The organism is Bacillus sp. DX3.1 (genome assembly GCF_030292155.1).
In the GTDB taxonomy this organism is placed as follows: Bacteria; Bacillota; Bacilli; order Bacillales; family Bacillaceae_G; genus Bacillus_A.
The window spans coordinates 1,807,040-1,922,382 of the sequence record NZ_CP128153.1; the positions used below are offsets into that span (position 1 = coordinate 1,807,040).

Annotated in this window: 58 protein-coding genes, 2 pseudogenes and 2 riboswitches (2 of these 62 running past the window's edge); of the genes and pseudogenes, 48 read left to right on the forward strand and 12 right to left on the reverse strand. The window is 34.8% G+C overall.

Translation table 11 applies throughout. The features are described 5' to 3' along the window. A protein-coding gene (locus QRE67_RS08965; RefSeq protein WP_286124536.1) for an efflux RND transporter permease subunit crosses the window boundary here: on the forward strand, window positions 1-1,388 show its 3' end. 1,717 nt of this gene lie to the left of the window's left edge; only the last 1,388 of its 3,105 coding nucleotides appear in the window; its start codon lies beyond the left edge, outside the window; the stop codon is at window positions 1,386-1,388. Between the two features lie 308 nt (window positions 1,389-1,696). On the opposite strand, the gene QRE67_RS08970 is transcribed toward QRE67_RS08965, so the two are convergent. Continuing rightward, complete coding sequence (locus QRE67_RS08970) at window positions 1,697-2,419, reverse strand: 4'-phosphopantetheinyl transferase family protein (RefSeq protein ID WP_286124537.1); 723 nt, start codon at window positions 2,417-2,419, stop codon at window positions 1,697-1,699. A gap of 1 nt (window position 2,420) precedes the next feature. Then, a complete protein-coding gene (locus QRE67_RS08975) occupies window positions 2,421-3,149 on the reverse strand; it encodes a thioesterase II family protein (RefSeq protein WP_286124538.1) in 729 nt (242 codons plus the stop codon). Window positions 3,150-3,716: 567 nt separating this feature from the next. Between QRE67_RS08975 and QRE67_RS08980 the strand changes: the two genes are divergently transcribed. The 13 genes and pseudogenes from QRE67_RS08980 (at window position 3,717) to topB (ending at window position 69,190) form a co-directional block, all read left to right on the forward strand. After that, window positions 3,717-15,413, forward strand: coding sequence for a non-ribosomal peptide synthetase (locus QRE67_RS08980; protein WP_286124539.1), 11,697 nt, complete (start codon window positions 3,717-3,719; stop codon window positions 15,411-15,413). A 110-nt stretch (window positions 15,414-15,523) separates the two neighbouring features. Then, a complete protein-coding gene (locus tag QRE67_RS08985; RefSeq protein ID WP_286124540.1) occupies window positions 15,524-29,434 on the forward strand; it encodes a non-ribosomal peptide synthetase in 13,911 nt (4,636 codons plus the stop codon). A 162-nt stretch (window positions 29,435-29,596) separates the two neighbouring features. Continuing rightward, a complete protein-coding gene (locus QRE67_RS08990; protein ID WP_286124541.1) occupies window positions 29,597-43,483 on the forward strand; it encodes a non-ribosomal peptide synthetase in 13,887 nt (4,628 codons plus the stop codon). Window positions 43,484-43,554: 71 nt separating this feature from the next. Next, window positions 43,555-51,231, forward strand: a complete 7,677-nt coding sequence (locus tag QRE67_RS08995; RefSeq protein WP_286124542.1) for a non-ribosomal peptide synthetase — start codon at window positions 43,555-43,557, stop codon at window positions 51,229-51,231. A 78-nt stretch (window positions 51,232-51,309) separates the two neighbouring features. Continuing rightward, window positions 51,310-62,043 (forward strand): non-ribosomal peptide synthetase, encoded by a 10,734-nt coding sequence (locus QRE67_RS09000; protein ID WP_286124543.1) that lies wholly within the window; start codon window positions 51,310-51,312, stop codon window positions 62,041-62,043. Between the two features lie 115 nt (window positions 62,044-62,158). After that, complete coding sequence (locus QRE67_RS09005) at window positions 62,159-62,908, forward strand: ABC transporter ATP-binding protein (RefSeq protein ID WP_286124544.1); 750 nt, start codon at window positions 62,159-62,161, stop codon at window positions 62,906-62,908. A 17-nt stretch (window positions 62,909-62,925) separates the two neighbouring features. Further along, on the forward strand, window positions 62,926-64,437 hold the full coding sequence (locus QRE67_RS09010; protein ID WP_286124545.1) for a hypothetical protein: 1,512 nt from the start codon (window positions 62,926-62,928) through the stop codon (window positions 64,435-64,437). Window positions 64,438-64,941: 504 nt separating this feature from the next. Next, a complete protein-coding gene (locus tag QRE67_RS09015) occupies window positions 64,942-65,115 on the forward strand; it encodes a cytochrome ubiquinol oxidase subunit I (RefSeq protein ID WP_483298671.1) in 174 nt (57 codons plus the stop codon). Between the two features lies 1 nt (window position 65,116). Then, window positions 65,117-65,593 carry an FTR1 family protein gene (locus QRE67_RS09020; RefSeq protein ID WP_353507057.1) on the forward strand — a complete coding sequence of 159 codons (477 nt, stop codon included), beginning with the start codon at window positions 65,117-65,119 and terminating at the stop codon, window positions 65,591-65,593. Window positions 65,594-65,604: 11 nt separating this feature from the next. Continuing rightward, window positions 65,605-65,763: a hypothetical protein gene (locus tag QRE67_RS09025; RefSeq protein WP_286124546.1), complete on the forward strand. Its 159-nt coding sequence runs from the start codon at window positions 65,605-65,607 to the stop codon at window positions 65,761-65,763. Then, window positions 65,760-66,026: a hypothetical protein gene (locus tag QRE67_RS09030; protein ID WP_286124547.1), complete on the forward strand. Its 267-nt coding sequence runs from the start codon at window positions 65,760-65,762 to the stop codon at window positions 66,024-66,026. Before QRE67_RS09025 ends, QRE67_RS09030 begins: the two co-directional genes overlap by 4 nt. A gap of 106 nt (window positions 66,027-66,132) precedes the next feature. Beyond that, window positions 66,133-66,565 (forward strand): annotated as a pseudogene (locus QRE67_RS09035) (toprim domain-containing protein); the annotation flags it as partial. A gap of 477 nt (window positions 66,566-67,042) precedes the next feature. Next, window positions 67,043-69,190, forward strand: a complete 2,148-nt coding sequence (gene topB / locus QRE67_RS09040; protein WP_286124548.1) for a DNA topoisomerase III — start codon at window positions 67,043-67,045, stop codon at window positions 69,188-69,190. A 202-nt stretch (window positions 69,191-69,392) separates the two neighbouring features. On the opposite strand, the gene QRE67_RS09045 is transcribed toward topB, so the two are convergent. Together QRE67_RS09045 and QRE67_RS09050 are read right to left on the reverse strand one after the other, a co-directional pair. Then, window positions 69,393-69,740: a thioredoxin family protein gene (locus tag QRE67_RS09045; protein WP_286124549.1), complete on the reverse strand. Its 348-nt coding sequence runs from the start codon at window positions 69,738-69,740 to the stop codon at window positions 69,393-69,395. A 453-nt stretch (window positions 69,741-70,193) separates the two neighbouring features. Beyond that, on the reverse strand, window positions 70,194-70,475 hold the full coding sequence (locus QRE67_RS09050) for a transposase family protein (protein WP_353507072.1): 282 nt from the start codon (window positions 70,473-70,475) through the stop codon (window positions 70,194-70,196). A 707-nt stretch (window positions 70,476-71,182) separates the two neighbouring features. Here QRE67_RS09050 and fdhF point away from each other — a divergent pair. The 14 genes from fdhF to QRE67_RS09125 all read left to right on the forward strand — a co-directional run bounded on the left by fdhF (window position 71,183) and on the right by QRE67_RS09125 (window position 83,632). Then, window positions 71,183-74,122: a formate dehydrogenase subunit alpha gene (fdhF, locus tag QRE67_RS09060; protein WP_286124550.1), complete on the forward strand. Its 2,940-nt coding sequence runs from the start codon at window positions 71,183-71,185 to the stop codon at window positions 74,120-74,122. A gap of 15 nt (window positions 74,123-74,137) precedes the next feature. After that, window positions 74,138-74,620 carry a helical membrane plugin domain-containing protein gene (locus QRE67_RS09065; protein WP_286124551.1) on the forward strand — a complete coding sequence of 161 codons (483 nt, stop codon included), beginning with the start codon at window positions 74,138-74,140 and terminating at the stop codon, window positions 74,618-74,620. A 179-nt stretch (window positions 74,621-74,799) separates the two neighbouring features. Beyond that, window positions 74,800-75,144, forward strand: coding sequence for a Na-translocating system protein MpsC family protein (locus QRE67_RS09070; RefSeq protein WP_017152226.1), 345 nt, complete (start codon window positions 74,800-74,802; stop codon window positions 75,142-75,144). 16 nt (window positions 75,145-75,160) lie between these two features. Then, window positions 75,161-75,958, forward strand: coding sequence for a formate dehydrogenase accessory sulfurtransferase FdhD (gene fdhD, locus QRE67_RS09075; RefSeq protein ID WP_286124552.1), 798 nt, complete (start codon window positions 75,161-75,163; stop codon window positions 75,956-75,958). 127 nt (window positions 75,959-76,085) lie between these two features. Beyond that, on the forward strand, window positions 76,086-77,102 hold the full coding sequence (gene moaA / locus QRE67_RS09080) for a GTP 3',8-cyclase MoaA (RefSeq protein ID WP_286124553.1): 1,017 nt from the start codon (window positions 76,086-76,088) through the stop codon (window positions 77,100-77,102). A gap of 250 nt (window positions 77,103-77,352) precedes the next feature. Next, window positions 77,353-78,147 carry a formate channel gene (locus QRE67_RS09085; protein WP_286124554.1) on the forward strand — a complete coding sequence of 265 codons (795 nt, stop codon included), beginning with the start codon at window positions 77,353-77,355 and terminating at the stop codon, window positions 78,145-78,147. A gap of 62 nt (window positions 78,148-78,209) precedes the next feature. Then, window positions 78,210-79,226, forward strand: a complete 1,017-nt coding sequence (locus QRE67_RS09090) for a molybdopterin-synthase adenylyltransferase MoeB (protein ID WP_286124555.1) — start codon at window positions 78,210-78,212, stop codon at window positions 79,224-79,226. An 18-nt stretch (window positions 79,227-79,244) separates the two neighbouring features. Then, the gene (locus QRE67_RS09095; protein WP_286124556.1) at window positions 79,245-80,561 is read left to right on the forward strand and encodes a molybdopterin molybdotransferase MoeA; all 1,317 of its coding nucleotides are present in this window, start codon (window positions 79,245-79,247) and stop codon (window positions 80,559-80,561) included. After that, entirely contained in the window at window positions 80,542-81,006 is a 465-nt protein-coding gene (locus QRE67_RS09100; protein WP_286124557.1) for a molybdenum cofactor biosynthesis protein MoaE, read from the forward strand. Before QRE67_RS09095 ends, QRE67_RS09100 begins: the two co-directional genes overlap by 20 nt. A gap of 4 nt (window positions 81,007-81,010) precedes the next feature. Continuing rightward, window positions 81,011-81,247 (forward strand): molybdopterin converting factor subunit 1, encoded by a 237-nt coding sequence (gene moaD / locus QRE67_RS09105; protein WP_286124558.1) that lies wholly within the window; start codon window positions 81,011-81,013, stop codon window positions 81,245-81,247. 539 nt (window positions 81,248-81,786) lie between these two features. Beyond that, the gene (locus tag QRE67_RS09110) at window positions 81,787-82,836 is read left to right on the forward strand and encodes a P-loop NTPase (protein ID WP_286124559.1); all 1,050 of its coding nucleotides are present in this window, start codon (window positions 81,787-81,789) and stop codon (window positions 82,834-82,836) included. A gap of 146 nt (window positions 82,837-82,982) precedes the next feature. Continuing rightward, window positions 82,983-83,159: a hypothetical protein gene (locus tag QRE67_RS09115; RefSeq protein WP_286124560.1), complete on the forward strand. Its 177-nt coding sequence runs from the start codon at window positions 82,983-82,985 to the stop codon at window positions 83,157-83,159. 32 nt (window positions 83,160-83,191) lie between these two features. After that, entirely contained in the window at window positions 83,192-83,413 is a 222-nt protein-coding gene (locus QRE67_RS09120) for a hypothetical protein (protein ID WP_286124561.1), read from the forward strand. Window positions 83,414-83,482: 69 nt separating this feature from the next. Beyond that, window positions 83,483-83,632, forward strand: a complete 150-nt coding sequence (locus tag QRE67_RS09125; protein WP_286124562.1) for a hypothetical protein — start codon at window positions 83,483-83,485, stop codon at window positions 83,630-83,632. 149 nt (window positions 83,633-83,781) lie between these two features. On the opposite strand, the gene QRE67_RS09130 is transcribed toward QRE67_RS09125, so the two are convergent. Beyond that, window positions 83,782-84,663, reverse strand: a complete 882-nt coding sequence (locus QRE67_RS09130; RefSeq protein ID WP_286124563.1) for a 5'-methylthioadenosine/S-adenosylhomocysteine nucleosidase — start codon at window positions 84,661-84,663, stop codon at window positions 83,782-83,784. Window positions 84,664-84,855: 192 nt separating this feature from the next. After that, window positions 84,856-84,960, reverse strand: a riboswitch (purine riboswitch). 1,058 nt (window positions 84,961-86,018) lie between these two features. Continuing rightward, window positions 86,019-86,876: a glycine betaine ABC transporter substrate-binding protein gene (locus tag QRE67_RS09135; protein WP_286124564.1), complete on the reverse strand. Its 858-nt coding sequence runs from the start codon at window positions 86,874-86,876 to the stop codon at window positions 86,019-86,021. 251 nt (window positions 86,877-87,127) lie between these two features. On the opposite strand from QRE67_RS09135, the gene QRE67_RS09140 reads away from it, so the two are divergent. The 6 genes from QRE67_RS09140 to QRE67_RS09165 all read left to right on the forward strand — a co-directional run bounded on the left by QRE67_RS09140 (window position 87,128) and on the right by QRE67_RS09165 (window position 92,130). After that, window positions 87,128-88,333, forward strand: coding sequence for a quaternary amine ABC transporter ATP-binding protein (locus tag QRE67_RS09140; protein ID WP_286124565.1), 1,206 nt, complete (start codon window positions 87,128-87,130; stop codon window positions 88,331-88,333). Further along, window positions 88,326-89,162, forward strand: coding sequence for an ABC transporter permease (locus QRE67_RS09145; protein ID WP_286125230.1), 837 nt, complete (start codon window positions 88,326-88,328; stop codon window positions 89,160-89,162). Before QRE67_RS09140 ends, QRE67_RS09145 begins: the two co-directional genes overlap by 8 nt. Window positions 89,163-89,736: 574 nt before the next feature. Beyond that, window positions 89,737-89,943 carry a helix-turn-helix transcriptional regulator gene (locus tag QRE67_RS09150; protein WP_017151702.1) on the forward strand — a complete coding sequence of 69 codons (207 nt, stop codon included), beginning with the start codon at window positions 89,737-89,739 and terminating at the stop codon, window positions 89,941-89,943. A 6-nt stretch (window positions 89,944-89,949) separates the two neighbouring features. Further along, window positions 89,950-90,384 (forward strand): hypothetical protein, encoded by a 435-nt coding sequence (locus QRE67_RS09155; RefSeq protein WP_286124566.1) that lies wholly within the window; start codon window positions 89,950-89,952, stop codon window positions 90,382-90,384. Between the two features lie 29 nt (window positions 90,385-90,413). Beyond that, window positions 90,414-90,890 (forward strand): small multi-drug export protein, encoded by a 477-nt coding sequence (locus tag QRE67_RS09160; protein WP_286124567.1) that lies wholly within the window; start codon window positions 90,414-90,416, stop codon window positions 90,888-90,890. Window positions 90,891-91,164: 274 nt separating this feature from the next. Then, window positions 91,165-92,130 carry an MBL fold metallo-hydrolase gene (locus QRE67_RS09165; protein ID WP_286124568.1) on the forward strand — a complete coding sequence of 322 codons (966 nt, stop codon included), beginning with the start codon at window positions 91,165-91,167 and terminating at the stop codon, window positions 92,128-92,130. 241 nt (window positions 92,131-92,371) lie between these two features. Here the strand turns inward: QRE67_RS09165 and QRE67_RS09170 are convergent, their stop codons facing one another. After that, entirely contained in the window at window positions 92,372-93,565 is a 1,194-nt protein-coding gene (locus QRE67_RS09170) for a NupC/NupG family nucleoside CNT transporter (RefSeq protein WP_286124569.1), read from the reverse strand. Window positions 93,566-93,973: 408 nt separating this feature from the next. Further along, window positions 93,974-94,053: riboswitch (ZMP/ZTP riboswitch) on the forward strand. Between the two features lie 57 nt (window positions 94,054-94,110). Here QRE67_RS09170 and aimA point away from each other — a divergent pair. Both aimA and brnQ read left to right on the forward strand, forming a co-directional pair. Then, window positions 94,111-95,742 carry a glutamate/serine transporter AimA gene (gene aimA / locus QRE67_RS09175; RefSeq protein WP_286124570.1) on the forward strand — a complete coding sequence of 544 codons (1,632 nt, stop codon included), beginning with the start codon at window positions 94,111-94,113 and terminating at the stop codon, window positions 95,740-95,742. An 853-nt stretch (window positions 95,743-96,595) separates the two neighbouring features. After that, the gene (gene brnQ / locus QRE67_RS09180) at window positions 96,596-97,924 is read left to right on the forward strand and encodes a branched-chain amino acid transport system II carrier protein (RefSeq protein WP_286124571.1); all 1,329 of its coding nucleotides are present in this window, start codon (window positions 96,596-96,598) and stop codon (window positions 97,922-97,924) included. 832 nt (window positions 97,925-98,756) lie between these two features. On the opposite strand, the gene QRE67_RS09185 is transcribed toward brnQ, so the two are convergent. Continuing rightward, window positions 98,757-99,416, reverse strand: coding sequence for a 2OG-Fe(II) oxygenase (locus QRE67_RS09185; protein ID WP_483298672.1), 660 nt, complete (start codon window positions 99,414-99,416; stop codon window positions 98,757-98,759). Window positions 99,417-100,513: 1,097 nt separating this feature from the next. Here QRE67_RS09185 and QRE67_RS09190 point away from each other — a divergent pair. Together QRE67_RS09190 and QRE67_RS09195 are read left to right on the forward strand one after the other, a co-directional pair. Beyond that, a complete protein-coding gene (locus tag QRE67_RS09190) occupies window positions 100,514-100,933 on the forward strand; it encodes a VOC family protein (RefSeq protein WP_286124573.1) in 420 nt (139 codons plus the stop codon). A 470-nt stretch (window positions 100,934-101,403) separates the two neighbouring features. Next, window positions 101,404-101,622 (forward strand): hypothetical protein, encoded by a 219-nt coding sequence (locus QRE67_RS09195; RefSeq protein ID WP_286124574.1) that lies wholly within the window; start codon window positions 101,404-101,406, stop codon window positions 101,620-101,622. A 75-nt stretch (window positions 101,623-101,697) separates the two neighbouring features. Here the strand turns inward: QRE67_RS09195 and QRE67_RS09200 are convergent, their stop codons facing one another. Beyond that, window positions 101,698-102,111 carry a hypothetical protein gene (locus QRE67_RS09200; protein WP_286124575.1) on the reverse strand — a complete coding sequence of 138 codons (414 nt, stop codon included), beginning with the start codon at window positions 102,109-102,111 and terminating at the stop codon, window positions 101,698-101,700. 369 nt (window positions 102,112-102,480) lie between these two features. Here QRE67_RS09200 and QRE67_RS09205 point away from each other — a divergent pair, with 369 nt between their 5' ends. The 6 genes from QRE67_RS09205 (at window position 102,481) to QRE67_RS09235 (ending at window position 106,902) form a co-directional block, all read left to right on the forward strand. Next, window positions 102,481-102,933 carry an Rrf2 family transcriptional regulator gene (locus QRE67_RS09205; RefSeq protein ID WP_286124576.1) on the forward strand — a complete coding sequence of 151 codons (453 nt, stop codon included), beginning with the start codon at window positions 102,481-102,483 and terminating at the stop codon, window positions 102,931-102,933. Between the two features lie 101 nt (window positions 102,934-103,034). Beyond that, the gene (locus QRE67_RS09210; protein ID WP_286124577.1) at window positions 103,035-103,685 is read left to right on the forward strand and encodes a DsbA family oxidoreductase; all 651 of its coding nucleotides are present in this window, start codon (window positions 103,035-103,037) and stop codon (window positions 103,683-103,685) included. Window positions 103,686-103,777: 92 nt separating this feature from the next. After that, on the forward strand, window positions 103,778-104,380 hold the full coding sequence (locus tag QRE67_RS09215) for a nitroreductase family protein (RefSeq protein WP_286124578.1): 603 nt from the start codon (window positions 103,778-103,780) through the stop codon (window positions 104,378-104,380). Between the two features lie 29 nt (window positions 104,381-104,409). Beyond that, window positions 104,410-104,817, forward strand: coding sequence for a nuclear transport factor 2 family protein (locus QRE67_RS09220; protein ID WP_286124579.1), 408 nt, complete (start codon window positions 104,410-104,412; stop codon window positions 104,815-104,817). A 577-nt stretch (window positions 104,818-105,394) separates the two neighbouring features. Further along, window positions 105,395-105,523 carry a hypothetical protein gene (locus QRE67_RS09230; RefSeq protein WP_286124580.1) on the forward strand — a complete coding sequence of 43 codons (129 nt, stop codon included), beginning with the start codon at window positions 105,395-105,397 and terminating at the stop codon, window positions 105,521-105,523. A gap of 335 nt (window positions 105,524-105,858) precedes the next feature. Continuing rightward, window positions 105,859-106,902, forward strand: a complete 1,044-nt coding sequence (locus QRE67_RS09235) for an AI-2E family transporter (RefSeq protein WP_286124581.1) — start codon at window positions 105,859-105,861, stop codon at window positions 106,900-106,902. A 97-nt stretch (window positions 106,903-106,999) separates the two neighbouring features. Here the strand turns inward: QRE67_RS09235 and QRE67_RS09240 are convergent, their stop codons facing one another. The 3 genes from QRE67_RS09240 to QRE67_RS09250 form a co-directional block, all read right to left on the reverse strand. Beyond that, window positions 107,000-107,665, reverse strand: coding sequence for a nitroreductase family protein (locus tag QRE67_RS09240; RefSeq protein WP_286124582.1), 666 nt, complete (start codon window positions 107,663-107,665; stop codon window positions 107,000-107,002). Window positions 107,666-107,718: 53 nt separating this feature from the next. Continuing rightward, a complete protein-coding gene (locus QRE67_RS09245) occupies window positions 107,719-108,567 on the reverse strand; it encodes a VOC family protein (protein ID WP_286125231.1) in 849 nt (282 codons plus the stop codon). Between the two features lie 576 nt (window positions 108,568-109,143). Beyond that, the gene (locus QRE67_RS09250; RefSeq protein WP_286124583.1) at window positions 109,144-110,088 is read right to left on the reverse strand and encodes an L-lactate dehydrogenase; all 945 of its coding nucleotides are present in this window, start codon (window positions 110,086-110,088) and stop codon (window positions 109,144-109,146) included. Window positions 110,089-110,385: 297 nt separating this feature from the next. On the opposite strand from QRE67_RS09250, the gene QRE67_RS09255 reads away from it, so the two are divergent. The 4 genes and pseudogenes from QRE67_RS09255 to QRE67_RS09270 all read left to right on the forward strand — a co-directional run. Continuing rightward, on the forward strand, window positions 110,386-111,828 hold the full coding sequence (locus QRE67_RS09255) for a flavin monoamine oxidase family protein (RefSeq protein WP_286124584.1): 1,443 nt from the start codon (window positions 110,386-110,388) through the stop codon (window positions 111,826-111,828). Between the two features lie 448 nt (window positions 111,829-112,276). Next, the gene (locus tag QRE67_RS09260) at window positions 112,277-113,200 is read left to right on the forward strand and encodes a CobW family GTP-binding protein (protein ID WP_286124585.1); all 924 of its coding nucleotides are present in this window, start codon (window positions 112,277-112,279) and stop codon (window positions 113,198-113,200) included. A gap of 299 nt (window positions 113,201-113,499) precedes the next feature. Further along, a pseudogene (locus tag QRE67_RS09265) lies at window positions 113,500-114,036 on the forward strand (3-oxoacyl-[acyl-carrier-protein] synthase III C-terminal domain-containing protein); the annotation flags it as partial. A 238-nt stretch (window positions 114,037-114,274) separates the two neighbouring features. After that, on the forward strand, window positions 114,275-115,343 hold the 5' portion of the coding sequence (locus QRE67_RS09270; protein ID WP_286125232.1) for a substrate-binding domain-containing protein. It continues 149 nt past the right edge of the window; 1,069 of the gene's 1,218 nt are visible here — the first part of the coding sequence; the start codon lies at window positions 114,275-114,277; its stop codon lies beyond the right edge, outside the window.

The following is a 115,343-nucleotide window of genomic DNA, read 5'->3' on the forward strand; positions in this document are numbered from 1 at the left end:
CAAAAAAGATAGAGCAGTATTTAAAAGAGAAAAAAGAAATTGATTATGCAAATGTTTCTATAGGAATGCGAGACGAACTTACAGGAGAGGTTCAAGAAAATCAAGCGGATTTTGAAGTTCATTTGAAAAAGAATAGTGTAGCAAAGAGTCTTAGTTCTGAATGGAAAAAGGAAATTAGAAAAATATTAGAAAAGGATGAACCAAAGGCGATTGTGAAAGTAGATGAGGAACCAACGAAAATTACAACTGGTAATACGGTCGAGGTTAATCTATATAGTGAAGATTTAATAGCTTTGCAAAAAAGTACAGAGGAAGTACAAAATTTACTAAAAAAGAATGAAAATCTTAAGGGTGTAAAAAGTAATATAGAAGCAGTAAAGCCTAAATGGATTATATCATTAAACGAGAAAGGGAAAAAGCTAGGATTAAATGCTGCGCAATTAATTGTTATAACCAATGAACAGCTGCAGCCAATAGATGTTAATAATATTAAACTTAATAATGAAAAGTCACATTTTCTAATTGAGTACGATCGGAAAATCACAAATAAAGATCAATTATTGAATATCGATATTCCTACTGCTGAAGGAATGATTAAGTTAAAAGAAGTAGCGAATATAAATCAGGCAAACACACCTATTGTAATTCAACATGAGAAAGGAAAGGTTACTGCAAAAGTAGAAGCACAAGTAAAAGACAATAATATAATTGAGGCCACAGAAAAGATAACAAAAGACGTAGAAGCGTTATCATTGTCAAAAGGGGTAACTACTCAAATTGGTGGTGGTACAGAAGATATTTCTAAAGGGATTCAGCAATTAGGATTAGCAATTGGGTCTGCTGTGGGATTAGTGTTTCTCATTTTAAGTATTACGTTTGGTGGATTGTTAACACCAATTATTATTTTATCTTCATTAATATTTGTTCCTATAGGATCTTTAACAGCACTCTTACTTTCTGGACAAACGTTATCTATGAGTGCGATGATAGGTTTACTTATGCTAATTGGTATTGTTGTGACAAATGCGGTCGTTTTATTAGATAGAGTTGAAACCAATCGTAAGGAAGGGATGGAATTAACTGTAGCAATTATAGAAGCTGCCAAAATACGGTTAAGACCAATTTTAATGACAGCAATTGCGACAATATGTGCATTGATTCCAATGGCAATTTCATCTGAGGTTTCTGCATCAACGGCATTAATCTCAAAAGGATTGGCGATAACTGTAATTGGTGGTTTAACAACTTCTACTTTACTGACGTTAATTATTATTCCAGTGTTCTATATGTCATTAGATAAGTGGCGCAAGAATAAACTAGTTTCAGAAGAAATGGGATATGTAAAAAGAAAAACAGCATCTTTAGAAAATGAATTTTATGAATCATAAAAAAACTACTTAAAGATCATGTTCATCAATAAAACGAAATGAGTCCGGTACCTTTGGTATCGGACTCATTTCGTTTTACAAGCGGAATTGAATAATACTCTTTTGGTATAAGGTAATATGTTTGTTTTGGATATGTATGTTTATATAGATATTGAGAATTTTTCTTGTAGATTCTTGTGTGATATTAAAGGTATCGAATGATACAGGAATTTTATACTTTTGTGTTTTTATCTATGGTTAGCAAGATATTAGTTAGCCATAAAACGAGTTGTCGGAAGTTTAAAAAGCCATGTTTTTATGTAATATTATTAATTAATTTTTTTGTTTAGATTTGTTGATTGGCATACATAGAAAAAATTATAGAGCTGCTTTAATGTTAATATTTGAACTTCTTCAGGAAAGTAAGGTTGAAAAGTACACAGGGACATAACATATTTGTCTGCTAAATGATATTCTTTAAACCGGCAAAGAGGGTGCTTCACATCTGATTTTACCAATATTTCATTTTTTATAAATTGAATAGAAAATCTGTGAAAAGGTAAAGATAATCCAAGACCTAATGCTTTACTATAGCTTTCTTTCAGCGACCAATATCTGTAAAATAATAACAATTTCTCTTCTTCTCTTTTCTTTTGCAAATTAGAAGTTTCTTCTGGTGCAAAAAATTCTGCAGCGATTGCTACATTTAATTTTTCTATTTTTTCAATGTCAATTCCAACAGGTTTTTCGTCAACAGCACAAACAATCCAGTCTCCGGAATGAGATATATTAAAATGAAATGATTTATTATGTTGTAAATAAGGTTTACCATAGCGATTTGTAGTAATTTGTATTTCGTGAGGCAATAGGCCAAGATATTTAAAAATAAGTGAACGTAATAGGATGTCTCCTATTAGTGAACGTATGGCATCATTTTTGTGAATAAATCGTTGGATTTTTTCTTGTCTTTCTGCAGGAAGAATATAAGATAATGGTATTAATGTTTGTAAATTGAATTCCTCGGAAATTTTCACAGCGTATATTTGTAACATTTTAAACTTCACTTCTTTTTAGTGCTAAGGATTTAATTTTTTCAGCTACTTCTTTTGGGATATCTAGCAAAAACATATGCCCACCAGGAAATGAATGAAAATCAGCATGTTTAACCCATTTACACCAATTTTTTTCAAATTTGTATGGAGCACTATCGGATACGCCATTAAAAATATGTACAGGTGATTCGATAAGTGTATAATCTTCATGTTCAAATAGCTCAATGGCCTTGAAATCTGAACGGATCACAGGTAAAAATAGTTCCAAAAAATCTTTTTCTTTAGATAATTCAGAGGGAATTCCACCAAGTTTAATAAGGTATTGTAAAAAATCATTATCAGTTAGATCGGATACAATTTCCTTTTTGTAATCGGGTGGGCATGCTGCTGAGATGAATATATGTTCTGGAAAGATACCCAATCTTTCTAGTTTTTGTGCTAATAGATAGGATAGAAGTCCCCCCATACTATGACCAAATAATATAAAAGAGTGGTTTTTTATTTCAGGCAAAATTGCTTTAAGATAGAGTTCTACGAGCTCTTTGATATCCGATACAAGGGGTAAACGACTTGTACCGTGACCTGGTGGTTCGATGGAGATAATTTGAAAATAATTTTCTAGATCGGGATGTAAAGAACGGAATGCAAGTGAATAACCTCCTGCATAGGGAAGAAAAATTATTTTAGTTTTTCGAGAATCAGTTCCAAAATAGCGAAGAATTTCATTCATAAATTACCCTCCAATGTAAATAAATAGAAATATTAGGATGTCCAATATAAATATATTATTAATATTTGTTATTTTGCAAGAAGAATTTAAATTTAAATTTAAATTTTTTTTAGAGTAAGGACTCTTGTGAACTTAAAAAATAAATCATACTATTTTTTACATAATTTATATTATTCATAAAAATATTCGCTTGATGTTGTAAATAAGCCTTTAAGTATTTACAACATCAGGTTGATGATAAAAAAATATACTTTTATGGAAAATTATGATATGTTTATTTCGTAATTTAGTATATATTCAAACAATTCTTCTGAGGAAATTTGTATAAATGATAAATGTAATTGAAAATATTATTTTTATTGTCTATATGAATATCATTACTTGCCACTAAATATAAACTTTTGATTTTTACTATACCTCTCATATTAGTAGCTTTTATACTTCTTAGTCAGAGTAGAGCGATTGTATCATGGAAATTAACAATTTATTATGATTATTTATTTTTATCTTAATTTTAATGTGATATAGGAGGGAATTCTTGTGTCGAATACAAATAAGTTGGAGACTTTGTTAGATGAGAAACATATAAAACAACTTGAGAAAAATTTAGAAAATATACCCGATCTATTAGAAGTATTGGTTGGGGAAGTTGAAGAAACACCTTCTTTTTATCATTTGTATGATTTGTTTCCAGAGCGTAGAGATATTGGGGAATATGAAGGGAATGTGCTAAGTAATTCTCTTAATAGGGAAAATACTGAGGAACGAGTTCTCTCTATTGCAACAGGGGAAGCAATTAGAGTGGGGTTAAATGAACCAAAAACACTTCCTGAGATATTGTATCGAGCTAGCGATATGTCACCGGATAAAGGTATTACATATATATCTTCTGATGGCACTAAAATGTATGAATCGTATCCTGAATTGCTGGAAAAAGCGCAATGTATTCTAACAGGACTTCGGAAATTAAACATCCAACCAGGTGACCCGGTAATTTTTCAGTTTAGTAGAAACCAAAATTTTATTCCAGCTTTCTGGGCTTGTATATTAGGTGGATTTTTGCCAACACCAGTAGCGATCGCTCCTACATATACTGAGAACAATGCAATAGTGAAAAGGTTGTTCAATTCTTGGGAATTGTTCGAAAATCCGATTATTTTGACAGAATTAGATTTTCTTAAACCTATCAAAGAACTTGAAGATTTATGGGATGTTCCGGAGATAAAGGTGGCAGTAATTGAGGATTTATCTAAAAATGACCCTGACAGAAATTGCGTATATTACAATCGTGATGATTATGCATTACATCTGTTGACATCTGGTAGTACAGGGGTACCTAAGTGTGTACAACATAGTCATGATAGTATTTTAACTCGAGTTCGAGCTACTGTTCAGTTCAATGGATTTACAAAAGATGACATAACATTAAATTGGATGCCACTAGACCATGTGGGTGGTCTTGTTATGTATCATATATTGAGTGTGTATCTAGCTTGTAAGCAGGTTATTCCTACTATTGAAGAATTTGTTGAAAATCCATTAAAGTGGCTTGATTGGATTGAAGAATATAAAGTGACTACAACTTGGGCACCAAATTTTGCATTTGCGCTTGTGAATGACTGTAAAAATAAAATAATTCAAAAAAATTGGGATTTAAGCTCTGTACGACATATTTTAAACGGGGCAGAAGCAATAGTACCTAAAGTCGCTCTTCAGTTTTTGAAAATTCTTGAATCATATGGGTTGTCTCCAGAATGTATGTTTCCTTCGTATGGAATGTCAGAAACATCCTCTGGTATTGTGTTTTCAAAAATGTTACAACGCGACTCAGAGACAAGTGGTATTCATTATATAGATAAAGCGACACTTGCGGATTATCCCAAAATAGTAGATCCAACATATCAGGATGCCATTGCTTTCATTGAGGTAGGTAGTCCTATTCCAGGAGTATCTATTCGAATTGTAGATGAAAAGAATTCGCTAATAGAAGAAGGTCGAGTTGGAAGATTGCAAGTTAAAGGTACAAATATTATGAAAGGATACTATAAGAATCCAAAGGCAAATGAAGAAGTATTTGTAGGAGATGGGTGGTTTAATACAGGTGATTTAGGTTTTTTACGTGAGGGACGATTAACGATTACAGGACGAGAAAAAGATGTAATTATTATAAATGGAAAAAATCATTTTAATTATGAAATTCAAGCTTTTGTAGAAGAAGTTGGTGGAGTAGAGATAACATATTCAGCTGCTTGTGCCTTCTATGATGAAAAAAATGGTACTGATTCTCTAGTTATCTTTTTTGTTCCAAGTAACAATTACAATGAATTTCTATATGGAAATATTATTGAGAGTATACGAGAAAATGTTATTAGGAAAATAGGGATTAATCCAAAATATATTTTACCAATCGGAAAAGAACAGTTCCCTAAGACAAATTCTGGGAAGATTCAACATGCCGAACTAGTTAAACAGTTAGTCAAAGGTGATTTTGATGAAATATTGAAAAAAATCGATATTCAGTTGGAAAATAGACAAAACTTAATTCCTGATTGGATGTACCAGTCAAGATGGATCGCAAAAGATTTGGAATTAGTACAAGAGTTTGAAACAGCAAAAAAAGAGAGTGTGCTGTTGTTTGCGGAGAATTCGGAATTATCTTCGGAGCTCATAAATTCCCTGGGGAATAATACTATCCTAGTAAAGATGGGAACCAGCTTTGAAAAGGTTGCGGTGAATCAATATTATATCCGTGTAGATAAAGAAGAAGATTATAAGCTTTTATTTGCAGAGCTTAAAAGAGATAAGATGACTATATCACATATTTTACACTTGTTTGCTGCATATCCATATAAAGATAAGATTGAAGAAGTAAAAGAATTAAAGAAATCACAAATTTATGGATCATATAGTATTTTACACTTGGTTAAAACATTATCTTTATATAATAATATAGAGGTTAAACTTATAGTTGTTACTACTGATGCACAGATGCTAGAGCCTACAGCGGAATATGCATTTGAAAAATCAACATTGGTAGGGATGATTAAAACTATCTCTCATGAAATGCCTTCTATATCAACTAAGGTTATAGATGTTGCATCTAAAGATGACAAAAAACTTCAGGCTAGTCAAATTGTTCAAGAATGGAATGATATAAAAGAAGGAGTGGTTGCTTATCGAGGGAACAAACGATTTGTACCACGGTTGAAGAAAGTTGAATTATTAAAAGAAAATAAAAATGAAACATTATTGATTGAGAAAGGCTTATACATTATAACAGGTGGGCTTGGTGGTGTAGGACAACAAATTACTAGCTACTTGTTAAAAGAGAAAAGAGCTAATGTTATTTTACTTGGTAGAACTTCCTTGTTTGAAGAACAACATTATCAAGATGGAAATATTAATGAGAGAATTCGTGCATTTCAAAAATTAAAACAAATGGAGGAATATGGGGGTACTCTTACTTATTATGCAGTAGATTTAAGTAATGCTGAAGAGATAGAAGAAATTGTAACTGAAGCAGAACGAAAATTCAGTTGTACACTTACAGGAATTATTCATTTTGCTGGTATTATACAAGAAATTTTACTGAAAGATCAAACTATCAAAAAACTTGAGGAAATGTATGAGGCTAAAGTTTTTGGTTCTTTTGTTTTAAATCAAATTGTGAAAAGGCGTCCGAATGCCTTTTTCTGCGGGAATTCTTCAGTTACAACGTTAAAATCTGGTGTGACTTTAAGTGCATATGTTTCTGCAAATAGCTTTGTTGAGGCTCTTTCTCAGTATCAACGTCACATATTGAATATGAATGCTTTTTGTTTTTCATGGAGTCTTTGGGATAAAGTAGGTATGAGCAATAGAATGGCTATGAAAGACCTGTTGAAGCATCAAGGAAGTATACAAGGATACATGCCAATTACTCAGGAATTTGGTTTATTATCCTTTTTAATGGGATTTAGAACAGATCATTCTCTTCTATATGTAGGACTTAATGGATTGAAGAAAGTGATTGAAGAATTATTAGAGGAACCATTAGATAAGAAATTGTCGTTGAAAGTATTTTTTTCTCTCGTTAAAAATAGTAACAATACTAAATATGTAGTTGGAAAAATATATGAAGCGACTAGAATATTTTTGAAACAACAAGGAATTAATAATGAGCTGAAGCTGTACTTCAACCATCTAGATGAATTACCTAAACTTGCTTTAGGGGTTATAGATAGAAGTATTTTAATAGATTCGAAAGAATTAAAGTCAAAAGCTGGTTATATTCATCGGTATTCGGTAAATGAAAAAAAATTAGTTGAGAAATGGGAAAGCTTGCTGAATGTTAATGGAATTGGTTTACAGGATAATTTCTTTATGTTAGGTGGAAACTCATTAAAAGCTATGCAATTAGTAGCTATGGTGAAAAAGGAGTTCAATTGTGAATTAAATGTACAAGACTTATTTGAAAATCCTACTATTGAAAGATTAATTGGTTTATTGAAGAAAAAGGGAACATCTGCAAATGTTAACAAAATCAACATAACTCCAATAGAAGAGCGGGGAAATGTTTTACCTTTATCTTATCCCCAAAAAAGTCAGTGGGTATTAAATCAATTAGATCCAGAGAGTCCTTATTATAATAATACAATTACTATGAGATTAACTGGGAAATTAAACAAAAGCACATTATATACAGCATTGAAAGAAGTTGTAGCACGCCATGAAGTATTAAGAACAATATTTGTAGAGAAAGAAGGACAACCAGTACAGATTATTGAATCGAGAAGGGATATTGAATTACCTTATATAGACTTGACTATTTATAATGAAGAAAAGAGAGAAAAAATAGCTCAGGAATTAGTACAACAAGAAGCAAATAAACCGTTTCAAATCGCTAAAGAAGTTATGCGCTGTCAGTTGCTTAAATTATATGATCAGGAGTATTTATTAATTATAAATATTCATCATATTGCATTTGATGGATGGTCAGTTGGAGTATTTCAACGTGATTTAGCTTATTTTTATGATGTATTTCATACAGGAAAAGCATTGGAAGCCTCACATATTCCGGTTCAGTACGGTGATTATGCATTGTGGCAAAGTGAGATTTTAGCTGAAAGGGATTTAAATCAACAGATGGAGTTTTGGAAAGAGGAATTATCGGGTGTTATTCCGGTGTTAGAATTACCAACGGATTATCCGAGAAACGTAGTACAGACGAATAAGGGGCGAACAAAAGAGAAGTACTTGTCTCCAGAATTAACTAGAAAGTTATATCAATTCAGTCAGAAACAGGATCGTACATTGTATATGGTGATGTTATCAGCCTTTTCGGCTTTACTAACTCGTTATACAAGTCAAGAGGACTTTGTCATAGGTTCTATTATTGCAAATAGAAATCATGTAGAATTAGAAAACCTTATTGGATGTTTCATTAATACTTTACCAGTGAGGATCGATACTTCAGGAAATCCTACTATGGAAAAGTTAATAGAGCGGGTTGAAAATCGGATTATGGGTATGTATAACAATAAAGATGTACCGTTTGAAAAAATTGTAGAAGAATTAAATTTAAAACGTGATCCAAGTCGTCATGTTCTCTTTCAAGTGCTGTTCGTGCTACAGAATGCACCAATGCAAACTGCTGATATGAATGGTGTTTTGGTAGATTTGCATGTTAAGAATAACAATACATCTAAATTTGATTTAACTCTACAAATATATGAAGAGAAAAATCAATTGCGCTTATGTATGGAATATAATACGGACTTATTTAAGGGCGAAATGATTTCTCGTATTCTTACTCATTATAATAATATATTGGAGTACATGATTGATAATTCACAAGAAGAGATTTCGGCTATTCCTATGTTAACAGAACAGGAAAAAGAAAATTTATTATATAAATGGAATGATACAAAAGTAGAATGGCCTGAAAATAAAGTAATCCATCAGGTGTTTGAAGAACAAGCTATACGTTTCCCTGATACAGTGGCTGTAAAACATGGGAAAAGAAAAATGACTTACAAGGAACTCAATGAAAGAGCAAATCAAGTTGCCTATATATTGCGTGAAAAGGGAGTTAAACCTAATAAGCTAATTGCTATTATGATGGATCGTTCTATGGATATGATTATTGGATTATTAGGTATTTTAAAAGCAGGTGGTGCTTATGTACCAATTGATCCTTCTTATCCTGAAGAACGAATCACGTATATGCTTGAGGATAGCCAATGCCAAATTTTGTTAACTAATGGCGAAGTAAACAAACAAATTGCTTTTACTGGAGAAGTTTTAGATATTCATTGTATAGAAGTTTGTAATAAATTAACATTGAATTTAGCATGTATAAATACCCCTTCTGACCTTGCATATGTTATTTATACATCGGGGACAACAGGAAAACCAAAGGGTGTGCTAATTGAACATAGAAATGTGATCCGTCTCATGTTCAATGCAAAAATGCCATTTAACTTTACTAATACAGATGTATGGACGATGTTTCATTCTTATTGTTTTGATTTCTCAGTATGGGAAATGTATGGTGCACTACTGTATGGTGGGAAATTAATTATTATTCCAAGGGATGTAGCACAAAATCCTCAAAGTTATTTACAAATACTTAAAAATGAGCAGGTAACAATTTTAAATCAAACACCAAGTGCATTTTATAGATTGATTCAAGAAGAAATGCAAAATTCTAGTACAGATCTTAACCTTAGAACGGTTATTTTTGGAGGAGAAGCACTAGCACCAATTCAGATTTTACCATTCTATCAAAAATATAAGAATGTAAAATTTGTGAATATGTATGGTATTACAGAAACAACAGTACACGTAACTTATAAAGAAGTTACAGAGGAGGAAATGAAAAGTAATATTAGTAATATAGGATTACCAATCCCAACTTTAACGGCATACGTGTTAGATTCGAATAAAAACCTATTGCCAGTTGGGGTGCCTGGTGAGCTATATGTAGGTGGAGAGGGACTTGCACGTGGATACCTAAATCAACCTAAACTTACAGCTGAACGCTTTGTTACTAATCCATTTTTAAGCCGTGGATATTTATATCGCTCAGGAGATCTTGTAAAGCGATTAGATGATGGAACTCTAGAATATTTTGGACGTATAGATCATCAAGTTAAAATTAGAGGCTTTCGTATTGAACTAGGAGAAATTGAATCTCAATTACTGCAACATTCAGATATTAAAGAGGCAGTTGTCAATGTCCAAGAAGAAAGTGAAGGAGAGAAATATCTGTGTGCGTATTTTGTGACAGAGAAGGATGTTACGGTTGCGACGTTGCGTACACATTTGTTAGAGACATTACCAGACTTTATGGTTCCAACTTCTTATGTACAATTAGAAGAATTCCCATTAACACCAAATGGAAAAATTGATCTTCGTAAATTATCAGGCATAAAAGAAAATGTACAAAGAGGTACTAAATATGAAGCGCCAAGTAATGAAACTGAACAGGAATTTGTAGGTATTTGGCAAGATGTATTAGGAATTGTAGATATTGGCATAAGTGATAGCTTTTTTGACTTGGGTGGAGATTCAATTAAAGCCATTCAACTTATCAATCGGATAAATGAAACTTGTGGACTACTAGTACAGATTCGTGATTTGTATCAGTATCCAACAATTAGAGGATTGTTAGCATCAGTAAATAATCTTAATATATCAAAAGAAAAAGAAGCGTATGAGAGTGCAATTCATACAACAGAAATGTTAAAACAACAGATTTTTCATACTATTGAGGAAGAAAATGGAGATCTTCAAAAGATAGAAGATCTATATGCGATGAGCGACATTTCTAAAGGAATGATTTATTACAGTTATGAAAATCCTAATTCTGCATTATATCATGATCAGCTAGTATATACAATAAAAGAAAGTGGATTTTGCCTAAATTCACTTCATAAAGCAATGTCTATTTTAGTCCAGAAACACCCAATTTTACGGACTAGTTTCCATATAGATGAATTTTCAGAACCAGTCCAAATTGTACATCGTCAATCTAGCATTGAAATAGAAGAATATTCTTTATTGGCAATGAATGAAAATGAACAAAACAATTGGTTACTTCAATATTTAGAGGAGAATCGCAGACATTCATTAGAGATTACAAGTCCTATGCACTGGGAAATGAAGGTCTTTCATTTAAATGAGAATAGTATTAAGTTAGTGTTTATTTGTCACCATGCCATGATGGATGGATGGAGTGTTGCTTCTTTTATGACAGAGTTAATGAACGTCTATTTGAAAATAAAAATTGGCGAAGATGTTTATTTACCTCCGTTAAAAAATACTTATAAAGACTATGTTGTTGAACAGCTAGCAATAAGGAATAGACAAGATATAAAGAATTATTGGAGACAAGAATTAATTGATTATAAGCGTTTTAACCTTTACTCGTTGTTACCCGAATCCCAACAAGAAAATAAAATTCTTACTGAAGTACTAGATAGAGAATTAGTTCAACAGGCTTTAGATTTGTCTAAAAGGTATAATACAACATTTAAAATGGTTTGTTTTGTAGCATTTACTGCAGCTCTTAATATGTTCTCTTATGAGAATGATATTGTAGTTGGACTTGTTGAAAATAATCGTCCAATCTGTGAGGATGGCGAGAAAATGTTAGGGTGTTTCTTAAATACTGTACCTGTGCGTAGTAAATTTAAGAAAAACATGACTTGGGAAGATATGCTTATTGAAATTGATCGTAAATATGTTGAGCTTAAACTACATGGTCGTTTATCTTTATTAGAAATTATGAAAGCTGTTGAAGAGGAACCACAAGGACAAAATCCATTCTTCGATGTAATGTTTAATTTTATTGATTTTCATATTTATAAGGATTTAGAATATGAAAAATTAATTGAGATTGATTTAGAGACATCGTATGAAAAGACGAATACACTGTTAGATTTTACTGTTTCAACAACCTTAGATGATTATTTAATTCGTATCAATTCAATTTTACCTGACGCAAAAGCTAAACAATTGATGACATATTTTATAGGTGCATTAAGATTAATGACCAAAGATGCAGAAAGAGTGATAGATAAGGCTGATTTGTTATCATTAGAAGAGAAAACGCAATTGTTGATTGAGTTTAACCAAACAGAGAATGTATATCCTATGGATAAACTTATTGTAGAGCTACTAGAAGAAGCTACAGTTGATAATCGTATTGGACTTGTATTTGAAGAGAAAAAACTTACAATTTGCGAAATAAATCAAAAGGTAAATCAAGTAGCCCATGTTTTGCGTAATAAAGGTATAGTAGCAAATCAACCTGTTGGTATCATGATAGAGCGCTCTATGGAAATGGTTATTGGAATTCTTGCAATTCTTAAAGCAGGTGGAGCGTATGTTCCTATAAATCCCAACCTTCCTAAAAAACGAATTGAGTATATTTTGGAGGATAGTAAGGTAGAAGTGTTATTAACAATGTCTTCCTTGACCAATTGTATTTCCTTTACGGGAGAAATTCTTTTGTTAGACAATACACTGCTATACGAAGGTCCAACTTATAATCCAGAGCCAGTAAATGATTTAAATGATATAGCATATATTATTTATACTTCAGGTTCAACAGGGAATCCTAAAGGTGTAATGGTTAAACATAAAAATATGATGAACCTCTTGTATGCGATGGAAGAATTATATCCACTTGGATCACAAGACGCCTATCTTTTAAAAACAAATTATATGTTCGATGTTTCTATCACAGAGCTTTTTGGATGGATTGCTGGTAAGGGGAAACTAGTTATTTTGGAGCCTGAAAGTGAGAAAGAGCCATATCATATTATACAGAGTATTCGTCAGCATAATGTAACACATGTGAATTTTGTACCTTCTATGCTACATTTGTTTTGTTATAAGATTGAGAATTTAGAAGAAAAGCTACCTACATTACGTTATATTTTTGCTGCTGGGGAAGCGTTATCTACTACACTAGCTTCTCAAATAAGTAGCATTTTACCCAAGGTACATCTTGAGAATATTTATGGACCTACAGAAACAACTGTGTATGCTACTAAATATTCAATTGACTCAACTATATCGAATAATATCCCTATTGGAAAACCATTTCCAAATTATCAAGCCTACGTTCTCAATAAGATTGGCCAAATTCAGCCGATTGGAGTGCAGGGGGAATTATGTATTACAGGTACAGGAGTAGCACAGGGATATATGAATCACGAAGACTTAAATAAAGATGTATTTGTTTCGAATTATTTTGGTGAAGGTATGTTGTATAAAACTGGAGATCTAGCATGTTGGTTACCGGAAGGAAATCTTGAATATAAAGGGCGTATTGATGAGCAAATAAAGATTAGAGGAAATCGTGTAGAGATTGGTGAAATTACGAAATGCTTAAGGGACTATCCATATATAGATGAAGCAGTAATTAAGGTGGATAAAGATGAAAATGATACAACATATCTTTGTGCTTATGTTGTGGGACGAACAGAGATTGATTTTACAGATGTTCGTAAGTATTTAAGCGGCATTTTACCTGATTATATGATACCAACATACTTTGTTAGTTTGAAAGAAATGCCTCTTACACAAACTGGAAAAATTGATCGCAAAGCATTACCAAAAATAGAGAAATCTCCGAGATCAACAGATAATATCGTTTCTTCAAGAACTGATATTGAAAAAATCATGCTAGATATCTGGATAGAAGTTCTTAAGGTTTCGCAAATAGGGGTATATGATAATTTTATTGAATTAGGCGGGGATTCAATAAAGGCTATTCAAATTGCATCAAGGTTTAATGAAGCTGGATACCTAGTTTTAGTAAAGGATATTTTAAAGTTACAAACTGTTGCTGATATTTGTGCTAATTTAGATTTATTAGCTAATAAAAAGCAATATGATCAAAATATTATTGTAGGAGAAAAAAGAAGTACGCCGATTGAAAAGTGGTTTTTTGGATTGAATTGGCCAGACCGTGATTTTTATAATCAGACTGTCTTGTTAGATATTCAGGAAGAAATAAATATTGGTGCATTGGAAAAATCATTCCAGCAACTTATTGAACATCATGATGGCTTGCGACTGAACTTTGATTCAGAATCAGGACAACCCTTTTTTAACAATAAACATTTAGAACGCCTGTTTGTGATTGAAACAGTTCAGCTTTCATCTACTGTTGAAGAAGAAAAAGAAATACAACGAATTACTTCACAGTATAAAAAGAACTTTAAAATTGATCATGATCTTTTAGTTAAAGCTGTACTTATCCAAAGTGCAGATGGTAGACAAAAGTTGTTTATTACTATACATCATCTATTGGTAGATGGAGTATCTTGGCGGATTCTTCTTGAAGATTTAGCTTCATTATATTCTATGCGTATGGAAGGCGAAAATCCAAGGTTACCAAGGAAGACCGCTTCAGTCAAAGAGTGGGCTGAATTTATGTATGAGTATAGCGGACGTTTAGAGGTGCTTTCAGAAATAGAATATTGGAATACTATTCTTAGCGAAGAATTTGAACTACCTAATGACTTTGAAACAACTGACTGGAATATGACTCATATGAAATGTGTACAAACAAGATTGAATAAAGAAAAAACTAGTTTGCTAATGAAAGAGGCGCATAGGGCATATCATACGAATATCAATGATTTATTGCTGACAGCTCTAGTGAAAACCCTTTATGATTGGTCAGGAAAAACTGACTTTATGGTTGAGCTTGAGGGACATGGAAGAGAGATAGAAGAAATAGATATTAACCGTACTATTGGATGGTTTACTACTATGTATCCAGTGAAATTACATCTTTCAAAAGGCGAAATAGGGGAGCAAATTAAAGGGACTAAAGAGCAATTGCGCTCTATTCCTAATAAAGGATTAAATTATGGGGTTCTAAAATATTTGCAAAACAAATTAAATGCATCTAATGAGCAAATAATCGAAATACGTTTTAACTATCTTGGTGAACTAGATCAATTTATTACAAATGAACCATTCTCATCGTTAACATTTACAAGTGAAACAAGTGACAGAAATAATATGACGGCTAAATTAGATATTAATTGTTTAGTTAAAGAGGGCTATTTAGAAATTAGTATGTATTATAATAGTAAAGCTTTTGCAGAGGAAACTATAGATAAGGTTAGTAATTTATTTATAAGAAACCTCCAAGATATAATTACAGAAACAATAGCTCAGCAGAGTCAGGAGTTTACAGCCTCAGATTTTGATTCAGCAGATATAAGTCAAGAGGAACTAGATTTTTTATTACTTTAATATAGTCACGATAGTTAGTGATTGTAGATAATCTAAAGGTTCCTTGCTAGGAGCAGGACCTTTAGATCTGTTTTGTAAAATTTCACAAGGGTATCGGGAGTGAAAACGGCATGGGAACTAAAAAAATAGATCGCGATAGGATAGAAGATATTTTATCTTTATCACCTTTACAAAAAGGTATCTTGTTTCATTATTTACAAGAGCCTGAGAGCAAGGTTTATCAAGTACAATTATGCCTTCAACTTAAAGGAGATATTCAACCATCATATGTGAAAAAAGCATGGAATTATGTTATTGAAAATAATCAAGCTCTTCGTACGGTATTTCGGTGGATTAATATAAATGATCCAATTCAAATTATTTTAAAATCTCATTTTGTGAATTTTCGAGAACACGATTTGTCGGGTTTGACTGAAAGTGAGCAACTGAAGCAATTGTCGGCTATTCGAAATGTAGAATGGTGTGAAAGATTTAATTTAGAAGAAGTGGCATTTCGAATTACACTTTGTAAAATGAAAAACAATGAATATGAGATGATTATATCCAATCATCATATACTATATGATGGCTGGAGTAATGGAGTAATATTAAGAGAGTTCTTTAATACATATCAAGGAATATATGATGAAGAAGTCTGTGATAGACCTGTAAAGAACAATCTGAAAGAATTTATTAAGTCAATTCGCCAACAAAACAAAGTAGAACAACAATTATATTGGAGAAATTATTTTTCGGGGTACGATAGTCAAACAAACCTTCCTTATGATAGTTTGAAAAATAAGGAGGAAAAAAGCTCTACTTCTCTATCTTATTTGTTTCCTTCAGAATTGCTAAATGATGTTCGAAAGTTTGCGAAAAAAGAAAAAATTACATTAGCAACATTTTTGTATACTACATGGGGATTATTATTGCAAAAATATAATTATTCTAAGGAAAGTATTTTTGGGACAACAGTATCAGGTCGCTCTTCTAGGATTAAAAATATAGAAAATATGGTAGGGCTTTTTATTAATACACTTCCTCTCATTGTTAGAGAAGAAGAGGGAATGACAGCTCGAGAATTGTTACATCAGGTCAACTCAACAATTATTGAAAGGGAAGAGTACGAGCAAAGCTCATTAATTGATATTAAGTCTTATAGTAATCATAGTCACCAAGATAGCCTATTTAACTCGATTGTTGTCATAGAAAACTATCCATTAGATAATATTTTTAATCAGAATTATGCTATTCAAATTGAGACGTTTTCGATACATGATGAAACAAACTTTGACTTGGTTTTAGCAATTACACCAGAACTAGGAGAGTATAGTTTTAGATTTAATAATAGCTTGTTTAAAAAGAAGACTATAGAATTAATTTCTGGAAATTTCAAGCAATTGATTCGAGAAATAATAATGAATCCAGAATTAAAGTTAAATGAGCTTAATCTAATCACGAAAGAACAGAAGTTGTTTTTTGAGAAAATCAATAATACAGATACTTTATATCCACGAAATCATACATTAAATGAGTTATTTGAAGAACAGGTACAAAAATACCCAGATCAAGTTGCGCTTGTATTCGGAGAACGGAATATGACGTATCGAGAGCTTGATAGGAAAGCGAATGGATTGGCTCACCGCTTGCAAGCGAAAGGGGTAAAAGCTGATACACTTGTTGGATTACTAGGTGAACATTCGTTAGAGACATTGGTATCCATGGTAGCTATTTTAAAAGCAGGAGGCGCTTATTTACCAATTGATCCGAATTATCCGCTTGAACGGAAACAATATATGATGCAGGATAGTGGGCTGGACTTAGTAGTTGCGACAGAAAATTATGACTGGGATGAAACGATACTTGGTGGAGAAGTCATTCAATTGAGTTCTATAAATGAGTTAGAAGGTAGAGAGGATTCACCAATTGTATTAAGTCATCCGAAGGATTTAGCGTATGTATTATATACATCTGGTTCTACTGGTCAACCGAAAGGTGTAATGGTAGAACAACGAAATGTTGTTCGTTTGATCAAAAATACGAACTTTACTGATCTATCTCAAGGGCGTCTGCTTTTAACGGGAGCAATTGTTTTTGATGCATCTACTTTTGAGATTTGGGGTGCTTTATTAAATGGCTTGACGCTATCTCTAATTGAGAAAGACACGTTGTTGAATCCGTTTAAATTACAGAAAATTATTGAGAGACAGAAGATTACAACAATGTGGTTGACGGCGCCTTTATTTAATCAAATTTCCCAACAACACCTAGAGGTGTTTGAAAACTTGACTTCGTTAATTGTGGGAGGAGATGTACTATCTCCATATCATATTAATGCAGTGCGAGAGCGTTATCCAAATCTAAAATTGATAAATGGCTATGGTCCGACAGAAAATACGACTTTTTCTACCACCTTTTTAATTGAGGATACGTATGAAGCGAGTATTCCGATTGGACGGCCAATTGCAAACTCGACAGCGTATGTATTGAATCCGTATCAACAGTTGTGCCCTGTAGGGATTCCAGGAGAGTTATACGTTGGAGGAGCAGGTGTTGCACGGGGATATTTGAATAAACCAGAGTTAACTACGGAAAAATTTATTGATAATCCATTTGTTCCAGGAGAGAGATTATATCGAACAGGAGATATGGTACGCTGGCTGGTAGATGGGAATATTGAATATATTGGTAGAATAGATAAACAGATTAAAATTCGAGGGCATCGCATCGAACCGGGTGAAATCGTGAGCCATTTATTGAATCATGAGGCAATTCAAGAAGCGGCTGTGGTGCCATTACAAGACTCACAGGGAGATGCATACTTATGTGCGTATTATGTACCAGTAGAAGGAGTAGAAGAGGAAGAATATACAGAATCTTCTCTTCGAGCGTACTTGTCCACTCGATTACCAGATTATATGATGCCATCGGCATTTTGCCAGTTAGAGAAACTTCCGCTCACAGTAAATGGGAAATTAGATGCGGCAGCGTTGCCTGAGCTAGATAGAAGCATGTATACAACAAAAGAGTATGTGCCACCGCAAAATGAAGCGGAGCGCAAATTGTCTGTTATTTGGCAAGAAGTACTAGGAGTAGAGGAAGTGGGTCGTTTCAATCATTTCTTTGAGTCTGGGGGCCATTCGTTAAAAGCAATGCTTCTTGTGTCGCGAATTGTTCGTGAATTTGAAGTGACATTTCAGGTTAAAGATGTGTTTCATTCACCAGTGTTATATCAGATGGCTGAAACAATAGAACAAATGAATCCAGAAGTATATTTAAGAATTGAACCAGTAGAATCTCGCGATTTTTACCCAGTATCGTCGGCACAACAACGTATTCATGTAGTAAGTCAACTTGCGACAGAGTCAGTTCACTATAATGTACCACTTGCATTTGAAATTGAAGGAGATTTACAGAAGGAACGTTTAGTAAAAGCATTTGAGGTGCTTATAGAACGACATGAAGCACTTCGCACATCATTTCATATGAAGGAAGATACTTTAGTACAGTGTATTCATAAACAGGTGGATTTTTCATTAGAAGAGATAGAGGGAACAGAGGAGAGTATACCAAAGCTGTTACAACAATTTGTTAGACCATTTGATTTGACGAAGCCACTATTAATGCGTGCTGGATTACTTGAAGTAGATACGAAGAAGCGATTGTTGTTAGTAGATTTGCATCATATTATTACCGATGGTATGTCCACAAATATACTGTTACAAGAACTTGTTCAACTGTGTCAAAAGCCAACTGATTTAGAGCCACTTCGTATTCAATATAAAGATTATGCAGTATGGCAACAAGAATTTTTACAGACCGAAGGTATGAAACGCCAAGAGGCGTTTTGGCTAGAACAGTTGGAAGGAGAGTTACCAATCCTTGAGTTGCCGATAGATTTTCCGCGCCCAAGTGTGCAACAATTTGAGGGAGCATATGTGGATGTACGTGTAAACCGCGAAACTACAGAAAAATTACATGTATTGACTAAAGAAGAAAACGGAACGCTTTATATGACATTATTAGCTGCGTATAATGTGTTGCTAGCTCGTTATACAGGACAAGAAGATTTCATAGTAGGAACACCAATTGCAGGGCGTCCGCATGCAGACTTAGAACCAATTGTTGGTATGTTTGTTAATACGCTTGCGATACGTAATAAATTAGTAAAGGATAAGCCGTTTCGTCAGTTCTTACAAGAAGTAAGAGAGAATGTGTTGAAAAGTTATGAACATCAAATGTATCCGTTAGAAGATTTAATTGAAAAGCTGAAAGTTCAACGAGATATGAGTCGAAATCCATTGTTTGATACGATATTTACGTTACAGAATGTGGACCTTACGGTCCCAAAAGGCGAAGGATTTTTGCTTTGTCCATATCCATTTGATTATCAAATGTCAAAAGTGGATGTGACTGTAGGTGCAGTAGAGGAAGAGGGAGAATTACACCTTCGGTTTGAATACAGCACCGCACTATTTACGCGTGAGACAATAGAACAAATGAGTATGCACTTTTGTACAATATTACAGGAGATCGCAAATCATCCAGACGTTGTGATTGCAAATATAGATGTGACAACGGAAGAAGAGAAAGAAAGGTTGCTCGTTCAATATAATAAAACGGAAACAGCATATCCAAGAAATAAATCTCTGGCGGAGCTATTTGAAGAACAGGTACAGGAAAAGCCGGATGGAGTGGCGCTGGTCTTCAAAAACCAAAAAATGACTTATCGTACATTAAATGAGAGAGCGAATCAATTAGCAAGGACATTGCGTGAACAAGGTGTTGCTTCAGGAGAAGTTGTTGGAATTATGGCAAATCGCTCATTTGAAATGGTGATTGGTGTATTAGCGGTATTAAAGGCTGGAGCGGCGTATCTACCAATTGATCCAAATTATCCTGTAGCACGTAAGCAATATATGTTAGAAGATAGCGGAGCGAACTTCTTGTTAATTCAAAAAGAATTAGACGAAGAGATGGTTTTTGAAGGAACGGTGTTAGACCTAGAAGATGAAACATTGTATGGGCAAGGAACAGTGAATGAATCTATCGGAAATTATAGTAATTCAGAGGATATAGCAAGTATTATTTACACATCTGGATCAACTGGACAACCAAAGGGGAATATGACTACACACTATAATATTAGCCGTATAGTAAAAGATACAAACTATATAAGCATATCTGAACAAGATCGATTATTACAGATGGCTAGTTTTTCATTTGATGCATCGTTTTTTGAGATTTTTGGATCATTATTAAATGGGGCACAGTTGGTGTTAATTGAGAAAGAGGATGTACTTGATGCACAACGACTGTTTCATATTATTGAAACCGAAGGTATTACCGTTTCCTTCGTCACAACAGCACTATTTAATATGTTAGTTGATATGGATCTTGGTGTTATGAAGGGACTTCGGAAAATTTTGTTTGGTGGAGAAAAGGTATCTGTATCTCATGTGCGAGAAGCTCTTAGAGCTGTTGGATCAAATCGTTTGATTCACGTATATGGACCAACAGAAAGTACAGTATTCACAACATTTTATCCAGTCAATGAGTTGGAAGAGGATGTAATTACTGTACCAATTGGGGTACCAATTAGTAATACGAAGGTATATGTGTTAAATCATAAGCACAGATTGTGTCCGATAGGTGTACCAGGCGAGTTATATATTGGGGGAGATGGACTAGCTAAAGGTTATCTTAATAGAGCAGAATTGACAGCAGAGAAATTTATTGAAAGTCCAGTTGTTCCAGGAGAGAAATTATATCGAACAGGGGATATGGTTCGATGGTTACTAGATGGGAACATTGATTATATTGGCAGAATAGATAAACAGATTAAAATTCGAGGACATCGTATCGAACCAGGTGAAATCGTGAGCCATTTATTGAATCATGAGGCAGTCCGAGAAGCGGCTGTGGTACCATTACAAGACTCACAGGGAGATGCATACTTGTGTGCGTATTATGTACCGGTAGAAGGAATAGAAGAGGAAGAATATACAGAATCTTCTCTTCGAGCGTACTTGTCCACTCGGTTGCCAGATTATATGATGCCATCGGCATTTTGCCAGTTAGGGAAACTTCCGCTCACAGTAAATGGGAAATTAGATACGGCAGCATTGCCTGAGCCAGATAGAAATATGTATATAACAAAAGAGTATGTGCCACCGCAAAATGAAACGGAACGCAAATTGTCTGTTATTTGGCAAGAAGTACTGGGAATAGAGGAAGTAGGTCGTTTCGATCATTTCTTTGAGTCTGGGGGCCATTCATTAAAAGCAATGCTTCTTGTATCACGAATTGTTCGTGAATTTGAAGTGACATTTCAGGTTAAAGATGTGTTTCATTCACCAGTGTTATATCAGATGGCGGAAACAATAGAACAAATGAATCCAGAAGTATATTTAAGAATTGAACCAGTAGAATCTCGCGATTTTTACCCAGTATCGTCGGCACAACAACGTATTCATGTAGCAAGTCAACTTGCGACAGAGTCGGTTCACTATAATGTACCACTTGTGTTTGAAATTGAAGGAGACTTACAGAAGGAACGTTTAGTAAAAGCATTTGAGATGCTTATAAAACGACATGAAGCACTTCGCACATCATTTCATATGAAGGAAAATACTTTAGTACAGTGTATTCATAACCAGGTGGAATTTTCATTAGAAGAGATAGAGGGAATCGAGGAAAACGTACCAAAGCTGTTACAAGAATTTGTTAGACCTTTTGATTTGACGAAGCCATTATTAATGCGTGCTGGACTACTTGAAGTAGATACGAAGAAACGATTGTTGTTAGTAGATTTACATCATATTATTACCGATGGTATGTCCACAAATATACTGTTACAAGAACTTGTTCAACTGTATCAAAAGCCAAGTGATTTAGAGCCACTTCGCATTCAATATAAAGATTATGCAGTGTGGCAACAAAAATTTTTACAGACCGAAGGGATGAAACGCCAAGAAGCGTTTTGGCTAGAAAAGTTGGAAGGAGAGTTACCAATCCTTGAGTTGCCAACAGATTTTCCGCGCCCAAGTGTGCAGCAATTTGAGGGAGCATATGTGGATGTACGTGTAAACCGCGAAACTACAGAAAAATTACAGGCATTGACTAAAGAAGAAAATGGAACGCTTTATATGACATTATTAGCTGCGTATAATGTGTTGCTAGCTCGTTATACAGGACAAGAAGATTTCATAGTAGGAACACCAATTGCAGGGCGTCCACACGAAGATTTAGAACCAATTATTGGTATGTTTGTTAATACGCTTGCGATACGTAATAAATTAGTAAACGATAAGCCATTTCGTGAGTTTTTACAAGAAGTAAGAGAGAATGTATTAAAAAGTTATGAACATCAAATGTATCCGTTAGAAGATCTGATTGGAAAACTGAAAGTTCAACGAGATATGAGTCGAAATCCATTGTTTGATACGATATTTACGTTACAGAATGTGGACCTTACGGTCCCGCAAGGTGAAGGATTTATGCTTTGTCCATATCCATTTGATTATCAAATGTCAAAAGTGGATGTGACTGTAGGTGCGGTAGAGGAAGAGGGGGAATTGCACCTTCGGTTTGAATACAGCACCGCACTATTTACACGTGAGACAATAGAACAAATGAGTACACACTTTTGTACAATATTACAGAAGATCGCAAATCATCCAGACGTTGTGATTGCAAATATAGATGTGACAACGGAAGAAGAGAAAGAAAGATTGATTGTTCAATATAATAAAACGGAAACAGCATATCCAAAAAATAAATCTTTGGCAGAGCTATTTGAAGAACAGGTACAAAAATACCCAGATCAAGTTGCGCTTGTATACGGAGAACAGAGTATGACGTATCGAGAGCTTGATAGGAAAGCGAATGGATTGGCTCACCGCTTGCAAGCGAAAGGGGTAAAAGCTGATACACTTGTTGGATTACTAGGTGAACATTCGTTAGAGACATTGGTATCCATGGTAGCTATTTTAAAAGCAGGAGGCGCTTATTTACCAATTGATCCGAATTATCCGCTTGAACGGAAACAATATATGATGCAGGATAGTGGGCTGGACTTAGTAGTTGCGACAGAAAATTATGACTGGGATGAAACGATACTTGGTGGAGAAGTCATTCAATTGAGTTCTATAAATGAGTTAGAAGGTAGAGAGGATTCACCAATTGTATTAAGTCATCCGAAGGATTTAGCGTATGTATTATATACATCTGGTTCTACTGGTCAACCGAAAGGTGTAATGGTAGAACAACGAAATGTTGTTCGTTTGATCAAAAATACGAACTTTACTGATCTATCTCAAGGGCGTCTGCTTTTAACGGGAGCAATTGTTTTTGATGCATCTACTTTTGAGATTTGGGGTGCTTTATTAAATGGCTTGACGCTATCTCTAATTGAGAAAGACACGTTGTTGAATCCGTTTAAATTACAGAAAATTATTGAGAGGCAGAAGATTACAACAATGTGGTTGACGGCGCCTTTATTTAATCAAATTTCCCAACAACACCTAGAGGTGTTTGAAAACTTGACTTCGTTAATTGTGGGAGGAGATGTACTATCTCCATATCATATTAATGCAGTGCGAGAGCGTTATCCAAATCTAAAATTGATAAATGGCTATGGTCCGACAGAAAATACGACTTTTTCTACCACCTTTTTAATTGAGGATACGTATGAAGCGAGTATTCCGATTGGACGGCCAATTGCAAACTCGACAGCGTATGTATTGAATCCGTATCAACAGTTGTGCCCTGTAGGGATTCCAGGAGAGTTATACGTTGGAGGAGCAGGTGTTGCACGGGGATATTTGAATAAACCAGAGTTAACTACGGAAAAATTTATTGATAATCCATTTGTTCCAGGAGAGAGATTATATCGAACAGGAGATATGGTACGCTGGCTGGTAGATGGGAATATTGAATATATTGGTAGAATAGATAAACAGATTAAAATTCGAGGGCATCGCATCGAACCGGGTGAAATCGTGAGCCATTTCTTGAATCATGAGGCAATTCAAGAAGCGGCTGTGGTACCATTACAAGACTCACAGGGAGATGCATACTTGTGTGCGTATTATGTACTGGTAGAAGGAATGGAAGAGGAAGAATATACAGAATCTTCTCTTCGAGCGTACTTCTCCACTCGATTACCAGATTATATGATGCCATCGGCATTTTGTCAGTTAGAGAAACTTCCGCTCACAGTAAATGGGAAAATCGATAACCAACTACTTCCAGTACCAGAGAAGATCGATTCTGATACAATGTATCGAGCACCTGAAGATGAATTAGAGGAGAAATTAGTAGAGATTTGGAAGGGGATTTTAGGGGTATCACATATTGGTACGTTGGATAACTTCTTTGCTTCTGGGGGGCACTCTTTAAAGGCGATGCAACTTATCGGGCGTATACAGAAGGAGTTTCAGATAGATTGTGCACTTCGAGATGTATTTCAACAACCAACGATTCGAGAATTCGCTACATTTGTAAGAGGAAATCAGTATCAAACGTATATAAAAATTGAAAAAACAGAAGAAGCACCTTGTTATCCTGTTACATTTGCACAACAGAGATTGTATGTTGTTAATCAATTGGAAAATGTCAATACGGCTTATAATATGCCATTAATGTTAAAAGTAGATTCTGGTTTAGACTATAAGCGTTTAAGTAGAGTGTTTCAAATATTAATTGAAAGACATGAAGCATTTCGGACAATGTTCGGAATGGAAGGTGATGAATTAGTGCAATATATTCATCCATCTGTTTCATATAAAATTAAACAAAGCGAAGTAAAGTACGAGGATATAGAACGCATACAAAAAGAATTTGTTCGCCCATTTGATTTAAGTAGGGCACCTTTATTGCGTACAGAAGTGTTGAACCTTCCAGACAATACGTCAATAATTATGATAGATATGCATCATATTATTTCAGATGGAGTGTCTATGGATCTATTTCTTAAAGAGTTTGTTCAGTTGTATGAAAACGAAGAGATTATATTACCAGTAAATCAGATTCAATATAAAGATTATGCTGTATGGCAGAAGCAACAAGCTAACATAGAAAAGATGGCAGAACATGAAGCATACTGGTTAGATGTTTTTTCAGGAGAATTGCCGAACTTAGAATTACCTACTGATAATGTACGACCGCCGGTGCAACAATTTGTAGGAAATTATATCTCGACAGAGATACCTGCAAATCTTGTTTCTCAGATTAAAAAGAATAATAGTATGTATGAATCTACACTATTTATGACCTTGATGGCAGCTTATAATGTACTGCTTTGGAAGTATACAGGACAAACTGATCTGATTGTTGGAACTACAGACGTAGGTCGACCGCAGGTCGAAATGGACACGGTTATAGGCATGTTTGTTAATACATTAGCTTTACGTACTAAACTTTCTCCAAACCAAACATTTGAAGAGCTTGTAGCTAATGTGAAAGAAAGTGTACTTCAGGTGAATGAACATCGTGCATATCCATTTGAAAAGCTTGTTGAAAAAGTAGTTGTGCAAAGGGATATTAGCCGTAATCCATTGTTTGATACAATGTTCACACTACGTAATAGGGCTGATGTAAAGTCTTCTAATAAACAAGCGAACCTTCACATCGTGGATGCAGAAAGAAATGTTGCCAAATTTGATTTGACTCTTGGAATTACCGAAGGAGAAAATGGCTTAACATTAGATTGGGAGTATAGTACAAACCTATTTACAGAAGCGACAATTCAACGTATGACTTCTCATTATGTACAGGTACTTACCCAGATGATAGAAAATCCACGACGTAAACTATTAGAGTTTGATTTATTTACACCGTTAGAAAAGCAACAGTTATTGGCTGAATACAATGATACAGCTGTCTCGTATTGTGACAATGTTACAATTCATCAGCTATTTGAAGAACAAGTAAGTAAAACTCCAAAGGCTATAGCGTTAGTTCACAGAGATAAACAAGTTACATTTGAAGAGTTAAACCAACGTGCAAATAAATTGGCTCGGGTACTACGTGCGAAAGGTGTAGGACCGGAGGTTATTGTAGGAATTATGATTAAGTCTTCTATTGATATGGTGGTTAGCATACTAGCTGTCTTAAAAGCGGGGGGTGCTTATCTACCTATCGATTCTGATTATCCATTAGAGCGTAAAGTGTACATGTTGGAAGATAGTAGGGCAACGCACTTGCTTACACAATTTGATTGGAAAGAAGAAGCATTTAGTGGTGAAGTATTAAATGTAACAGATCCAACGTTATACCAAGAAGATGGAGGGAATTTAATACCTCTGCAAGGATCAGAACACGCAGCATATGTTATTTATACTTCGGGATCTACAGGGAAACCAAAAGGGGTAGTAATAGAACACAAGGGAGTCATTAATTATATTGATTGGGCTAAGAAAAAATATGTGTGTGGAGCAGATGATACGTTTGCTTTATATTCATCACTTTCGTTTGACCTAACGGTCACATCCTTATTTACACCACTGTTAAGTGGACTATGTACTTATGTATATGAGGATGATCATAATGAGTTTATTTTATATCGTATTTTACGTGAAAATAAAGTTACTATATTAAAATTAACACCTGCGCATTTATCACTTTTACAAGAAGGTGATTATAAGAATACACGCGTAAGAAAGCTGATTGTAGGCGGGGAAGAGCTAAAGAGAAAGTTAGCAGAATGTATTTTAGAACGTTTTCCAAAAGGGGTCGACATTATAAATGAATATGGTCCGACAGAGGCAACTGTTGGATGTATGAACTATCATTTTAATAAAAATCAGAAACATGGAAGCTCGGTTCCGATTGGAAAGCCAATTCAAAATACACAAATCTATGTGCTTGATGAACATTACAATCCGGTATTGACTGGATGTGTAGGTGAAATCTATATTGCAGGTGATGGATTAGCGCGTGGTTATTTAGGTAGAGAGGAGCTAACAAAGGAACGTTTTATCCTTAATCCGTTCCGAGAGGAACAAAGGATGTATAAAACGGGTGATTTAGCTCGTATGCGCGCAGATGGTCAATTAGAGTATATCGGTCGTGTAGATCGTCAAGTGAAGATTCATGGTTATCGGATAGAACTTGGTGAAATTGAAGAGCCATTACAGATGCATGAGGCAGTGAAAGAAGTAGTTGTAATTGATAGAGTGGATGAAGAAAAACAAGTGCATCTATGTGCCTATATGGTAACGACACAACAATGGAATCAAACAGACATGCGACAATACTTGATGAAGAGTTTACCTTCTTATATGATTCCGACTTTTTATATGGACGTTCCGTCCATCCCGTTAACTTTAAATGGGAAGGTAGATTATACACAGTTACCAGAACCAGAAAGAGCAAATCGAATGGTTTCTAATTTCAAAAAACCTAGAAATGAAGTAGAAGAAAAGTTATTGAATATATGGATAGAGGTATTAGGAGTCGAGCAAATTGGGATTCAAGATAACTTTTTTGAATTAGGCGGGGATTCAATTAAGGCGATTAAGATTGCGTCTCGTTTGCAGCAAGAAGGGTATAAGCTTGAAATTCAACAGCTGATGCGTTATGGCACAATTGAAGAGGTAAGTTTATACGTGGAGTCTACATCAATAGAAATTAATCAGGAAGCAATAGAAGGTAAAGTCCCGTTAACACCAATCCAGCAGTGGTTCTATGAAAATGAGTTGACAGATCGACATCACTATAATCAGGCAATGATGTTATATCGACCAGAAGGGTTTGACCAGATATTACTTCAGCAAGTACTGAATAAAATTATGGAGCATCATGACGCGTTGCGTATGGTGTATCAATTAAAAGAAACGAGAGTTTCACAAATAAATCAAGGCCTTGAAATGGTGAAGGCTCATTTAGAGATTAGAGATCTAAGAGGAAGACAGAAGGTAGCGGAAGAAATTGAGACGCAAGCAAATGAAATTCAACGTAGTTTTAATTTAGAAACCGGTCCGCTTATAGCGACGGTGCTATTCCAAACGGATGACGGGGATCACTTACTGTTAGTTGCACATCATTTAGTAATTGATGGAGTATCCTGGCGCATTTTATTGGAAGATTTATCAATGGGTTATCAACAAAGGTTACGAGGAGAAGAGATTCAATTTCCCCCTAAAACTCATTCTTATCAAGAGTGGGCGAACAAGCTTGTAGATTATGCGAACAGTAAGAAAATATTACGTGAGTTAGAATATTGGAATGGAATAGAAAACGTTAAAACTTGCTCATTACCAGTTAATAAAGAAAAAGATGAAGAAATTGCATGTGTTTCAATTACTTTTTCTTCATTAGAAACAGAGCGTTTGTTGAAGAGTGTTCATCAAGCATATCGTACAAATATTAATGATATTCTGCTTACCGCACTTGGTATGACTTTACAGGAGTGGACAAACAAGTCACGTTTTCTTGTTCACCTTGAAGGACATGGCCGTGAGGATATAGGAGAGGCAATCGATGTTTCCCGTACTGTTGGATGGTTTACATCAATTTATCCTATCATTTTAGAAACGAACTCATTAAAACACATTGGTAATGAAATTAAAAGAACTAAAGAAATGTTGCGAAAGGTACCAAATAAGGGAATTGGATATGGAGTTATAAAGTATCTAATGAAAGATGATAGTAAAACAGATCATTCTCAGTTACCAATTCTTTTTAATTATTTAGGTCAGTTTGATCAAGATATAAATAACATAGTATTTCAACCATCTACAATGTCTACAGGTAAAGCTATTAGTCCGACATTGATTCGTAAATATGTATTAGAAATTATGGGGATAGTAACGGAGAAACAATTGACTGTCCGCTTTGATTTTAATTCAGGTTTACTTCATACGATAACAGTAGAAAATTTAGCGGAGATTTACAGTCAGAATATTTTAAGAGTTATAGAACATTGTATGCAAAAAGAGGGAACCGAAATAACTCCGAGTGATGTTGGTTATGTTGGGCTATCTATTAATGATTTAGAAACCATTCAAAATAAATTAAATTTAAAATTAAAACTGTAGCATTTTTGCTTAAACTGACTTTCTAGAAATTTATTTTAGAAAGTTAGTTTAAAAATAATAAGATTTATTAGGTGAGGCCGGAAATTTAAAAATTCTAAAAGTAAAAATAATCAGCGATTAAATATTTAAAATATTTTTATTGTAAAATGGAGGTTTATCTAGATGGGAGAAGTTAAAATTGAATCAGTTCGACCATTATTTCCGATGCAAGAAGGAATATTATTCCATAATTTGTTGAATAGTGAAGATAATGCCTATTTCGAACAGTTAAGCTTTTCGGTTAAGGGAGAATTAAATCTATCATATTTGGAGCAGAGTTTTAATGAATTAATAAAAAGGTACGATGTATTGCGCACAGTATTTATCTATGAAGACCTAGAGAAGCCTCTTCAGGTTATTTTAAAAGAGAGAAAAGAGAAAGTACAATTTGAAGATATTTCACATCTCAATAATATGGAGCAAGATACATATATAAAAAGATACCAAGAAAGAGATCGTGAAATAGGTTTTGATTTACAAAGTGACTTACTTATTCGTATGACAGTATTGCAAACAGAATCACAATTATTTCGAGTGATCTTGAGCCATCATCATATATTAATGGATGGTTGGTGTTTTAGAGTTGTACTAAAGGAACTTTTTGAAATTTATGCTCAATTGAAGCAAGGAATTCCATTAAAACTTTCGGCTGTCTATTCTTGTAACAATTATATTGAGTGGTTAGAGAAACAAGATAGGAAGATGGCTAATGACTATTGGAAGGGATATTTATCTGGGTTTGAAAATTGTACATCGATTCCTAAACAGAAGAAAAACGATTTGAGGAATTTTCATGTAAATGAGTATTTTATTATTGATGAAACCATTACTGGAAAATTATACAAAATGGCAAGTTCTTACCAAGTTACATTAAACCATTTATTTCAAGCGGCTTGGAGCGTATTACTTCAAAATTATAACAATACTGAAGATGTTGTATTTGGTACTGTTGTTTCAGGAAGACCTTCTGAGGTGACAGGAATTGAGAAAATGGTAGGGTTATTTATAAATACTATTCCTGTTCGTGTAACTTGTCAGGAGAATATGTCTTTTGAACAACTGTTGTCGTCTATAAAAGAATCTGCGTTGGCATCAACACCTTATCATAATGCTCTTTTAGCAGAAATTCAGGCAAATAGTTCCCAACAACAAAGTGTATTTGATCATATTCTATCTTTTCAAAATTTTTCTCATAGTAATGAAGATGAAATAGTGGAATTCGATAATCAACATGGATTAATTCTTTCAGAATTTGAGGCATTTGAACAAACTAACTATGATTTCACACTTATGGTTGGTGTTGGGAAAGAGTTAAATATTAAAGTAATATATGATACAGGGAAATATGAAAAGGAATTTATTTGTAAAATTGGTGTTCATCTTAGAACAATTTTTGAACAAATTATTACTGATCCAGAACAATTAATATCTAATATTAAGCTAGTAGATGAGGAAGAACAACAGCAGATTTTATCAGGTTTTAATAATACAAAAACTTCATATCCACAAGATTGTACATTGAAAGAGTTATTTGAAGAACAGGTACAAAAACACCCAGATCAAGTTGCGCTTGTATTCGGAGAACGGAATATGACGTATCGAGAGCTTGATAGGAAGGCGAATGGATTGGCTCACCACTTGCAAGCGAAAGGGGTAAAAGCTGATACGCTTGTTGGATTACTAGGTGAACATTCGTTAGAGACATTGGTATCTATGGTAGCTATTTTAAAAACAGGAGGTGCTTATTTACCGATTGATCCGAATTATCCGCTTGAACGGAAACAATATATGATGCAGGATAGTGGGCTGGACTTAGTAGTTGCGACAGAAAATTATGACTGGGATGAAACGATACTTGGTGGAGAAGTCATTCAATTGAGTTCTATAAATGAGTTAGAAGGTAGAGAGGATTCACCAATTGTATTAAGTCATCCGAAGGATTTAGCGTATGTATTATATACATCTGGTTCTACTGGTCAACCGAAAGGTGTAATGGTAGAACAACGAAATGTTGTTCGTTTGATCAAAAATACGAACTTTACTGATCTATCTCAAGGGCGTCTGCTTTTAACGGGAGCAATTGTTTTTGATGCATCTACTTTTGAGATTTGGGGTGCTTTATTAAATGGCTTGACGCTATCTCTAATTGAGAAAGACACGTTGTTGAATCCGTTTAAATTACAGAAAATTATTGAGAGACAGAAGATTACAACAATGTGGTTGACGGCGCCTTTATTTAATCAAATTTCCCAACAACACCTAGAGGTGTTTGAAAACTTGACTTCGTTAATTGTGGGAGGAGATGTACTATCTCCATATCATATTAATGCAGTGCGAGAGCGTTATCCAAATCTAAAATTGATAAATGGCTATGGTCCGACAGAAAATACGACTTTTTCTACCACCTTTTTAATTGAGGATACGTATGAAGCGAGTATTCCGATTGGACGGCCAATTGCAAACTCGACAGCGTATGTATTGAATCCGTATCAACAGTTGTGCCCTGTAGGGATTCCAGGAGAGTTATACGTTGGAGGAGCAGGTGTTGCACGGGGATATTTGAATAAACCAGAGTTAACTACGGAAAAATTTATTGATAATCCATTTGTTCCAGGAGAGAGATTATATCGAACAGGAGATATGGTACGCTGGCTAGCGGATGGAAATATTGAATATATTGGTAGAATAGATAAACAGATTAAAATTCGAGGGCATCGCATCGAACCGGGTGAAATCGTGAGCCATTTCTTAAATCATGAGGCGATTCAAGAAGCGGCTGTGGTACCATTACAAGACTCACAGGGAGATGCATACTTGTGTGCGTATTATGTACCGGTAGAAGGAATAGAAGAGGAAGAATATACAGAATCTTCTCTTCGAGCGTACTTGTCCACTCGGTTGCCAGATTATATGATGCCATCGGCATTTTGCCAGTTAGGGAAACTTCCGCTCACAGTAAATGGGAAATTAGATACGGCAGCATTGCCTGAGCCAGATAGAAATATGTATATAACAAAAGAGTATGTGCCACCGCAAAATGAAACGGAACGCAAATTGTCTGTTATTTGGCAAGAAGTACTGGGAATAGAGGAAGTAGGTCGTTTCGATCATTTCTTTGAGTCTGGGGGCCATTCATTAAAAGCAATGCTTCTTGTATCACGAATTGTTCGTGAATTTGAAGTGACATTTCAGGTTAAAGATGTGTTTCATTCACCAGTGTTATATCAGATGGCGGAAACAATAGAACAAATGAATCCAGAAGTATATTTAAGAATTGAACCAGTAGAATCTCGCGATTTTTACCCAGTATCGTCGGCACAACAACGTATTCATGTAGCAAGTCAACTTGCGACAGAGTCAGTTCACTATAATGTACCACTTGTATTTGAAATTGAAGGAGACTTACAGAAGGAACGTTTAGTAGAAGCATTTGAGGTGCTTATAGAACGACATGAAGCACTTCGCACATCATTTCATCTGAAGGAAGAAACTTTAGTACAGTGTATTCATAAACAGGTGGATTTTTCATTAGAAGAGATAGAGGGAACAGAGGAGAGTATATCAAAGCTGTTACAACAATTTGTTAGACCGTTTGATTTGACGAAGCCACTATTAATGCGTGCTGGATTACTTGAAGTAGATACGAAGAAGCGATTGTTGTTAGTAGATTTGCATCATATTATTACCGATGGTATGTCCACAAATATACTGTTACAAGAACTCGTTCAACTGTATCAAAAGCCAACTGATTTAGAGCCACTTTGTATTCAATATAAAGATTATGCAGTATGGCAACAAGAATTTTTACAAACAGAAGGTATGAAACGCCAAGAGGCGTTTTGGCTAGAAAAGTTGGAAGGAGAGTTACCAATCCTTGAGTTGCCGATAGATTTTCCGCGCCCAAGTGTGCAGCAATTTGAGGGAGCATATGTGGATGTACGTGTAAACCGCGAAACTACAGAAAAATTACAAGCATTGACTAAAGAAGAAAACGGCACGCTTTATATGACATTATTAGCTGCGTATAATGTGTTACTAGCTCGTTATACAGGACAAGAAGATTTCATAGTAGGAACACCAATTGCAGGGCGTCCACATGCAGACTTAGAACCAATCGTTGGTATGTTTGTTAATACGCTTGCGATACGTAATAAATTAGTAAACGATAAGCCGTTTCGTCAGTTCTTACAAGAAGTAAGAGAAAATGTGTTAAAAAGTTATGAACATCAAATGTATCCGTTAGAAGATTTAATTGAAAAGCTGAAAGTTCAACGAGATATGAGTCGAAACCCATTGTTTGATACGATATTTACCCTACAGAATGTGGACCTTACGGTCCCGCAAGGTGAAGGATTTATGCTTTGTCCATATCCATTTGATTATCAAATGTCAAAAGTGGATGTGACTGTAGGTGCGGTAGAGGAAGAGGGGGAATTGCACCTTCGGTTTGAATACAGCACCGCACTATTTACACGTGAGACAATAGAACAAATGAGTACACACTTTTGTACAATATTACAGAAGATCGCAAATCATCCAGACGTTGTGATTGCAAATATAGATGTGACAACGGAAGAAGAGAAAGAAAGATTGATTGTTCAATATAATAAAACGGAAACAGCATATCCAAAAAATAAATCTTTGGCAGAGCTATTTGAAGAACAGGTACAAAAATACCCAGATCAAGTTGCGCTTGTATACGGAGAACAGAGTATGACGTATCGAGAGCTTGATAGGAAAGCGAATGGATTGGCTCACCGCTTGCAAGCGAAAGGGGTAAAAGCTGATACACTTGTTGGATTACTAGGTGAACATTCGTTAGAGACATTGGTATCCATGGTAGCTATTTTAAAAGCAGGAGGCGCTTATTTACCAATTGATCCGAATTATCCGCTTGAACGGAAACAATATATGATGCAGGATAGTGGGCTGGACTTAGTAGTTGCGACAGAAAATTATGACTGGGATGAAACGATACTTGGTGGAGAAGTCATTCAATTGAGTTCTATAAATGAGTTAGAAGGTAGAGAGGATTCACCAATTGTATTAAGTCATCCGAAGGATTTAGCGTATGTATTATATACATCTGGTTCTACTGGTCAACCGAAAGGTGTAATGGTAGAACAACGAAATGTTGTTCGTTTGATCAAAAATACGAACTTTACTGATCTATCTCAAGGGCGTCTGCTTTTAACGGGAGCAATTGTTTTTGATGCATCTACTTTTGAGATTTGGGGTGCTTTATTAAATGGCTTGACGCTATCTCTAATTGAGAAAGACACGTTGTTGAATCCGTTTAAATTACAGAAAATTATTGAGAGACAGAAGATTACAACAATGTGGTTGACGGCGCCTTTATTTAATCAAATTTCCCAACAACACCTAGAGGTGTTTGAAAACTTGACTTCGTTAATTGTGGGAGGAGATGTACTATCTCCATATCATATTAATGCAGTGCGAGAGCGTTATCCAAATCTAAAATTGATAAATGGCTATGGTCCGACAGAAAATACGACTTTTTCTACCACCTTTTTAATTGAGGATACGTATGAAGCGAGTATTCCGATTGGACGGCCAATTGCAAACTCGACAGCGTATGTATTGAATCCGTATCAACAGTTGTGCCCTGTAGGGATTCCAGGAGAGTTATACGTTGGAGGAGCAGGTGTTGCACGGGGATATTTGAATAAACCAGAGTTAACTACGGAAAAATTTATTGATAATCCATTTGTTCCAGGAGAGAGATTATATCGAACAGGAGATATGGTACGCTGGCTGGTAGATGGGAATATTGAATATATTGGTAGAATAGATAAACAGATTAAAATTCGAGGGCATCGCATCGAACCGGGTGAAATCGTGAGCCATTTATTGAATCATGAGGCAATTCAAGAAGCGGCTGTGGTGCCATTACAAGACTCACAGGGAGATGCATACTTGTTTGCGTATTATGTACCGGTAGAAGGAGTAGAAGAGGAAGAATATACAGAATCATCTCTTCGAGCATACTTGTCCACTCGATTGCCAGATTATATGATGCCATCGGCATTTTGTCAGTTAGAGAAACTTCCGCTCACAGTAAATGGGAAATTAAATGCGGGAGCATTGCCTGAGCTAGATAGAAATATGTATGCAGCAAAAGAATATGTGCCACCGCAAAATGAAACGGAACGAAAATTGTCTGTTATTTGGCAAGAAGTATTAGGAATAGAGGGAGTAGGTCGTTTAGATCATTTCTTTGAGTGTGGTGGGCATTCGCTAAAGGCAATGCAACTTATATCACTTATTCATCAGAAATTTCAAGTTAATATTTTGTTACGCGAGATATTCAAAAATCCTATTTTATGCGATATGTCTAAAGTTATCCAGTCCAAAGATGAAAGCTTATATAATGCTATCGAAATTGTAAATAAGAAAGAATTTTATCCTGCTTCCTCTGCACAAATCCGTATGTATGTAACGCAACAACTCGATAGAGAGTCGGTTGCATATAATATGCCAATCGCATTTCGTTTTACTGGTATACTGAATATAAAGAATATAGAACAAGCTTTTCGTACACTAATGCATCGTCATGAGTCACTACGTACTTCAGTTAAACTTGTTGAAGGACAAGTCGTTCAACAAGTTCAAGAAGAGCTAAAATGGTCATTAGAAGTGAAGAATATCAAAGAAAACTCTATAAATGATTACATTGAAAAATTTGTTCGTCCTTTTGACTTAGCTTGTGCGCCGCTAATTCGAGTTAACTTGTTAAAGTTATCTGAAACAGAGCATATTTTGCTATTAGACACTCATCATATTATATCTGATGGAGCATCACTTACTATTTTATTACGTGAATTCATAGAATTATATGAAGGAGGAAATATAAAACCATTACGAATACAATATAAAGATTATGCTGTATGGCAAAGGAAACTATTACAGTCAGAGAATCTTAAACAACAGGAAAAATATTGGTTATCTACAATGTCGGGAGAATTACCTGTACTTGAACTTCCAACTGACTTTTTAAGACCTTCAGCACAGAGTTTTACTGGTGATAAAGTAAAAGTTTCCTTATCTGAAAAATGGATGAATCAGCTTTCTCTATTGAACCATAAACAAGGCAGTACATTGTTTATGACGTTGTGTGCTTGTTATAACATTCTATTATCAAAGTATTCTGGACAAGAGGATATTATTATTGGGACAATTAACAATGGGAGAAAGCATGGAGATTTAGAAGATATTGTTGGGATGTTTGTGAATATGCTTGCCCTACGTAATTATCCAAAACCAAATATGAGTTTTTATGATTTTTTAGAATCGGTAAAAGAAAACGTACTGTTTGCTTTTGAAAATCAAGATTATCCGTTTGAAGATATGGTAGAGAAATTAGCTGTTCATCATAGTCAAAGTCAAAGTGGAAATCCATTATTTAATACAATGTTTTCTTTACAAAATCTTGATACGCAACACATTTCGACAAAAAAAATAGAAATAACATCATATAATTATGATCATAGAATTTCTAAATTCGATTTAACATTAGAGGCTTTTGAATATAAGGGAGAATTATTTTTAGAATTTGAGTATGCTACTCATCTATTTGAGCGTAGCACTATAGAAAGAATGGCTGGTCATTTTATTCAAATTTTGAAACAAATAGTTACAAAACCAGATATAAAATTGTCAAATATTCAAATGCTTGGGCAGGAAGAAAAACAATTAATTTTAGGATTTAATGATAAGGTTTCTGATTATCAGAAAAAAACTATTAATGAGGTTTTTGAAGAGCAGGTACAAAAAACTCCTAATGCAAAGGCAGTTGTGTATGAGGGAGAGTCTTTGACATATGAACAATTAAATAAAAATTCAAATCAATTAGCTCATATTTTGAGAGAAAAAGGGGTACAAGCGCAACAAGTAGTAGGATTACTTGCCACGAGGTCGAGTGAAATGTTAATTGGGCAAATGGCTATATTAAAAGCAGGTGGAGTATATTTGCCTATTGATCCAAGTTTTCCTGAAAATCGTATTGAATATATGTTACAAGATAGTGGGGTAAATATTTTATTAACTAATGTTTCTGTGAGCGGAAGTTGGGGTTCTGAGAGGGAAATAATTTTTATTAATAACGATATACTTTATCAAGGATTCGGAGAAAATCTGGTCAATCTGAGTAAACCTAATGATCTAGCATATATTATTTATACATCAGGTTCGACTGGGGAACCAAAAGGAGTAATGATTGAGCATCATAGTGTACTTAATCTTTCAAATTGGTTCTGTCAAAAATATGATTTAATAACAAATTGTAATGTGCTACAAATGACAAACATTTCATTTGATGTGTCAATTGAAGAAACGTTAGTCACTTTACTCAATGGAGCAACTATTTATATACCTAAAAAGGAAGTTATATTTTCTTCTAATCACTTCGTTCGGTATTTAAAAGAAAACCATATAAATATTGCACAGTTTGTACCAATTACACTTCAAGAGTTACTTGTAAGGCATGAGAGATTAGAAGATTTACATGTAGTAATTTGTGGAGGAGAAAAATTAGAAAAATCTCTTGCGAAACAAATTTTAGATAAAGGGTATCAATTATTTAATCATTATGGTCCTACAGAAGCGACTGTAGATACTCTTGTTTACGACTGTCAGATTGATGCACGTAAAGTCCCGTTAGGAAAACCAATTAATAATACAAGGGTTTATATTTTAGATAAAGTCGGATTTCAATTGCAACCAATTGGAGTTCCAGGAGAATTATGTATTGCTGGGGCAGGCGTAGCACGTGGGTATTTAGGGAAATCAGATATGAATGCTATAAAATTTGTTAATGATCCATTTGTCCCAGAAGAAAAAATGTATCGAACAGGAGACTGGGTACGCTGGCTTCCAGATGGGAATGTTGAGTACTTAGGCCGTATTGACGATCAAGTGAAAATTAGAGGTCATCGTATTGAACTTGGAGAAATTGAAGAAAACTTATTGTCACATCCATTTGTAAGCGAAGCGGTAGTCATTGCTAGAAAAGATGAAGATAAACAATCTTACCTTTGTGCATATCTTGTAATGAGAAAAGAATATAGAGCATCGCAACTTCGTGAAGATCTTACGGAGAAATTGCCGAATTACATGATTCCAGCACATTTTGTTTTTTTAGAAAAACTTCCACAATTAGAAAATGGAAAAATAAACCGTAAAGCATTGCCGTTACCTGAGTATGATTTGAAAAATGAAGAAGAATATGAGGCTCCATCGACCCCATTAGAGCTTATACTTTCAGCGTTATGGGGGGAGATTTTAAACGTTCAGAATCCAGGGGTTAACGCGAATTTCTTTGAAATTGGCGGTCACTCTCTTAAAGCGACTTTTTTAGCATCTCGTATTTATAAAGAAATTGGTATTGAAGTACCAATACGAGTACTATTCTCAAGACCGACGATTAAAGAGTTAGCTGCATATATTGTAGAAAATAAACAAAAAAGCTATATAGCTATTCAGCCAGTCGAAGAAAGAGCATACTATCCAGCATCGTCAGCACAAAAGCGACTTTATATTATGAATCAGTTGGAAAAAATGTCTACTAATTACAATATGTCATTATTCATGAGAATAAATGGGAAATTAAATATTTCGCAATTTTGTGATGCGGTTGATAGTTTGGTACAGAGACATGAAATCTTACGGACTACTTTTGAACTAATAGATGAAGAGTTAGTTCAGCGTATAAATGAAAATATAAAAGTAGATGTTAGTATACAAGATGCAAATGAACAAGAGTTATCAGAATTGACTCTCGGGTTTATCCAACCTTTTGATTTACAGGAAGGACCATTAATTCGTGTTGCTCTTATAAAAATGAATGATGAACAGTATGTTTTAATGCTTGATATGCATCATATTGTTTCTGACGGAACTTCTATAAATATACTTTTAAATGAATTATTTAAATTATATAAAGGTGAGCCTTTAGAATTGCTAGAGCTCCAGTATAAAGATTTTGCATCATGGGAACAAGAATGGAAAAATAGCGATAATTTTCAACAACAAGAACAATATTGGATTGAAATGTTTGCAAATGATGTACCAGTGATGAATATGCCAACTGATTATCCTAGACCACCAGCTCGCAAATTTGAAGGTAGTCAAGTGTCTTTTGAAATTAATGAGGAGTTAACTCAAAAACTTTATGCATTGTCAGCTAAATATGGCACTACGCTGTATATCAACCTTCTTGCAATGTACAATATTTTACTTTCCAAGTATACAGGTCAAGAAGATATTGTAATTGGTTCTCCAATTGCAGGTCGTGTGCATACCGAGTTTGAGTCAATTGTTGGAATGTTTGTTAATACCTTAGCATTACGTAATTATCCAGAACCTAAAATCCAATTCAATGTATTTTTGTTACAAGTTAAAGAAGTTGTGCTTAAGTCTATTGAAAATCAGTCTTATCCATTTGAAGGATTGGTGGAGAAAGTGGATATGGAACGCGATTTAAGTCGTAATCCATTATTCGATACCATGTTTGTTATGCAGAATACTGACGATAAAACCCCGGAAATAGATATGCAAGATATAGCGTTAAGTTCATATGCATATGAAAATAAAACTGCTAGGTTTGATCTTACTTTATCAGTTACAGAGTTTGAGGGGAAAATTATTGGTAGTATGGAATACAGTACTAATTTGTTCCGTGAATCTACCATTACACGTATGGCTCAAAACTTTATAAGGATAATTGAGCAGCTTGTTCATCAAACGGATACAACGATTGCTGACTTAGAAGTAGTTACAGAATCTGAGAAAAAATTATTAGTTAACGAATTCAATGATAGTGAAGTCTTATTTCAAAATGATGTTACATTACATGGGCTTTTTGAGCAGCAAGTCAAATGTTCTCCTGAACAAGTAGCACTTATATTTGGAAATGATGAGATAACATATGAACAGTTGAATACAAAAGCGAATGGTCTTGCGAGAACGTTACGTAAAAAGGGCATCAAACCAGAAACGATGGTTGGGATTATGATGGAGTCATCAATTGAGATGGGTATAGGGTTACTAGCTATATTAAAGGCGGGAGGAGCGTACGTCCCAATTGATCCGCATTATCCAGAGGAACGAATTCAACATATAATACAAGACAGCCAAGTTAATATAATTATTACACAAACGCATATTAAAAATTGTGTAGAGTTTACTGGTGAATGGTTAGACGTGTTAGATGAAAAAAATTATGATATCCACAGTGAGAATTTAATATTTGAGCAGGAAACAGATAGCCTTGCTTATGTAATATACACATCAGGAACTACTGGAAATCCTAAAGGAACACTAATAGAGCATAAAAGTATTGTAAATATGTTACAGTGGCGGTGTTTAGAATATAAATTTTCTACTGAACATCGAATTCTTCAACTTCTTTCATATGCATTTGATGCATTTGTAGCAAATTTTTTTACACCGCTTTTATGTGGAGCCACAGTAGTTTTACTTAAAGAGAATGAAATGAAAGATTTAATTGCAATTAAAGAAACGATTGTTTCAAAAAAAATAGCTCATTTTGCATGTGTGCCTAGCTTATATGGGGCATTACTTGAAATTTTTGATCTGGAAGATGTGCGGTCACTACAATCGATTACGTTAGGTGGAGATAAGTTAAGTAAAAAAATTAGATCACTAAGTTATGAGAAAGCACCTCATATTGAAATTGTCAATGAGTATGGTCCAACAGAGAATAGTGTAACAACAACAATTTCACGGAATGTACAGCTAGCAGATCATATTAGGATTGGTCGTCCGATTTCTAATGTTCATACTTATGTTCTGAATCCGCAACAACATTTACAGCCAATAGGTGTGCCAGGGGAATTATATATTGGAGGGGCTGGTTTAGTTAGGGGATATCTCAACCAACCTGATCTTACAACAGAGTATTTTCTATCTATTCCTTCTCTTCCAGATCACAGGTTATATAGAACAGGAGATATTGTGCGCCTTCATGAAGATGGTCAAATCGAGTTTTTAGGTCGCGTAGACAATCAGATAAAAGTAAGGGGTTACAGGATTGAAACAGATGAAATCGAATCCGCTTTACTACAACTCGAGAAAATACAAGAGGTGGTGGTTATACCTATAGAGAACCATAGTGATGAAAAGGCATTGTGTGCCTATTTTGTATCAAAAGAGGAATTGGTTGAAAGTGAGCTTCGTGATATCCTTTCAAAGGTATTACCTTTCTATATGATACCATCATATTTCATGCAAATAGAGAAGGTACCGTTAACATTAAATAATAAGGTAGATAAAAAAGCATTACCAAAACCTAGAAATAATGATGTGGATGAAAAGGTATTAATAGAGCCTGTCAATAGAATAGAAAAAATTCTTGTGACTATATGGAGTGAAGTGCTTCATATAGACAAAATAAGTACGAATGAGAGCTTTTTTGAGTTGGGTGGAGATTCTATAAAGGCAATAAAAATTGTAGCTCGTTTAAATAACTACAACTTAAATCTTGAAATGAAAGATGTTTTTCAACATCCAACGATTCAACAACTGTCTCCATACGTTCAACAGCAAAAAATAGAGATTAATCAGGATATTGTTATAGGTGAAGTGGAATTAACTCCTGTTCAACATTGGTTTTTTGAACAAAAATTTACGGGTCAACATCATTGGAATCAATCAATGCTGCTACATCATATTGAAGGTTTTAAAGCGCCGTTAGTTGAAAAGGTATTTTCAAAAATTGTAGAACATCATGATGCGTTGCGGATTATATTTAAAGTCGAAGACAGAGAAATATTTCAAGTGCACCGTGGTCTGGAAGAAACTGTTTTTGAAATGGAAGAATATGACCTTATAGACAAATTCGATGCAGCCTCTTATATACAAAAATTTTCAGATCGTATACAGGGAAGTTTGAATATCTACCACGGACCGCTTATTAAATTGGGATTATATAAGACTAGAGATGGAGATCATTTATTAATTGCGATTCACCACCTTATAGTGGATGCGGTTTCTTGGAGAATTTTAATTGAGGATTTTATAAAAGGATATCAACAGGCAGAAGAACAAAAGAGAATTGTATTACAACCAAAAACACATTCTTTTCAAGAATGGTCTAATGAATTAGTTCGTTATAGGAAAAATAAAGTAGATGAATATGAAACATACTGGAGAAGTATAGATAGCAATGATGTGAAATCTTTACCGAAAGATTATGCTACTCTCCATAATTTTTTCAAGGACACGTACACAATTACAGAATCATTGTCAAAAGAGTGGACAGATAATCTTTTAAAAAGAACAAATCATGCGTATAGCACAGAAATTGATGATGTTTTGTTGACAGCGCTTGGTTTGACAGTACAAGAATGGACAGGAGAACATAAAGTGGCCTTACATATGGAGGGGCACGGTCGTGAAAGTATAAGAGAAGGTATTAACCTATCTCGCACTGTTGGTTGGTTTACTTCTATTTATCCTGTAGTTCTTGAGATAAATCCTGCAGAAGATATTTCTTATCAAATTCGATCAGTTAAAGAAAATTTACGTTGTATTCCGAATAAAGGGATTGATTATGGAATATTGAAATATATAGGAAATTCAAAAGTGGATGAAAGAAAATTAAAGTTAAAACCAGAAATTTCCTATAACTATTTAGGGCAATTAGAAACTCAGGAAACGGAAAGTACAATTAGAGCATCTTCTTTTAGTATGGGAGAAACTATGAGTCCTCGTACAGAGCGTCTTTATACGTTGGAGGTTTCGGCTGTAATTGTCCAAGGGCAATTTACATTTAATTTTAGTTATAACAAATATCAATATGATGAAAAAACTATTATGAAACTTGTTCAACTTTTTAAACAGAATCTATTTACGCTCATTGAACACTGTATGAGTAAAAAGGAAACGGTACTAACACCAAGTGATGTAGGAGATAAGGATCTTTCATTAGACGAGTTAGAAGATATTATGAATTTAATCGATTCGTTGTAGGGAATACAAGAATTTCCACTTTTTTCTTAAAAAGTGGAAATTCTAAAAAGTAGAGAAGGGAAGAGGATTGAGTGAGTTTACAGGTAGAAAAAGTTTATCGATTATCCCCTATGCAAAAGGGAATGCTTTTTCATACATTAATAGATAATGATTCGAGTATGTATTTTGAACAGCAGACAATGACTCTTACAGGAATTTTAGATATTTGTATTTTAGAAAAAAGTTTTCAGTTATTAAGTAAAAGGTTTGATATATTGCGAACATGTTTTATTTCTGAAAAGATACAAGATCCAAGACAGATAGTTTTAAAAGATCGATCTATACCAGTTCGTTTTGAAGATATAACTCATCTTTCTAATCAAAAACAAGAGCATTATATAAAACAATGTGAAGAGAATGATCGTAAACGCGGTTTCGATTTATTAAAAGATCCTTTAATGAGAATTTTGATTTTACAAACAAATGATAATACTTATAAAATGATTTGGAGTCATCATCATATATTAATGGATGGATGGTGTCTCTCTATTATTATGCGTGACTTATTTTATTTTTATAGTGCATTAAAAGATGGAGAAACTGTCAGCTTAAATCCTATAACTCAATTTGGAGAATATATTAAATGGCTGGAAGAATGTAATCACGATGAAGCGATTGCTTATTGGGAAAATTATTTAGAAGGGTATGAACAACAAGCTTTTCTGCCTAGTTATTTTAAAAAGGCTCAGCTTTATGAGGAATCAAGAGTAGAAGAATTAAATTTTTCATTAGATAAGGAAACTACAGGTGAATTAATTAAATTTGCTCAAAAAAATCATATAACAATAAATCAAGTTTTACAAACAATATGGGGGATACTATTACAACATTATAACAACACAGACGATGTTGTATTTGGAACAGTTGTTTCTGGAAGAAATGCTAAAATTAAAAACATTGAACATATAGTTGGATTATTTATTAATACAATACCAGTTCGTGTTAAATGTAGTGAAGGTGCGTCTTTTAGCGATATTATAGCTTGTACAAAACAGGATACGATGAATTGTGAAAAATATGAATTCGCTTCATTGGCTGATGTTCAAGCAACTACATTGCCTGGAATGGATTTAATTCACCATATTGTGGTATTTCAAAATTTTGATACAATGGGAAGCTCATTAGACCACGATTATTCGTCTAAATTGGGTTTTGATATTACTGAAATAGAGGGATTTGAAAAATTAAACTATGAATTTGCTTTAGTATTCGGACTAGGGGAACAGTTGCATGCGCGTATGATGTTTAACCCGTCAGTATATGAGAGAAGGTTTCTAAATTCTGTAGCTAATCATTGTGTGAAAATTATTCGTCAAATTATTAAGGATCCTAATATACTAATATCAGACATCAATGTTGTTGAAAAACAAGAAAAAGAGCAACTACTTAATTATAATAAGACGGAAACAGCATACCCAAGAAATAAATCTTTGGTAGAACTATTTGAGGAACAGGTACAAAAAAGGCCTGATGGAATTGCACTTATCTTCAAAAATCAAAAAATGACTTATCGTACTTTAAATGAGAGAGCGAATCAATTAGCAAGGACATTGCGTGAACAAGGTGTTGCTTCAGGAGAAGTTGTTGGAATTATGGCAAATCGCTCATTTGAAATGGTGATTGGTGTATTAGCGGTATTAAAGGCTGGAGCGGCGTATCTACCAATTGATCCAAATTATCCTGTAGCACGTAAGCAATATATGTTAGAAGATAGCGGAGCGAACTTCTTGTTAATTCAAAAAGAATTAGACGAAGAGATGGTTTTTGAAGGAACGGTGTTAGACCTAGAAGATGAAACATTGTATGGGCAAGGAACAGTGAATGAATCTATCGGAAATTATAGTAATTCAGAGGATATAGCAAGTATTATTTACACATCTGGATCAACTGGACAACCAAAGGGGAATATGACTACACACTATAATATTAGCCGTATAGTAAAAGATACAAACTATATAAGCATATCTGAACAAGATCGATTATTACAGATGGCTAGTTTTTCATTTGATGCATCGTTTTTTGAGATTTTTGGATCATTATTAAATGGGGCACAGTTGGTGTTAATTGAGAAAGAGGATGTACTTGATGCACAACGACTGTTTCATATTATTGAAACCGAAGGTATTACCGTTTCCTTCGTCACAACAGCACTATTTAATATGTTAGTTGATATGGATCTTGGTGTTATGAAGGGACTTCGGAAAATTTTGTTTGGTGGAGAAAAGGTATCTGTATCTCATGTGCGAGAAGCTCTTAGAGCTGTTGGATCAAATCGTTTGATTCACGTATATGGACCAACAGAAAGTACAGTATTCACAACATTTTATCCAGTCAATGAGTTGGAAGAGGATGCAATTACTGTACCAATTGGGGTACCAATTAGTAATACGAAGGTATATGTGTTAGATCATAAGCACAGATTGTGTCCGAGAGGTGTACCAGGCGAGTTATATATTGGGGGAGATGGACTAGCTAAAGGTTATCTTAATAGAGCAGAATTGACAGCAGAGAAATTTATTGAAAGTCCATTTGTTTCAGGAGAGAAATTATATCGAACAGGGGATATGGTTCGATGGTTACCAGACGGGAACATTGATTATATTGGCAGAATAGATAAACAGATTAAAATTCGAGGACATCGTATCGAACCAGGTGAAATCGCGAGCCATTTATTGAATCATGAGGCAATCCAAGAAGTAGCTGTGGTACCATTACAAGACTCGCAGGGGGATGCTTACTTGTGTGCGTACTATGTACTAGTAGAAGGAATGGAAGAGGAAGAATATACAGAATTTTCTCTTCGAACATACTTGTCCATTCGATTACCAGATTATATGATGCCATCGGCATTTTGTCGGTTAGAGAAGCTTCCACTCACAGTAAATGGGAAAATCAATAACCAATTACTTCCGGTGCCAGAGAAAACCGATTCAGATACAATGTATCGCGCACCTGAAGATGAATTGGAGGAGAAATTAGTAGAGATCTGGAAAGAAATTTTAGGGGTATCACATATTGGTACGTTGGATAACTTCTTTTCTTCTGGGGGACACTCTTTAAAGGCTATGCAACTTATCGGGCGTATACAGAAGGAGTTTCAGATAGATTGTGCACTTCGAGATGTATTTCAACAACCAACGATTCGAGAATTTGCTACATTTGTAAGAGGAAATCAGTACCAAACGTATACCAAAATTGAAAAAGCAGAAGAAGCACCTTGTTATCCTGTCACATTTGCACAACAGAGATTATATGTTGTTAATCAATTAGAAAATGTCAATACGGCTTATAATATGCCATTAATGTTAAAAGTAGATTCTGGTTTAGACTATAAACGTTTAAGTAGAGTGTTTCAAATATTAATTGAAAGACATGAAGCATTTCGGACAACGTTCGGAATGGAAGGTGATGAATTAGTACAGTATATTCATCCATCTGTTTCATATAAAATTAAACAAAGCGAAGTAAAGTATGAGGATATAGAACGCATACAAAAAGAATTTGTTCGCCCATTTGATTTAAGTAAGGTGCCTTTATTACGTACAGAAGTGCTGAATCTTCCAGATGATACGTCAATCATTATGATAGATATGCATCATATTATTTCAGATGGAGTGTCTATGGATCTATTTCTTAAAGAGCTTGTTCAGTTGTATGAAAACGAAGAGCTTATATTGCCAGTAAATCAAATTCAATATAAAGATTATGCTGTATGGCAGAAGCAACAAGCTAACATAGAAAAGATGGCAGAACATGAAGCATACTGGTTAGAGGTTTTTTCTGGAGAATTGCCAAACTTAGAATTACCTACTGATAATGTACGACCGCCGGTGCAACAATTTGTAGGGAATTATATCTCGACAGAGATACCTGCAAATCTTGTTTCTCAGATTAAGAAGAATAATAGTATGTATGAATCTACACTATTTATGACCTTGATTGCAGCTTATAATGTACTGCTTTGGAAGTATACAGGACAAACTGATCTGATTGTTGGAACTACAGACGTAGGTCGACCGCAGGTCGAAATGGACACGGTTATAGGCATGTTTGTCAATACATTAGCTTTACGTACTAAACTTTCTCCAAACCAAACATTTGAAGAGCTTGTAGCTAATGTGAAAGAAAGTGTACTTCAGGCGAATGAACATCGTGCATATCCATTTGAAAAGCTTATTGAAAAAGTAGTTGTGCAAAGGGATGTTAGCCGTAATCCATTGTTTGACACAATGTTCACATTACGTAATAGAGCTGACGTAAAATCTTCTAATAAACAAGCGCACCTCCATATCATGGATGCAGAAAGAAATGTTGCCAAATTTGATTTGACTCTTGGAATTACCGAAGGAGAAAATGGCTTAACAATAGATTGGGAGTATAGTACAGACCTATTTACAGAAGCGACAATTCAACGTATGACTTCTCATTATGTACAGGTACTTACCCAGATGATAGAAAATCCACGACGTAAACTATTAGAGTTTGATTTATTTACACCGTTAGAAAAGCAACAGTTATTGGCTGAATACAATGATACAGCTGTCTCGTATTGTGACAATGTTACAATTCATCAGCTATTTGAAGAACAAGTAAGTAAAACTCCAAAGGCTATAGCGTTAGTTCACAGAGATAAACAAGTTACATTTGAAGAGTTAAACCAACGTGCAAATAAATTGGCTCGGGTACTACGTGCGAAAGGTGTAGGACCGGAGGTTATTGTAGGAATTATGATTAAGTCTTCTATTGATATGGTGGTTAGCATACTAGCTGTCTTAAAAGCGGGGGGTGCTTATCTACCTATCGATTCTGATTATCCATTAGAGCGTAAAGTGTACATGTTGGAAGATAGTAGGGCAACGCACTTGCTTACACAATTTGATTGGAAAGAAGAAGCATTTAGTGGTGAAGTATTAAATGTAACAGATCCAACGTTATACCAAGAAGATGGAGGGAATTTAATACCTCTGCAAGGATCAGAACACGCAGCATATGTTATTTATACTTCGGGATCTACAGGGAAACCAAAAGGGGTAGTAATAGAACACAAGGGAGTCATTAATTATATTGATTGGGCTAAGAAAAAATATGTGTGTGGAGCAGATGATACGTTTGCTTTATATTCATCACTTTCGTTTGACCTAACGGTCACATCCTTATTTACACCATTGTTAAGTGGGCTATGTACTTATGTATATGAGGATGATCATAGTGAGTTTATTTTATATCGTATTTTACGGGAAAATAAGGTTACTATATTAAAATTAACACCTGCACATTTATCACTTTTACAAGAAGGTGATTATAAGAATACACGCGTAAGAAAGCTGATTGTAGGCGGGGAAGAGCTAAAGAGAAAGTTAGCAGAATGTATTTTAGAACGTTTTCCAAAAGGGGTCGACATTATAAATGAATATGGTCCGACAGAGGCGACTGTTGGATGTATGAACTATCATTTTAATGAAAATCAGAAATATGGAAGTTCGGTTCCGATTGGAACGCCAATTCAAAATACACAACTTTATGTGCTGGATGAGCATTACAATCCGGTATTGACTGGATGTGTAGGTGAAATCTATATTGCAGGCGATGGATTAGCGCGTGGTTATTTAGGTAGAGAGGAGTTAACAAAGGAACGTTTTATCCGTAATCCGTTCCGTGAGGAACAAAGGATGTATAAAACGGGTGATTTAGCTCGTATGTGTGCAGATGGTCAATTAGAGTATATCGGTCGTGTAGATTGTCAAGTGAAGATTCACGGTTATCGGATAGAACTTGGTGAAATTGAAGAACAATTACAGAGGCATGAGGCAGTGAAAGAAGTAGTTGTAATTGATAGAGTGGATGAAGAAAAGCAAGTGCATCTATGTGCTTATATGGTAACGACACAACAATGGAATCAAACAGATATGCGAAAGTATTTGATGAAGAGTTTACCTTCTTATATGGTTCCGACTATTTATATGGACGTTCCGTCCATCCCGTTAACTTTAAATGGGAAGGTAGATTATAAACAGTTACCAGAACCAGAAAGAGTACATCGAATGGTTTCTAATTTCCAAAAACCTAGAAATGAAGTAGAAGAAAAGTTATTGAATGCATGGATAGAAGTATTAGGAGTAGAACAAATTGGGATTCAAGATAACTTTTTTGAATTAGGTGGGGATTCAATTAAGGCGATTAAGATTGCGTCTCGTTTGCAGCAAGAAGGGTATAAGCTTGAAATTCAACAGCTGATGCGTTATGGCACAATTGAAGAGGTAAGTTTATACGTGGAGTCTACATCAATAGAAATTAATCAGGAAGCAATAGAAGGTAAAGTCCCATTAACACCAATCCAGCAGTGGTTCTTTGAAAATGAGTTGACAGATCGACATCACTATAATCAGGCAATGATGTTATATCGACCAGAAGGATTTGACCAGATATTACTTCAGCAAGTACTGAATAAAATTATGGAGCATCATGACGCGTTGCGTATGGTGTATCAATTAAAAGAAACGAGAGTTTCACAAATAAATCAAGGCCTTGAAATGGTGAAGGCTCATTTAGAGATTAGAGATCTAAGAGGAAGACAGAAGGTAGCGGAAGAAATTGAATCGCAGGCAAATGACATTCAACGTAGTTTTAATTTAGAAACCGGTTCACTTATAGCGACGGTACTATTTCAAACAGATGACGGGGCTCATTTATTGTTAGTTGCACATCATTTAGTAATTGATGGAGTATCTTGGCGCATTTTACTAGAAGATTTATCAATGGGTTATCAACAAAGGTTACGAGGAGAAAAGATTCAATTTCCTCCTAAAACTCATTCTTATCAAGAGTGGGCGAACAAGCTTGTAGATTATGCGAACAGTAAGAAAATATTACGTGAATTAGAATATTGGAATGGAATAGAAAATCGGAATTTTGAGTCTTTAGAAAAAGAAAGAATGAATTTAAGAAATACATGGGGAGATTCAAGAACACTTTCTATTAGTTTAAATGAAAAAGAGACTCAATCCTTACTTAAAGATACTCATAGAGCATATAAAACAGACATGAACAGTTTACTTCTTTGTGCATTGGGATTAGCATTTCATGAATGTACTGAACAAGAAGAGATACTCCTACATTTAGAAGGACATGGACGTGAACAGATTGGTTTAGATATAGATGTTAGTCGTACTATAGGGTGGTTTACGTCAATATACCCAGTTGTTTTAAAAATATATGATAGTAATAATATTTCTTATCAAATTAAAACTACGAAAGAGATGTTACGAAAAATACCTAATAATGGTATGAACTATAATGTTTTAAGATATTTAAAAGACGAGGAAGGTGAAAGTGTAAAATTCACATCAGTACCAGATATTAGTTTTAATTATTTAGGTCAGTTTGATCAAGATATGCAAGTAGATACGTTTGCTATTTCGCAGTTATCCTCTGGTACACCAATAAGTAGGGATACGGAGCGGATATACAAACTTGATATTATAGCAATGATTGAGAATGGTATATTTACAATGAACGTTTCATTCTCTAATCACATATATAATGAGCAGACTATCACAAAATTTATCAACTCGTATAAAAAGTATCTTTTAATAATTATTGAGCATTGTGTAACTAATACTGAGAACGAAGTAACCCCAAGCGATTTTAGTATTAAAAATGACACATTAGAAGATTTAGAAGCAACATTCTCTATTCTCGAATCACTGTAGGGAATCTAGCATTCTCATGAGAGGGGTTCTCTCTCATGAGAACATTTTGTTGTATTATTAATTAAAGGAGTGATAATTATGTTTGATAAAAGCAATGTGCAAGATATTTATTATTTGTCTCCGATGCAGGAAGGAATGTTATATCACACTATTACAGAAGAAAGCTCTACTATGTATGTCACGCAGTATCGGATGACTTTGCGAGGTAATGTGGATATCCCTTTATTAGAAGAAAGCTTTAACCTTCTTATTGGACGTCATGATATTTTGCGTACATGTTTTATTTATGAGAAGGTACAGCGTCCTCGGCAGGTTGTATTTAAGAAACGCCCAATGACAATTTATTCTCAAGATATTTCACAATTAGATAAAGAAGAGAAAACAGCGTATGTACAAAAATTTCAACAAGAAGATAGAGAAAAAGGCTTTGATTTACTACGTGATGTTTTAATGCGTATTTCTATTTTGAAAATTGAAGATAATAAATATGAAATGATTTGGAGTCATCATCATATTTTAATGGATGGTTGGTGCAATTCAATTATCATGAGTGAGCTGTTGTATTATTATGATTGTTTGAAGAATAAGAAGCCTATTGAACTTAAAAAGGTATATCCATATAGTTCCTATATTCAATGGCTGCAAGAACAAGATATAAAAGAAGCGCGTGCATGCTGGAAAGAGTATTTGAAGGGATATAATTCAAATACATTACTGGCTCCTCAAAATAAGAAAATGTCTATTGAAACACAAGGAAGTAAAGAAATGCAAGAGTTCATTTATCAAATAGATGAGAACTTAACTGATGAATTGAAATTGATAGCGAAAAAAAATCATACAACAGTTAATAATGTATTTCAAACTATTTGGGGAATTTTGTTACTATGTTATAATCAAGAAGATGATGTAATATTTGGTACAGTGGTTTCGGGACGGCCTTCTGAAATTCCAGGTATTGAGGATATGGTAGGTCTTTTTATTAATTCTATACCAGTCCGCATTCTCATTAATCATAAACAAACATTTAGTGAATTACTAAAATCGGTTAAATTAAGTGCCATAGATCTGGAGAGATATCATTTTACTCCTCTTGTTGATATTCAATCCAGTGTTAAAGGTATAAGTAAATTGTTTGATCATATTATAACTTTTCAAAATTTTTCTTCTGCTGAAGTTAATGAAGAGCTAGGCGATATTTCGAACGTTGGGTTTGAAGTTGTTTCTATGGATGGGATAGAAGAATCAAATTATGATTTAGCACTAATTGTAGAGTCTGATAATGTATTGGCTATTAAATTTATTTTCAATACACAAGTATATCCAGCTGATTTCATAGAACGTATTAGTAGACAGTTAAGGTACATTGTTAAACAGATTATTGCTAATCCAGAACAACTAATATTTAATATTAAGCTAGTAAATGAGGAAAAACAAAAGAAAATTTTGTCGGATTTTAACAATACAAAAACTTCATATCCAAGAAATAAATCTTTGGTAGAGTTATTTGAGGAACAGGTACAGAAAAAGCCAGATCAAGTTGCGCTTGTCTTCAAAAATCAAAAAATGACTTATCGTACTTTAAATGAGAGAGCGAATCAATTAGCAAGGACATTACGTGACCAAGGTGTTGTTTCAGGAGAAGTTGTCGGAATTATGGCAAATCGCTCATTTGAAATGGTGATAGGTGTATTAGCAGTATTAAAGGCTGGAGCGGCGTATCTACCAATTGATCCAAATTATCCTGTAGCACGTAAGCAATATATGTTAGAAGATAGCGGAGCGAACTTCCTGTTAATTCAAAAAGAATTAGACGAAGAGATAGTTTTTGAAGGAACAGTGTTAGAATTAGAAGATGAAACATTGTATGGGCAAGGAACAGCGAATGAATCTATCGGAAATTATAGTAATTCAGAGGATATAGCAAGTATTATTTATACATCTGGATCAACTGGACAACCAAAGGGGAATATGACTGCACACTATAATATTAGCCGTATAGTGAAAGATACAAACTATATACGTATATCTGAACAAGATTGTTTAACTCAGATAGCTAGTTTTTCATTTGATGCATCAATTTTTGAGATTTTTGGAGCATTATTAAATGGAGCACAGTTAGTGTTAATTGAGAAAGAGGATGTACTTGATGCACAACGATTATTTCATATTATTGAAACCGAAGGTGTTACCATATTTTTTGCGACAACGGCATTATTTAATACGTTAGTTGATATGGGAATTAATCGTATGAAGCACCTCCGCAAGATTCTTTTTGGTGGAGAAAAGGTATCTGTATCTCATGTACGAAAAGCTCTTCAAGCTGTTGGATCAGATCGTTTGATCCATTTATACGGTCCTTCAGAAAGTACAGTATTCACAACATTCTATCCGGTTAATGAGTTGACAGAGGATGCAATTACTGTACCGATTGGAGTACCAATTAGTAATACGAAGGTATATGTGTTAGATCATAAGCAAAGATTATGCCCGATCGGTGTACCAGGTGAGTTATATGTGGGAGGAGACGGACTAGTAAAAGGGTATATTAATAAACCAGAGTTAACCATGGGGAAATTTATCGAAAATCCATTTGTTCCAGGAGAGAGAGTATATCGAACAGGGGATATGGTTCGATGGTTACCAGACGGGAACATTGATTATATTGGCAGAATAGATAAACAGATTAAAATCCGAGGACATCGTATCGAACCAGGTGAAATCATGAGCCATTTATTGAATCATGAGGCAATCCAAGAAGCGGCTGTGGTACCATTACAAGACTCACAGGGAGATGCATACTTGTGTGCGTATTATGTACCGGTAGAAGGAATAGAAGAGGAAGAATATACAGAATCTTCTCTTCGAGCGTACTTGTCCACTCGGTTGCCAGATTATATGATGCCATCGGCATTTTGCCAGTTAGAGAAACTTCCGCTTACAGTAAATGGGAAATTAGATGCAGCAGCATTGCCAGAGCCGGATAGAAATATGTACGTAACAAAAGAATATGTACTACCTCAAAATGAAACGGAACGAAAATTGTCTGTTATTTGGCAAGAAGTACTAGGAATAGAGGAAGTAGGTCGTTTCGATCATTTCTTCGAGTGTGGTGGTCATTCATTAAAAGCAATGCTTCTTGTGTCACGAATTGCTCGTGAATTTGAAGTAACATTTCAGATTAAAGATGTGTTTCATGCACCAGTGTTATATCAGATGGCTGAAACAATAGAACAAATGAATCCAGAAGTGTATTTAAGAATTGAACCAGTAGAATCTCGCGGTTTTTATCCGGTATCGTCGGCGCAACAACGTATTCATGTAGCAAGTCAACTTACGACAGAGTCGGTTCACTATAATGTACCACTTGTATTTGAAATTGAAGGAGACTTACAGAAGGAACGTTTAGTAAAAGCATTTGAGATGCTTATAAAACGACATGAAGCACTTCGCACATCATTTCATATGAAGGAGAATACTTTAGTACAGTGTATTCATAACCAGGTGGAATTTTCATTAGAAGAGATAGAGGGAATCGAGGAGAACGTACCAAAGCTGTTACAAGAATTTGTTAGACCTTTTGATTTGACGAAGCCATTATTAATGCGTGCTGGTTTACTTGAAGTAGATACGAAGAAACGATTGTTGTTAGTAGATTTACATCATATTATTACCGATGGTATGTCCACAAATATACTGTTACAAGAACTTGTTCAACTGTATCAAAAGCCAAGTGATTTAGAGCCACTTCGTATTCAATATAAAGATTATGCAGTGTGGCAACAAAAATTTTTACAGACCGAAGGGATGAAACGCCAAGAAGCGTTTTGGCTAGAAAAGTTGGAAGGAGAGTTACCAATCCTTGAGTTGCCAACAGATTTTCCGCGTCCAAGTGTGCAGCAATTTGAGGGAGCATATGTGGATGTACGTGTAAACCGTGAAACTACAGAAAAATTACAGGCATTGACTAAAGAAGAAAATGGAACGCTTTATATGACATTATTAGCTGCGTATAATGTGTTGCTAGCTCGTTATACAGGACAAGAAGATTTCATAGTAGGAACACCAATTGCAGGGCGTCCACACGAAGATTTAGAACCAATTATTGGTATGTTTGTTAATACGCTTGCGATACATAATAAATTAGTAAACGATAAGCCATTTCGTGAGTTTTTACAAGAAGTAAGAGAGAATGTATTAAAAAGTTATGAACATCAAATGTATCCGTTAGAAGATCTGATTGGAAAACTGAAAGTTCAACGAGATATGAGTCGAAATCCATTGTTTGATACGATATTTACGTTACAGAATGTGGACCTTACGGTCCCGCAAGGTGAAGGATTTATGCTTTGTCCATATCCATTTGATTATCAAATGTCAAAAGTGGATGTGACTGTAGGTGCGGTAGAGGAAGAGGGGGAATTGCACCTTCGGTTTGAATACAGCACCGCACTATTTACACGTGAGACAATAGAACAAATGAGTACACACTTTTGTACAATATTACAGAAGATCGCAAATCATCCAGACGTTGTGATTGCAAATATAGATGTGACAACGGAAGAAGAGAAAGAAAGATTGATTGTTCAATATAATAAAACGGAAACAGCATATCCAAAAAATAAATCTTTGGCAGAGCTATTTGAAGAACAGGTACAAAAATACCCAGATCAAGTTGCGCTTGTATACGGAGAACAGAGTATGACGTATCGAGAGCTTGATAGGAAAGCGAATGGATTGGCTCACCGCTTGCAAGCGAAAGGGGTAAAAGCTGATACACTTGTTGGATTACTAGGTGAACATTCGTTAGAGACATTGGTATCCATGGTAGCTATTTTAAAAGCAGGAGGCGCTTATTTACCAATTGATCCGAATTATCCGCTTGAACGGAAACAATATATGATGCAGGATAGTGGGCTGGACTTAGTAGTTGCGACAGAAAATTATGACTGGGATGAAACGATACTTGGTGGAGAAGTCATTCAATTGAGTTCTATAAATGAGTTAGAAGGTAGAGAGGATTCACCAATTGTATTAAGTCATCCGAAGGATTTAGCGTATGTATTATATACATCTGGTTCTACTGGTCAACCGAAAGGTGTAATGGTAGAACAACGAAATGTTGTTCGTTTGATCAAAAATACGAACTTTACTGATCTATCTCAAGGGCGTCTGCTTTTAACGGGAGCAATTGTTTTTGATGCATCTACTTTTGAGATTTGGGGTGCTTTATTAAATGGCTTGACGCTATCTCTAATTGAGAAAGACACGTTGTTGAATCCGTTTAAATTACAGAAAATTATTGAGAGGCAGAAGATTACAACAATGTGGTTGACGGCGCCTTTATTTAATCAAATTTCCCAACAACACCTAGAGGTGTTTGAAAACTTGACTTCGTTAATTGTGGGAGGAGATGTACTATCTCCATATCATATTAATGCAGTGCGAGAGCGTTATCCAAATCTAAAATTGATAAATGGATATGGTCCGACAGAAAATACGACTTTTTCTACCACCTTTTTAATTGAGGATACGTATGAAGCGAGTATTCCAATTGGACGGCCAATTGCAAACTCGACAGCGTATGTATTGAATCCGTATCGACAGTTGTGTCCTGTAGGGATTCCAGGAGAGTTATATGTTGGAGGAGCAGGTGTTGCACGGGGGTATTTGAATAAACAAGAGTTAACTATGGAAAAATTTATTGACAATCCATTTGTACCAGGCGAGAAATTATATCGAACAGGGGATATGGTTCGCTGGTTACCAGATGGGAATATTGAATATATTGGTAGAATAGATAAACAGATTAAGATTCGAGGGCATCGCATCGAACCAGGTGAAATTGTGAGCCATTTATTGAATCATAAGGCAATCCAAGAAGCGGCTGTGGTACCATTACAAGACTCACAGGGAGATGTATACTTGTGTGCGTATTATGTACCGATAGAAGGGATAGAAGAGGAAGAATATACAGAAACTTCTCTTCGATTATACTTATCCACTAGATTGCCAGATTATATGATGCCATCGGCATTTTGTCAGTTAGAGAAACTTACGCTTACAGTAAATGGGAAATTAGATGTGGCAGCATTGCCAGAACCGGATAGAAATATGTATGTAACAAAAGAATATGTACCACCTCAAAATGAAACGGAACGAAAATTGTCTGTTATTTGGCAAGAAGTACTAGGAATAGAGGAAGTAGGTCGTTTCGATCATTTCTTCGAGTGTGGTGGTCATTCATTAAAAGCAATGCTTCTTGTGTCACGAATTGCTCGTGAATTTGAAGTAACATTTCAGATTAAAGATGTGTTTCATTCACCAGTGTTATATCAGATGGCTGAAACAATAGAACAAATGAATCCAGAAGTGTATTTAAGAATTGAACCAGTAGAATCTCGCGATTTTTACCCAGTATCGTCGGCGCAACAACGTATTCATGTAGCAAGTCAACTTGCGACAGAGTCGGTTCACTATAATGTACCACTTGTGTTTGAAATTGAAGGAGACTTACAGAAGGAACGTTTAGTAAAAGCATTTGAGATGCTTATAAAACGACATGAAGCACTTCGCACATCATTTCATATGAAGGAAAATACTTTAGTACAGTGTATTCATAACCAGGTAGAATTTTCATTAGAAGAGATAGAGGGAATCGAGGAAAACGTACCAAAGCTGTTACAAGAATTTGTTAGACCTTTTGATTTGACGAAGCCATTATTAATGCGTGCTGGACTACTTGAAGTAGATACGAAGAAACGATTGTTGTTAGTAGATTTACATCATATTATTACCGATGGTATGTCCACAAATATACTGTTACAAGAACTTGTTCAACTGTATCAAAAGCCAAGTGATTTAGAGCCACTTCGCATTCAATATAAAGATTATGCAGTGTGGCAACAAAAATTTTTACAGACCGAAGGGATGAAACGCCAAGAAGCGTTTTGGCTAGAAAAGTTGGAAGGAGAGTTACCAATCCTTGAGTTGCCAACAGATTTTCCGCGCCCAAGTGTGCAGCAATTTGAGGGAGCATATGTGGATGTACGTGTAAACCGCGAAACTACAGAAAAATTACAGGCATTGACTAAAGAAGAAAATGGAACGCTTTATATGACATTATTAGCTGCGTATAATGTGTTGCTAGCTCGTTATACAGGACAAGAAGATTTCATAGTAGGAACACCAATTGCAGGGCGTCCACACGAAGATTTAGAACCAATTATTGGTATGTTTGTTAATACGCTTGCGATACGTAATAAATTAGTAAACGATAAGCCATTTCGTGAGTTTTTACAAGAAGTAAGAGAGAATGTATTAAAAAGTTATGAACATCAAATGTATCCGTTAGAAGATCTGATTGGAAAACTGAAAGTTCAACGAGATATGAGTCGAAATCCATTGTTTGATACGATATTTACGTTACAGAATGTGGACCTTACGGTCCCGCAAGGTGAAGGATTTATGCTTTGTCCATATCCATTTGATTATCAAATGTCAAAAGTGGATGTGACTGTAGGTGCGGTAGAGGAAGAGGGGGAATTGCACCTTCGGTTTGAATACAGCACCGCACTATTTACACGTGAGACAATAGAACAAATGAGTACACACTTTTGTACAATATTACAGAAGATCGCAAATCATCCAGACGTTGTGATTGCAAATATAGATGTGACAACGGAAGAAGAGAAAGAAAGATTGATTGTTCAATATAATAAAACGGAAACAGCATATCCAAAAAATAAATCTTTGGCAGAGCTATTTGAAGAACAGGTACAAAAATACCCAGATCAAGTTGCGCTTGTATACGGAGAACAGAGTATGACGTATCGAGAGCTTGATAGGAAAGCGAATGGATTGGCTCACCGCTTGCAAGCGAAAGGGGTAAAAGCTGATACACTTGTTGGATTACTAGGTGAACATTCGTTAGAGACATTGGTATCCATGGTAGCTATTTTAAAAGCAGGAGGCGCTTATTTACCAATTGATCCGAATTATCCGCTTGAACGGAAACAATATATGATGCAGGATAGTGGGCTGGACTTAGTAGTTGCGACAGAAAATTATGACTGGGATGAAACGATACTTGGTGGAGAAGTCATTCAATTGAGTTCTATAAATGAGTTAGAAGGTAGAGAGGATTCACCAATTGTATTAAGTCATCCGAAGGATTTAGCGTATGTATTATATACATCTGGTTCTACTGGTCAACCGAAAGGTGTAATGGTAGAACAACGAAATGTTGTTCGTTTGATCAAAAATACGAACTTTACTGATCTATCTCAAGGGCGTCTGCTTTTAACGGGAGCAATTGTTTTTGATGCATCTACTTTTGAGATTTGGGGTGCTTTATTAAATGGCTTGACGCTATCTCTAATTGAGAAAGACACGTTGTTGAATCCGTTTAAATTACAGAAAATTATTGAGAGACAGAAGATTACAACAATGTGGTTGACGGCGCCTTTATTTAATCAAATTTCCCAACAACACCTAGAGGTGTTTGAAAACTTGACTTCGTTAATTGTGGGAGGAGATGTACTATCTCCATATCATATTAATGCAGTGCGAGAGCGTTATCCAAATCTAAAATTGATAAATGGCTATGGTCCGACAGAAAATACGACTTTTTCTACCACCTTTTTAATTGAGGATACGTATGAAGCGAGTATTCCGATTGGACGGCCAATTGCAAACTCGACAGCGTATGTATTGAATCCGTATCAACAGTTGTGCCCTGTAGGGATTCCAGGAGAGTTATACGTTGGAGGAGCAGGTGTTGCACGGGGATATTTGAATAAACCAGAGTTAACTACGGAAAAATTTATTGATAATCCATTTGTTCCAGGAGAGAGATTATATCGAACAGGAGATATGGTACGCTGGCTGGTAGATGGGAATATTGAATATATTGGTAGAATAGATAAACAGATTAAAATTCGAGGACATCGCATCGAACCGGGTGAAATCGTGAGCCATTTATTGAATCATGAGGCAATTCAAGAAGCGGCTGTGGTGCCATTACAAGACTCACAGGGAGATGCATACTTATGTGCGTATTATGTACCGGTAGAAGGAGTAGAAGAGGAAGAATATACAGAATCATCTCTTCGATCATACTTATCCACTCGATTGCCAGATTATATGATGCCATCGGCATTTTGTCAGTTAGAGAAACTTCCGCTTACAGTAAATGGGAAAGTAGATAAGATAGCACTACCAAAAGTAAATTGGAGAAATACAATTAAAAATAAATATCAGGCACCAGTTACTTTGGTAGAAAAAAAGTTAGTTTCTATTTGGGAAAGTGTATTAGATATTTCACCTATTGGGGTTTTAGATAACTTTTTTGAACACGGCGGGCATTCATTGAAGGCGATGCGTCTTGTAAGTCATATTCATGAAGAATTTCAAGTACAGATACCATTAAGGGATGTATTTCAAAGACCAATTTTAAATGACATGGCACGATATATTGAGAAATTAGAGGGAATTAAATTTATTCCAATTGAAAAGGCTAAAGAACAAATTTTCTATCCTACATCTTTAACGCAGCAACATATGTATGAGGTTGGACAGAACAGTATAGCCTTTAATATGCCAATGTCCTTTTTAGTAGAAGGGCCTTTAAATGTAAAACGAGTGAAGCAAGCGGTTGAGAAATTGATTGAACGACATGATGTTTTGCGTACGACATTAGAGGTAGTAGAAGGAAATCTAGTTCAACGTATACATGATAATGTAGATATTCAATTCGTGTATAAGGAGGGAAAAGAGCAAGATATCAAGCGTATACAAAACATTATGGATGATTTTATTAAGCTGTTTAACTTTAATTTACCTCCATTATTACGAGTTCAACTAATTAAAATTTCTGTAGAAAGACATATTCTTATGTTTGACATACATCATAGTATTTTAGATGGTACATCGTTAAGTATTTTCACAAATGAATTTGCGGCGTTGTATGAAGAAAAGGAACTACCGCCTCTTCATGTACAATATAAAGATTATATTGTATGGAAAGAACAACTTATGCAAACAGAGGAAATGAAAGCACAAGAAGCGCACTGGCTACAGCAATTTTCTGGTGAATTACCTGTATTAAAATTACCATATGACTTTTCAAGACCTAAGTTACGTAGGTATGAAGGTGATGTTATAGCATTTGAAATTGATAAACAAATGACAGCGGGGTTATATCAATTAGGGCAGGAAAAACAAGTAACACTTTACATGACGCTTATGACTTGCTTCCATATGCTTTTACATCAATATTCAGGTCAGGAGGATATTGTGATTGGATCTCCGATTCAAGCACGCCCTCATGTGGATTTAGAAAATGTACTAGGTCTTTTTATTAATGAAATTGCAATACGCAATCAGCCAAAAGCATCAAAATCATTTTTGAGTTTTTTAGAAGAAGTAAAAGAAACGATTTTATGTGCTTACGAGAATCAAAATTATCCTTTTGAAGAGTTAGTATTGAAGCTTCAAGCTGATAATGATAAGAGTCGCAGTCCAATTTTTATTGTAAGTTTTGCTATGCAAAATATGCAGGAAGCATCTCTGCCTGTTAATGACTTACAATTTCAATTTATTTCAACGGAGTTTATGGTAACAGAATATGATATCTCTTTATATGCTTCAGAAGTAGAGGGAAGAGTACATTTTGAGATGTCGTACAGTACACATTTATTTAGACGTGAAACAATGGAACGTTTTGTGCAGGATTATGTAAGTATTGTACGGCAGGTTCTTGCAAACCCTATGAGTTCATTGGGAGATATAAAATTAAATTTATTACAATTATAGTATTTTGAAAGTGTGAATTTTGATAGAGACCAAAGAATTATTTATATTAAATAATTCTTTGGTCTTATAAAACTAAATTTAGATATCTTAATTACTTATAGGAGTGTGTATATTTATGTTAGTTAACGTAGAACAAAATAAGCCTGTAATAGAATTAGGTAATTTATGCAAGCGGTATGGAGAATTTGTAGCAGTAAATGAAATATCATTATCGGTCCCAAAAGGAGAAATTTTTGCTTTTTTAGGAAGTAACGGTGCTGGAAAAACAACAACTATGAAAATGATTACGGGACAATTAAAGCCTACATCTGGTTATATTCATTTCTTTGGTCACGATATTTGGAAGGAAAGGGGACTTAGGCAACAAATGGGATATGTCCCTGATACTCCGATGTTACATGATGATTTGACAGCGGGTGAAATGTTGAAGTTTATGGGTGGCTTGTATGGTATGAATACCAATGATGTTAAAGATCGAACTGAAGAATTACTTGCTCGAATGGATATTTTAGATTGTATAAATAAGCAGATAAAAGAGTTTTCTTTAGGAATGAAAAGAAAAGTTGCGGTAGCTTGTGCCTTAATACATAGACCACAGATTTTATTACTGGATGAGGTAACGAACGGATTAGATATTAAGTCCACTCGTGATATAAAGGATCATATATTAAAGGTTGCCAAAAAGGATGGGTGTACCGTGTTTTTGACAACCCATATCCTTGAGATTGTTGAAGAATTGGCTGATCGTATTGCTATTATACATAAAGGAAATATTTGTGAACTTGGAACATTAGAAGAATTACAAGAAAAGGTCGAGTTACCGGGATCAAAACTGGAAGAAGTATTTTTATCGGTTATTTCTTAAATAAAGGAGTGAGTAATATGTCAACACAAATTAAAGCGATATGTTTCCTTAGCATAAGACCGTTTCTTAATAGATCACTATTTCATAATCCATTAAAACCTTTGATATGGGGAATGTTAATTATTATTTCACTTCCTTTTATATTCCAAAATGATATTGATAATATTTTAGAAAACGCAACAACTTTAGATAAAATAGCTTTTCTTATAACAGAAAGCATTATACTAGGCATGTTAAAATCATTTAACGACTTACCGAAAGAAATGTATAGCAGGAAGCTTATCACGTCTCTGTTTATTTCTGGTGTTTCTCCATATCAAATTATAATTGGCCAATGGCTATCCCGTTTTTTAATGTACGCAGTATTTGCCTTTATTATTGCGATTCCATTTACACATGGATATAGCATAGGTACAAGAATTTTATATGGGTTTCTATTTTTTGTAATTTCATTTTCTATAGAGGTGCTTGTGAATTTAATCGGCAGATATATTATCGTTATTCTTATGTATTATGCACCACGTGTTATAAGGCTAATGGTTGTTTTTGCGACAATCGTTAATTTTGCAGTAGTTATTGCGATTGTTTATAGTCTATTTCATTTGGATTCAATAACAGTAGATGTGTGGACTTATATTACTAAGCTTGCTCTATACTGCAGTGTTTTAATGGGAGTAATTACAGTTTTGTCCCTTCTATTTACTAAAAAGATTGGAGATTTTTATTATGAAGGTTGGTTGAAGTTCAGTGCAGCTAAAGAAAAAAATAGAAAAGCTACTAATGAGAGAACGGTTTTATTTCAAGTTAATGATTCACGAAGTGCAATTATCATGAAGGATTTTGTTGTTTTGTGGAATCAAACTATGACAAAGGCGCGTCTTGTAATATGGTTAGTGGGCAGTGTGGTGGTGGGTGTCTTGGCGAAAATAGGTATATTGAATTCAGTACTTATAGGGAAAAATTTGAATCACTACATCATGGCGTTTTCGATAATTTTTGTTATATTAATGCTGGGTGAGCTTATTACGTATCTCTATCAACAAGAGGGTATGAGTTACAATATTTATGCTATTACAGAGACTAGGGGCTTTGATATTTATATTGCTAAGGCAGTTAATTCTATTTTCTTTTTTATTGTACCTATGGTTGTAACATATATTGGATTAGCTGTTTTTTTAAATATTAATGGAAATACGATAGTGTTCTCTATATTGAATATTCTGGCTATAGGTTTCTGTACGCTATTTATTCAACTTAGTTTTTCTGCTTTAGCAAGAGCAAACACGAACTCTGTTTTTATGACAAATAGTGATAATGATGAAAACGTTGATTCAGTTATGGAGCAAACACCGAAAGGGATATTGTTTGTTTCGGCTGTATTGATAGGATTGATTTATGGAATTATAGGAATAGGGTTTATTATCTTTGAGATTTCAATCTTTATTTTTCTATTCTATCTGTTCGTAGCTGTACCCCTTATAGCTTTGGGAATTCGTCAAAGTTCAAATTTAGAAAACGATTATAACTAAAAGGAAGCTTTTAAATAAAGAACGTATGTTTATATGACTAAACTGTAATCCGAATAGTGGATAATTTGAAAAAATCCATTATTCGGTTTTTTGTAGGTTTGCATATAGATTTCCTAGTTTAAGGGAAATCTATATGCAGGTGGGATATGGAGAAATGATCAAACTTATTTTTAATAGAATTCAAGTGACATATTGGGTAGAATAAACCAAATGAATTTTTAAAACTTTAGTATAAACGGCATGGACAATTTGGGAAAGAGGTCTTGACACAAAACATGAGGAACGTACTAATTCTTTTCACACAAACCCTTATCTCTACTATATTTGTAAGGAGCTTTGATATTTTTAAGATACACGTGAATTATATTATTTTAACACTGTCTGTTTTTTGAGTAAGAGTTTATTGTATTGAATTCTTATTAGATTAGCACGAGGGATTTATATTGAGTTTTTTGTTAGGTAGTACAGTAGCAGTGGTACTATCAGCAGTAATTAGTTATATAATTGGTAGCTGTATTTATAGAATCTACATTTCTTGGTCTTTGGAAATTTGGTTGGGATAAACTACTGAAACGAATTAACCTTCTATTCATATGGCTTGTGTTACTTAGAACGATCTTATCTATATTTCTTATTTTAACAGATAGCCCGTTTATGCATGAGCCAGTAGGGTTATGAGGTGGCCGGTGGATACGCACAATCGGAGACGGGAAGTCTATGGTCATTAGCGATCCTGTCATTCCTTGCTGTGTTTCGTGAGGGAACAGAAACTGTATTGTTTTTCATAGGTATGGCATCTTCCATTCATATATCAAGTCTGTTAATAGGTATTGCAATTGGAATCTTTGTACTTATCGTCCTATCATATTTAATTTTAAAGGTAGGTTTGAAAATTCCGATGCGTCCATTTTTCCTAGTTTCAAGTATTCTCATGTTTTACTTATGCTTTAAATTCCCGGGAATGGGTATTCATGGCTTGCAACTTGCTGGAGTATTGCCGGCTACGCACCTTTCAATCCCTACCGTAGACTTTTTCACGATTTATCCATCATGGGAAAGTATCATCCCACAAGTAGTTCTTCTTGTTATCGCAGTAATACTTGCAGTATGGAATAAGAAAAAAGATACCAAATTAGAACAACAACAAGCACAATAGGAGACAACGACATGAAATCTCGTAAATTAATTTTCCCGGTTATAGTAGCAACTCCCCTAGCATTGGGTGCTTGTGGAACGACAGGAGAAAAGAAAGCTGAAAGTGCGAAAACCACAGAGCAGGCGTCTGATAAAAAAACAGTCTCCATTGTCGATGGGCAACTAGCATGAAACAAACAGTGAACGATTTGAAATCTCAGTTACAGGCAAATGATGCTGCCAAAGTAAAAGGCGATGCAGAACAATTAGAGAAAACATGGCAAACGTTTGAAGGTGCAGTAAAAGCAAAGAGTCCTGATTTATATGAAAAATTGGAAACACCACTTCATACAATTGAAGCAGGTGCAAAGGCCCAACCGCTTGATGTACAAACGCTAAGTAAAGCAGCGGGAGATTTAGATACTGTGTTAATTGAAATAGGAAAACTAAAATAAGAGTACACAAGAAAGAGGCTGTCTCCATAGCCATCAAATTAAGAAAATGATATAAAAAAACAAAAAAATGACCATTCTTATTTAGTGTGTAACTAAAAATGAAAGGATGGTTATTTTTTTTCTTTCACTCAATTATCTCCCAAAAATATACAATGCAAGAGACTACGATGAAAACATGGCTAAGTGGCAGATGGATAATTTTCCTTTTATTCCGGAAAAGTTTCAATATAAAGTGAAAAGTAGTCTGAAAAATAGGGATAAAGCTGATAGTGGAGCAAAAAAACAACTTGATATAATTCGCTCTTTACTTTTTAGGAATGATGTTGATTCTGTTATTTCAGCATGTGATTATGATCGCGAAGGACAAGGGATTGGTGACAGCGTTATTTATAATATCAAAGCACCAAAACAAGTGTATCGCTTACTATTAAATGAATGGACGCCAGATGAGGTAATAGAAGGTTTGAAACAAATTAATGAGACATAGTTTAGATTTACGTCCGTTGCAAGATGCAGGGGTTAGTAGACAATGGGCGGATTGAGCTATTGGATTGAAATTTTATAATTAGCAAAGTTCTTATATTATTTTTCAGTTTCTAAATGTTTTTATTATAATTAATAATATTTAAACTACATATGTTTAAAATGAAAATCTCTTCAAATTATTTATTGAAGGGATTTCTTTTTTAGTTTTAGATATATTAAGAGCTACTAAGTCTAGCAATGATAAAATAAAATATTTTTATGTAGCTGAATCTCTTTGCAGATGAAAAAATCTATAGATTAAAAGTTGTATGATTTATTTGAGACAGCGATTACATATTTATTAAATGCATGGTATAACAAGGATTATGTAATCAGCCCTATTGTGAAGGTGTTAAGATTAGGCGTATAATATTATAGGTCTAAAACATATAAAGCGAATTGTGAATGATAAAAACGATAGATAATTTTCATCACTTATAAAAAATAGAAACATTGAAAGTAACACTGGAATTTAGATAGGGAGTTATAAAATGAAATTAATTATTGCCGAGAAACCGGATCAAGGTTTAGCCCTTGTTTCTCAATTTAAATATCGACGAAAAGACGGTTATTTGGAAGTGGAAGCAAATGAATTGTTTCCTAATGGAGCATATTGTACGTGGGCCATTGGTCATTTGACGCAGTTATGTAACCCGGAACATTATCATGCAGAATGGAAAAAATGGTCGCTTGATACGTTGCCAATGATTCCAGAACGATTTCAATTTGAAGTAACAAAATCAAAATATAAGCAATTTAATGTTGTGAAACAGTTGTTACATAATCCGCAAGTGACGGGAATTATTCATGCAGGCGATGCCGGGCGAGAAGGGGAACTAATTGTACGTAATATCATCAACCTATGTAACGTGCAAAAACCGATGAAACGTCTTTGGATTTCCTCTTTAACGAAACAAGCCATTTACCAAGGGTTTAAAAATCTACTTGATGAAACAGACACAATCAATACATATTATGAAGCATACACACGATCATGTGCCGACTGGGTAGTTGGAATGAATGCATCGCGTGTCTTTAGTATTTTGTTAAAGAAAAAAGGAATGAATGATGTTTTCTCGGCTGGACGTGTGCAGACGCCAACACTTGCATTAATTGTGAAACGTGAGAAAGAAATTGAAAACTTTAAGTCAGAGCCGTTTTGGGAAGTGTTTGCAACCTTTAATATTGAAGGAAAGAAATATGAAGGTAAGTGGGAGAAGGATAATGAATCCCGCTTAAAAGATCCAGATATGGCAAATAAAATTGCTGCATTTTGTCAAAATAAACCGGCTGAAGTAAAAGAAATGAAAACAGAGCGGAAAGAGTTTCAGCCACCATTTTTATTTAACTTATCATCCCTACAGGCAACAGCGAATAAAGCATTTAAGTTTTCTCCAAAGAAAACATTAGATATTACACAAGCTTTATATCAAAAAGGAATTGTCTCCTATCCACGTTCGGATTCCAACTATGTAACAGAAGGAGAAGCGGCAACGTTTCCTGATATTTTGCAGAAATTAAGTGAGTTTGATGATTATAAAAATCTCTTACCAGCACCAATCTCTTCGATTATGAATAATAAGCGTTACGTAAATGAAAAGAAGGTTACAGATCACTATGCCATTATTCCGACCGAGCAAGTAACGAATCCAAGTAGATTATCTGGTGATGAAAAGAAAATTTATGATATGGTTGTAAGGCGATTAATTGCAGCGCATTATGAAGCAGCAATATTTGACTACACAACGATTACAACACTTGTGGATGAACGGGCAGCATTCATTTCAAAAGGGAAACAGCAAATTCAAGAAGGTTGGCGTAAAGTCATTTTCCAAGACGATAAAGATGAAGAAACGCTTCTTCCAATTGTGCAAAAGGGCGAACAAGGCACAGTCGTAAAGGTGAAAGTGAAAGAAGGAAAAACACAGCCGCCGAAGCGTTATACAGAAGGTCAACTGATTACCTTAATGAAAACCGCTGGTAAGTATTTAGATAATGAAGAACTGGAGAAAGTACTGAAAAAAACAGAAGGCTTAGGTACAGAAGCGACTCGTGCAGGCATTATTACAATGCTGCAAGATCGTAAATATATTGATGTAAAGAAAAACCAAGTGTATGCAACCGATAAAGGGAAAGTATTAATTACCGCAATTGGTGATAAAATTTTAGCCTCTCCAGAAATGACAGCAAAATGGGAGCAGCGACTTGCTGAAATTGGGGAAGGAACAGCATCACCAGCAACGTTTATGGAACAAACGAAAAAGCTATCAGCGAAAATTATTGAAGATGCAGTCGAGATGTCTGAGAAATGGGATTTCACCGGATTGCATGTTGAATCCATTGAACGGACAGGCTCAAAATTTACAGTTGGTAAAAAAGTAGGGCAATGTAAAAAGTGTGATGGAGATGTCATTGATAAGTCCAGTTTTTATGGCTGTTCGAACTATAATACAACGAAATGTGATTTCACAATCTCGAAAAAGATATTAGGAAAGACCATTTCGCAAAAGAATATAAAAAAGCTATTAAAAGGTGAGTCAACGGAATTAATTAAAGGCTTTAAGAAGAATGATAAAACATTTGATGCGAAGTTAGAGTGGAAAGATAATAAGATTAATTTTGTGTTTGACAAAGGGTAAAAAGTGTTATGTTTATTCATAACACTTTTTTGTATTTCAAGCTGTATAAACAATGTGATTTTCAAAATACTAGATCGAAAATGAAGTGGGATTTTCTGCATCCCCACTGATTGCTAGCACTTATCAATCAGGTTTTTCCTGTCCGTAAATAGTGGGAGGTTATCAAATCAATCTATAGAATGTGATTTCATATTGTTCCTACTCACTTTTCATTCTCGATTGTGTAACCATCATATATCCTTTTTATCTTTTCTCTGAGCTGTTCTAAATGAATAAATCGGGCTTCTCTCAAAAATTCTTTTCCATCTACAAATAGAATTAGGACCGGTGCAGTAAAGATGGAAAAATGTCCTGCTATTTCTTCAACATAATCAGCGTTCAAGTGTCCCATCTGAATAAGTGGAAAATCATTCATTACTTCTCTCACTTGTGGTAATAACGAATGGCAGACGCTACAATTTGTTTTTGATATATATATAAAGCTTAAGGAATGTTCCGTTATAAAGGTATCTACTGTTTCCAATGAAGTTAGTTCTTTTAGTGTTCTCATTGTTTTCCTCCAATTATTATTTCGAGATTTTTATTTAATTTCTGTTTATTTGTATTTGGCGGTATGGAGTAATCATATCAAATAAATAAACTTGTATTCCGTTACCCGTAAGGAGTATCAAGATTTTTTTGCTTTAAAATGTATTGAAGGTAGGCGATTTGTAAAAAATGAATTGATGAGTTTGAATCATTCATAAGGTAGGAAGAATCTTCATTGATTAAAGTTTCATTTTAGATACTCTGAATTATTTTTCACATTAGAAAATAGAAAAGGTATCTAATGATCTAACATATCTAATTCTTAAGGGAAAGGTTAGATGTGATAAGATGACAAAGTCGTTTTTAACAAATTGGATCCAACAAGATAAAAAGAACAGGGGTATAAAAATTAATGCTGTTACTTTTTCTACAGAACCTTACCAATCAATATATCTTAAGTTGTGGATCGACTTCATCAAGGCATTATAAGTGATGACTCAGCGAGCTCTAGTACCTTAATTTCTGTAAGAGAATATGCAATTTTTTGTAAAACTTTTTCTGCACGAAGTGTGCGACGTCTATTGGGTGCTAACCAGTCATAACGTTCTGTAAAAACTTTAGTGGAGCAACAAGGATTATCACAAAACCACTTGTGTGAAACGAAAAGAAGGGTTACAGGTTGATCCGTAATAGGAAGATCTTGTATGAGGCGAGTATAACGACTATGGAGACGAGAAGAAATAGAACTACAAGACAGTTTGCGGAAATGTGATTATTTTTTACGGTTAAACGAAGGTGATGGTCTATTTGGTATACATCTATAAGTTCGAGAAAAGGATCTGGACTTGACCAAGAGATGTTGTACATCATGGTTCACTCCTTTTCTTTTATTATATCAATGTAGTACATAAAAGAACAACTCACCAAAAGGTCGTAAGAACCACTTTCATTTTGCACTAAACAAAAAGGTTCTGTAATAAGTTAGGACTAAAAAAGGTTATTCATTGAAAACAATGAGGAGAAGCATGACGATAAAATGTCGTGCTTTTTTATTTTATAATTGCAAGGCAAGAAAGGATTTTAAGAGGTTTTGAAGAATTAATAATGGTTGGAGACTGAAAAGTTAATTCACCGAAAGCTCAGCGACGTGCGACGCAATTATGCTTGTTAATGCATGGCTTAGTGATTAAACGAATATATCCAAAAAAGTCAGAGCTTTGATTGTTGTGACTTTTTACGAATTGTATATTGTGTATTTTTGGGTTTAACGCTATAATTATAGTGTTAAAGATGGAATCGTGATATGACCTGTTATGAATCTATCATTTTATTTATGAATAAATGGATTGGTATTTTAGCAAGATGTGCTAATGAACTACTCCACCATGATGATAGCGTACCTATTAATTCGGTGCGTATATTTTCGTGGTGGAGTTTTTTTATTCTCAAAAAGGGGGAAAGACCATGAACGACAGCATGGTTCATATTACAATCGACGGCAAAGAATATAGTGCTAAGCCGGGTTCAACTATCTTGGGCATCATTAATCAGAACGGGATTGAACATCCACAAATCTGTCATGTGCCTGAAGTGGATCCTATTCAAACATGTGATACTTGTATTGTAGAAGTTGATGGAAAACTTGTGCGATCTTGCTCAACGGTAGCGACGAGTGGTATGAATGTTGAGTTGTCCTCTAGTAGTGCTAAGGCAGCACAAACGGAGGCGATGGACCGCTTATTGGAAAATCATTTACTTTACTGTACGGTCTGTGACAACAATAATGGGAACTGTAAATTGCATAATACGGCAGAATTAATGGAAATTGAGCATCAAAAATATCCTTACACGCCAAAAGTAGATGTAAGTGAAGTTGACATGTCTCATCCATTTTATCGCTATGACCCTAATCAATGTATTGCGTGCGGTCAATGTGTAGAAGTTTGTCAGAACTTGCAAGTAAATGAAACTTTATCTATTGATTGGGAGGCAGAGCGTCCTCGTGTTATTTGGGACGACGGAGCGGCTATTAACGATTCTTCATGTGTAAGCTGTGGTCAATGTGTAACCATTTGTCCTTGTAATGCTTTGATGGAGAAATCGATGCTTGGAGAAGCTGGCTTTATGACTGGGCTGAAGCCGGACATTCTTGAGCCTATGGTTGATCTTATAAAAGAAGTTGAACCTGGATACAGCGGTATTTTCGCCGTTTCAGAAGTAGAAGCTGCGATGCGTGAAACTCGTACGAAGAAAACGAAAACAGTATGTACGTTCTGTGGTGTAGGGTGCTCATTTGAAGTGTGGACGAAGGGTCGTAAAATTTTGAAAGTCCAACCAACTTCTGATGCACCGGTTAACGCAATTTCTACTTGCGTAAAAGGAAAATTTGGTTGGGATTTCGTAAATGCTGAAGAACGTCTTACTAAGCCTTTAATTCGTAAAAATGGAACATTTGTTGAATCGACTTGGGAAGAAGCGCTTGATTTAGTTGCAAATAAATTAGGCTCCATTAAACAAGAGTACGGTAACGGTTCTATAGGTTTTATTTCTTCTTCTAAAATTACAAATGAGGACAACTATGTCATTCAAAAATTAGCTCGACAAGTATTCGAAACGAACAACATTGATAACTGCTCTCGTTATTGTCAATCGCCAGCAACAGATGGATTGTTCCGTACAATTGGTATGGGCGGAGATGCAGGAACGATTAAAGATATTGCACAAGCAGGTCTCGTTATTATTGTTGGTGCAAATCCAACAGAAGGCCACCCGGTGTTAGCTACTCGTGTGAAACGTGCGCATAAACTTCACAGTCAAAAACTAATTGTTGCAGATCTTCGTAAAACCGAAATGGCAGAGCGTTCAGATATCTTTATAAGTCCAAAGCAAGGAACAGACCAAGTATGGTTAATGGCTGTTACTAAATATATGATTGATCAAGGCTGGCATGATCAACAATTCATCGATGAGAATGTAAACTTCTTTGAAGATTTCAAAGGTAGTCTAGAGGAGTATACACTTGAATATGCAGAAAAGATTGCAGGCATTTCAAAAGAAACCCTCATTCAAATGGCCGAAATGATTCGTGATGCAGATGGTACTTGTATTCTTTGGGGAATGGGTGTAACTCAAAATACTGGTGGTTCAGATACTTCCGCTGCAATTTCAAACTTACTTCTGGCAACAGGAAATTATCGTCGTCCAGGTGCTGGTGCATATCCGCTTCGTGGTCATAACAACGTACAAGGTGCTTGTGATATGGGAACTCTCCCAGGATGGCTTCCAGGATATCAGCACATTACTGACGATGTAGCACGTGCAAAATTTGAAATAGCTTATGGGGTGAAAATTGATAACAAACCAGGTCTTAATAATATTCAAATGCTTCACGCAATTGAAGAAGGGAAAATGAAAGCAATGTATCTTGTTGGAGAGGATATGGCCCTTGTAGACTCTAACGCAAATCATGTACATGAAGTTCTATCAAGCCTTGATTTCTTTGTCGTTCAAGATGTTTTCCTTTCTAAAACTGCTCAATATGCAGATGTAGTGTTACCTGCAACGCCATCTCTTGAAAAAGAAGGAACCTTTACAAATACAGAGCGTCGTGTACAAAGACTATATCAAGTACTTCCTACGCTGGAAGATGCGAAACCAGACTGGTGGATCGTACAAGCGATTGCAAATAAATTAGGCGCAAATTGGAATTATAGTCATCCAAGTGAAATCTTCGCTGAAATGGCAAGTTTATCGCCACTTTTCGCACAAGCAAACTATGAAGTGCTTGAAGGCTGGAATAGTTTCCATTGGGGAAGCTTTGAAGGAACGAATACACCACTCCTTTTCTTAGATGGATTTAACTTCCCAGACAAAAAAGCTCGTTTCGCGATAGCTGACTGGGTACGTCCAGCTGAATTCCCAGAGGAATACGATCTTCATATTAATAATGGTCGTATGCTGGAACATTTCCATGAAGGTAACATGACAAATAAATCAAATGGTATTCAAGCTAAAGTACCTGGTGTTTTCGTTGAAGTTTCTCCAAAACTTGCACAAGAACGTGGAGTTAAAACTGGTTCGTTAGTGCGATTGGTTTCTCCTTTTGGAGCACTTAAATTACGTGCACTTGTAACGGATCGTGTAAAAGAAAATGAGCTTTATTTACCGATGAACTCGACAGACAACGAATCGGCAATTAATTTCTTAACGGGTCCTGCGGTCGATCAACGTACCAATACACCTGCATATAAACAAACGAAAGTTCGTATGGAAGTGTTACAAGTAGAAGGGGAAAATCCGATGCCAAAAACGAATCCACGTAACAAAAAGCGTCATCCTCAAAATGGGATTGAGGTAAATCGCAAGTGGGCTCGTCCAGGATATGTGCACTTAACGGATAACTAGGGAGGAGAAAAGAATATGGCAGCACCTATTAAAGCGATCCAAAAGCAGGAGCTAACTGAGGAAGAACAAAAACAACAAAAGCTAGAAGATTTAAAAGCACTTCTAGCTGATAATGAAGAAGCTTTAAATCAAATGTTTAATATTGTAGGTGAACTGAATGACATTGGGATGCTGGAAGCTGCAAGTTCTATGCTTAAAGCGAAAGAACCAATCGCAAAAATTATTCTAGGACAAGTCACTCGTGAACCAGTTACAAATTTAATTAATAATATGATGGGCGCTGCAGGAGCTTTAACAGAACTTGATCCGGAACTAACTAAAAAACTTGTAAGTAGTGTATTAACGGGTATGGATGAAGGAGACCAGCATCTGCAAAGTAATAAAAAAGTAGGAATACTGGACCTGATGAAAGTACTTAAGGATCCAGATATTAATCGTGCTATCGGATTCGGTCTTCATTTCTTAAAAGGTATGGGTAAAGGGTTAAAAGACGAATAGGTAAGCAACAATAATATTATTTCAGACGTTTTATATGTGTTTGAAATAATTCCAAAAGATGAGCCTTTCCGTCTAATTATTTGAGTGAATAATTCAGATGAAAAGGTCATTTTGTTACAATATTTATGATGAAGTAGTATTCGAAAAGTATTATTGATGAATCGGGGAGGAATGTGAGTATGTCAAAAATGGTACATGAGTTTAATGATATGATACGAAAGCTTCGAAAAGATTTGTTCGGAAAAGGACCGGAACGAATTCATACTGTATTTGCTGAGAATATGGCTATTGCTACACTTTATGGAAATTTGACACCTACTGAGAAATTCATTTCGGGAACGTTGGATGGTGCGGAAATGGTTCATATGGCTAGAACGAAAATGATTCAGGAGGTTTATGCTGTCAATTCTCGTGAGCATTTGGAGGAACTTGTTGGAGCGAAATTAGTTCATCTGTTCTCCGATATGAAAGTGGATGAAGATATTGCAGTTTCAGTGTTTGTCTTTGATAAAAATATAACGTGAGAGAAGGATACTGATCGTGAAATCGATACAGGTGGAACGGGAAATTTTTCGTTATGATAAAGGGGAAATTAAGCATATAGAGGACAGTATTGTAACAGAGTTTCCAGTTACGGTTAAAATTAACGGACAGGAATTTGTTACAATGGTTAGTACGCCAGAATATATTGAAGATATGGTAATAGGCTTTTTAGCATCTGAGGGTATTATCCGAAAGTATGAAGATATTGATGAAATATGGGTACAAGATAAAGAAGGATATGTGCATGTAACAACGACAAAAAATAATCCTTATTATCGTTATATCCAAAATAAGCGTTATATTACTTCATGCTGTGGAATGAGTAGACAAGGATTTGTTTTCGCAAACGATGCACTGACTGCAAAGAAGATGAATGATATTCGCGTAAAGGTCTCTGCTCAGGATTGTTTTCGATTAATGAATGATATGCAGCAATCTGCGGCTACTTTTCAGCATACAGGCGGGGTTCATAATGCAGCTTTATGCGATGTGAATGGGATTGTTTTAAGCCGAATGGATATAGGAAGGCATAACGCTTTAGATAAAATTTACGGCTATTGTTTAAAAAACAACATTTCTATTGGTGATAAAATTATTGTTTTTAGTGGCCGTATATCTTCTGAAATCCTATTGAAAGTTGCAAAAATTGGCTGCGAAGTAATATTGTCAAAATCCGCTCCAACTGAGTTAGCATTGCAGCTAGCAGAGCAATTAGGGATTACTACAATAGGCTTTATTCGTAATCAATCCTTAAATGTATATACTCATCCGGAGCGAGTTGTAAATATTAAATAAATACAAAAAACATCGTTTAATTAACTGGTTAGCATGTTGGCAGGCAGGTTGTTGATTTATATATAATAAGGTGTTTTCAATAAAATTTGTACGGAATCACAAAATATGCAGAAGTGAGGCAATAAACATGAAATCTGTCACATTAGACAAATTGCACCGTCCTTTAAGGGATTTGCGTATTTCTGTTACCGATCGCTGTAATTTTCGCTGTCGATATTGTATGCCGGAGGAAATATTTGGTCCTGACTATTCTTTTTTGTCTAATGATAAAGTTTTATCTTTTGATGAAATTGAAAGGGTGGCACGCATTTTCGTTTCTTTAGGTGTAAGAAAGTTGCGTATTACTGGGGGAGAGCCTTTACTTCGGAAAAACCTTCCTGAACTAATCGAGCGCCTTAATAAAATTGATGGAGTAGAGGATATTGGTTTAACTACAAATGGGTCCTTACTCAAGAAGTTTGCTTCTGATTTATATAAGGCGGGTTTATCACGTGTGACAGTTAGTTTGGATTCTTTGGAAGAAGAACGTTTTGCTTATTTAAATGGTAATAGAAGTAAAGTGAAAACGGTTCTTGGAGGAATACAGGCTGCAGCGGAAGTCGGGATGGAAATTAAAGTGAACATGGTTGTCCAAAAAGGAAAAAATGAACAGGACATCGTTCAGATGGCGCAATACTTTAAAGAGAATAAGCATATTCTGCGGTTTATTGAATATATGGATGTCGGGAATTTTAACGGCTGGGAATTAGGTGAAGTAATCTCTAAACAAGAAATATTAGAGATGATTAATAAAGTTATGCCGCTTGAACGAATTGAAGCAAACTATCCTGGTGAAGTCGTCACTCGCTATCGTTATATCGATAGCGATGAGGAAATAGGAATTATTTCATCTGTAACAGATTCTTTTTGTTCATCATGTACAAGGGCTCGTATTTCCGCAGAAGGAAAATTATATACTTGTTTGTTTGCTTCCAAAGGAAACGATCTTAGAGAATTACTTCGTTCTGGGTATACCGATGAGGAGATTACCGATGTTATTCGTGACATTTGGAACAATCGTTCAGATCGCTATTCAGATGAACGGTTGAGCAATACAAATAAAAAAACAGTACCAAAAATTGAAATGTCGCATATTGGTGGTTGAGAAATAAAGGATATGTTAGGGTGACATTTAAAACATTATGAAAGAAGGCTATTAGTAGCTTCTTTTTGTTATAGCACATACGCGAAGTGGAAAGTGTGCAAGTTTTGCAGATTTTCTATTTTATAGTAAAAGTGATGATTGATATCTCTGTAAGAGAAATGCAGGGAGATTAAGCAGCATTCAAAAATCCTTATTATGTTAAGGGTTTCTTGAAGCTGCTTTTTTAATAGAAAAAATGGAGGAATTGGTTATGGCATTTCATAAACCGGAAAAAATCGCTGAGCTTGTGATTGAAGCCGGTGTTCAAAAGGTAAGGCAATCGCTATCCGCTATGCTTATTCTCGGCTTTTTAGGAGGAGCATTTATTTCGTTAGGATTTTTGCTTAATATTCGCGTTCTAGGTAATGTACCTGAACAATGGGGAAGTCTAGTGGATTTTTTAGGAGGAGCGGTTTTTCCTATAGGGCTTATGCTCGTTGTTTTGGCAGGAGGAGAATTAATTACAGGAAACATGATGTCAGTATCCATGGCATTGTATGCACGGAAAATTTCATTGAAAAGTGTGTTAAATAATTGGGTTTGGATCACTTTAACTAACTTTGTTGGTGCACTTTTCGTAGCTTATTGTTTCGGTCACCTTGGCGGGTTGACGGAGGGGGTATATTTAAATAAAACAATAGCGATAGCCCAAGAGAAATTACATGAATCGTTTGGGAGAACTTTAATTTTAGCAATCGGTTGTAACTGGCTCGTTTGCCTTGCAATTTGGTTAGCTTATGGAACGAACGATTTGGTTGGGAAGATTGTTGGAATTTGGATTCCTATTATGGCATTTGTAGTAATTGGATTTCAGCAAGTAGTAGCAAATATGTTTGTAATTTCAGCAGTTATTTTTGCTGGTTACCTTTCATGGATGGATCTTGCCGAGAACTTTGTTCCTGTTTTTATCGGAAATGTAATTGGAGGAGCTGGATTTGTTGGATTTGCTTACTTTTCTTGTTATCAGAAACAAAGTCCTATAGAGAAAGATTTTCTGAAAAAATAACTGCATATGAAGCAGATTGTTTAATTAATAGCTGATTATTTACAAGAAAGGAAGGCTATCTAATGATAGAGCGGTATTCACGTCAACAGTTGTTCACTCCTATTGGGAGTAAAGGACAAGAGAAGATTAGAAATAAGCATGTGTTGATTGTGGGGGCAGGTGCATTAGGAAGTGCAAGTGCAGAAGCATTTGTTCGTGCAGGTATCGGAAAGTTAACGATTATTGATCGTGATTACGTAGAATGGAGTAATTTACAGCGACAACAACTTTATGTTGAACAAGATGCGATAGAAAAATTACCAAAAGCAATTGCAGCTCAAAATCGGTTGAAACAAATCAATTCAGAAGTACAGATTGATGCTTTCGTGATGGATGCAAGAATAGAAAATATGGAAGCTTTGTTAGACGGTGTCGATATAATTATTGATGCAACAGATAATTTTGATATTCGATTTGTGATAAATGATCTATCACAAAAATATGATATTCCTTGGATTTATGGTTCTTGTGTCGGGGGATATGGCATGAGCTATACCATTATTCCAAAGAAAACACCGTGCTTACATTGTGTACTTAAAAGTGTTCCAGTTACAGGAGTGACGTGTGACACAGTTGGAATCATTAGTCCAGCTGTCCAAATAGTGGCAGCGTATCAAGTGGCGGAAGCACTCAAAATTTTAGTGGAAGATTTCTCAGCAATTAGAAAAACCTTTTTAATGTTTGATATATGGAGTAATCAACACCATTTTATCAAACTAGAAAAAATAAAAACAGACAATTGTCCTTCGTGCGGAACGCATAGAACTTATCCTTATTTATCTTATGAAAATCAAACGAAGACAGTTGTTTTATGCGGGAGAAATACGGTTCAAATTAGACTGATGCATAATAGTCGTTACAATTTTGACCATTTAGAAAAACAATTAAAAAAACATGGGAAAGTAGATCGAAACCCGTATTTGCTTTCTTGCCAACTAGAGGATTATCGTGTGGTCATTTTTCAAGATGGTCGTGTATTTATTCACGGGACAAATGAAATTCAAAAAGCAAAACAAATATACTATCGTTTATTAGGTTAATAGAAGGGGTAGGGAATTATGGGAAAACGAATACCGATTGCAGTTGGAGAGGCCGTCCATAAAGTAATGAAATTTGCCAATCGTGGTTTAAAAGAACTGGTACCACTTGAATTAGCTTACGGGCGTACATTAGCAGAGGATTTAGTAGCTGATCATGATGTTCCTTCCTTTGATCGCTCACCATATGATGGATTTGCTATTAGGGCAGAAGATACTGCCTGGGCAAGTTATGAGAATCCAATTTTATTCGAAGTAATTGGCGAAATTGGGGCAGGTTCCATATTTCCTCAAAAGGTAGGTCAATTTCAAGCAGTTCGAATCATGACGGGAGCACAAATTCCAAAAGAATGTAACGCAGTTGTGATGCTAGAACTGACCCGTCAATATGAGGAGGTCGGTAAAACCTATATGGAAGTGAAACGCTCCTTCGAAAAAGGAGAAAATATTTCCTTTCAAGGTGAAGATACACGTAAAGGGACGATTCTTGCGAAGAGAGGTTCATACATTAATCCAGGCATTTCAGCGCTCCTTGCTACATTTGGTTACAGCGAAGTACCAGTTGCAAAAAAGCCTGTGATTGGAGTATTAGCGACTGGAAGTGAGCTTCTTGATGTCAATGAATCACTACAACCTGGAAAAATTCGAAATAGTAATACGTACATGGTATTGTCCCAAATTCGAAGAGCTGGTGGAAGAGTGAAATACTTTGGGAAGTTTAGGGACGATTTTGATACGTGCTTCACAGCCGTAAAAGAAGCGTTAAGCCAAGTGGATATGTTAATTACAACCGGTGGTGTTTCAGTAGGGGATTATGATTATTTGCCAGCTATATACGAAAAATTAGGGGCATCGGTTCTTTTCAACAAAGTTGCAATGCGGCCGGGGAGCGTCACGACCGTAGCACAATTAAATAAAAAACTATTATTTGGATTATCAGGTAATCCTTCTGCTTGTTATGTAGGCTTTGAGTTATTCGTAAGACCTAGCATTCGTACCTATATGTTTAGTGAAAAGCCACATTTAAAAAAAGAAAAAGCATTATTAGGAGAAGATTTTCTAAAACCTAATCCATTTACAAGGTTTGTACGAGCAAAGTTTAAATATAACGAAGGACAATTAATCGCCTATCCATCAGGATTTGATAAGTCTAGTACGGTTTCTTCATTAGCTGAATCAAACGCTTTTATCGTACTCCCAGGCGGTACAAGAGGATATAAAAAAGGGATGTTTGTAGATGTTCTCTTATTAGAAGATAATCAAGGAAGTGAATGGCCTTGGAGCGATATTATTCCATCTTATAAAGTGAGGGGTTCTGATGGGACAAGTACTATTTGAAATCGTAGATGCTCCGATTTTAGTCGGAGAAGTAACGAATAAGGTAGCAAGAAGAGAAGCAGGTGCGATTACAACCTTTATTGGAACAGTAAGAGAATTAACAAAAGGAAAAAGAACTTTGCATTTAGAGTATGAAGCATATAAACCGATGGCAGTAAAAATGCTTACTCAAATTGGAGAAGAAATTAAGAAAAAATGGCCGGATGCAAAAATAGCAATCACACACCGAGTGGGGCGACTAGAAATAATGGATATTGCAGTTGTAATTGCAGTATCGTCACCGCATCGTAAAGTAGCTTATGAAGCGAATGAATACGCAATTGAACGCATAAAGCAAATCGTTCCAATTTGGAAAAAAGAATTTTGGGAAGATGGAACGATGTGGATTGGAGATCAGCTTGAAAATACTCCGTATCCAGAAGGAAAACCAAAGAAGGAAGAATGAGAAGATGATTACAATTTTACTGTTCGCAAATTTGCGAGAAGAAGTCGGCTCAGATCAATTAGTAATAATAGAAAAACAAGAGATTAATGTTCATCAATTAAAAGAATGGTTTAAAGATAGCTATCGTTTACAATCTTTGGATCAAGTCATGACGGCTATCAATGAAGAATTTGCAGTTGACGAAGATATTGTAAAAGATGGAGATACCGTTGCGTTTATCCCACCCGTAAGTGGAGGATAATGTTGCTTGATTTTTTTCATAAGTTGTAATTATTATCCTTAATGCCTTTTCACAATTTCAAATAAATATTTGTGAAGTTTACGGATACTATCATTAAATTCGCGAATGATTTTAGATAGATTAAAAGCGTTCCTACCTAGAGTGATCCATACATTAATAACTCAAGGGAAAAAGAGGAAAATCATTTTCAATAAAGTTTTTAAATGGCGTTGTTTGTTAGTAAAGTTAACGCTATACTTATGATTATAATAGATGGAATGATAATAATGGATTGTTATCATTTTATCACTTTTTATTTATGTTATAAATGGTTGGATTGGTATATTAGTAAGTATTGCTAGTAATCTATTCCACCATGAGTACACAAGCCTATTTAATTAGGTTCGGGTACTCATGGTGGTTTTTTTGTTTACAAATTAATACCGGAGGGAGGAAATATATACTAATCCATCTCCGGTATTAAATATGAGGCGTTGAATTCAAGGATAATTTTATTTGTACTAAAAATTATCAAATAAAAATAAAAAGGACTGAGATTTATGCTTACTCATGAACAAATTATGAAAGTTCTAAGCCGTGTTCAGGATCCAGAGTTGCACAAAAGTATCGTGGAATTAAACATGGTAAGAAATATTCAAATTGATGGCACACAGATTTACCTTGAAGTTATTTTAACTATTCAAGGTTGTCCATTAAAGGCGAAAATTCAACAAGATATTGAAGACTCTCTGCGGAACATTGGAGCCTCTAAGGTTTCTTTGACTTTCGGCTCCATGACACCGGAAGAACGAGCTGCATTAACAGAAACTTTAAAGAGAAATTCTAGAACGGAAACCGGCATGCCTAGTATGTTGCGACCAGATTCAGGTGTACGTTTTATTGCTGTGACAAGTGGAAAAGGTGGAGTCGGAAAATCAACTGTGACGATTAACCTTGCTACTGCTTTAGCCCGTATGGGGAAAAAGGTTGGGATTTTAGATGCAGATATATATGGATTCAGTATCCCTGCTATGATGGAAGCTAATCAAAAGCCAACAATGATAGATCAGACAGCGATTCCGGTCGTTAGCCATGACGTTAAAATTATGTCAATGGGATTTTTTACAGAGGGTAATAACCCAGTTATGTGGCGAGGGCCAATGTTAAACAAATGGATTCAAAATTTCATTGCCAATACTCATTGGGGAGAATTAGATTATCTTCTTCTTGATTTGCCTCCTGGTACAGGAGATGTCGCGATTGATGTGGCTGCGATGATTCCTCATGCGAAGGAAATTATAGTTACTACTCCTCATAGTGTAGCTTCGTTTGTTGCTTCCAGAATAGGGGTAATGGCAAAGTATACAAAACACGATATTTTAGGTATCGTTGAGAATATGGCATATTATGAGGAACAAGATGGTTCAAGGAATTATCTCTTTGGGAAAGGTGGCGGTGAAATGTTAGCAGAACAACTGCAAACAGAAGTGATAGCACAAATACCTTTTGCAAAGCCTGAAGAAAATAAAGGTTCGTCCGTATATGACGAGGATTCGCTTGTTGGAGAGATGTTTACATCTTTAGCTCAAGATCTTATCTACAAAGGGTAATTTATTAGAGTAGTGAATAAAAATTTTGTAACAGATGATGAAGTTGTTAAAGATCGAGATACAATTGCATTTATTTACTAGTAAATAATGTATTAACATCTCATTCAAGTGAATGTGCATGATGAACTATTTAAGAGGTGATTTTTATGAAGTCAATGGATGCTATAGTTAAAGATTTACAAAGACAAGGAATTCGCGCGCAAAAAGTAAATATCAAACAGATTAATCGTCAGCGTTGGATAATTTCTACATCACCAAAAGAACTAATAAAACATTCTAGATGGAAATTAAATATCAATATAATAAAAGAACAGAACTTATAAAAGAAATGGATATAAGGAGGGATTTTAATAGCATGTGTAATATAGATCATTCTTCTGAAGATGTAATCAATAAACTTGAAACTCAGCAATGCTTTTTATCCGAATTTTTGGTTGAAGACTTACATGAATTTCTAAAAAACAATTATTCACAGCAAATATTAAATGAAATATTTCACCTTTTAAAAAAGTACGACCTAGCATCTAAAGAAGAACGGGAGAAAAGAAATGAACAATTAATGTTACTGATAAGTTAATCAATAGAATTCACAGCAGTATTTAACTTGTGTTTTCTTTAAGTTAGCTTTTCGGAAAGGGTGAATCTCATGGATATCAAAAAGATGATAGAAACAATAGAAAAAAAAGGAATCGCTGCAGAATCATTTGTTCCTGAGCTACATCATAAACTTGTAAAAAGTCCTTTACTGAATAAAAAGCTCTGTAACAAGTTAGGATTGAAGAAGGTTGTGCATTGAAAAAAAGAATTAATTTTAAACATTAGGAAAAGAGCATGACAATTTGATGTCATGCTCTTTGTTTAAATCAATAATTTATCAGTGTAATGTTGTGTGTTAATTGTTACTTTAGTTAAAAATGAAACTGATGTAAATGTAGTTTTACTATATTATTTGCTTGGCATCGTAGATATATATTTTTTAACTACTTCATAAACATATTCTTGATTTGCTGCTGCTGTATTCGGGTTGTACTTACCACCATTTACTTTATTATTAGATAGTACTCTAATACCCAAGAATGCTACATCATAAGCTTCGGCAATTTGTGCTGTTGCGGCACCTTCCATTTCTTCTACAGATGTACCATACTTAGTATGGAACCATTTAATTCTATCAACTTCATTATTCCAAACGTCTGCTGAACCTATAGTACCCTCGACAACCTTGCCCTTAGTGTATTTATCTTTTACTGCATTAGCAGCCGCGAGTAAACTCTTATCTCCCTCGTAGTAACGGATTTTTTCAGCATCAGGATCTTCTCCTGCACTTCCTTCAGAAGCCATTAAGTCCATAGGTTTCCATTTAGTTGGATCAATTCCTTGTTTTTCATCCATATTTGCTGTTTTTAATGAACCTAAGTTTGCAACTCTTTTTCCTAAAACAATATCAAATACGTTTAAATTTGGATCATGTCCGCCTGATGTCCCCTGATTGATTATTGCTATAGGATTATATTTTTCGATAGCTATTGCTGTAGCAGCTGCTGTATTTTCCATTCCCTTACCTGTTTTAGCAACGATTACAGGATAATTGTCCAGTGTTCCTTTGTAAAAGACAAAAGTTCCTGATTTTTCTTCTTTAACATTTTTTAACCTTTTTGCAAATTTTTCAGCTTCTATCGGCATTGGACCTTGAATGATGATAGGCTGTTGAACTTTTTCTTGTTTAGTTTCATTTTGTGATGCTGAACTACATCCTGCAAATACCGATATTAAAAGTACAGTAATAGCTACTAATAAAGAGTACTTTTTTAGCATTTTGTTTTTCATAATTAAGCTCTCCTTTTTCTCTTGTTGTTTGTCTTGTTGTTTGATACACTCGAAAATTTGGTCCAAAGAAAAAGATCTAGAAAATGTAGAATGATTTCTACCTTCTAGACCTACGAAAGTCAAAGTATAGATAATTAAGCAAAAAATGAAGATAATGCTAAATTATAAAATGGCAACGCCTAAAAAGCCGAACAGCCATATACTTTAACTCGTAGTCCAGTTCTTTCATTTGGGAACCGGGTAGAAACACTCAGACCATATTACCGAGTATATACGAGTAATAATATTTAAGATTATTACTTTGATAATATAGCAAACTTATAAAAGATATTCAACAAAAATATGAACATTAATTCAAAAAACCTTTTTAATGTTTGTGTTTTAAGGGGAAAATGAAGTGAAAAATGGAGTTTAATCGTTATGTAGTTGGAAAAAAGTTGCACCCGACTTTTAATGCAGGTACCACCAGAAGCAAATTCAATCTGAGCTATACGACAAACAAACTTATAATAGCCTAACATGATGTCTTATGTGTGAACTTTAAATAAATGAAGATTTCTAAGTGGAGGAAATAAGATGTTTCCAATTGGGGAGCAGCCCCTAAAATTATGAGTGATTTAAAATTATTAGAAAATACTTCTGATGAGTTAGCGATAAATGGTAAAAGTCTTGAAAAGCTCAATTTATCAGGGGGAATATCTAATTCGCTTAATATTGATACATTAAGTCCTTTAAGACACCTGTTTATAATATTTTTAAATACGTCATTGTCCCAATCGTCGGTATAGTTGTGTGTGGATATATATTACTTGGTCTTTCTACAATTAGTAAGATCGTGGGCTTTCTATGGCTTGGTTTTGGGATCGTATATCTTATTGTCAGATCCATTGTTTCTAAAAATTTTAAAGTGCTATTGACAAAGAATACTGATCGGAGTATGAATTAAGGAATTTTGTTTGAATAAATCACGATAGAATCTAGTGTTAGTGCTATTTATTTTGATGTTTAAGAAATAAAAAAGGTGTTACGCACAGTCGTAACACCTTTTTTCATAAGTATCCGTTTGAAATTTAGACACTCATTATTAAGAGTGTAGTAATATTTCACCTTGACGTTTCAAGGTTGTTTAATAGTGTTCCTTGCATAATTTATATAAATCTATTTTGATTTTTCGACATATAGCCGCGGCTATGGATAACAAAAGGTGATCTGCACTCGTTTTCTCTCTTTGTTTTCACTATGTCTGGACAGGAAAAGGATCTGACCGCTTCTATGCGTGGTCGGATGCTCTCTCCCACCTAAAAAGAGGAGTTTTATGTCGGTTTTTAAATTTGTATTTATATACATATGAATTTTTAATCGTTCATCCATGTATCGACTACTTTTTTATTCTGTTTAATCCACTCTTTAGCAGCTTGTTCAGGGTCTTTTGTTTTATTAAGCATGACCATCAGTGTTCCAAGTTGTTTATCAGTCATTTTCCACTTATCAAAATATTTAATGAGCTCAGGATAATCTTTTTCAAATCCTTTACGAACCGAGTAATAAATATCATCTTTTTCACCATATACCTTTTTAGGGTCTTTTAAATATTTAAGGTCGAATTCTGAAAAGGCCCAGTGTGGGTTCCACAGTGTCACAGCAATTGGTTTCTTTTGACTATAGGCTCTCTTTAACTCGCTCATCATTGCTGCTTCTGAAGATTGGATAAGGTTAAGCTCGATGCCATATTCTTTTATCGCTTTATCTGTTAATCTCATGAGACTGCTGCCAGGTTCAATTCCAATGATTTTATTATTGAATTCATCTTTATGAGCATTTAAATCTTCAATGCTATTGATGTTAGTCATATAAGAAGGGACGATTAAGCCGAGACCAGTGCCTTCGTACCATTTCGATTTTATTACAACATCGTCTTTATATTTTTCATATAGTGGCTTATCAGTAACAGGTAGCCAGACTTCCAGATTAGCATCTACATCACCTCGTGCTAACCCAGTCCAAACAGCAGCTTTTTCCAAATACATTAATTCAACTTTATAGCCTTTTTGTTCAAGTAATACTTTCCACATATTTGCGGTAGCAATGTTTTCTTTCCAGCTTGTTACACCGAGCTTAATTTTTCCTTTTGTAGTATCCTTCGTCGTACTACAAGAACTACTAATGATACTAATTAAAAATAATATACAAATAAACCATATTTTCTTCTTCATCAAATTCCTCCTACTCTTTCTAAATAGGCATCAAATCTCTAAAAGTTTATTCGGAAAAATATTTGGATGAGGCTAAATATTTTGCTTTCCTAAATAAATATTCTATAATTATAACTATCAACCAGATAAATATAACTATTATTAGCTTAACAAAAAAATATAAAAAAGTCTTTGATAAACTATTTTGATGTAATATCCTCTATAAAAAACATTACATAATTTGAATAGATACAAAGAAAAGGAGTGAAGGAATGAAGGATACAAAATTACGTGTTGAGAACGTCACAAAGGTATTTGGAAAGAACCCTTCAAAAGGAATTGCCTTACTAAAAGAAGGTAAAAGCAAAGCAGATATATTAAAAGAAACGGGTATGACTGTGGGTGTGAAACAAGCAACGTTCGACGTGTATGCCGGTGAAATATTTGTCATTATGGGTCTGTCTGGTAGTGGTAAATCAACGCTCGTCCGAATGCTAAATCAGTTGATCAGAACGACTTCAGGTCATATTTATATTGATGGAGAAGATATTGCAACAATGGGGAAAGAGGCACTCCGAAAAGTAAGAAGAGAGAAGATGAGTATGGTATTTCAAAAGTTCGCGTTATTCCCACACCGTACCGTCTTACAAAATGTAGCATATGGATTAGAAGTTCAGGGAATATCCAAAGAGGAGAGAGAAGAAAAAGCTTTAGAGTCTCTAAAACTAGTAGGATTAGAGCACAATAAAGATAGTTATCCAAGTCAGCTTAGCGGTGGTATGCAGCAACGCGTAGGTATCGCAAGAGCATTAACGAATAATCCAGATGTCCTTCTCATGGATGAGTCATTTAGCGCGTTAGATCCACTTATCCGAAAAGAAATGCAAGATGAGTTGTTAGAGCTGCAAGATAAAATGGAAAAAACGATTATTTTTATTACACATGACTTAGATGAAGCGCTGCGAATTGGTGATCGTATTGCGTTAATGAAAGACGGAGAAATCGTTCAAATTGGAACACCAGAAGAAATTATGATGAGTCCAGCAAATGAATTTGTAGAGAAATTTGTCGCCGACGTAAATTTAGGAAAAGTATTAACAGCCGAGTCCCTTATGAGAAGACCAGAAACGTTACTAATTGATCGAGGTCCGCGAGTAGCACTGCAAATTATGAGAAATGCCAGTGTTTCTAGTGTATATGTAGTCAATAAAAAACATGAATTTTTAGGTATTTTAACAGCCGATGAAGCGAGTAAAGCTGTTAAAAAACAATTGACTATAGCTGAATTGTTAGAAAAAGAAATCCCGCATGTATTTTTACATACATTGCTGGAAGAAATGTATGTAAAAATGGCAGAAACAAAACTTCCTCTTCCAGTTATTGATGATAAGAAAAGATTAAGAGGGATTATAAAACGTGAAAGTGTCATTCAAGCTCTGGCAGGAAATATAGAGGAAGAGGTGAATGACAATGAATAGTATTCCGCGTATTCCCTTAGGAGAATGGGTCGATTCATTTGTTGAAGGCTTATATCAGCATTTTGAAGGGTTTTTTAGAGGGTTTTCTTTCGTTATTGGAGGATTTGTTGATTTATTAACAAACCTGTTAATGTTTATTCCATCAATTGTATTCATAGCGATTGCGTGTTTTCTCGTTTGGTATGCCTCCAGAAAAGCTTCACTTGTTATTTTTTCGTTAATTGGATTTCTTTTTATCCTCAATATCAACTATTGGGAACAGACCATGCAAACATTGGCACTCGTTCTTACATCTGTTATCATTTCCATCATTATTGGACTACCCATTGGAATTTTAGCATCTCAAAATGAAAGATTCTCCAAAATTTTGAAACCGACGCTTGACTTCATGCAAACAATGCCAGCCTTTGTTTATCTCATTCCAGCAATTACGTTCTTTGGTGTCGGAGTCGTACCAGGCATTATTGCATCTGTTATTTTTGCAATGCCACCAACGATACGCTTTACTGATTTAGGGATTAGACAGGTACCAGAAGATTTGATTGAAGCAGCGAATGCATTTGGTTCAACTGCATCGCAGAAGTTATTTAAAGTACAGCTTCCGCTTGCAACTGGAACCATTATGGCTGGCGTAAACCAAAGCATTATGCTTTCGTTATCTATGGTTGTAACAGCTTCTCTGGTAGGGGCACCAGGTCTTGGAGTAGACGTGTACCGATCTGTTACACAAGTCAATATTGGAATGGGCTTTGAAGCTGGATTAGCCATTGTTGTAATTGCGATTGTGTTGGATCGAATTACACAAGGCTTCCATAAAAAGGGATTATAATGTAAATATTGATAGAGTGACCTATAATTTTATATGATTATGGGTCACTCTTTTTGTGTAGATAAGAATACAAAGTAAATTACAATTGGTAGAACTGAACACCTTACATTTAGAATAAAGTCGTTTCTGTAGTGTTTAAAGAAATGACTTTATTTTATACTGTTATTAATGTAGGAATTTGAGATGTGATTTATTAAAGAACTAGGTTTAAGATACAAAACATTAAAATAAAAGCTTAAATATAAAACATTTGGTATTACCAAAAAGGTCAAATTCATTTCTGTTAGGCAATATACAGAGTGAATGATCAATTGAGACACTATATATTGTATTTCTGTCAGTGAAGCCCACCTTTTTGGGAACGAACCAATGGTAATGAGGCTCTAATCAAAATGTTTAATTCCTTTTGTACTTAATCAAATTTTAAAAGCCATATAAACTACGCCATTTTAGTTATAGATGGTGTTATTTATGTTTTCTTGAGCAATTATTTATTACAAAATGAAAATGATTATTTACATTTTGTTGGTAATCATTTACAATGATGGTGATTGAAAATGAGGGAAGGGAAATTATGATGCTTGAAAACAGAGTTAGAGAATTACGGGCACGATTTAGGTGGACTCAGCAAGACTTGGCCGATGCAATTGGAGTGACAAGGCAGACAATCGGATTAATTGAAAAAGGTGATTATTCTCCATCTGTCACTATGGCGTTAAAAATAGCTGCTGCGTTTCATGTTACCGTAGAAGATGTTTTTTATTTAAAAGGAAAGGAATGAATGATTATGATGAAACATATTTTGAGGTCTCCGCTTATAGGTGCGAGCTTATTTGTATTGATCATTGCATTTTTACTGTTTTCTCTTATGAACACACAGATCGTTCTGGCTAGATTGTGTTTTGGGGTTTTGGTGATGTTTACTTTTTTGTGGTTCATTCTCACAAAGCTTTATAACCGAAAGAATCCTGATGATAAGATTAAATTATTTGGATTTATACCATCCGAATTTCGTGAAATAGATGAAGGTCAACAGTGGGTAACCTATAAGGCTTGCAGGAATGTGTATATTTACTATAGTTTTGCACTTCCAGTAACGGCAGGAATTTGCTTCCTCTTTTCTTATAATATTCTCGCTCCATTAATGTGCATTGGTGTACTAGGTGTAGGTCAATACATTGTCTATTGGTTAACTACTATTCGTGTTTTAAATCGTATTTAATTTGAACAAAAAAAGGGCGGTGAAACAGTATGTTGGAGTGGGCTCAAAATGCAGGTGAATTATGGCAATATTTAGTTTTATTTTTATTGGCTTTTGCTCCATGGATGGATGTATCAATCGTTGTACCACTCGGTATCGCATGGGGATTACAACCATTTGCAGTAGGACTGACGGCATTTACAGGGAATCTTATCTTGATTCTATTACTGGGCTTCTTCTTTAAGCAGTTTGCAAAATGGCGAACGGCAAGAAAATTAAAAAAAGGTATAACAACACCTTCTAAAAAGGAAACCAGATCAAGACGAATATGGGAACGATATGGTATTCCAGGTTTAGCTCTGCTAGCTCCAATTCTCGTAGGAACTGATATTGCGGCCGTACTAGCTTTAACATTTGGGTCTACCCGGACACACGTCATAAGTTGGATGACGGTCAGTCTAGCGGTATGGACAGTCATTTTTGTGGTTGCTGCGATGTATGGGTTTAGCTTTTTAAATATTATTTAGGATAACATGAAGATTTTATGTAATCTAAAATCGTTCACTACTTTTAAATTATGGGGTGATGAAGTGAGTTCATATATTATTAAGACAAACGAAGTGTACAATTTAGAAGAAAAACAAGACACCATGCTATTAAACTAAAGAAACAGTTTAGTTGAACAAGCCATATGTTAAAGTCAAGATACATTTTGGAAAATAAACTAGTGAAAAAAATGTATTTCGTTCATTTTCCGTGATAGCATAAAGTGGTAATTTCAGTTGAGAGGAGGGGTAACTCATGAAAAATCGAATTGAAACATTCAAGGGATCAAAGCATTTCCGGCTGAATCACGTTGCTGAGGGTGTATTTGCAGCAATCTCGTTCCCTGGTACTGGCTCTGTAGGGAATGCAGCAATCATTGATCTAGGTAATTCAACGCTTGTGGTGGATACCTTCACGACAATACAGGCTGCAGAGGATTTACAGGCAGCTGCAATGCACCTCACAGGAAATCCAGTTTCCTATGTAATCAACACACATTGGCACAGTGACCATACAAGCGGGAATCAACTGTTTACTCCCAAGGCACAAATAATTTCTACATCTATTACACGTGAAATTATGGATACATTTGGAAAAAACAGGTTAGCCCAGCAGTTGTCAAACCCGGAACCGATTTATCAGGCTATCAACGAACTCGAGGAAAAAATACAACAAGAGACGGACGAAAAGTTAAAAAAGGAAATGCAATGGGAAAATGCTAGTGATCGTGAGTACATGAAAATACTTCCTAATTTGGTATATACACTACCAACGATAACTTTTGATCAACAGATGAGTATTCATGGTAGTGATCGGATTGTGCAACTCATTACGTATGGTGGAGGTCACACGCAAAGTGATGCATTCGTGTACCTGCCTGAAGAAAAAATTGCCGTAATGGGGGATCTGGTACTCTCGAAGCATCATCCTGTAATGATTAATGCAAATCCCCAGGAATGGCTAAATATTTTGGAGCGAGTCGAACTACTTGATGTAGAAACTATCGTACCGGGACATGGCGAAGTTTGCTCAATGAAAGAACTTCATGAGGTGAAAGGTTACATAAAAGATATTATTGCATTGGTGGCGGAAACCGTTCAAAGTAAGAAAAGTATTGATGATATTTTAGTACCAAAAGCTTATCAAGGCTGGTACTTTACTACATATTTTAAGATAAACTTGAAAAAAGTTTATGATTTGATTACTAAATCAGCGAATTAAGAAGATTGTAAAGGACATAAGGTAAACATAGCTGCACTTGAAGTGAAACTGTTTTTTGTTGAACTAACGGGGGCTTTTCTTGAATAAGTAACGAAAATCATCCATTCCCTTAAGTCTATTAAAAATCAATAAATCCCACCTTTCTACATAAAAAGGTGGGATTTATTCTCATAAAAGAATCTGTCTTCTTTCTTAAAGCACTACACTACATTTAAAGATCTCATGCAGATTCAATATTCATTTACCATACAAATAGACCTACAAGCATAGCGCTTAATAAGGAAACAGCCATTCCACTAACAAGAAGCTTCCAAACATTCTTACCGATAATTGCTGATTTTTCTGCACCAAATAATGAATTGTAAGTCCCGTAAATCATACCAACTGTACTAAAGTTAGCAAAAGAGGCTAAAAATGTTGTTGCAACTGCAATTGTATGTGCATTTAAAGAGTGTAAATGTGATTTTAAATCCATCATCGCAACAAACTCATTAGTTGCTATTTTTATCCCCATTAATTGAGCTACATACATAGCATCAGTTCCTGATAAACCAAGTAAAAAGGCAAAAGGACTAAAGATGATAGAAAAGATTTTTTGAATTGTTAAACCTGCTACAAAGAAACCTAAAATACCATTTAGACATGCTGTTAATGCTACATATCCAATAACCATCGCTAAAATAACGATGACCATATTCATACCAACTAACATACTGTTTGAAATGGTAGAAAAGAAATCCTTTTTTTCTTCTTTTGACGGTGAATAAACAATATCTTCTTCTTTAGTAATTTCTAAAGGATTTAAAACGTTTGCTAAAATTAATGCATTTAAACAGTTTAAAGGAATTGCACTGAAAATATAAGTTGCAGGGACCATTGTTAGATAAGCCCCAAGAATGGATCCGCTCACACTACTCATACTCATAATTCCAAAAGTTAATAAACGATTTTCTTTTAAAACAGATAATTGATCACGAACAACAGCCAATGCTTCCGTGTTTCCTAAAAACATCATTTGAATGGAAAAGAAACTTTCTAACTTTGGCAAACGAGAAATTTTTGAAATAATCCAACCTACTTTATCAATAATCCAAGTTAAGATTCCAAAGTAAGAAAGAATATCAAAAAACGTTATAACAAAAATAATGGGAAGTAATGCACTAAAGAAAAAATCAATTGTTTGATTCTCCATAGCTGATGGAAACGCAAATCGAATACCTTCATTGGCACATAATATTAGCCAAGTAAAAAATGACGCAATTTTATTAATTATGATGCTTCCAAATTTGGTGCCTAACATAAACCAAGTAATAAGAAGTTCAAGCATTACTAGAATAATGATTGGTTTCCATTTTATTTTTCCTTTATTAGGCGAACATAAGAAAACTACCAATAATACAATAAAAATCCCTACAATATTTAATGTCAAATTCATGTTAGCAACTCCTTGATGATTATTATTTGTATATAAAAAAGCTCTTATTCTTCATAATTTAGTTTATAACCAGAAATTATGAAGAATAAGAGGGAAATGCAACAAAATAGTTGAAATGAATATATAAATACAAATGAAAAAACCGACATAAACCCCTTCTTTTTAGGTGGGAGAGAACATCCGGCCATGCGTAGAAGCGGTCAGATCCTTTTCCTGCTCAGACATAGTGAAAACAAAGAGAGAAAACGAGTGCAGGTCACCTTTTGTTATCCATAGCCGCGGCTATATGTCGAAAAATCAAAATGGATTTATATAGTTTGGAATGAGTTATTATTTTTCTAGATATTTATAATTTACAAAAAATATTGTTAAGTTTGAAATAATATTGTATATTAAAATGAGAATTTAATTCCCATATGTAACTGGCGCAACATGGAATACCATGGGGGAGCATATGGATTTATGAGCCGCGCGCCTGGGCAAGCACTTGATATTTTTAATCAAGTGCTTTTTATTTTTCTAAAAAAATAAAGGAGTAGATGGGGATGAATTCTAGACACAAAAAGATGGGGACTTTTGCTCTTACAATGACAGGGCTCGGTTCTATGATTGGTTCAGGATGGCTATTTGGAGCTTGGCGAGCTGCTGAAATTGCAGGGCCAGCTGCTATTTTTTCTTGGGTCATAGGTATGATTGTTATTTTATTTATTGCATTGTCTTATGCAGAACTTGGTGCTATGTTTCCTGAAACGGGCGGAATGGTAAAGTATCCACAGTATTCTCATGGTTCATTTGTTGGATTTTTGGCAGGATGGGCCAATTGGATTGCGATTGCTTCTTCAATTCCAGTAGAGGCAATTGCTTCTGTTCAATATATGAGCACATGGCCGTGGAAATGGGCACAATGGACACATACTCTTGTACAAGATAATGTACTAACATTTAAAGGATTACTTGTGGCTTCTATATTGCTTCTTGTTTATTTTTTCTTAAACTATTGGACAGTTAACCTTTTTGCTAAGGTGAATTCTGCCATTACAATTTTTAAAATTGTTGTACCTGGTGTTACCGCGGGTGCCTTGTTATTTGCCGGATTTCAAGAAAGTAATTTTACAAATTCCCAAGGGATGGCACCCTATGGTTGGGCAAGTGTATTAACAGCCGTTGCTACTTCGGGAATTGTGTTTGCCTTTAATGGATTTCAAAGTCCAATTAATATGGCTGGTGAAGCAAAAAAACCGAGTCGTTCCATTCCTATTGCAGTTATTGGTTCTATTTTGATTGCTACGGTGGTATATGTTATGTTGCAAATCGCCTTCATTGGAGCAGTAGATCCAGCTATAGTGGCAAAAGGATGGGGGAATTTGAATTTCAATTCGCCATTTGCTGATTTGGTGATGGCACTTGGGATGAACTGGTTAGTTATTTTATTATATACTGATGCTTTTATCTCTCCATCTGGGGCAGGGACAACCTACACTGCCACAACAGCGCGTATGGTTTACGGTATGGAGAAAAATGGGTATCTACCTAAAAAATTAGGTACCTTATACCCTGTATACGGTGTTCCACGTCCAGCGCTCATTGTAAATTTGGGTGTATGTTTTCTCTTTTTAATATTATTTCGTGGGTGGGGAGTTTTAGCTGAAATCATTTCAGTTGCAACCTTGATTTCCTATATTATGGGACCAGTAGCTTTAATGACATTAAGGGGAACAGCTAGTCATTTATATCGTCCTTTTCGTTTGAAAGGAGCAAGGTTCATTGCTCCATGTGGGTTTGTTTTTGCATCTCTTACTTTGTACTGGGCACGCTGGCCACTGACAGGTGAAGTTCTTTTCATCATGGCAATTGGATTACCAGTTTACTTTTATTATCAAGCTAAAAATAAATGGCATGATTTTAAGAATCAGTTCCGTTCAGGGGTTTGGTTGATTACATATTTATTATGTATGATAACGATATCATATAGTGGAAGTAATAAATTTGGTGGGCATAATTTTATTCCATATGGTTGGGACTTGCTTCTTATTACCGTATTGGCGCTATTTTTCTATTTTTGGGGAGTACGTAGTGGACGTTATACAGAATATATGAAAGAAGCTGAAAAATTGAATGGAGTATTATTACAAGAAGAAGGAAAGAACGAATATATTTCTAAAAATAAAGTTGTTTAATATAACTTTGTTGTGGTTAAAGGATCGGGTAATATTATAGTGGAATGTAAGAGGTTCATATTGAAATGAACCTCTTTTTTATTTGTTTTTTATACAATTTTGATTCATTACTTTTGGTAAACTTGTATACTTATCCTAATAGTAAAGGGCTAATGAGTGTATATATAAATACAAATTAAAAAACCGACATAAAACCCTTCTTTTTAGGTGGGAAAGAGCATCCGACCATGCATAGAAGCGGTCAGATCCTTTTCCTGCCCAGACATAGTGAAAACAAAGAGAAAAAACGAGTGCAGGTCATCTTTTGTTATCCATAGCCGCGGCTATATGTCGAAAAATCAAAATGGATTTATCCCGCATTAACGTGCAGTAATACCCCCACCTCAAGATTCTAAGGAAACCAAAGAAGATAGGTGGGGGATAAACTGCCCGTAAAAGCCCGATTGGTTCAACTAATAATCAATGGGAGATGAAGAAAACTCCCACTGATTAAAGTTTCACTTTATATAGTTATAATAAGAAGAACCACTGGATTACTGAAAATACCAATTCTACCAACGAAGAACCTTAAGTAAGAAATAAGTAAGGGCATCGAATACAAAGATACATAATATCAAACATGTAATGAAAGTCTAGGTAACGCTATAGTAGTTATATTTGGAACCTTTCATTAAGGTTATGATTTGCATAGTAGAACTATATTTAAATGAAAAGTTTGAAAATAATATTGAAATATATTATTCTTAAGACTATAATAGGTAAAAGAATATGATATCTATCATTTTAATATTCTGAATATTTGATCATCTAAAATATTATTAAAAATAAATATGTTTTAATGGAGGTTTTTATTATGGCAAATAAAGTGCCTTTTTCGTTCATAGTAGTTATTGGACTAATGTTATTTGCTCTATTTTTTGGAGCAGGAAATTTAATTTTCCCTGCAATGCTTGGTCAATCAGCAGGGACAAATATTTGGTCAGCAAATGCAGGATTTTTAGTAACAGGAGTAGGTCTACCATTACTTGGCGTATTAGCATTTGGTTTTTCAGGAAAAGATGATTTACAATCACTAGCAAGTCGTGCTCATCCTGTTTTTGGGACAGTATTTACAACGATTCTTTATTTAGCAATTGGTCCTCTATTCGCTATACCAAGAACGGGGAACGTTTCTTTCGAGATTGGTGTTAAACCTTTTGTATCAGAAAACCTAGGTTCTATCCCTTTGATTATCTTTACAATAATTTTCTTTAGCATTACGTGTTTTTTTTCGCTCAATCCTGCGAAAATTGTTGATATTGTTGGAAAAATATTGACTCCAATAAAATTAACGTTCATTGGAATTTTAGTAATTGTTGCGTTTATTCATCCAATAGGAGATTTGCAAGCGCCTACTAATACTTATACATCCGATTCATTTTTCAAGGGATTTCAAGAGGGGTATTTAACAATGGACACCCTTGCATCTTTCGTATTTGGGATTATAATCATTAATGCAATTAAGGAAAAAGGTGCGAAAACAAAAAAACAGATTATGATTGTTTGTTCCAAAGCAACTCTAATTGCTGCAACTATATTAGCAATTATTTATACAGCTCTTTCTTATATGGGGGCTTCAAGTGTAGAAAAACTTGGTCATTTAGAGAATGGAGGAGAAGTTTTAGCAAAAGTTTCAAATTACTACTTTGGTTCATACGGCGGCATACTGTTAGGATTAATGATTACAGTAGCGTGTTTAACAACTAGTGTAGGACTTGTTACTGCATGTTCTTCATTTTTCCATAAACTATTTCCAAATGTACCTTACAAAACAATAGCTATTATTTTATCTGTTTTTAGTGCAATTGTTGCAAATGTAGGGTTAACACAATTAATTGCTATTTCTGTACCTGTATTAACAGCTATTTATCCATTAGCGATTGTATTAATCTTCTTAACATTTTTCCATTCACTATTCAAAGGGAGATCGGAAGTTTATCAAGGTAGCTTACTCATAGCGTTTATTATTAGTTTATTTGATGGGTTAAGTGCAGCTGGAGTACACATTCAAGTAGTCGATCGTTTATTCACTCAAATTCTTCCAATGCATGAAGTTGGTTTAGGTTGGATTTTCCCAGCTATCATTGGTGGATTTTTGGGGTATGGTATTAGCGTCTTACGAGTAAAATATCAAGTCAATTAATTCTAGTACAGCTAGATTAAATAAGTAGATATCTATCTATCAAAAAAGTTATAGAATTAGTTTCTATAACTTTTTTTGTTACTATATAAATACAAATTAAAAAACCGACATAAAACCCTTTTTTTAGGTGGGAGAGAGCATCCGGCCATGCATAGAAGCGGTCAGATCCTTTTCCTGCCCAGACATAGTGAAAATAAAGAGAGAAAACGAGTGCAGGTCCCATTTTGTTATCCATAGCCGCGGCTATATGTCGAAAAATCAAAATGGATTTATATACCTATACCCATCTATCTAAGTGATGCAAAAGGGTTGTTGATCAGAGTGAAATTCATTTCTAGGTATTTTAGCCCGCGCTATTCGCGGGCAGTAATACATCCACCTCAAAATTCGACAGGAAGCAAAAAAATTAGGTGAGGGCTAATAATTAGTGGGGGATGAAGACCCCCCACTGATTAAAGCTTCACTTTATTTGGGCCCCATGTAAAAATAAATCAGCATGATAACAAAAAATATTTTGCTTTTGGTGCAGTGAGTCTTGCTGTTTTCTATTTCATTGGAAAATACTGTACAATACAATTAAAATACAAGTGCACCGGTAGTTTTGAAAAAAAGCTTAATCAAAAATATCAATTGAACGTGCATTTTGAGCCAAATAAAAATAATCTATTTTGAAAAAAAGATTAATCAAGATGGATTATTATCCAGCAGATTTAAGTTTCAGTTTTATAAAAAAGTTTGATCATTCTCTACCTGTGTGGCTCCACAATTGCGCTCTTTTCTTAAGTAAACAAGAAGTCGGAGAACGATAAAAAACTCGTAATTGAGTGTTATCTTAATACAAAGGTCTTCTTCTTATCCATTGCGTCGCAACCCATTTTTCACCTTTGATAACAGGTTCACTGCCATGTAAAGTGAGCTTGTTTAATGATGCATCCTGATAAAAATATTCGAAATATACCGCCATTCCTTTTTTCGGAGATACAGAAAGGTTGAGTTTTGGAAAGAAAGTCTCTCCGCCTTCTTCTACATGATTTAGGTACATGACAAGGGTACTAATACGATTGTTATTTGCTGCCGCACTGTTTTCTGCAAAAAAATCATAATGCGCTTTATATTCTTGGCCAACTGTATACTTTAAAATATGTAACCCTTCTCCATGTGGGGCAGGAACATTCATGATTGAAGCGATTCGTCTTTCGATTCTAGTAACGGCCTCACTTTCTTCTAAAAACGTACCACTACTCGTCCGAATGTTATTTATTTTGCGCGAAACACCAATTTTAGAACGTTTCATTTTATTTTTAGACATTTCAATTAACGTTTCACACTCTTCATCACTTAATACATTTGCTAACACGACAATAAGAGGTTCTTCTAATCTTGAAATAATTTGGATTTCTCTATCATCTGTTACAATTGTGTTTCCAATGTGGTTAAAAATCGTTAGCTCCTTATTTTCACCTGTTTGATTTTCCATTGTTCTATTCCTCATCTCCCTTAAAAATGATTGGATATTATGAATATATCACATTTTTCTTTCTATTCATTTTTTTTAGAAAATTAAGGTAGGGACTGTTCCGTTATATTTTAAACATTGTCATAAAAAACCTCGACTCACTTTGGAATCGAGGTTCATAATCTTTCTCTCTATCTCATATTGTGCTAGGAAGAGTGGGTTTCTAAATCAGAAGACCTACACTGGCAAAAACCGCACTCTCGGGGGATTTGGAGTCAAAATGGGCATACCTCTAGATGATTAAGAAAGTAGAGTTTACAAATCTGAATAATCCAGTGCACAACTTGCACGATCGTTAGCTAAAGCACCGCTGTTATTGTGGGATAGATTTGTTTCTTCTTAGGAGGCGTCTATGTTACTTTAAAATAAACCTTGATCAAATATGTATTAACAACCGTTGATAAATTGATAACCTTTAAGAGCATGTTTTGAAGAAAGATTGCTCAAAACCTTTAATTCTCTAATGTTTGAGACCGTATATTTCAGAAAAAAGGTTGATCATTATTTTTAAAAGACTTTATTATTCAGCAACATATTAGACTTTCTTCCTTCACATTTATCATATCTTATCCAAATTAACTTTCTTTTTTTCCTTTCGAGCTGCCCAACTCTTTTGTAGGTTTTTCCCTAATCTCCATATCCATATCGTAACAAGAACCACATAGCCTAATATACACGACGGATTGATAATATATAACTCTACCATTTCCGCGAACCACTCCACTGAAGCCCCTTCAGAACTGGCATCTAATAAAATTAGTTTCCACATTAACCACATTCCTGTATTGAACCAAAAACCACATAGCAATACTGTACTAAACGTGTCGCTTCTCTTGTTTCTTTTCCTTTTAATAAGTAGGGAATATTTTTAAATCGTTTAGGTCAACAATCGTGGTTAATTGTATAATAAATGTAACCATCCGTATAACTTGCTTAAGGAGTCTTGCAAAATCCAGTTCTGTTCTATAGAAACTGTAGATTTTTTAGTAACTTGTAGGCAATGCGAATGACATATTAGGTTGCTGCTTAATGTGCTTAGGTTAGAAGTGAAAAATCAAACTAGGAGAAATCAAATGAATAAAAAAATTGATCATATCGGTATCGCTGTCCGTGATTTAGAAAGCACGATTCATTTTTATGAAAATGTGTTAGCAGGTAAATTAATAGATCGCTACAAAAGTGATGTAAAAGGTGTTGAAAGTGAAGTTGCAATTCTTGAAGTAAATGGAGATAGAATCGAATTGCTTGCACCAACAAACAATACGACTTCGCCAATTGCGCGATTTATTAAGCAGAAGGGGAAAGGAGTTCACCATATTGCTTATCGCGTAGATGATCTAGATATAGCTTTAGAAGAACTGAAAAAACAAGGAATTCGAACATTAGAGGATACATTACGTATAAACAAGCACGGTAGACGATTAATTTATCTCAATCCAGCAGATACAGAAGGGACAATTATTGAATACTGTGATTATCCAGAGGGAAAATGAACCTACTAACTGGCATGAAGCGAGGTTCTGTGTTTAAGGTGTAATAAAGGCTGTCCCAAAAGTAGCTGAATAGCTACTTTTGGGACAGCCTCTTTTGATGTCTCTTCTTGTATAGTTAAAAACTCCTTATTATATAGTTTTTAATGATTATATAAATACAAATTAAAAAACCGACATAAAACCCTTTTTTTAGGTGGGAGAGAGCATCCGGCCATGCATAGAAGCGGTCAGATCCTTTTCCTGCCCAGACATTGTGAAAACAAAGAGAGAAAACGAGTGCAGGTCACCTTTTGTTATCCATAGCCGCGGCTATATGTCGAAAAATCAAAATGGATTTATATAGTTATATAAGTGAAAGAAAGATGGACTGGATGAATCGTAGATTTTAAGAGAAATTCGGACAAACATACTGTCATTGTTACTTGCAATGAATATATTGAAAGTAGCATATGAAAAGGAGGGATGTTGACGTGGGAAATCACCGTGATGATAAGTGTAGTAAAAAACACAATGATAAGTGTAGTAAAAAACACGATGATAAGTGTAATAAAAAACACGATGACAAGTGTAATAAAAAACACGATGACAAGTGTAATAAAAAACACGATGACAAGTGTAATAAAAAACACGATGATAAGTGTAGTAAAAAACACAATGATAAGTGTAGCAAAAAGCGCGATAAGTACTAAGAAATGATAAAACGGATTACGTGAAAGAAAAGACACGGATTGTGTTCTTAAGGATACAATCCGTGTCCAAACTACTTAGGAGGTATTTTTTTCTACAACGGTTATTAAGATATGTCTAAAGATTACGGCAGCAATGAGATATATGTCTGTAGACATGATTAAAGAGTTGATATAGCTTGGTAGCATCAGGATACCTGTACTGAAGTAAAGTAAAGGATAGAAAGCAATATACAGTGCGGGTATACCCACAAATACCAATTTTTCTATTTGGAAAGACCACCTTCCTACTTTACTGTTTTCTTTAAGAAAAGTTGGCAATCCAAGAAGTATTCCAATGGCGATGTATAACAAAGGAGTATAAATGAGATATGGAAACATATTATACGTCGTAGTTGCATGCTCTTTTAACAAGTTTGGGATACGTATAATGATGAAAAGCGATGTAAAGAAGGCAACAGAATATAAGAAGTAACGAATGGCTATCTTCAACGAAATAGAAATCCCTCCTTTTTTAAAAGTTTAGGATTATATATTCCCCAGATCACAATTTATTCCTTTTCGCTTTAGGATATAGTAACCCAACTCCTTTTTTATACAAATTTTTATACTAATACAGGAAATTCGTTAGCCTGAAAAAAGCCAGCATCTCCTCAATGTATAAAATCATGGATAGAATGATAAAAAGAGAAAGCGCACAGACCCAATAACATCAAAGGTTTGTGCGTTTTATTTTCTGCCCAAATTGTACGAGAAATGTAAGTTTAAATAGACAGGAGTAAAAAAGAATGTTTTTTATTAGAAAAGGTTGACTTATATTCGTGTTGTAACTATAATGATTACATCAAGGTGGTGATCGTTATGAAAATTAGTAGCCGCTTTTCTATAGCTGTGCATATTTTATCTCTCTTGAAGAATAATCCACCTTCTATGTGCACCTCGGAATTTATAGCGGAAAGTGTAAACACAAATCCGGTTGTAATTCGAAAAATCACATCATATTTAAAAAAAGCTCAATTTGTTTATGTGCGGCGTGGCACAGGTGGAGCTGGATTATTACGGAATCTAGATGAAATTACGTTGCTAGACGTATATCATGCAGTTAATGTAGTGGAAGAAGAGAAGCTATTCCATATTCATGAGCAGCCAAATCCTGCTTGTCCAATAGGAGCAAATATACAAAGTGTTTTAGAGGTTATTTTAGTTCAAGCACAAGAGGCAATGGAACAAGTGCTCAACAGTATTACAATGGAGCAATTAGTTACATCATTACAAAATAAGATAAATGCTTCAAAGCAACTATTAAGTAATTAGATGCAATTCTCTATAAAAGAGAGTGCATATTTTTTTCTCCAAGATGTAACTGTTTAAGTTACATATTGGAGGTGATAAAAAGAAAGGTAAGGTGTTATAAAATGACTGTGAAAATTAAAGTGTATTCTGATTTTATATGTCCGTTTTGTTTTTTAGGAAAAGGTCCATTAGATGAAGTCGCTCAGGAGAAAGATGTAGAAGTAGAATGGATGCCATTTGAATTACGTCCAAGTCCATATTCGAAAATTGATCCATGGAAAGAACCTGATAAATTGGGTTCATGGGATTCTTTTATTCTTCCTACCGCAAAAAAATTAGGAATTGATATGCGTTTACCACGTGTTTCTCCTCATCCATATACACATATGGCTTTTGAGGGATATCATTTTGCAAAGGATCATGGAAAAGGAAATAATTTTCACCACAGAGTGTTTACAGCATTCTTCCAAGAAGAACAAAATATTGAAGACATCGATGTACTAACGAAATTAGCAGGCGAAGTGGGGCTTTCTGAAAGTGCATTTAAGGAAGCTTTAGTGTCTCGAAAATATAAAGAAACACATCAAAAAGCTATGGAACATGCTTATGAAGAAGCTCAAATTATGGCTGTTCCAACCGTTATGATTGGAGAAGAAGTAATTCAAGGACTTGCTAGTAAGGAAATGTTAGAAAGAGTTATCGATAAAGAATTAGAAAAGGATAAAACAAATGCATTTGATGGTATGCAATGTACGACGGATGGATATTGCTAATGCTACGATTAGTGAATTACTCGTACTTGAACTATTAAATCAATTTGTTTAAATAAATTATTTTAAATAAAACATACATTGGAGGAATTAAAATGTCAGTAACTACAACAAATTTAAAAGAAGCAATGGTGAACCGTCGTTCAATCCGTAAGGTGACAAAGAATGCAAATATTACAAAAGAAAGAATAAATGAAATTGTAACAACAGCTTTACATGCACCAACATCTTTTAATATGCAAAGTGGACGTATAGTTGTATTAATGGATACAGAACATGAAAAGTTATGGGATCTTGTAAAAGAAGCACTTCGTCCCCGTGTGCCAGAAGAAAATTTCGGCGCAACAGTTGAGAGATTACAAGGTTTCCGTGATGGAGTAGGAACAATCTTATTCTTTGAAAACCAAGAAACAGTAGAGCAAATGCAAGAAAAAGCACCATTATATAAAGAGCAATTCCCATATTGGTCTCACCAAGGAAGCGCAATGTTGCAATATGCTGTATGGATGTCATTATCTGCAGAAGGAATTGGAGCATCCCTGCAGCATTACAATCCAATTATCGATGCAGAAGTAAAACAAGCGTGGGATATTCCGGGGGAATGGAGTTTAGTAGCTCAAATGCCATTTGGTGAGCCAAATGAACAACCAGGTGAAAGAACATTCTTACCTGCCCAAGATGTTGTGAAATTTTATTAAATCTTACAGGAAAGCGTAGGGAAGACTGTATGAATGAACGAACAAATTTAGAAATTATTCGCAGTACGTATGAAGGGCCATCTTCTTCAAATGCGCAACACTTAATGGATGCTCTTTCAGAACAGGTAGAATGGACAGAAGCAGCGGGTTTTCCATATGGTGGAACGTATATCGGCGTAGAAGCAGTGATGGAAAATGTATTTAGTCGTTTGGCATCCGAATGGAACGATTATAAAGCAAGCGTGCATACGTATCATGAAGTGGAAGGAAAAGATGTTATTATAGCTGAAGGTGTATACTCTGGCATATATAAACAGTCTGGAAAAGCATTTCAAGCAGATTTTGTACACGTTTGGGAATTGAGTAATGGAAAAGTTGTAAAGTTTAAACAGTATGTAGATAGTCATACTGTTCAACAAGCGATGGTATTGTCGTAGGCATAGATGTACACTCATTTTGAAAATGAAGAGGTTGTCCTTTCGCTGAGAGTAGCCTTTCTTATAAAAAGAAGCTGTTTTGAATGATTATTTCAAAACAGCTTCTTTTTTATTGGCTCTGTTAAATAGTTTTGTTAATATTCAATTCAATTGAACGAGTTCTTTGCAAAATTTCTGGCCGCCTATTCTGCAAGTATGCCTGGGTTTAAAGAAGCATCAGAAAAAAGCATAAAGAAGGATACACTTGTACTCATTGCCATTCAAATTATTCTGTACCGTTCGGTATTGTATATTCGCAACTGATGCAGCGTGTGATAGGTTAAGATTTAGTGTTTAGAAAAACGTCTTATTGAATAAACGGGGCAGTTGAATTGAAGAAAGAAAATTTCATAATGAAGTCTCTTTTTTGTTTTCTAAAATCAACAATACGCTTTAACAAAGCATTTTTAGTAAAGCAGTTATATGAATGAGTAAGGATTTTCATTTTAGGGAAGTAATACAGAAAAACATACCTTATTTTTGGGTAGCTAAAAATAAAATTTGTGGTTCCTATTAAAGATTAAAAAGGATGTGTAGTATGAACAAAGAGAAAAAGTATACAGTTGTTGGTACAGATATTGAAGAGGTGAAGCATCTTAATAAACATTCAGGTTTAACTTATAATCAAGCGAAAGAATTATTAGCGAAACGGATAAAACATAAGTAGGTATGTGTTTGTATAAAAAAAGTATGAGACTAAAGAATATTGATTTCACAAATATTTTGTTAGAAATCTATTTCAAGCCTCATGCTTTTTTATTTTGTATAAAGATAATCATAAGATGATTCAACTCAGTCGATAACTATTTTCAAAAGAAGAATAAAAAAGAGGATTCTTTCGAAGTAAAGGGAAAGATTGTCTTAATCATTTTATAAAATGTCTTAAAGTAGGCTTTATGTCAAAAGGTTAGATAAAGTGAGACGTCCATCGGTGGGATTGTACTGCCCGTTAATGCGGGATAAATGGAACATGAAGGATTTGGAAGGGGAGATGGAGTCTAAATGATGCAAATAAAAAACTTCTTTCAAAGTAAAGGATTTCAGAGGTTACTCATATTAGGGTTTTTAGCCCTTGTATTATACGGGCTAAAAAGTATGATTCATTTAATATTAATTACTTTTATTCTTATATTTTTAATGGATCGATTTCAAAAATTTATCTCTCGGAAACTTGATCGTTTTTTTTCGATTAATCGGAAAATCATTATCGCCTTTTTATACATTGTATTAGTAAGTGGGATTGTCATTACATTGTATAAATATTTACCTGTGATTATGGTTCAAATTTCACAATTAATTCATCAGTTTAATGTATTTTATAAGCATCCTCCTGATAATGAAGTGGTCAAATATGCAATTGCTACAATTGATCAGATGGAGGTATCAAAATATATTGAACAAAGTGTAGATATGATCTATCAATCGGTAGCTAATATTGGGAAAGTGAGTTTGCAAATTTTACTGTCCCTTATCTTAAGCTTATTTTTCTTATTAGAAAAAGAGCGTATTATTGCATTTACCTCTAAATTTAAAGAAAGCAAGCTTGCTGTTTTTTATCATGAGATTGCCTACTTTGGACAGAAATTTTCGCGTTCATTTGGAAAAGTGATTGAGGCACAATTTTTAATTGCGGTTGTAAATTGTATTCTTTCCGTCATTGCACTGTGGATTTTAGGATTCCCGCAGCTTCTCGTTTTAGCGGTAATGATATTCTTGCTTGGTCTTATCCCGGTTGCAGGCGTCATTATTTCACTATTTCCGCTTTGTATCATCGCTTATAATATCGGCGATATTACATATGTGGTGTATATATTAATTTTTATTACAGCTATTCATGCAATTGAAAGTTACTTTTTAAATCCAAAGTTTATGTCTGCAAAAACGAACTTACCAATTTTTTATACCTTTATGATTCTCATATTTTCGGAACACTTTTTAGGAATATGGGGACTTATTATTGGGATTCCAATCTTTATATTTTTACTTGATGTACTCGAAGTGAGAAATGAAGAGGAAGGTCGTGTAAATCAGGATATAGATCAATAATATATAATAGCCTGAGCCGAATAATATATTTCAACTCAGGCTATTATGCTGCTTATGATACAGCAGGGAACGGTTCATTTGTTTGTCTAGTTATGAATTATTTAAAGAATTTAATGCGTTCTTCTGTTGGTTTAAATTCTTTAACACCAGCTGGAGCAACTGGTTTACCAAACGGCATTTGAGCAATCAAATTCCAACTGCTTGGAATATTCCATTCTTTTTTCACTTGATCGTCGATAAGAGGGTTATAGTGTTGCAGCGTTGCGCCAAACCCTTCAAGTTCTAAAGATGTCCAAATGACAAATTGAAGCATACCAGATGATTGTTGTGACCATACCGGGAAATTATCTTTATATAGAGCAAAGTTCTCTTGTAAATATTCAATTACGCTGTTGTCTTCAAAAAATAATACTGTACCATAACCGTTTCCAAATGCCGTCATTTTTTCTTCTGTTGAACTAAATTGATCAGCAGGTACGATTTCTTTCAATGTGTTTCGCGTAATGTTCCACAATTTATCATGTTGTTCACCTAGTAACACGACTACTCGTGCACTTTGTGAATTAAAAGAAGAAGGGGTATGTTTTACAGCATGATTCACAATTTCTTGAATACGTTCGTCTGAAACGACTGTGTCTTTACTAATTCCGTAGATAGAACGTCTATCTGCTATAGCAGAATAGAAATCTTTTTTTGTATCTTCTGCACGATTTACTTCTTCTTGACTAGCTGAACTTCCGAATAATTTATTTAAAAAACTCATTTTATGCACCACCAAATTTTATTTTTTTCATTTTTTCTATTTATATAATTTCTTTAAATCCATAATTGAATATGATTACCTGAAGGATCCTTTGTCAAAATGACCCCATCTTTTGTTGTTACGGATGCGCCGATTTCTTGAAGGCGCTTTACAGCTTTGTTTCGTGTTTCTTCATCCGGGAATAAGAGTGAAAAATGTTTTAATCCAACACTGTTTGCCGAAGGTGCAGGTGCACCAACACCATTCCATGTATTTAAGCCAATGTGGTGATGGTATTTTCCTGATGAGATAAACAGTGCTTGATGATCATATCTGTTCACAACATCAAATCCAAGGCCAGCACAATAAAACTCTTCTGTTTTGTCTAAATCTGAAACATGTAAATGGATATGTCCCATTACCGTACTACTTGGGAGACCTTTCCAAGTTTCTCCGTTTGCTTCTGATAAAATGTCATCCGCGATAGGTTCAGTTGTCATTGCTACTTGTCCGTGATTCCATTCCCACGTTTCATCGGGACGGTCTACATAAATTTCAATTCCATTTCCATCAGGATCCGCTAAATAAACTGCTTCACTTACAAGGTGATCGGAAGCTCCTTGTAATGGGTAATTCGCTTGGATGAGATGATTTAATACCTTTGCTAAATCAGAGCGCTGTGGTAATAAAATTGCAAAATGGTATAAGCCAGTTGTACGTGGTTGCTTAGGTAATATATCTTTTGGTTGTTCAATTGTTAAAAGAGGCGTTTTTCCATCTGCTGTTAGCGCAGCTTTTGTTTCTGATTGCTCGAGTAATTGGAATCCTAATGTTTCTTTGTAAAATGCAAGAGAGCGTTCTAAATCTGCAATTAATATGTGAACGTGACTTACGAAAGTATAAGGATGACGTTGGAATTTCATCATTGTTCCTCCTTTGATGATTACAATGTTAGTGATGTAACAATAATTAGTGTGAATCAATAATCAAAATTTATCATGTGAAACATTAAATGTTATTTAATTACTTTATGTAAGTTAGTATAGAATTGTATTTAAATTATGTCAAGTACATTACTAAAAATAATTTCAAAACTTGTAAGAACACAAAAAACGAATTGAATGATGCGACAGAATCTATGAAGAATGATGATGTGTGAGTGATTTCTTTCTGAGGATATATATGATAGGAGGAGGTGAATTTTTAGTGAAATGAAAAAAGAAGCAGCTGAGCCGCTCCTTTTTATAACTTTATCTCGCATTAACGTGCAGTAATACCCCCACCTCAAAGTTCTGAAAGAAGCAAAGAAGTTAAGTGAGGGATAAATGGCTCGTAAAAGCCCGATTGGTCAGGGCTAATAATCAGAAAGCGATGAAGAAAACCGCCACTGATAAAATTTTCACTTTATATTTTACATAAACAACGTCATAAAAAATGCCTTCTGAAAATAAGAAGGCATAATAAATTAGAAATCCTATGGAAGAGAAACGAAGTTCACTTTAAAGTATTGGTGACATTGTTTCTTTTAGTACTTGTACAGAGTGATCGAATTTCAATTCTTCTTCTTCACTTAATTCAACTTCTAAAATTTCACGAACTCCTTGACGATTAATGACCGAAGGAACACCGATATAAACATCATTTTGCCCGTACTGTCCTTCAAGATAAGCAGATACTGTTAATACACTGTTCTCATTATTTAAAATGGCTTTTGTTATACGTAAAAGTGACATGCCAATTCCGTAGTACGTCGCACCTTTACGCTCGATAATGTGATAGGCAGCGTCGCGTACCTTAATAAAGATGGCATCTAAATCGGTTTGATTATGCTGATTGTCTTTTTCAAGAAGGGTTTGTAGCTTTTGAATCCCAATTGATACATGACTCCATACTGGAAGCTCCGTATCACCATGTTCACCAATAATATAAGCGTGAATATTATGAGGGCCTATATTAAAATATTCCCCTAACATATAGCGGAAACGAGCAGAGTCTAAAGTTGTACCAGAACCAATCACACGCTCTTTTGGTAATCCAGATTCTTTCCAAGTTACATACGTTAAAATGTCAACTGGGTTAGTCGCAATTAAGAAGATACCATCAAATCCAGTTTCCATAACGCTCTGAACGATTTGTTTAAAGATTTTAGTGTTTTTTTCAACTAAGTCTAAACGGGTTTCGCCTGGCTTTTGTGGTAATCCTGCAGTAATCACAACAAGGTCTGCATCTTTGCAATCTTCATAGCTACCTTTCCATACTTTTGTTGGCGCTGGTGCAAAGGGAACTGCATGACTTAAGTCCATTGCTTCTCCTTCTGCTTTTGCTTCGTTTACATCAACAAGAACAAATTCTTCTACGACACCTTGGTTAATCATACAGTATGCATAACTACAACCGACAGCTCCTGTTCCAATTAAAACTACACGATCGATACCTTTTTTCATTTTAAAAGTCCTCACTATTTCATTTATTTTCGTCTCATGCTTACTTAGATCGTATCTTCACAATATCTTTTACACGTACTTTAGTTCTTTCAAGTTCAATGCGTCAGATTCTATATGTAAGAAAAACATAGCATATCCCAAAATAGTTTATTCCACTTTAAAAAAGATATTCAATTGTTTCAAAAACACCTCTAATGTACACTCTTGAACGGAAAGAATCACACATAGGCATCTTTTTTCTTGAATATAATGCAATGAAGTCCTTTTAAAGAGGAGTAAATAAGGATGCCTCATAACATGAATGAACAATTAACAACGGAACAAATGCTTCACATCATTAAAAGTGGCCTTCATAAGTCACAAGTTCCTAAACATATTATTATTGTTGGTGCAGGATTAGCAGGGCTAGTTAGCGCATCTTTATTAAAAAATGCTGGGCATAAAGTTACGATTCTTGAAGCGAACAATAGAGTAGGGGGGAGGGTGTATACACTACGATCTCCTTTTAGTAATGGCTTATATTTTAATGCAGGACCAATGCGTATTCCTGATGTACACGCTTTAACTTTAGCGTATATTCATAAGTTTCATTTGCCTACAAACATTTTTATTAATCGAACTCCTATGGATATCATTTACGCAAATGGTATTAGAACACGCCTCAACATATTTGAACAAGACCCAGGTGTTTTAAAATATCCAGTGAGGCCGAATGAAAGAGGGAAAACGGCTGAAGATTTAATGATTTTAGTATTGCAACCAATCCTTGATTTCATTAAGAAAGATCCAGATAGAAATTGGCCGATTGTAGAAAAACAATATAAAAAATATTCATTAGGTTTCTTCTTAAGCTCTTATTTTTCAGATGGTGCAATCGATATGATTGGTGTACTTCTTGATATGGAAGCGTATATGGGGATGTCTTTAATTGAAGTACTGCGAGAAATGATATTCTTTACATCAACAACGAAGTTTTATGAGATAACAGGCGGGATGGATGCATTACCTCAATCATTTTTACCTCAGTTAAAAGAAGATATACGCTTCTATCACAAAATGACAAAGATTATACAGCATCATAATGGTGTTACCATTCAGTCTAATCATGAGCAAACTTCAGAACAACTTATGGTGACAGGTAATCTTGCCATTATAACAATTCCTTTTTCTACATTACGTTTTGTAGAAATTGAACCATACGCTTCTTTTTCTTATTATAAAAGAAGGGCGATTCGTGAACTTAACTATATGGCTTCAACAAAAATTGCGATTGAATTTAAAAGCAGGTTTTGGGAAAAGGCGAGCCAATACGGTGGTAAATGTATAACTGATCTGCCAATTCGATTTACGTATTACCCGAGTTATGGTATCCATACATCAGGGGCGGCTGTAGTATTGGTAAGTTATACGTGGGCAGATGAAGCGTTAACGTGGGGCAGCCTGTCTAATGAAGATCGTATTCGCTATGCTTTAAAAAATTTAGCGGAGATATATGGACAGCAAGTTTATGCTGAATATGTATCAGGCGCATCTTATAGCTGGAGTCAAAACCCTTATTCCTGCGGGGCATTTACAGCTTTTGAGCCAGGACAAGAATTGGAATTACATCCTTATATCCCGACACCTGAGGGAAGGGTGCATTTTGCAGGTGAGCATACGACACTTACTCATGGCTGGATGCAGGGGGCGATTGAATCTGGAATCCGTGTTGCATATGAAGTTAATAATTTGCCAAAATGATAAATACCTAATCAGAAAAAAGATGTTGATGTAACTGAAAGCGTCAGACTTAGTCAATTATAAATCAGACGCTTTCATAATTTTTGAAAGTAAACATAACAATGCTTAATGGTATACATTTTGAAGAGAGATTCACTTCTTTCTAATACGTTTTTCATATATGATTGAAAAAGATGCTCGTGTTTTGTTTACAAATAAAGTTTGTTTTAATAAAATAGTGAATATAAATCGTAATAATTACGCTTTATGATAAAGGTGTGAAAGAGCATCCGGTCATGCATAGAAGCGGTCAGATCCTTTTCCTGCCCAGACATAGTGAAAACAAAGAGAGAAAACGAGTGCAGGTCACCTTTTGTTATCCATAATCGCGGATTATATGTCGAAAAATCAAAATGGATTTATATAGTTCAAATCTTAATTAGAAACGAAGAAATGGATGGTTGGTAATATGAACAAAGTAGAAATTCATATATTAGGTGGATTTTTAGGTAGTGGGAAATCGACGTTACTTCAAAATCTTTTGATTGCGGAAAAGCAAAAAAATCGAAAAGTTGCTGTATTAATGAATGAAATAGGTGAATATTCGGTAGATACAGATATTGTAGGAAGAGAAAATATATTGAGAGAACTTTTGAAAGGCTGTATTTGCTGCACAATGAAAGATGAGTTAGAAATTCAGCTACATTCCTTGTATCAGGAAGAAAGACCAGACGTTATTTATATCGAAACGACTGGAGTTGCTCATCCAATAGAAGTACTAGATGCTTGCCTTTCACCTATGTTAGCTCCTTATATTGAAGTAAAGTCAATTATCGTCGTATTAGATGCAATAAGATGGAAGAATCGCGAAACTTTAAGCAAAAGCATACAACAACTTCTGAACGAACAAATCAAATATGGAAGTCATATTCTTATCAATAAAGTAGACTTGCTAACAGAAAAAGAGAAGAAGCATATTTTAGATGAAGTAGCATTGATAAATGCAAATGCGAAATTGTATGAAACACAGTATTGTAATATATCTTTAGATGATTTAGAAGAAGCAAAACCAGAACGAAACGAAGAATATGAAAAATTACATGTAAAACAGCATTTACATATTCAAACAATGACGTATCAATTTACAAAATCAATTGAGCAGGACAAACTGTACGAGTGGCTCTCAAATTTACCTCAGGCAATTTATCGTGTAAAAGGGTTTGTAAAATTTCATGGCGATAAATACCCAAACTTATTGCAATATTCATTTGGTGTTCCATTGTTATTGGAACAGGACTTTGGTTTTCCTACGAACCTTGTGATTATTGGAGAAGATTTAGATAAAAAGCAATTGACGGAAGAGCTAAAGAGTTTGGAAAATACATCAATTTGAGTAGCATTAGATTAAACTATATAAATACAAATTAAAAAACCGACATAAAACTCTTCTTTTTAGGTGGGAGAGAGCATCTGGCCGTGCGTAGAAGCGGTCAGATCCTTTTTCTGCCCAGACATAGTGAAAACAAAGAGAGAAAACGAGTGCAGGTGACCTTTTGCTATCCATAGCCGGGGCTTATATGTCGAAAAATCAAAATGGATTTATATATAGGGAAATTAAATCGATATTTGAATATTTCCAACAGACCTGCCTCAAGTTCTGAGTCAGGTCTGTTTTTTGAAGGGAAATCTAGTCTTTTTGCTACTCTAGATGGTGGTACAGCAGCATTAGTGAAACGAGGAACGACGGCAAGTGAAATTTTGGAAAGTGCAATTATAACAGATGGTTCATTCCATGAAGATGTTCGAATTCCAGCGGGTGGTTCTAAACAATGTTCCAGTTATGAGTCAGCTGAAAAGCGTCAGCATTATATTGATGTTATTGATCCAGTAAGTATGAAAGAACGGCTTGATCCTGTTTCAATCCCAAATTTTGAAACGGTCATTCGTCAAGCTTTACAAAAATGTGGATTAACTCCTGAAGATATTACGGTTCTACTGCCGCTACATACGAAGCGTTCTATGCTAAAGGAGTTGTTACAATCATTGCAGTTGTCAGAAGATAAGGTTGTATATTTAGACCATTATGGACACATGTCAGCACTGGACCCGTGTATTGGTCTTCATTTTGCAAGTGAACAAGGTAAATTGCAATATGGAGATATTGCAGTATTAGTTAGCGCTGGTACAGGATATACTTGGGCAGCAACTGTTATTAGGTGGAAAGGGTGAAGGGTGTGAATTATATGTGTTTGGAGCATGTGAATGTAATCAATACTTCGAACAAGTGTATGAATATTTACAAATAAGATGGAAGGTATTTGGAAAAACGCGGCGAATGTAAAGGTACTTCAGGAAATTTCATTTCATAGTAACAATTGATGTTGATAAAAGGGGAATGTCATTATTACGGATGGTTTGCTTCAGTGTATTCAATTCTATAAGAAAGTAAATTATAGGGGGAATCATGATGTTAGCGAAAAAACGTAAGTGGCTAAAAATGGTGTTCACAGGATGTATACTTGGTTCACTGTTAGTAACAGCTGGGTGCTCTGGAAAAAAAGCAAGTACAGGTGATGAGGAAACGATTAAGGTTGGTGTTCTTGCTTCGTTAACAGGACCGCTTGAATCGTACGGAAAACAAACAGTAAACGGATTTGAGCTTGGGCTAGATTATGCAACTGGTGGGACAGGGAAAGTGGAAGGGAAAAAGATTAAGTTTGTTGTAGAAGATACGGAAACAAAAGCGGATGTAGCGGTTAAGAAGGCTACGAAACTTTTAGAAGAAGAGAAGGTTGATTTTTTAGTTGGATCATCAAGTTCAAGTGATACGCTAGCAGTTTTACCGTTGGCTGAAGAATACGAAAAAATAATGGTCGTTGAACCAGCGGTAGCGGATAGTATCACAGGTAAGAACTGGAATAAATATATTTTTAGAACAGGAAGAAATTCATCTCAAGATGCAATTGCTGGTGCTGCATCGATTGCTAAGAAAGACGTGAAAATTGCTACGTTTGCTCCAGATAATGCCTTCGGACGTGAAGGGATTGCAGCATTTAAAGCAGGAGCAAGGAAGTTAGGTGCCAATATTGTAAATGAGCAATATGCTGATACTAATTCCACTGATTTCACAGCAAATATACAAAATATTATTAGCTCAAAACCAGATTACTTGTTTATTGTTTGGGCTGGTTCGAATTCACCATGGAAACAATTAAAAGACATGAATGTGGAACAGCAAGGTATTAAAATTTCAACTGGTGCACCTGACATCCCAGCATTAAAAACGATGGATGCGTTAGTTGGAATGCAAGGATTTTCAGTGTACTATCATACGCTTCCGAAAAATAAAGTAAATGATTGGTTAGTGGAAGAGCATAAAAAACGTTTTAACGGCACTGTTCCAGATTTATTTACAGCTGGAGGCATGTCAGCGGCTATTTCAATCGTGGAAGCCTTAAAGAAAACGAAAGGCGATATAGATGTTGATACGCTTATTAAAGAGATGGAAGGTATGGAATTTGAAACACCAAAAGGAA

What these genes read in the sequence shown, in the direction of transcription:
- QRE67_RS09130 (WP_286124563.1), bottom strand. Translation starts at nt 84,663, where the DNA reads ATGAAAAACAAAATGCTAAAAAAGTACTCTTTATTAGTAGCTATTACT.
- QRE67_RS09230 (WP_286124580.1), top strand. Translation starts at nt 105,395, where the DNA reads ATGAACAAAGAGAAAAAGTATACAGTTGTTGGTACAGATATTGAAGAG.
- QRE67_RS09000 (WP_286124543.1), top strand. Translation starts at nt 51,310, where the DNA reads ATGTTTGATAAAAGCAATGTGCAAGATATTTATTATTTGTCTCCGATG.
- QRE67_RS09165 (WP_286124568.1), top strand. Translation starts at nt 91,165, where the DNA reads ATGAAAAATCGAATTGAAACATTCAAGGGATCAAAGCATTTCCGGCTG.
- topB (WP_286124548.1), top strand. Translation starts at nt 67,043, where the DNA reads ATGAAATTAATTATTGCCGAGAAACCGGATCAAGGTTTAGCCCTTGTT.
- QRE67_RS09210 (WP_286124577.1), top strand. Translation starts at nt 103,035, where the DNA reads ATGACTGTGAAAATTAAAGTGTATTCTGATTTTATATGTCCGTTTTGT.
- QRE67_RS09125 (WP_286124562.1), top strand. Translation starts at nt 83,483, where the DNA reads ATGGATATCAAAAAGATGATAGAAACAATAGAAAAAAAAGGAATCGCT.
- QRE67_RS09030 (WP_286124547.1), top strand. Translation starts at nt 65,760, where the DNA reads ATGAAACAAACAGTGAACGATTTGAAATCTCAGTTACAGGCAAATGAT.
- QRE67_RS09090 (WP_286124555.1), top strand. Translation starts at nt 78,210, where the DNA reads ATGATAGAGCGGTATTCACGTCAACAGTTGTTCACTCCTATTGGGAGT.
- QRE67_RS09005 (WP_286124544.1), top strand. Translation starts at nt 62,159, where the DNA reads ATGTTAGTTAACGTAGAACAAAATAAGCCTGTAATAGAATTAGGTAAT.
- QRE67_RS08990 (WP_286124541.1), top strand. Translation starts at nt 29,597, where the DNA reads ATGGGAGAAGTTAAAATTGAATCAGTTCGACCATTATTTCCGATGCAA.
- QRE67_RS09215 (WP_286124578.1), top strand. Translation starts at nt 103,778, where the DNA reads ATGTCAGTAACTACAACAAATTTAAAAGAAGCAATGGTGAACCGTCGT.
- QRE67_RS08975 (WP_286124538.1), bottom strand. Translation starts at nt 3,149, where the DNA reads ATGAATGAAATTCTTCGCTATTTTGGAACTGATTCTCGAAAAACTAAA.
- brnQ (WP_286124571.1), top strand. Translation starts at nt 96,596, where the DNA reads ATGGCAAATAAAGTGCCTTTTTCGTTCATAGTAGTTATTGGACTAATG.
- fdhF (WP_286124550.1), top strand. Translation starts at nt 71,183, where the DNA reads ATGAACGACAGCATGGTTCATATTACAATCGACGGCAAAGAATATAGT.
- QRE67_RS09145 (WP_286125230.1), top strand. Translation starts at nt 88,326, where the DNA reads ATGAATAGTATTCCGCGTATTCCCTTAGGAGAATGGGTCGATTCATTT.
- QRE67_RS09150 (WP_017151702.1), top strand. Translation starts at nt 89,737, where the DNA reads ATGATGCTTGAAAACAGAGTTAGAGAATTACGGGCACGATTTAGGTGG.
- QRE67_RS09010 (WP_286124545.1), top strand. Translation starts at nt 62,926, where the DNA reads ATGTCAACACAAATTAAAGCGATATGTTTCCTTAGCATAAGACCGTTT.
- QRE67_RS09115 (WP_286124560.1), top strand. Translation starts at nt 82,983, where the DNA reads ATGAAGTCAATGGATGCTATAGTTAAAGATTTACAAAGACAAGGAATT.
- QRE67_RS09170 (WP_286124569.1), bottom strand. Translation starts at nt 93,565, where the DNA reads ATGAATTTGACATTAAATATTGTAGGGATTTTTATTGTATTATTGGTA.
- QRE67_RS08970 (WP_286124537.1), bottom strand. Translation starts at nt 2,419, where the DNA reads ATGTTACAAATATACGCTGTGAAAATTTCCGAGGAATTCAATTTACAA.
- QRE67_RS09110 (WP_286124559.1), top strand. Translation starts at nt 81,787, where the DNA reads ATGCTTACTCATGAACAAATTATGAAAGTTCTAAGCCGTGTTCAGGAT.
- QRE67_RS09260 (WP_286124585.1), top strand. Translation starts at nt 112,277, where the DNA reads ATGAACAAAGTAGAAATTCATATATTAGGTGGATTTTTAGGTAGTGGG.
- QRE67_RS08985 (WP_286124540.1), top strand. Translation starts at nt 15,524, where the DNA reads ATGGGAACTAAAAAAATAGATCGCGATAGGATAGAAGATATTTTATCT.
- QRE67_RS09240 (WP_286124582.1), bottom strand. Translation starts at nt 107,665, where the DNA reads ATGAGTTTTTTAAATAAATTATTCGGAAGTTCAGCTAGTCAAGAAGAA.
- QRE67_RS09205 (WP_286124576.1), top strand. Translation starts at nt 102,481, where the DNA reads ATGAAAATTAGTAGCCGCTTTTCTATAGCTGTGCATATTTTATCTCTC.
- QRE67_RS09190 (WP_286124573.1), top strand. Translation starts at nt 100,514, where the DNA reads ATGAATAAAAAAATTGATCATATCGGTATCGCTGTCCGTGATTTAGAA.
- QRE67_RS09095 (WP_286124556.1), top strand. Translation starts at nt 79,245, where the DNA reads ATGGGAAAACGAATACCGATTGCAGTTGGAGAGGCCGTCCATAAAGTA.
- QRE67_RS09220 (WP_286124579.1), top strand. Translation starts at nt 104,410, where the DNA reads ATGAATGAACGAACAAATTTAGAAATTATTCGCAGTACGTATGAAGGG.
- QRE67_RS09160 (WP_286124567.1), top strand. Translation starts at nt 90,414, where the DNA reads ATGTTGGAGTGGGCTCAAAATGCAGGTGAATTATGGCAATATTTAGTT.
- QRE67_RS09235 (WP_286124581.1), top strand. Translation starts at nt 105,859, where the DNA reads ATGATGCAAATAAAAAACTTCTTTCAAAGTAAAGGATTTCAGAGGTTA.
- moaD (WP_286124558.1), top strand. Translation starts at nt 81,011, where the DNA reads ATGATTACAATTTTACTGTTCGCAAATTTGCGAGAAGAAGTCGGCTCA.
- QRE67_RS09155 (WP_286124566.1), top strand. Translation starts at nt 89,950, where the DNA reads ATGATGAAACATATTTTGAGGTCTCCGCTTATAGGTGCGAGCTTATTT.
- QRE67_RS09120 (WP_286124561.1), top strand. Translation starts at nt 83,192, where the DNA reads ATGTGTAATATAGATCATTCTTCTGAAGATGTAATCAATAAACTTGAA.
- QRE67_RS09135 (WP_286124564.1), bottom strand. Translation starts at nt 86,876, where the DNA reads ATGAAGAAGAAAATATGGTTTATTTGTATATTATTTTTAATTAGTATC.
- QRE67_RS09245 (WP_286125231.1), bottom strand. Translation starts at nt 108,567, where the DNA reads ATGAAATTCCAACGTCATCCTTATACTTTCGTAAGTCACGTTCACATA.
- QRE67_RS09070 (WP_017152226.1), top strand. Translation starts at nt 74,800, where the DNA reads ATGTCAAAAATGGTACATGAGTTTAATGATATGATACGAAAGCTTCGA.
- QRE67_RS09100 (WP_286124557.1), top strand. Translation starts at nt 80,542, where the DNA reads ATGGGACAAGTACTATTTGAAATCGTAGATGCTCCGATTTTAGTCGGA.
- QRE67_RS09085 (WP_286124554.1), top strand. Translation starts at nt 77,353, where the DNA reads ATGGCATTTCATAAACCGGAAAAAATCGCTGAGCTTGTGATTGAAGCC.
- QRE67_RS09045 (WP_286124549.1), bottom strand. Translation starts at nt 69,740, where the DNA reads ATGAGAACACTAAAAGAACTAACTTCATTGGAAACAGTAGATACCTTT.
- QRE67_RS09255 (WP_286124584.1), top strand. Translation starts at nt 110,386, where the DNA reads ATGAATGAACAATTAACAACGGAACAAATGCTTCACATCATTAAAAGT.
- QRE67_RS09185 (WP_483298672.1), bottom strand. Translation starts at nt 99,416, where the DNA reads ATGAGGAATAGAACAATGGAAAATCAAACAGGTGAAAATAAGGAGCTA.
- QRE67_RS09025 (WP_286124546.1), top strand. Translation starts at nt 65,605, where the DNA reads ATGAAATCTCGTAAATTAATTTTCCCGGTTATAGTAGCAACTCCCCTA.
- moaA (WP_286124553.1), top strand. Translation starts at nt 76,086, where the DNA reads ATGAAATCTGTCACATTAGACAAATTGCACCGTCCTTTAAGGGATTTG.
- QRE67_RS09250 (WP_286124583.1), bottom strand. Translation starts at nt 110,088, where the DNA reads ATGAAAAAAGGTATCGATCGTGTAGTTTTAATTGGAACAGGAGCTGTC.
- QRE67_RS09140 (WP_286124565.1), top strand. Translation starts at nt 87,128, where the DNA reads ATGAAGGATACAAAATTACGTGTTGAGAACGTCACAAAGGTATTTGGA.
- QRE67_RS09065 (WP_286124551.1), top strand. Translation starts at nt 74,138, where the DNA reads ATGGCAGCACCTATTAAAGCGATCCAAAAGCAGGAGCTAACTGAGGAA.
- aimA (WP_286124570.1), top strand. Translation starts at nt 94,111, where the DNA reads ATGAATTCTAGACACAAAAAGATGGGGACTTTTGCTCTTACAATGACA.